At 70.5% G+C, this 114,022-nt stretch carries 102 protein-coding genes and 2 pseudogenes (1 of these 104 cut by a window edge); 50 read left to right on the top strand and 54 right to left on the bottom strand.

Translation table 11 applies throughout. From position 1 onward, the window contains the following. The 7 genes from N5079_RS22315 to N5079_RS22285 form a co-directional block, all read left to right on the top strand. On the top strand, window positions 1-254 hold the 3' end of the coding sequence (locus N5079_RS22315) for an FAD-binding oxidoreductase (protein WP_261585914.1). Its footprint begins 1,195 nt before the window's first position; the window shows 254 of its 1,449 coding nt (coding positions 1,196-1,449); the start codon falls outside the window, past its left edge; it ends in the stop codon at window positions 252-254. Continuing rightward, the gene (locus N5079_RS22310; RefSeq protein ID WP_261585913.1) at window positions 254-1,441 is read left to right on the top strand and encodes an FAD-binding oxidoreductase; all 1,188 of its coding nucleotides are present in this window, start codon (window positions 254-256) and stop codon (window positions 1,439-1,441) included. The genes N5079_RS22315 and N5079_RS22310 overlap by 1 nt, the downstream gene beginning before the upstream one ends. Next, window positions 1,441-2,670 (top strand): (Fe-S)-binding protein, encoded by a 1,230-nt coding sequence (locus N5079_RS22305; RefSeq protein ID WP_261585912.1) that lies wholly within the window; start codon window positions 1,441-1,443, stop codon window positions 2,668-2,670. The genes N5079_RS22310 and N5079_RS22305 overlap by 1 nt, the downstream gene beginning before the upstream one ends. Then, window positions 2,667-3,401, top strand: coding sequence for an IclR family transcriptional regulator (locus N5079_RS22300; RefSeq protein WP_261585911.1), 735 nt, complete (start codon window positions 2,667-2,669; stop codon window positions 3,399-3,401). The genes N5079_RS22305 and N5079_RS22300 overlap by 4 nt, the downstream gene beginning before the upstream one ends. Window positions 3,402-3,438: 37 nt before the next feature. Further along, the gene (locus N5079_RS22295) at window positions 3,439-3,654 is read left to right on the top strand and encodes a DUF2277 domain-containing protein (protein WP_261585910.1); all 216 of its coding nucleotides are present in this window, start codon (window positions 3,439-3,441) and stop codon (window positions 3,652-3,654) included. Window positions 3,655-3,759: 105 nt separating this feature from the next. Further along, window positions 3,760-4,458 carry an RNA polymerase sigma factor gene (locus N5079_RS22290; protein WP_315967877.1) on the top strand — a complete coding sequence of 233 codons (699 nt, stop codon included), beginning with the start codon at window positions 3,760-3,762 and terminating at the stop codon, window positions 4,456-4,458. Next, window positions 4,455-5,534: a CU044_5270 family protein gene (locus tag N5079_RS22285; protein ID WP_261585909.1), complete on the top strand. Its 1,080-nt coding sequence runs from the start codon at window positions 4,455-4,457 to the stop codon at window positions 5,532-5,534. The genes N5079_RS22290 and N5079_RS22285 overlap by 4 nt, the downstream gene beginning before the upstream one ends. Window positions 5,535-5,874: 340 nt before the next feature. Here the strand turns inward: N5079_RS22285 and N5079_RS22280 are convergent, their stop codons facing one another. From N5079_RS22280 to N5079_RS22250, 7 genes are all read right to left on the bottom strand, one after another. Further along, entirely contained in the window at window positions 5,875-6,654 is a 780-nt protein-coding gene (locus tag N5079_RS22280) for an HNH endonuclease family protein (RefSeq protein WP_261585908.1), read from the bottom strand. 84 nt (window positions 6,655-6,738) lie between these two features. Further along, window positions 6,739-7,680, bottom strand: coding sequence for an ABC transporter substrate-binding protein (locus N5079_RS22275; RefSeq protein ID WP_261585907.1), 942 nt, complete (start codon window positions 7,678-7,680; stop codon window positions 6,739-6,741). Window positions 7,681-7,805: 125 nt separating this feature from the next. Continuing rightward, window positions 7,806-8,567: an SDR family NAD(P)-dependent oxidoreductase gene (locus N5079_RS22270; protein ID WP_261585906.1), complete on the bottom strand. Its 762-nt coding sequence runs from the start codon at window positions 8,565-8,567 to the stop codon at window positions 7,806-7,808. A gap of 52 nt (window positions 8,568-8,619) precedes the next feature. Continuing rightward, window positions 8,620-10,926: a tetratricopeptide repeat protein gene (locus tag N5079_RS22265; RefSeq protein WP_261585905.1), complete on the bottom strand. Its 2,307-nt coding sequence runs from the start codon at window positions 10,924-10,926 to the stop codon at window positions 8,620-8,622. Window positions 10,927-10,962: 36 nt separating this feature from the next. After that, a complete protein-coding gene (gene dapF / locus N5079_RS22260; protein ID WP_261585904.1) occupies window positions 10,963-11,775 on the bottom strand; it encodes a diaminopimelate epimerase in 813 nt (270 codons plus the stop codon). A 36-nt stretch (window positions 11,776-11,811) separates the two neighbouring features. Further along, window positions 11,812-12,729 carry a tRNA (adenosine(37)-N6)-dimethylallyltransferase MiaA gene (gene miaA, locus N5079_RS22255; protein ID WP_261585903.1) on the bottom strand — a complete coding sequence of 306 codons (918 nt, stop codon included), beginning with the start codon at window positions 12,727-12,729 and terminating at the stop codon, window positions 11,812-11,814. A gap of 21 nt (window positions 12,730-12,750) precedes the next feature. After that, on the bottom strand, window positions 12,751-13,281 hold the full coding sequence (locus tag N5079_RS22250) for a methylated-DNA--[protein]-cysteine S-methyltransferase (RefSeq protein ID WP_261585902.1): 531 nt from the start codon (window positions 13,279-13,281) through the stop codon (window positions 12,751-12,753). Between the two features lie 340 nt (window positions 13,282-13,621). On the opposite strand from N5079_RS22250, the gene N5079_RS22245 reads away from it, so the two are divergent. From N5079_RS22245 to N5079_RS22235, 3 genes are all read left to right on the top strand, one after another. Further along, entirely contained in the window at window positions 13,622-13,867 is a 246-nt protein-coding gene (locus N5079_RS22245) for a hypothetical protein (protein WP_261585901.1), read from the top strand. Next, window positions 13,864-14,289, top strand: a complete 426-nt coding sequence (locus N5079_RS22240; protein WP_261585900.1) for a type II toxin-antitoxin system VapC family toxin — start codon at window positions 13,864-13,866, stop codon at window positions 14,287-14,289. The genes N5079_RS22245 and N5079_RS22240 overlap by 4 nt, the downstream gene beginning before the upstream one ends. A gap of 133 nt (window positions 14,290-14,422) precedes the next feature. Continuing rightward, window positions 14,423-15,274 (top strand): replication initiator, encoded by an 852-nt coding sequence (locus tag N5079_RS22235; protein WP_315967878.1) that lies wholly within the window; start codon window positions 14,423-14,425, stop codon window positions 15,272-15,274. A gap of 80 nt (window positions 15,275-15,354) precedes the next feature. Here N5079_RS22235 and N5079_RS22230 read toward each other — a convergent pair whose 3' ends face one another. From N5079_RS22230 to N5079_RS35595, 3 genes and pseudogenes are all read right to left on the bottom strand, one after another. After that, entirely contained in the window at window positions 15,355-15,741 is a 387-nt protein-coding gene (locus N5079_RS22230) for a hypothetical protein (protein WP_261585898.1), read from the bottom strand. A gap of 169 nt (window positions 15,742-15,910) precedes the next feature. After that, complete coding sequence (locus N5079_RS22225; RefSeq protein ID WP_261585897.1) at window positions 15,911-16,915, bottom strand: hypothetical protein; 1,005 nt, start codon at window positions 16,913-16,915, stop codon at window positions 15,911-15,913. A gap of 81 nt (window positions 16,916-16,996) precedes the next feature. After that, a pseudogene (locus N5079_RS35595) lies at window positions 16,997-17,152 on the bottom strand (helix-turn-helix domain-containing protein); the annotation flags it as partial. Window positions 17,153-17,280: 128 nt separating this feature from the next. Between N5079_RS35595 and N5079_RS22220 the strand changes: the two are divergent. Together N5079_RS22220 and N5079_RS22215 are read left to right on the top strand one after the other, a co-directional pair. Continuing rightward, the gene (locus tag N5079_RS22220) at window positions 17,281-18,069 is read left to right on the top strand and encodes an SAM-dependent methyltransferase (RefSeq protein ID WP_261585896.1); all 789 of its coding nucleotides are present in this window, start codon (window positions 17,281-17,283) and stop codon (window positions 18,067-18,069) included. A 427-nt stretch (window positions 18,070-18,496) separates the two neighbouring features. Continuing rightward, window positions 18,497-18,835, top strand: a complete 339-nt coding sequence (locus N5079_RS22215) for a hypothetical protein (RefSeq protein WP_261585895.1) — start codon at window positions 18,497-18,499, stop codon at window positions 18,833-18,835. A gap of 404 nt (window positions 18,836-19,239) precedes the next feature. On the opposite strand, the gene N5079_RS22210 is transcribed toward N5079_RS22215, so the two are convergent. Continuing rightward, window positions 19,240-19,707: a hypothetical protein gene (locus tag N5079_RS22210; protein WP_261585894.1), complete on the bottom strand. Its 468-nt coding sequence runs from the start codon at window positions 19,705-19,707 to the stop codon at window positions 19,240-19,242. Between the two features lie 403 nt (window positions 19,708-20,110). On the opposite strand from N5079_RS22210, the pseudogene N5079_RS22205 reads away from it, so the two are divergent. Then, window positions 20,111-20,670, top strand: a pseudogene (locus N5079_RS22205) (MBL fold metallo-hydrolase). 20 nt (window positions 20,671-20,690) lie between these two features. On the opposite strand, the gene N5079_RS22200 reads toward N5079_RS22205, so the two are convergent. Together N5079_RS22200 and N5079_RS22195 are read right to left on the bottom strand one after the other, a co-directional pair. Then, entirely contained in the window at window positions 20,691-21,500 is an 810-nt protein-coding gene (locus tag N5079_RS22200; RefSeq protein ID WP_261585893.1) for a methyltransferase domain-containing protein, read from the bottom strand. An 89-nt stretch (window positions 21,501-21,589) separates the two neighbouring features. Further along, the gene (locus N5079_RS22195) at window positions 21,590-22,318 is read right to left on the bottom strand and encodes a class III extradiol dioxygenase subunit B-like domain-containing protein (protein ID WP_261585892.1); all 729 of its coding nucleotides are present in this window, start codon (window positions 22,316-22,318) and stop codon (window positions 21,590-21,592) included. 605 nt (window positions 22,319-22,923) lie between these two features. On the opposite strand from N5079_RS22195, the gene N5079_RS22190 reads away from it, so the two are divergent. Next, window positions 22,924-23,073: a hypothetical protein gene (locus N5079_RS22190; RefSeq protein WP_261585891.1), complete on the top strand. Its 150-nt coding sequence runs from the start codon at window positions 22,924-22,926 to the stop codon at window positions 23,071-23,073. On the opposite strand, the gene miaB is transcribed toward N5079_RS22190, so the two are convergent. After that, a complete protein-coding gene (miaB, locus tag N5079_RS22185; RefSeq protein ID WP_261585890.1) occupies window positions 23,070-24,602 on the bottom strand; it encodes a tRNA (N6-isopentenyl adenosine(37)-C2)-methylthiotransferase MiaB in 1,533 nt (510 codons plus the stop codon). The genes N5079_RS22190 and miaB overlap by 4 nt on opposite strands. Before the next feature lie 343 nt (window positions 24,603-24,945). Between miaB and N5079_RS22180 the strand changes: the two genes are divergently transcribed. The 6 genes from N5079_RS22180 to N5079_RS22155 are packed head-to-tail and all read left to right on the top strand — an operon-like array spanning window position 24,946 to window position 30,864. Further along, a complete protein-coding gene (locus tag N5079_RS22180; RefSeq protein ID WP_261585889.1) occupies window positions 24,946-25,701 on the top strand; it encodes an amino acid ABC transporter ATP-binding protein in 756 nt (251 codons plus the stop codon). A gap of 20 nt (window positions 25,702-25,721) precedes the next feature. Continuing rightward, on the top strand, window positions 25,722-26,555 hold the full coding sequence (locus N5079_RS22175) for a glutamate ABC transporter substrate-binding protein (RefSeq protein ID WP_261585888.1): 834 nt from the start codon (window positions 25,722-25,724) through the stop codon (window positions 26,553-26,555). Window position 26,556: 1 nt separating this feature from the next. Beyond that, window positions 26,557-27,228 (top strand): amino acid ABC transporter permease, encoded by a 672-nt coding sequence (locus N5079_RS22170; protein WP_261585887.1) that lies wholly within the window; start codon window positions 26,557-26,559, stop codon window positions 27,226-27,228. After that, entirely contained in the window at window positions 27,225-28,091 is an 867-nt protein-coding gene (locus N5079_RS22165) for an amino acid ABC transporter permease (protein WP_261585886.1), read from the top strand. Before N5079_RS22170 ends, N5079_RS22165 begins: the two co-directional genes overlap by 4 nt. Window positions 28,092-28,146: 55 nt before the next feature. Beyond that, window positions 28,147-28,890, top strand: a complete 744-nt coding sequence (locus tag N5079_RS22160; RefSeq protein WP_261585885.1) for a transporter substrate-binding domain-containing protein — start codon at window positions 28,147-28,149, stop codon at window positions 28,888-28,890. Between the two features lie 39 nt (window positions 28,891-28,929). Then, window positions 28,930-30,864, top strand: coding sequence for a S9 family peptidase (locus N5079_RS22155; RefSeq protein ID WP_261585884.1), 1,935 nt, complete (start codon window positions 28,930-28,932; stop codon window positions 30,862-30,864). A 67-nt stretch (window positions 30,865-30,931) separates the two neighbouring features. On the opposite strand, the gene rny is transcribed toward N5079_RS22155, so the two are convergent. The 3 genes from rny to recA all read right to left on the bottom strand — a co-directional run bounded on the left by rny (window position 30,932) and on the right by recA (window position 34,834). Continuing rightward, a complete protein-coding gene (rny, locus tag N5079_RS22150) occupies window positions 30,932-32,539 on the bottom strand; it encodes a ribonuclease Y (RefSeq protein WP_261585883.1) in 1,608 nt (535 codons plus the stop codon). A 256-nt stretch (window positions 32,540-32,795) separates the two neighbouring features. After that, window positions 32,796-33,716: a recombination regulator RecX gene (gene recX, locus N5079_RS22145; RefSeq protein WP_261585882.1), complete on the bottom strand. Its 921-nt coding sequence runs from the start codon at window positions 33,714-33,716 to the stop codon at window positions 32,796-32,798. A gap of 8 nt (window positions 33,717-33,724) precedes the next feature. Next, complete coding sequence (recA, locus tag N5079_RS22140) at window positions 33,725-34,834, bottom strand: recombinase RecA (protein ID WP_261585881.1); 1,110 nt, start codon at window positions 34,832-34,834, stop codon at window positions 33,725-33,727. A 298-nt stretch (window positions 34,835-35,132) separates the two neighbouring features. Here recA and N5079_RS22135 point away from each other — a divergent pair, with 298 nt between their 5' ends. After that, on the top strand, window positions 35,133-35,408 hold the full coding sequence (locus N5079_RS22135) for a hypothetical protein (RefSeq protein ID WP_261585880.1): 276 nt from the start codon (window positions 35,133-35,135) through the stop codon (window positions 35,406-35,408). An 8-nt stretch (window positions 35,409-35,416) separates the two neighbouring features. After that, the gene (locus N5079_RS22130) at window positions 35,417-35,899 is read left to right on the top strand and encodes an NUDIX hydrolase (RefSeq protein ID WP_261585879.1); all 483 of its coding nucleotides are present in this window, start codon (window positions 35,417-35,419) and stop codon (window positions 35,897-35,899) included. On the opposite strand, the gene N5079_RS22125 is transcribed toward N5079_RS22130, so the two are convergent. The 7 genes from N5079_RS22125 to N5079_RS22095 form a co-directional block, all read right to left on the bottom strand. Further along, window positions 35,850-36,950: an ABC transporter permease gene (locus N5079_RS22125; protein ID WP_261585878.1), complete on the bottom strand. Its 1,101-nt coding sequence runs from the start codon at window positions 36,948-36,950 to the stop codon at window positions 35,850-35,852. The two genes, N5079_RS22130 and N5079_RS22125, sit on opposite strands and share 50 nt — an antisense overlap. Further along, complete coding sequence (locus tag N5079_RS22120; protein ID WP_261585877.1) at window positions 36,947-37,819, bottom strand: ABC transporter ATP-binding protein; 873 nt, start codon at window positions 37,817-37,819, stop codon at window positions 36,947-36,949. Before N5079_RS22120 ends, N5079_RS22125 begins: the two co-directional genes overlap by 4 nt. Then, window positions 37,812-38,120 carry a winged helix-turn-helix domain-containing protein gene (locus tag N5079_RS22115; protein ID WP_261585876.1) on the bottom strand — a complete coding sequence of 103 codons (309 nt, stop codon included), beginning with the start codon at window positions 38,118-38,120 and terminating at the stop codon, window positions 37,812-37,814. The genes N5079_RS22120 and N5079_RS22115 overlap by 8 nt, the downstream gene beginning before the upstream one ends. Further along, entirely contained in the window at window positions 38,117-38,548 is a 432-nt protein-coding gene (locus N5079_RS22110; RefSeq protein WP_261585875.1) for a hypothetical protein, read from the bottom strand. The genes N5079_RS22115 and N5079_RS22110 overlap by 4 nt, the downstream gene beginning before the upstream one ends. Before the next feature lie 101 nt (window positions 38,549-38,649). Next, window positions 38,650-38,844 (bottom strand): DUF3046 domain-containing protein, encoded by a 195-nt coding sequence (locus N5079_RS22105; RefSeq protein WP_261585874.1) that lies wholly within the window; start codon window positions 38,842-38,844, stop codon window positions 38,650-38,652. A gap of 21 nt (window positions 38,845-38,865) precedes the next feature. Continuing rightward, on the bottom strand, window positions 38,866-39,354 hold the full coding sequence (locus N5079_RS22100; protein ID WP_261585873.1) for a VOC family protein: 489 nt from the start codon (window positions 39,352-39,354) through the stop codon (window positions 38,866-38,868). Window positions 39,355-39,356: 2 nt separating this feature from the next. Continuing rightward, entirely contained in the window at window positions 39,357-40,685 is a 1,329-nt protein-coding gene (locus tag N5079_RS22095) for a pyridoxal phosphate-dependent decarboxylase family protein (protein ID WP_261585872.1), read from the bottom strand. Window positions 40,686-40,782: 97 nt separating this feature from the next. On the opposite strand from N5079_RS22095, the gene N5079_RS22090 reads away from it, so the two are divergent. Next, window positions 40,783-45,564: an ATP-dependent helicase gene (locus N5079_RS22090; RefSeq protein ID WP_261585871.1), complete on the top strand. Its 4,782-nt coding sequence runs from the start codon at window positions 40,783-40,785 to the stop codon at window positions 45,562-45,564. A 39-nt stretch (window positions 45,565-45,603) separates the two neighbouring features. Here the strand turns inward: N5079_RS22090 and N5079_RS22085 are convergent, their stop codons facing one another. Further along, window positions 45,604-46,203, bottom strand: coding sequence for a TetR/AcrR family transcriptional regulator (locus N5079_RS22085; RefSeq protein WP_261585870.1), 600 nt, complete (start codon window positions 46,201-46,203; stop codon window positions 45,604-45,606). Between the two features lie 165 nt (window positions 46,204-46,368). On the opposite strand from N5079_RS22085, the gene N5079_RS22080 reads away from it, so the two are divergent. Genes N5079_RS22080 through N5079_RS22070 form a run of 3 tightly spaced genes read left to right on the top strand, consistent with a single transcriptional unit; the run spans window position 46,369 to window position 49,310 of the window. Continuing rightward, a complete protein-coding gene (locus N5079_RS22080) occupies window positions 46,369-47,628 on the top strand; it encodes a YbfB/YjiJ family MFS transporter (RefSeq protein WP_261585869.1) in 1,260 nt (419 codons plus the stop codon). 11 nt (window positions 47,629-47,639) lie between these two features. Continuing rightward, window positions 47,640-48,344 (top strand): alpha/beta fold hydrolase, encoded by a 705-nt coding sequence (locus N5079_RS22075; RefSeq protein WP_261585868.1) that lies wholly within the window; start codon window positions 47,640-47,642, stop codon window positions 48,342-48,344. Between the two features lie 39 nt (window positions 48,345-48,383). Further along, window positions 48,384-49,310 carry an oxidoreductase gene (locus N5079_RS22070; RefSeq protein ID WP_261585867.1) on the top strand — a complete coding sequence of 309 codons (927 nt, stop codon included), beginning with the start codon at window positions 48,384-48,386 and terminating at the stop codon, window positions 49,308-49,310. Window positions 49,311-49,313: 3 nt separating this feature from the next. On the opposite strand, the gene N5079_RS22065 is transcribed toward N5079_RS22070, so the two are convergent. The 5 genes from N5079_RS22065 to N5079_RS22045 are packed head-to-tail and all read right to left on the bottom strand — an operon-like array spanning window position 49,314 to window position 55,359. Continuing rightward, entirely contained in the window at window positions 49,314-50,537 is a 1,224-nt protein-coding gene (locus N5079_RS22065; RefSeq protein WP_261585866.1) for a 2-oxo acid dehydrogenase subunit E2, read from the bottom strand. Beyond that, complete coding sequence (locus tag N5079_RS22060; RefSeq protein ID WP_261585865.1) at window positions 50,530-51,522, bottom strand: alpha-ketoacid dehydrogenase subunit beta; 993 nt, start codon at window positions 51,520-51,522, stop codon at window positions 50,530-50,532. Before N5079_RS22060 ends, N5079_RS22065 begins: the two co-directional genes overlap by 8 nt. Next, window positions 51,513-52,439: a thiamine pyrophosphate-dependent dehydrogenase E1 component subunit alpha gene (locus N5079_RS22055; protein WP_261585864.1), complete on the bottom strand. Its 927-nt coding sequence runs from the start codon at window positions 52,437-52,439 to the stop codon at window positions 51,513-51,515. Before N5079_RS22055 ends, N5079_RS22060 begins: the two co-directional genes overlap by 10 nt. Next, a complete protein-coding gene (locus N5079_RS22050; protein ID WP_261585863.1) occupies window positions 52,436-53,911 on the bottom strand; it encodes a condensation domain-containing protein in 1,476 nt (491 codons plus the stop codon). The genes N5079_RS22055 and N5079_RS22050 overlap by 4 nt, the downstream gene beginning before the upstream one ends. Further along, complete coding sequence (locus N5079_RS22045) at window positions 53,908-55,359, bottom strand: class I adenylate-forming enzyme family protein (protein WP_261585862.1); 1,452 nt, start codon at window positions 55,357-55,359, stop codon at window positions 53,908-53,910. Before N5079_RS22045 ends, N5079_RS22050 begins: the two co-directional genes overlap by 4 nt. A gap of 305 nt (window positions 55,360-55,664) precedes the next feature. Here N5079_RS22045 and N5079_RS22040 point away from each other — a divergent pair, with 305 nt between their 5' ends. The 4 genes from N5079_RS22040 to N5079_RS22025 are packed head-to-tail and all read left to right on the top strand — an operon-like array spanning window position 55,665 to window position 64,240. After that, window positions 55,665-60,785 (top strand): non-ribosomal peptide synthetase/MFS transporter, encoded by a 5,121-nt coding sequence (locus N5079_RS22040; protein WP_261585861.1) that lies wholly within the window; start codon window positions 55,665-55,667, stop codon window positions 60,783-60,785. Continuing rightward, on the top strand, window positions 60,742-60,978 hold the full coding sequence (locus tag N5079_RS22035) for an acyl carrier protein (RefSeq protein WP_261585860.1): 237 nt from the start codon (window positions 60,742-60,744) through the stop codon (window positions 60,976-60,978). The genes N5079_RS22040 and N5079_RS22035 overlap by 44 nt, the downstream gene beginning before the upstream one ends. Next, window positions 60,975-62,249, top strand: a complete 1,275-nt coding sequence (locus N5079_RS22030; protein WP_261585859.1) for a condensation domain-containing protein — start codon at window positions 60,975-60,977, stop codon at window positions 62,247-62,249. The genes N5079_RS22035 and N5079_RS22030 overlap by 4 nt, the downstream gene beginning before the upstream one ends. Window positions 62,250-62,257: 8 nt before the next feature. After that, window positions 62,258-64,240 (top strand): N,N-dimethylformamidase beta subunit family domain-containing protein, encoded by a 1,983-nt coding sequence (locus N5079_RS22025; RefSeq protein ID WP_261585858.1) that lies wholly within the window; start codon window positions 62,258-62,260, stop codon window positions 64,238-64,240. A 38-nt stretch (window positions 64,241-64,278) separates the two neighbouring features. Here the strand turns inward: N5079_RS22025 and N5079_RS22020 are convergent, their stop codons facing one another. Together N5079_RS22020 and N5079_RS22015 are read right to left on the bottom strand one after the other, a co-directional pair. After that, complete coding sequence (locus N5079_RS22020; protein ID WP_261585857.1) at window positions 64,279-64,917, bottom strand: M15 family metallopeptidase; 639 nt, start codon at window positions 64,915-64,917, stop codon at window positions 64,279-64,281. A 16-nt stretch (window positions 64,918-64,933) separates the two neighbouring features. Further along, complete coding sequence (locus tag N5079_RS22015; RefSeq protein WP_261585856.1) at window positions 64,934-66,097, bottom strand: ROK family transcriptional regulator; 1,164 nt, start codon at window positions 66,095-66,097, stop codon at window positions 64,934-64,936. Between the two features lie 164 nt (window positions 66,098-66,261). On the opposite strand from N5079_RS22015, the gene N5079_RS22010 reads away from it, so the two are divergent. The 4 genes from N5079_RS22010 (at window position 66,262) to N5079_RS21995 (ending at window position 71,011) form a co-directional block, all read left to right on the top strand. After that, entirely contained in the window at window positions 66,262-67,596 is a 1,335-nt protein-coding gene (locus N5079_RS22010) for a sugar ABC transporter substrate-binding protein (protein WP_261585855.1), read from the top strand. A 5-nt stretch (window positions 67,597-67,601) separates the two neighbouring features. Next, window positions 67,602-68,618 (top strand): carbohydrate ABC transporter permease, encoded by a 1,017-nt coding sequence (locus N5079_RS22005; protein WP_261585854.1) that lies wholly within the window; start codon window positions 67,602-67,604, stop codon window positions 68,616-68,618. Continuing rightward, window positions 68,615-69,466 (top strand): carbohydrate ABC transporter permease, encoded by an 852-nt coding sequence (locus N5079_RS22000; RefSeq protein ID WP_261585853.1) that lies wholly within the window; start codon window positions 68,615-68,617, stop codon window positions 69,464-69,466. Before N5079_RS22005 ends, N5079_RS22000 begins: the two co-directional genes overlap by 4 nt. 96 nt (window positions 69,467-69,562) lie before the next feature. After that, window positions 69,563-71,011, top strand: a complete 1,449-nt coding sequence (locus N5079_RS21995; protein ID WP_261585852.1) for a glycoside hydrolase family 3 protein — start codon at window positions 69,563-69,565, stop codon at window positions 71,009-71,011. Between the two features lie 24 nt (window positions 71,012-71,035). Here the strand turns inward: N5079_RS21995 and N5079_RS21990 are convergent, their stop codons facing one another. Continuing rightward, the gene (locus tag N5079_RS21990) at window positions 71,036-72,214 is read right to left on the bottom strand and encodes an ROK family transcriptional regulator (protein ID WP_261585851.1); all 1,179 of its coding nucleotides are present in this window, start codon (window positions 72,212-72,214) and stop codon (window positions 71,036-71,038) included. 273 nt (window positions 72,215-72,487) lie between these two features. On the opposite strand from N5079_RS21990, the gene N5079_RS21985 reads away from it, so the two are divergent. Continuing rightward, the gene (locus N5079_RS21985; RefSeq protein ID WP_261585850.1) at window positions 72,488-74,200 is read left to right on the top strand and encodes an endonuclease/exonuclease/phosphatase family protein; all 1,713 of its coding nucleotides are present in this window, start codon (window positions 72,488-72,490) and stop codon (window positions 74,198-74,200) included. 2 nt (window positions 74,201-74,202) lie between these two features. On the opposite strand, the gene N5079_RS21980 is transcribed toward N5079_RS21985, so the two are convergent. After that, window positions 74,203-75,684, bottom strand: coding sequence for a cryptochrome/photolyase family protein (locus N5079_RS21980; RefSeq protein ID WP_261585849.1), 1,482 nt, complete (start codon window positions 75,682-75,684; stop codon window positions 74,203-74,205). A gap of 95 nt (window positions 75,685-75,779) precedes the next feature. On the opposite strand from N5079_RS21980, the gene N5079_RS21975 reads away from it, so the two are divergent. Beyond that, on the top strand, window positions 75,780-76,244 hold the full coding sequence (locus N5079_RS21975; protein ID WP_261585848.1) for an RrF2 family transcriptional regulator: 465 nt from the start codon (window positions 75,780-75,782) through the stop codon (window positions 76,242-76,244). An 18-nt stretch (window positions 76,245-76,262) separates the two neighbouring features. Further along, window positions 76,263-77,048, top strand: coding sequence for an Fpg/Nei family DNA glycosylase (locus N5079_RS21970; protein ID WP_261585847.1), 786 nt, complete (start codon window positions 76,263-76,265; stop codon window positions 77,046-77,048). Here N5079_RS21970 and N5079_RS21965 read toward each other — a convergent pair whose 3' ends face one another. The 6 genes from N5079_RS21965 to N5079_RS21940 form a co-directional block, all read right to left on the bottom strand. After that, the gene (locus tag N5079_RS21965) at window positions 77,049-77,405 is read right to left on the bottom strand and encodes a helix-turn-helix domain-containing protein (protein ID WP_261585846.1); all 357 of its coding nucleotides are present in this window, start codon (window positions 77,403-77,405) and stop codon (window positions 77,049-77,051) included. It abuts the gene before it with no gap. A gap of 253 nt (window positions 77,406-77,658) precedes the next feature. Next, window positions 77,659-78,153 carry a CinA family protein gene (locus tag N5079_RS21960; RefSeq protein ID WP_261585845.1) on the bottom strand — a complete coding sequence of 165 codons (495 nt, stop codon included), beginning with the start codon at window positions 78,151-78,153 and terminating at the stop codon, window positions 77,659-77,661. Window positions 78,154-78,208: 55 nt separating this feature from the next. Further along, a complete protein-coding gene (pgsA, locus tag N5079_RS21955; RefSeq protein ID WP_410007819.1) occupies window positions 78,209-78,955 on the bottom strand; it encodes a CDP-diacylglycerol--glycerol-3-phosphate 3-phosphatidyltransferase in 747 nt (248 codons plus the stop codon). Next, on the bottom strand, window positions 78,952-80,355 hold the full coding sequence (gene rimO, locus N5079_RS21950; RefSeq protein WP_261585844.1) for a 30S ribosomal protein S12 methylthiotransferase RimO: 1,404 nt from the start codon (window positions 80,353-80,355) through the stop codon (window positions 78,952-78,954). Before rimO ends, pgsA begins: the two co-directional genes overlap by 4 nt. 29 nt (window positions 80,356-80,384) lie before the next feature. Beyond that, window positions 80,385-81,113, bottom strand: coding sequence for a helix-turn-helix domain-containing protein (locus N5079_RS21945; protein ID WP_261585843.1), 729 nt, complete (start codon window positions 81,111-81,113; stop codon window positions 80,385-80,387). 95 nt (window positions 81,114-81,208) lie between these two features. Then, on the bottom strand, window positions 81,209-83,722 hold the full coding sequence (locus N5079_RS21940) for a DNA translocase FtsK (protein WP_261585842.1): 2,514 nt from the start codon (window positions 83,720-83,722) through the stop codon (window positions 81,209-81,211). A 114-nt stretch (window positions 83,723-83,836) separates the two neighbouring features. Between N5079_RS21940 and N5079_RS21935 the strand changes: the two genes are divergently transcribed. Further along, window positions 83,837-84,784, top strand: coding sequence for a sugar kinase (locus N5079_RS21935; RefSeq protein WP_261585841.1), 948 nt, complete (start codon window positions 83,837-83,839; stop codon window positions 84,782-84,784). Window positions 84,785-84,790: 6 nt separating this feature from the next. On the opposite strand, the gene N5079_RS21930 is transcribed toward N5079_RS21935, so the two are convergent. The 10 genes from N5079_RS21930 to N5079_RS21885 all read right to left on the bottom strand — a co-directional run bounded on the left by N5079_RS21930 (window position 84,791) and on the right by N5079_RS21885 (window position 95,402). Then, window positions 84,791-86,461, bottom strand: a complete 1,671-nt coding sequence (locus N5079_RS21930; RefSeq protein WP_261585840.1) for a glycoside hydrolase family 55 protein — start codon at window positions 86,459-86,461, stop codon at window positions 84,791-84,793. Window positions 86,462-86,555: 94 nt separating this feature from the next. After that, window positions 86,556-87,953 (bottom strand): purine-cytosine permease family protein, encoded by a 1,398-nt coding sequence (locus N5079_RS21925; RefSeq protein ID WP_261585839.1) that lies wholly within the window; start codon window positions 87,951-87,953, stop codon window positions 86,556-86,558. Next, a complete protein-coding gene (locus N5079_RS21920; RefSeq protein WP_261585838.1) occupies window positions 87,950-88,945 on the bottom strand; it encodes an isopenicillin N synthase family dioxygenase in 996 nt (331 codons plus the stop codon). Before N5079_RS21920 ends, N5079_RS21925 begins: the two co-directional genes overlap by 4 nt. Before the next feature lie 21 nt (window positions 88,946-88,966). Further along, complete coding sequence (locus N5079_RS21915) at window positions 88,967-89,419, bottom strand: nucleoside deaminase (RefSeq protein WP_261585837.1); 453 nt, start codon at window positions 89,417-89,419, stop codon at window positions 88,967-88,969. Window positions 89,420-89,555: 136 nt separating this feature from the next. Continuing rightward, a complete protein-coding gene (locus tag N5079_RS21910) occupies window positions 89,556-90,320 on the bottom strand; it encodes an IclR family transcriptional regulator (RefSeq protein ID WP_261585836.1) in 765 nt (254 codons plus the stop codon). A 12-nt stretch (window positions 90,321-90,332) separates the two neighbouring features. Then, window positions 90,333-91,079, bottom strand: coding sequence for an SDR family oxidoreductase (locus N5079_RS21905; RefSeq protein ID WP_261585835.1), 747 nt, complete (start codon window positions 91,077-91,079; stop codon window positions 90,333-90,335). Further along, window positions 91,079-91,888 carry a 5-dehydro-4-deoxy-D-glucuronate isomerase gene (kduI, locus tag N5079_RS21900; protein WP_261585834.1) on the bottom strand — a complete coding sequence of 270 codons (810 nt, stop codon included), beginning with the start codon at window positions 91,886-91,888 and terminating at the stop codon, window positions 91,079-91,081. The genes N5079_RS21905 and kduI overlap by 1 nt, the downstream gene beginning before the upstream one ends. A 465-nt stretch (window positions 91,889-92,353) precedes the next feature. After that, window positions 92,354-93,805 (bottom strand): aldehyde dehydrogenase (NADP(+)), encoded by a 1,452-nt coding sequence (locus tag N5079_RS21895; RefSeq protein ID WP_261585833.1) that lies wholly within the window; start codon window positions 93,803-93,805, stop codon window positions 92,354-92,356. A 2-nt stretch (window positions 93,806-93,807) separates the two neighbouring features. Beyond that, complete coding sequence (locus N5079_RS21890; protein ID WP_261585832.1) at window positions 93,808-94,602, bottom strand: NAD-dependent epimerase/dehydratase family protein; 795 nt, start codon at window positions 94,600-94,602, stop codon at window positions 93,808-93,810. A gap of 35 nt (window positions 94,603-94,637) precedes the next feature. Then, the gene (locus tag N5079_RS21885; protein ID WP_261585831.1) at window positions 94,638-95,402 is read right to left on the bottom strand and encodes an IclR family transcriptional regulator; all 765 of its coding nucleotides are present in this window, start codon (window positions 95,400-95,402) and stop codon (window positions 94,638-94,640) included. Between the two features lie 184 nt (window positions 95,403-95,586). On the opposite strand from N5079_RS21885, the gene N5079_RS21880 reads away from it, so the two are divergent. From N5079_RS21880 to N5079_RS21840, 9 genes are all read left to right on the top strand, one after another. Further along, on the top strand, window positions 95,587-96,894 hold the full coding sequence (locus N5079_RS21880; RefSeq protein ID WP_261585830.1) for an ABC transporter substrate-binding protein: 1,308 nt from the start codon (window positions 95,587-95,589) through the stop codon (window positions 96,892-96,894). Beyond that, window positions 96,891-97,814: a carbohydrate ABC transporter permease gene (locus tag N5079_RS21875; RefSeq protein ID WP_261585829.1), complete on the top strand. Its 924-nt coding sequence runs from the start codon at window positions 96,891-96,893 to the stop codon at window positions 97,812-97,814. The genes N5079_RS21880 and N5079_RS21875 overlap by 4 nt, the downstream gene beginning before the upstream one ends. Beyond that, window positions 97,811-98,668, top strand: coding sequence for a carbohydrate ABC transporter permease (locus N5079_RS21870; RefSeq protein ID WP_261585828.1), 858 nt, complete (start codon window positions 97,811-97,813; stop codon window positions 98,666-98,668). Before N5079_RS21875 ends, N5079_RS21870 begins: the two co-directional genes overlap by 4 nt. A 71-nt stretch (window positions 98,669-98,739) precedes the next feature. Beyond that, window positions 98,740-99,501, top strand: a complete 762-nt coding sequence (locus tag N5079_RS21865; protein ID WP_261585827.1) for an IclR family transcriptional regulator — start codon at window positions 98,740-98,742, stop codon at window positions 99,499-99,501. Window positions 99,502-99,632: 131 nt separating this feature from the next. Then, entirely contained in the window at window positions 99,633-100,538 is a 906-nt protein-coding gene (locus N5079_RS21860) for a 5-dehydro-4-deoxyglucarate dehydratase (protein ID WP_261585826.1), read from the top strand. Then, window positions 100,532-101,791: a glucarate dehydratase family protein gene (locus N5079_RS21855; protein WP_261585825.1), complete on the top strand. Its 1,260-nt coding sequence runs from the start codon at window positions 100,532-100,534 to the stop codon at window positions 101,789-101,791. The genes N5079_RS21860 and N5079_RS21855 overlap by 7 nt, the downstream gene beginning before the upstream one ends. Further along, on the top strand, window positions 101,788-102,918 hold the full coding sequence (locus N5079_RS21850) for a hypothetical protein (RefSeq protein ID WP_261585824.1): 1,131 nt from the start codon (window positions 101,788-101,790) through the stop codon (window positions 102,916-102,918). The genes N5079_RS21855 and N5079_RS21850 overlap by 4 nt, the downstream gene beginning before the upstream one ends. A 15-nt stretch (window positions 102,919-102,933) precedes the next feature. Next, entirely contained in the window at window positions 102,934-106,305 is a 3,372-nt protein-coding gene (locus N5079_RS21845) for an AfsR/SARP family transcriptional regulator (protein ID WP_261585823.1), read from the top strand. Window positions 106,306-106,335: 30 nt separating this feature from the next. Beyond that, complete coding sequence (locus tag N5079_RS21840) at window positions 106,336-107,898, top strand: MFS transporter (protein ID WP_261585822.1); 1,563 nt, start codon at window positions 106,336-106,338, stop codon at window positions 107,896-107,898. On the opposite strand, the gene N5079_RS21835 is transcribed toward N5079_RS21840, so the two are convergent. The 4 genes from N5079_RS21835 to N5079_RS21820 form a co-directional block, all read right to left on the bottom strand. Continuing rightward, a complete protein-coding gene (locus N5079_RS21835) occupies window positions 107,891-108,388 on the bottom strand; it encodes a DUF402 domain-containing protein (RefSeq protein WP_261585821.1) in 498 nt (165 codons plus the stop codon). The two genes, N5079_RS21840 and N5079_RS21835, sit on opposite strands and share 8 nt — an antisense overlap. A gap of 96 nt (window positions 108,389-108,484) precedes the next feature. Beyond that, window positions 108,485-110,170 carry a ribonuclease J gene (locus tag N5079_RS21830; protein WP_261585820.1) on the bottom strand — a complete coding sequence of 562 codons (1,686 nt, stop codon included), beginning with the start codon at window positions 110,168-110,170 and terminating at the stop codon, window positions 108,485-108,487. Window positions 110,171-110,321: 151 nt separating this feature from the next. Then, window positions 110,322-111,239: a 4-hydroxy-tetrahydrodipicolinate synthase gene (gene dapA / locus N5079_RS21825; protein WP_261585819.1), complete on the bottom strand. Its 918-nt coding sequence runs from the start codon at window positions 111,237-111,239 to the stop codon at window positions 110,322-110,324. Between the two features lie 242 nt (window positions 111,240-111,481). Next, on the bottom strand, window positions 111,482-111,763 hold the full coding sequence (locus N5079_RS21820; protein WP_261585818.1) for a hypothetical protein: 282 nt from the start codon (window positions 111,761-111,763) through the stop codon (window positions 111,482-111,484). Window positions 111,764-111,970: 207 nt separating this feature from the next. On the opposite strand from N5079_RS21820, the gene N5079_RS21815 reads away from it, so the two are divergent. The 3 genes from N5079_RS21815 to N5079_RS21805 all read left to right on the top strand — a co-directional run bounded on the left by N5079_RS21815 (window position 111,971) and on the right by N5079_RS21805 (window position 114,014). Next, complete coding sequence (locus tag N5079_RS21815; protein ID WP_261585817.1) at window positions 111,971-112,708, top strand: GntR family transcriptional regulator; 738 nt, start codon at window positions 111,971-111,973, stop codon at window positions 112,706-112,708. A 52-nt stretch (window positions 112,709-112,760) separates the two neighbouring features. Further along, complete coding sequence (locus N5079_RS21810) at window positions 112,761-113,432, top strand: RadC family protein (RefSeq protein ID WP_261585816.1); 672 nt, start codon at window positions 112,761-112,763, stop codon at window positions 113,430-113,432. 102 nt (window positions 113,433-113,534) lie between these two features. Further along, window positions 113,535-114,014: a GntR family transcriptional regulator gene (locus tag N5079_RS21805; protein WP_261585815.1), complete on the top strand. Its 480-nt coding sequence runs from the start codon at window positions 113,535-113,537 to the stop codon at window positions 114,012-114,014. The last annotated feature ends 8 nt before the right edge of the window (window positions 114,015-114,022 follow it).

Below are 114,022 nucleotides of genomic sequence, written 5' to 3'. Positions count from 1 at the left end.
TCGACCTGTGCATCGACCACGGCGGCTCGATCACTGGTGAACATGGCGTAGGTGTGGATAAATCCCGCTATATGCCGCGAATGTTCAGCGAGGAGGACCTCGACACCATGCAACTCGTGCGGTGCGCCTTCGACCCGAAGGGCCTGTCCAACCCCGGCAAGGTCTTCCCCACGCCGCGGCTGTGCGGCGAGGTACCGGGGGTGCGCAAGGGCGTCCACCCGCTGGTGGAGTCCGGCCTGGCGGAGCAGTTCTGATGATCGTTCCCGGCGTGACGGTCCGCGCGGCAGACGGGGGCGACGCGGTGGCGGGCGTCCGGCCGCGCTGGGTGGCGCTGCCGGAGACGACGGAGGAGATCGCGGCGGTGCTCCGCGTGGCCGCCGACCACGACCTCGCCGTGGTCCCCGTCGGCGGGGGGACCACGCTGCACTGGGGGCCGCCGCCCGAGCGCTGCGACCTCCTGATCGACACCTGCTGCCTCAACGATGTGCTGGAACACGTCGCCGGTGATCTCGTTGTCAAGGTCCAGGCGGGGGTTACCCTCGACGCGCTGGCCGGGACGCTGGCCGCCGCCGGGCAGCGGCTCGCCCTCGACGCGCCGGGCGAAGGCGCCACGGTGGGCGGGACGCTCGCCACCGGCGTCGCCGGGCCGCTCAGGTTCCGGTACGGCACGGCCCGCGACCTGCTCATCGGCATCACGGTGGTGCTGGCCGACGGCACGATCGCCAGGGCGGGCGGCAAGGTGGTCAAGAACGTCGCGGGCTATGACCTGGGCAAGCTGTTCACCGGCTCGTACGGCACGCTCGGCGTCATCACGGAGGCGACGTTCCGCCTGCACCCGCTGCCCGCCGACAGCCGGTGGGTGACGACCTCGTCCGCCGACCCCGGCGTGGTGGGGGCGCTGGCCGCGTCTCCGCTCGAACCGGCCGCGATCGAGCTCGACCGGTCCGGCCCGCACGGTCCCGTGGTCCTGTCCATCCTGGTCGAGGGCGTGGCGGCGGCCGAGCGGGCGAAAGCCGTACAGGACCTGATGGGCGGGGACGCCCACATCGGCGAGGAGCCGCCCACGTGGTGGGGACGCCTTCCCGGCGACGACCTCCTGCTCGCCCTGCGGGTGCTGCCCGCCGCGCTCGAGGGCACGCTGCACGCGGTCGCCGCGCACGCCGCGCGCCTGAGCCTCGCGCCGCACGTCCGCGGCTCGGCCGGCACGGCCGACCTGCACGTGGCGCTTCCCGCGGAGTCGGATCCCGGGAAGGTGGCCGCCTTCGTCGCCGCCGTGCGGGACGAGATCCGGCCTGACGGCGGACGGCTGATCGTCCTGACCGCGCCCTCTGAGCTGGACTTCTGGGGCGGAACCGGCGCGCTGGGGCTGATGCGCAGCGTCAAGGCTCGCTTCGATCCCGATCGACGGATGTCCCCCGGCCGGTTCGTGGGAGGCATCTGATGGACCCCGAGCTGATCAAGGACTGCGTGCACTGCGGCTTCTGCCTGCCCACGTGCCCGACGTACGTCCTGTGGGGCGAGGAGATGGACTCCCCTCGCGGGCGGATCCACCTGATGGGCCAGCATGTCGAGGGCACGCCGGTCACCGGCGAGATGGCGGGCCACTTCGACGCGTGCCTCGGCTGCATGGCCTGCGTGACGGCCTGCCCCTCCGGGGTGCGGTACGACCGGCTGATCGAGCGGACGCGGGGCGTGGTCGAGAAGGAGCACGCGCGAACCCCCGACGACCGGGCGATCAGGGGGCTGGTCTTCGCGCTGTTCCCCTACCGGCGGAGGCTGCGCGCCATGCGCCTCCCGATGGCGCTGAGCAAGCGGCTCCAGCCGTTCCTGGAGCGGGTGAACCCCTCGCTGGGCGCGATGGCCGAGCTGGCTCCCCCGTCCGCACGCCCCGTACGGCTCCCGCCCGTCGTCAGGGCGAGGAGCCGGCGCAGGGCCACGGTGGGGCTGCTGACCGGCTGCGTGCAGGGCGAGTTCTTCCCCCAGGTCAACGCCGCGACGGCCCGCGTGCTGGCGCTGGAGGGCTGTGACGTGGTCATCCCCCGGCACCAGGGCTGCTGCGGCGCGCTGTCGCTGCACGCGGGCCGGGAGGCCGAGGCGAGGAAGTTCGCCAAGCGGACGATCGCGACTTTTGAGAAGGCCGGCGTCGACACGGTCGTGGTCAACGCCGCCGGGTGCGGGTCGAGCATGAAGGAGTACGCCGAGGTGCTGCGGGACGATCCCGGATGGGCCGAGCGGGCCGGGGCGTTACGGGTCCGCGACCTCGCGGAGTTCCTGGTCGAGCTGGGGCCGGTCGCCGAGCGCCACCCGCTGCCGATCTCCGTGGCCTACCACGACGCCTGCCATCTCGCCCACGCCCAGGGGGTGCGCTCCCAGCCCCGCGAGCTGCTCAGGGCGATTCCCGGGCTGGAGCTGCGGGAGATCGCGGAGTCGGCCATCTGCTGCGGGTCGGCAGGGACCTACAACCTGTTCCAGCCGGAGCCCGCCAGGGAGCTGGGCGACCGTAAGGCGGAGCGGGTCCTCGCCACCGGCGCCGACCTGCTCGTGTCCGCCAACCCGGGCTGCACCATGCAGATCGCGGCGTCCCTCCGGCGGACCGGCAAGGGCGAGATCCGGGTCGCGCACACCGCCGAGGTGCTCGACGCCTCCCTGCGCGGGAGGGGGAGGCTGTGAGCGTGCAGAGCGTCGACCGGGCGCTCGACGTGCTGGAGGCCCTCGCGGAGCAGGGCGGCCAGGCCGGAGTGTCGGAGCTCGCCGCCAGGACCGGCCTGCCGTACGGGACGATCCACCGGCTGCTCCAGACGCTGCTCGCGCGGGGGTACGTCCGGCAGGAGTCCGACCGGAGGTACGCCCTGGGCGGGGCGCTGGTCCGGCTCGGGGGCGCGGCCGAGCGCATGGTCGCCGTGTGGGCCGAGCCGTACCTCGCCAAGCTGGTCGAACTCTCCGGCGAGACGGCCAACCTGGCGGTGCTGGAGGGCGACTTCGTCGTCTACGTGGCCCAGGTGCCGTCGCCGCGCCGCCTGCGGATGTTCGCCGAGGTGGGCCGGCGGGTGCTCCCCCACAGCACGGCCGTCGGCAAGGTGCTGCTGGCCGAGCGCAGAGACGCGGCGGCGGTGTTCGAGCGGACCGGGCTGCCCCGCCGTACGGACCAGACGATCACCACGGTCGGCGCGATGCTGGAGGAGCTGGAGCGGGTCCGCACCCAGGGGTACGCGCTGGATCTGGGCGAGGAGGAGAACGGCGTGCACTGCATGGCCGTGCCGGTCCTGGACGGCGGGCGCGCCTTCGCCGCGATGTCGGTGTCCGGCCCCGCCGAGCGCATCGACGCGATCGACCGCGACGAGCTGGCGGGGGCGCTGCGGAAGGTGGCCGACGACTTCGGTGCTGCGATCTTCGGCTCCTGAGTTCCGCGGAGGGGGCCTCGCCGGGGAAGATGGCCGTATGTGTCGAAGCATCAAGACGTTGCGGCCCCCCTTCACCGACGAGGTCACGGAGGAGGACATCCACGCGGCGGCCCTGCAGTACGTCCGGAAGATCTCCGGTTTCCGCGCCCCGGCCTCGCACAACGCGGAGGCGTTCGAGCGCGCCGTGGAGGCGATAACCGAGGCCAGCACGACGCTGCTCGCCTCCTTGCAGGTCCGCGGCGCCCGCAGCTGACGGGCCCTTAGGGGGATTCGTCCTGCGGGTGGGAACCGCCTGAGCCTGTCCGGCGGAGTAGGGGTGAGACGAAGAGAGGATTCCCCCTATGAACGGACATGACGGGTGGTGAGGACGTCGGCCACCGAACAGGACACGCAGCCCTGGGATCGGCTCGTCGTTCCGCGAGCCCTGGCGGGTCAGGGCGGGGACGTGGAACCCGGCGATCCGGCCTCCGGCCATCCGGCGGCCAGAGCGGCCGAGCCCAGCGACGCGGGTTTGATCCGCGCGTCGCTGACCGACCCGGACCAGTTCGCCGGGGTCTTCGACCGGCATGCCGACGAGATCCACGCCTACGCGAGCCGCCGGCTCGGCCCCGGCTCCTCCTATGACCAGGGGCATGCGGACGACGTGACCGCCGAGACGTTCCTCGTCGCGTTCCGCAAGCGGCACCGGTACGACCTGAGCCGGCCCGACGCCCGGCCGTGGCTGTACGGCATCGCCGGCAACCTGATCTCCGGCCACCGCAGGTCGGAGGTCCGCAGGCTGAAGGCGCTGGCCCGGGCCCCGCACGACGGCGACCTCCACGAGGAGGAGCGCAACGCCGAGCGGGCCAGCGCGGCCGCCCTGCGTCCGGCGCTGGCGGCCGCGCTCGCGCGGCTGTCGGCGTCCGAGCGCGACCTGCTGCTGCTGGTCGCCTGGGCCGATCTCACCTATGAGCAGGCCGCCGAAGCCCTGAAGATCCCCGTCGGGACGGTGCGCTCCCGGCTGCACCGCATTCGCGCGAAACTCCGCCGCCATCTCCCCGAGGAGACCGCCCCGTGAACGACGAAATCGACATGATCAGCCAGGCCCGGCCGGAGGCCGCGCCCTACTCTGTCACGGCCAAGATGGCCGCCCGGCGCGGGCTGACCGGGGCCTCGGCCCCGGCGCGGCGGCGGAAGCCGTACGGCATCGCCTTCGCGGGCGTGGCCACGGCCGCGGCGGCGGGCGTCGTCGCGGTCGGTGTGCTCGCCCCGGCGCCGCACACCGGCACGCAGGGCATCGGCTCGCAGGCCACAGGCAGCCATGGCACGGGCGGCTCAGGCTCGGCCGTCGTGGCGCTACCGAAGATCTCGAAGATGTCCGCGGTCGAGGTGCTCGGCAAGGCCGCGCGGGCCGTGACCGACCTCAGCCCGCGCGACGACCAGTTCATCAAGGTGACCTCGCAGACGATGTACGGGGCGTTCGGGGGCGGCATGGCTGACGTCAAGACCGGCGAGACGGACAAGGAGACCCGCTACCTCTACCGATCGAAGCGCACGATCTGGCTCTCGGCCGACGGGACGAGGGACGGCGCGCTCAAGCGGGAGTTTCTGGACCCGAAGGCCTACCCGGGCTGGCCGATCCCGAAGGCGGCCTACGCGGAGCAGGGCGTCGAGTGGGACAAGCTGCCCGCCTGCCCCACTGTGCCGGACACGGCGTACATCGAGCTGAAGAAGCTCCCCACGGGTCCGGACGGCATGCGCGCCTACCTCTACTCCAAGAAAGGCAGCGCGTCCCCCGACGACGCCGCATGGACGGCCGTGGGCGACCTGCTGAGGGAGACCTACATGCCGGCCGCCCAGCGCGCCGCGCTCTTCAAGGCGGCCGGGACGATCCCGGGGGTCACGGTGAGCGAGGACGCCGAGGACGCCGCCGGTCGCAGGGGCATCGGCGTCGGGCGCGTGTCCAACGGCGTCCGGGAGGACATCATCTTCGACCCGAAGACCTACGAGCTGCTCGGGGAGCGCGGCGTCGTGGTCGACGAGAAGGAGGCGAAGTCGCCCGTCGGCAGCCTGGTCGCGTCGACGGCCCAGCTGGAGGTGTCCGTCGACGACACAGCTCCCAAGGTCGACGACCCCGCCGCCGGCTGCGCCTGACCGCGAGGCTAGGGCCGGTCAGGTAACCGTCGCCGTGATCATGCACGGTTTCCCGGGAAGCTCGGGGACATGGGATTCCCCGGATTGTGATCATGCATGGATTCCGCCGTACACGGTCTGATCAGGGCCGACAATGTCAGTGATCTGCGGTGTCCGGCCGTCGGGCGCACCCTCGTCATGCATGATCACGACGCACAAAGCGCCAGGTAGCGCGGCGCGTACGGGAATGCGTGCATGATCACGCCGCGCAAAGGGCCAGGCAGGACGGCGCGTGCGGGAACATGTGCATGATCAGCGGCAAGGGGTGGCGGCGTCGGACGGCCCGAGCTCCGCTACCGGCTCAGCACTGCTCCAGCATCGCCGCCTTGTCGGCCGTGGTCACCGGAAGGTCGTACTTGAGGGCGACCTGGGCGAACCGGACGGCGTACGAGCAGCGGATGCCCTTGACCGGCGGCAGCCACGACGCGGGGCCGGAGTCGCCCTTGGAGGAGTTGGTCGAGCCGTCCACCGGCAGCAGGTTCAGCGGGTCGTTGGCGATCTGCTTGCGCTTGCCGTCGCTCCAGCGGGACGCGCCCATCTGCCAGTCGTAGGACAGCGGCATCACGTGGTCGATCTGGACCTCGGCCGCGTCCTGTTTGCTCCACTCGATCGTCTTGCCGGTGTACGGGTCGTACAGCGTCATGGACGTCACGACGCAGTCGGATCCGCTCCGGAACTTGACCTCCACGCCGTCCCGTTTGAGCAGGTCGTTGCGGGTGTCGCAGCCGTTGTGGGCCCACGGGATGCCGTCTGCGTTGTCCGCCCAGGCGTAGCCGAACTCGTCGCGGTCGTAGCCGGTCTTCGGGCCGCGGCCCTTCGTCGGCACCTTGTCGATCAGCTTCCGGGCCGCGGCCCGGTCCTTGTCCGACTTGATCGGCGCCAGCCCCGGCTTGGTCCCCTCCGGATTGTCCAGCGGGTTGGCGCCCCGGCTGGTGCCGTCGCCGCCCTTGCCGTCGCCCTTGTCGCTTCCAATCCGTCCCGGCTTGTCGATGGAGAGGTCCCCCGCCGGACCACATCCGGCTAATACGGCCACCGCCACCGAGACGCCGACGAACAGCCGCGATCCACGCCCGCCGCCCAAATGCCACTCCTTAGGTATCGCTACTAGGTATAGCAATTCCCAAGGGATGGCAACAAATGCGCAATACGGGGGAAGCGGGATCTTCTAGGTCGGGATCCAGGCCTGCCAGACGATCTTGTTGGCCTCGGCCCACTTCCGCGCCGCCGCCTCAGCGGACAGCTTGTTCACGGCGATGTCGTACGCCACGGCGTTCTGGTCGTCGTTCGTCCATTTGAAGTTCTTCACCAGCTCGTACGCCTTGCCGCCGGTGCTCGCGAACCTCCGGCTGACGATCTTGTCCAGCAGGTAGGGCGGGTAGTCGCAGGCGATCTTCTTCGGGTCGGTGTCACACCCGATGGCGTACGGCGGGAGGTTGACCTTGACGAGCTTGAGCCGGCTGAACAGCCACTGGGGCTCGTAGAAGTACATGAGCAGCGGCGTGCGCTCCTCGCCGGCCTTCCGCGCCTCGGCGATCAGCGCGTCCTCGCTGCCCGCGTAGACCACCTTGTACGGCAGGCCGAGGTTCTTGATCAGCGCCTCGTCGTTGGTCACGAACGACGGGTCGCCCGCCAGGAACTGCCCCAGGTCACCGCTCTTGTCGGTCCTGAACAGGCCGCGGTACTTCGCCAGGTTCCGATAGTCCGTGATGTCGGGATACTTCTGCGCCATCCACTCGGGGACGTACCACCCGATGACACCCTTGTTGCCGGTCTCCCCTGCGGTGACGGCGACGTTCTTCTGCTCGATGTACTCCTTCTTGAGCTCGGGGTGCGCCCAGTTCTCGATCACCACGTCGACGGTCCCGGTCTCGAAGCCCTTCCAGGCGTCGGCCTCGTCGCTCTTCACCAGCTCGACGGTGTAGCCGAGCTCGTGCTTGAGGAGGTAGGCCACCACGGCGGCGCTTGCCTCGTACCCGACCCACCGGTTGAGGGCGAGCCGTACCGTCCCGGCGGGGACCGCGTCCGGCTCGGCCGCACCCCCTCCGCCACAGGCGGTCAAGGTCAGCGCGGCGGTGAGCACCCCGGCGAGGAGACGGAACCTCATCATGTGACCTCCCACCGGCCGAGTATTCCACGTATCGGCTACGGAGAGTGCCCATCTGCTCGCGATGCGTGCGGGCCACGACCAGGGCGCCAGATCACTTGGGGAGCCCGAGTGCCACGTCGTGATCTTTAGGTGACCAGAATGCCCCCGTCGACCGGAAGAACCACTCCGGTGACGTACGAGCCCGCGTCCGAGGCGAGGAAGACGGCGGCGGCGACCAGTTCGGCGGGATCTCCCGGCCGCCTCATCAGGACGCGCTGCTCGCCCATCCGGTCGAGGTAGCCGTCGGGGTACTGCTCCGTCATCTCGGAGTCGAAGAACCCGGGCTCCAGGCAGTTGACCCGGATGCCCCGGCGCGGGGTCCACTGCTGGGCGAGGTCGCGGGTGAGCCCGGTGACGGCGGCCTTGGACGCGCTGTACGCCGCCTGCGGCAGGCCGGCGGTCGTCTCCCCGAGCACGCTCCCGACGTTGACGATCGAGGACCCCGGCCGCATGACGCGCGCGCACGCCTGCGCCATCCAGTAGGTCCCGTGCAGGTTGATGTCGACCACCTGGCGGAACTGCTCGGGCGTCTCCCGCAGAGCCGGGACGGCGGTGCCGACCCCGGCGTTGTTGATCAGGATGTCGACCTGGCTGAACTCGGCGACGGTCGCGTCGACGAGAGCCTGGCACTCCTCGGGGACGGTGACGTCCGTCGCGACGGCGAGGCAACGGCGCCCGGTCTCCTCGACCAGCCGCCGGGTCTCCTCCAGCCTTTCCTTGCGACGGGCGCCGATCGCGATGTCGGCGCCCGCCTCGGCGAGCCCTCGGGCGAAGGCGACGCCGAGCCCCGACGACGCCCCCGTGACGATGGCCACCTTGCCATCCAACCTGAACCGCTCCAGCACCACGCCGACCTCCTAAGCCGAACGTGATTCTAGACCGCTCCGTCCGGGCGGTGGATCAGAGGCCGTACTCCTTGACGATCCGCTCGTGCCGCTCCGTCTCGACCCCGACCTCGCGGGCCAGGTCGAGCCAGGACAGCGGGTGGACCCACTGCTCCGTGGCGTCGTCGAGCACGGCGTCGAGCTCGGAGGGGGTCACGGTCGGCGGCACGGCGATCCAGCCGAACACGCCCGGCAGCCGCTCCCCGGTGGCCGGATGGGTGACGTGGTAACCCTCGTCGCTGTAGACCCACATCGGCCAGCCCCGCTCGGCGAGCAGCTCGTTGAACTCGGCCCACTCGTCCTCCGACGGGGCGGCCCCGTCGAAGAACCAGCTCGTGTAGCCGCCGGGCCACAGCATCGACACCCCGGCGAACGGGATGACGAAGCTCTCGCGCTCCTGCGGGTCCTCGGGGATCGGCTCCAGCGGCCGGGGGTCCACCACGATCACGTCGCCGGCGTTGTACTCCATGCCGCGCGGCTGCGGGATGGCGAGGCGGGCGGTCGCCGGACCGGTCCGTACGGCCAGCACCTCGCGCTGGCTGCCGTCCGGAGCCGGGAGGATGGCGCGGATGAGGTGCCACTCTTCCTCGATGGGCCCCTCCTCCGACTGGAGCGGCATGCCGAGCGTCGCGGCGGCGGCCCGGACGGTCGCCCAGTCCTCGGCGGCGGTCGCCAGGACGATCAACCGCCAGACGTCCTCCTCCTCGCGGTCCTCCAGCTCGAGCAGGGGACGCAGGATGTCGGCGGCCTTGGCGTTGTCGCCGAGCTGCTGGACCGCGCCGGACCACAGACGGCTGCCCTCCACCAGGGCGCCCGCCGCGACGGCCAGCTCCGCCTCGGCCGCGGTCTCCTCCCAGCGCTCGCGGGCCCGGTAGAGGCGGGCGAGGGCGAGGTGGGACTGGCTCTCCGGCAGGCGTTCCGCGAGCCGCTCCACCCGCTCGTCCTGCCCGGCCTCGATCAGCAGGCCCGTCAGGTAGGCGATGTCCTCCGGGTCCGCGGCGGCCGGGTCGCCGTCCACCATGGCCCAGTAGATGTCGGCCCCCGCGGCGGAGTAGCCGAGGAAGCCCAGCGTGGTGGTGTGGCGGCGGGTGGCCTCCAGGTCCGTGCCGGACAGCGGCCACAGCCAGCCGACCCAGCGCTCGGGGTCGGCGGTGCGGCCGTCGGCGGCCTCGAAGTAGGCGACCAGCTCATCCTGGGGGCCGGGCGGCGGCAGCTCGGGAGCCCGGTCCACGGCGGCGCGCAGCTCGGCGATCCGCTCGGGAAGACCGTCGGTGTTCTCGAGGTCGGCCAGAACGGCTTCCGCCTCGTCGGCGAGCAGCCGGGCCTGCCACAGGCCCTGCCGGGCGATGGCGAGGCGGCCCGCCGTCAGCGCCAGCTCGAACCGGGCGCGGTGGCCGCCCATCGTCTGGAAATAGGTGATCCACTGGCGCAGGATGCGACCGAGCTGCCAGGTGTTGGCGATGGAGCCGCTCCCGGCCAGAAGGGCGACGGCGCGGCCCCACTCCACCCAGTCGCGGGGGTGGTCGCCGACCACGTCGAGGTCGGGCAGCGCGTCCACGGCCTCCTCCGTGCGGCCGAGGGTGGCCAGGATGAGCGACTTGAGCAGCCCCTCGCGGCGGCCCTTCGCGACCGGGTCGTCCGGCTTGAAACCGGTCGCCGCCTCCAGCGCGGTCAGGGCGTCGTCCGCGCGGCCCACGGCGAGCAGCGCGCGGGCGGCGGTCGCCCCCAGCTCCCAGCTCGCCTCCCGGCCGGCCCCGCTCAGCCGTTCGACCGCGGCCTCGGCGTAACCTACGGCCTCGCCGGCCTGGCCGGCGTCGATGAGGGCGGCGACGTACTGCGTGACCAGCCCGGAGAACGCGAGCGACTCGGGCCCGACGCCGTCGAGGGCGGCGCCCAGGGCGGCCAGCCTGGCCTCCGCGTAGCCGGGGCCGTCGGTGTTCGCCTGGGTGATGGCCAGCGCCTCCACCGCGGCGGGCGCGGAGGGGCAGTCGCGGACGTCGTCACGGGCGGCGAACTCCACCAGCGCGGCGGCGTCCTCGAGCGCGACGGCGCCGTTGGCCCGGTCGCCGACGCGGCCGAGCACGTGCCAGTAGCGCGCGAACAGCTCCAGCCAGGGCTGGCCGAGCGTCTCCGCGTGCTGGGCCACGGCGGGTGCCACGACGTCAAGCTGCGCGTACCGGCCTTCCAGCGCCTGCGCGGGCACGTCGCCCAGCGCCATCGCCAGGCCGGCGTTGCCGGCTTCGTGCAGTTCCCGCTGGGTGCCGGCGACCCAGGCCCAGATGTCCACGTCCATGGGCAGCAAGTCTGCCAGTTCAGCGACCATGTCCCAAACAGCGCCGGGCCCTGGACGACGGCCTGCCTAAATCATGGGCGGATACTCTCCGGAGGCCACGAGTACGGCGGGGCCGGACAGGTAGCTGGTGTCCTGGTCGAGCGTGACGGTCACGGTGCCGCCCAGCACGCGGACGCTCCACGTCCCGGTGGACTCCCCGATCGCGTGCGCCGCGGCGACGGCGGTGGCGACGGCTCCCGTGCCGCACGACCGCGTCTCGCCGGAGCCGCGCTCGTGGACGCGCATGGAGACGGCGCGGTCGGCGACGGGGTTGATCAGCTCGATGTTCACGCCCCGGGGGTAGACCGCCCGGTCGAACTCCGGCTCCCGGCTCAGGTCCAGCCCGGCGACCGGGTCCGCGATGACACAGGCCAGGTGGGGGTTGCCCATGTTGACGTTGAGGCCGTGATATTCCCGTCCGTTGACGGTCGTACAGCTCTCGCCCAGGACGCGCGGCCTGCCCATGTCCACGGTGACGTCGCCGGTGGGGCCGAGCCGTACGCGCTTGACCCCGCCGCGGGTCGCGACGCCGAACTCGCCGGGCGCGGCCAGCCCGGAGTCGACGAGGTAGCGGGCGAACACCCGCACGCCGTTGCCGCACATCTCCGCGACGCTGCCGTCAGCGTTGCGGTAGTCCATGAACCACTCGGCCTCGGAGGTCTGATCGGCCACCTCGGGGCACAGCTTGGCCCGGACGACCCGCAGGACGCCGTCGCCGCCGATGCCCGCGCGCCGATCGCACAGCGCCGCGACGGTGGCGGGCGTCAGATCCAGCCGGGCGTCGGCGTCCGGCAGGATGACAAAGTCGTTCTCGGTGCCGTGCCCCTTAACGAACCGCATGTCACCGCATTCTAGGCGCTCACCGCTTTTCGCCGGTCACCGCGGCCTCTCGGCGGTCACCACGACCAGGGCCCGTTCGGGCAGGTCGGGGGCGTCGAACGGCAGCCACACCACGCGGGGATCTCGGCGGAACCACGACTCCTGGCGCCGGGCGAACCGGCGGGTCGCCCGCACGGTCTCCTCTCGCGCCTGCTCCTCGGTCCACTCGCCGTCGAGGAAGCGGAGGACCTGGGCGTACCCGAGCGCCCGGCTCGCCGTCCTGCCCTCGGCCAGCCCCTCCGCGGCCAGCGCGCGGACCTCGTCGACCAGCCCCGCCTCCCACATTCGGTGGACCCGCAGCTCGATCCGCTCGTCGAGGACCGGCCTCGGCACCTCGACGCCGATCTGCACGCTGTCGTACACCGCGTCGTACGACGGCATGGTCGCGGAGAACGGCCGCCCCGACAGCTCGATGACCTCCAAGGCGCGGACGATCCTGCGGCCGTTGCTCGGCAGGATCTTCTCGGCGGCCACCGGGTCACGGATCAGGAGCCGTTCGTAGAGCGGAGCCGGGCCGGTCTCGGCCAGCTCCTTCTCCAGCCGCTCCCGGATGCCGGGGTCCGTGCCGGGAAACTCCAGATCGTCGAGGGCCGCCCGCACGTAAAGGCCGGATCCGCCAGTGAGGATCGGCACCCGGTCACGAGCCTGGAGATTCTCGATCAGCGGCCGGGCCAGGCGCTGGTATTCGGCGACGCTGGCCGTCCGGGTGACCGGCCAGATGTCGAGCAGGTGATGCGGCACGCCGCGTCGCTCGTCGAGGGACAGCTTGGCAGTGCCGATGTCCATCCCCCGATAGAGCTGCATGGAATCGGTGTTGACGACCTCGCCGCCGAGCCGCAGCGCCAGATCGACGGCCAGGTCGGACTTTCCGGCCGCCGTGGCACCCACGACGGCGATCACTGGTAGCTGCCCCACACCGTCAAGTGTCCCGGAAGTTCAGATGTCCCAGTCCAGCGTGGGGGGAAGATGCCCTTCGAGCGTCAGCAGCCAGCGCTTGGACTCCACGCCGTCGCCGCCGCTGAATCCGCCTAGGCCGTTGCCCGCGACGACCCGGTGACACGGCACGATGATCGGGATCGGGTTGCTCCCCATGATCGACCCGATGCCCCGCGCCGGAACGCCGGTCCCGCTCCTGGCCGCCAGTTCCCCATAAGTCATGACTTGTCCGTACGGCACGGTCGTGAATAGCGTGCCGAGGACCTGCCGCTGAATGGGCGACATGAGCCGCCAGTCCACCGCGACGCCGAACTCCTTGAGGCCCCCGTCGAAGTACGCCTCCAGCTCCGCGCGGGCGGCGGCCGTACGGGCCGGATCGTCGGCGACGGCCAGCCCGAGACGGGAAGCGATGCGCGCCCGGACGGCCGGGTCGTCCTGAAAGGCCGTGGCCGCGACCCCCTCCTCCGTGACGGCCGCCAGCACGTCCCCCAGCTTCGTCGGCACGCTCCCGAAAGCGACGGTTTCCACCATTCCCCCATTGTCGCCCCCGTTGTCGCCCCCGTTGTCACCCCAGCGGCGACGGCGGCCACCGCCGGAAGGCGAGCGTGCCCTTTGTGTGAGGGCTACCGCCAGGGGGCCGGGCGACCGGCAAAGAGACCCCCCATGAGCGATCTCGTCCCCCTCGTCTCCTACGCGCGCATCTCCGCTGATATCAAGGGCGACGAACACGGCGTGCGAGGTCAGCACAAGGTCAAAACGGGGAAACCGCGCGGCGACACGGCTGGACGGTGGTGCAAGAGGACAACGACAAGTCGGCCGCCAGGGGGCGACTCACTGACGCCAGCAGAATCGCCTGCGTAGACTCATTGCCATGAGCGCCGGGCATGCGTATGAGGAGCTTCATCACCTGGTGGACCGGCTGTCACCGGACCAGGCGCGTCGCCTCCTGCGTTTGGTGAAGACAGACCCGGACTTGGCTGAGGCGGCTGAGGAAGAGCCGTCTGAGCCGGTTCGTCGTCGGAGGTTGTCGATCGCGGGGATCGGCGCCTCCGGTGAAGGGGATCTATCGGAGCGGGTCGAAGATCTGCTGGCGGAGCGGTTCGATCGGTCGACGTGACTGCCACGCTCCTGGACACAGGACCTTTGATCGCTGTTGTCGATCGGGATGACAAGCACCATGCCTCATGTGTGCGGCTCCTTGAGCAGTTGGAGGGACCGCTCCTTCTGCCTTCGAGCATCTTGATCGAGGCTGGTTGGACCATTAACAGGCACATGGGGCCTCGCGTGCATGCGCAGTTCCTTGATCTCGCGATCGAGGAGTTCGAACTTGTGGACCTACTGCCGGCCGATGTGCGGCGAATGGCAGAACTTGTCCGCCTGTACCGAGATGCTCGACTCGACCCCGCTGATGTGTCCGTGGTCGCAATCGCGGAACGACTGAACGTGGCCCAGATCGCGACGCTCGACCGACGTGACTTCACGTTGATCCGACCTCGGCATGTGCCGACGTTCGCACTTCTGCCGGAAGTGCTTGGCTGATCCGGGCACATGTGGGACGAGTGGCCGTAGCCGCCCTGGAGCAGGAGGTTTCCACAGGAAGCCGGAGGGGTGGCTTGACGTGAGCGACCGCACCCCGCGGGGCGGGCGGTAGGTTGGCGCGCGTTGCGCGGTCCTGTGGAACGCTCACGCGGGAGAGCTGTGGCGACGCTTCACTCAAGCCCTCCCCGCCGTCTTCGCCCGTCATCTCGGTATCTCACGCGCTGAGCTACGGCGGCGGCTACGCCTGTCCTACGCCAAGGTCGCCGAGTACCAAGCGCGGGGCCTGGTCCACTTCCATGCCGTGATTCGCCTCGACGGCCCTGACGGTCCTTCGGACGCTCCGCCCGACTGGGCGACCGTCCCCGTCCTCCGGGAAGCCATTCAAGAGGCGGCGGCGGGGGTGGCCGTGCCTGTTCCGAAGGATCGCCCGTCCTTCGTCGGCCGGTGGGGAACGCAACTGGACGTCGAACCCATCTATGTCGCCACCTCGCTGGAAGGGATCGCAGATCAGCGGGTCGCGTCGTGCATCGCCAAGTACGCGACCAAAGGTGCCGAGTCAGCCGGGACGGTGGACCGTCCCATACGGGAGGTCGCCGACGTCGTACGCCTCGACGTGACAGAACACGCCCGACGCATGATCTACACCTGTTTCGCCCTGGCCGACCGTCCCGAATACCGGCTTGTCCCACTGCGGCACTGGGCGCACATGCTCGGCTACCGGGGACACTTCTCGACCAAGAGCCGCCACTACTCCACCACGCTCGGCGCACTGCGCCAGGTTCGGGCGGATCACCAGGCCGAGCAGTCTCGGCAGCGGCGCGGCCTCCCTGATCCTGGCGAGCGGGAGACGCTTACGGTCGGGGAATGGCGGTACGCCGGAAGCGGGTACCGGAACGGCGAACACTTCTGGGCCGAGATGATCCGGCAACGCATCGCGACCGCGCGCCAGATCGCTCGCGAGCGGGAACGGCAGGAACCTGCCTGACTGCCGGAGCATACGTACGCGAGTGGCGCGCAAGGGCATGTAGAAGAGTCACTCATGGCGCAGGCCATCGGGGCAACGTCTCAGCCGTGCCGCTGAGACCACTCGGCCACTGTCTGCATTGGCGTCTGCAGCCTTTGGGCGATCCGTGTCTTCGTCGCACGGTCCAAGTTCTCCGGAAGCGCAGTGAAAGATGCCGGCAGGACATCCAGCAGTGAGAAAACTTGCTGACCGTCTCGCAGAGTCAGCAACAACATGCAGCGCCAATGCGGCGAGTACTCCGGCCGGTGGTCCAAGCGATGAACCAGCGCTGGCCACAAGTAGTGAGTCGCCTCTGGATCAGCGTGCTCGGCCAACCATCCGGCTCCGTGTTGACGGTTAAGCCCACGCACCATCGCCTCTTCATCGAGGCGAATGAGCTGGGTCGTGTTGACCGCCTTGACGGTACGCGGAATCTTCGAGGATGCCATGGCATAAGTATCCGCAGGCAGCTTCCGGGGGAATGCCTCCGGCGGGGGCGCTCCGGCTCCGGGGTGATCGCCAAGGCTGCTCGTCCCTGCCGGCGGAATGCGAAGCACCCGAAGGGCGAGCAAAGCGAGTTCGGCCGGCGGGGCCCCGGAGGCACGGCAGGCAACTCGTTCAGGCTGCCGATTCCGCCAACGAGCGGGCCAACTCGTCAGCCAGTTGGCCCATGCCGTGACTGCGGGCGCTCTCGATCATCATTGTGAGGTCGCTCGATACCCGACGAGACCGGACGCCGATAGCGTCCTTCACCGCGCGGCGTGCCTCGCGTTCGCTGTTCTCCAGGTCGCCTGCCCGCATGTTCAGGACGGCCAGGCGCGTACGACAACGCAGCCCCGTTCGGGTGCGGCCGGTGTCGAGTCTGGACAACGCTGACGACAGGCGTTCGTACGCGCGGGTGTCCTCATCGAGGGCAAAGAGTGCCAACCCGAGGGCGCTGTCGTGGTGGCCTGGTGAGACCGTGATGCGCTGTGCCCACTCGGGCGCTGCGGCTTGCTGAGGCTTGCTCAGCGCCTCCTCGGCCAGATCGACATGCCGTAGCCCTGCCTGCCGGTCATGGGCTGCGGCGCAGTGACGCGCGGCGACGGCGTGCAGGTTCGCGCGTTCGGCCGAACTGATCCGCTCGTCCCCGAGGGCCATACGAAGGATTTCGACTCCCTCGGCCGGACGACCGCTGTCGGTGGTGACGGTGGAGAGGTCCAGCATGACGTGCGCGCGGAGATCGCGGTCACCACCATGGGCCGAGTTGTCCAGCGCAAGAGTCAGAACTCGCGTCGCCGTGGATATGTCACCTGCGTCGTAGATCGCCCATCCGAATCGGTCGGCCAGCAAGCCGATCGCGGACGACAACCGCTCACGGATCGGCTGACTCATCGGCTTGTCCAGCAACTCGATAGCCCATTCGAGCGAACCGCGCGCCATCGCGGCTGCCATGCCTCCCCCATGGGCAAGGTCCATGCGCGTGTAGAGGTCGGCAGCGGCTTCCACGGCCTGGACCTCGGCGAGACCCACGCGAGACAGGCCTCTGCCTTCAAACCCGTCGAGAAGTCGGGCAAGCGGCTCCATCGCGGCAGACCCAACGGACGCCGCTGCGATGATCCCAAGAAGGTTCCTGCGCTTCATATCCTCCATATTGGAGGGTAAGCGCCCTTCCGTATTCGTTGCCGCAACAGGATGGGTTGCCGCAACGACAATTCCTAGGGCCTGCTGGTAACTGCGGACTATCGCCGGGGTTACTTCGCGGTGCCCGCGCTCCACGCGACTCAGATGACCCTTTGACATGCCGGTGCTCTTCGCCAGCCCGTCAAGGCTGACACCCTGACTTAGACGTGCCGCCCGTAGGTCCTGACCGGTTACCAACTTGGGATACGTCCTTCCTGTTGCGGCAACGCCCGTTGCGGCGACGACGCAACGGTGACTGTTCGCACACGGACGCTGACCATGGTGACGGGGCAAAAGCCGCCAGGTCAACGACAAAGGAGGCGGCGGTGATCGGCGCGATCACGAACGATTTCGACTCGACCCGTCCGAATGTCGCCCGGATGTACGACTATTACCTCGGCGGTAAGGACCATTACGCGGCGGATCGGGCGTGCGCGGAAGAGGTGATCCGCCATGCTCCGCAGGCCAGAGATATCGCGCTGGCGAATCGCGCGTTCCTGGGGCGTGCGGTGCGGTTCCTTGCCGGTGAGGCGGGGATCGGCCAGTTCCTCGATATCGGCGCGGGACTGCCGACTCGGGACAACGTTCATGAGGTGGCGCAGCGGGTCAATCCGGCGTCCCGCGTGGTCTACGTGGACAACGATCCCGTCGTGTTGATCCATGCTCGGGCGCTGCTGGCCACGGATGCCCAGACGCGTGCGATAGCCGGGGATGTGCGTAAGCCGAGCGACATCCTGACCCATCCGGACATGCACGCCCTGCTGGACTCGTCGAAGCCCGTGGCGGTGCTGCTGGTGGCGGTGCTCCACTTCATCCCCGACGATCAGGAGCCATATGCGGCGGTCCGGACGCTGGTGGACGCGATGGCCCCCGGCTCTTACCTGGTCGTCTCGCACGCGGAACAGACTCCGGAATTGCAGGGCGCGGCCAAGCGGTACGAGCGTGCGAATGCTCCTGCCGTGCTCCGATCGGTCGCGGAGATCAGAGGGTTCTTCGAGGGACTGGAATTGGTTGATCCGGGTCTGGTGAACGTGCGGCGCTGGCGGCCAGAGGTTGCGGACCCGTGGCAGGACCCGAATGTGCCCTTCTTCGGCGCGGTCGGGGTCAAGCCGTGAGCCGGGCGGCGGCGGTGCGCTCGCCTGCTGCGGTGATGGCCGAGCGGCTACGGGCCGAACTGGAACGCCGGGGAATCACGGCCGACGTCAATGAGGGCGATGGCTTGGCACTCGTATCGGTGTGGGTCCATCTCGTGGTGTGGTGCGAGTCGGGGCCGGACGGGTGGCGTTACCGGTGGTGGACGGGCCGAACCTCACAGCAGTCCAGGCGGTGGGTCTGGACATCGTGCCCGTCTACGGCGGTGGAGACGGCCGGACGCCGGGTCGCTGAGCGATACGCGGAGGTGCGGCGGTCTCATCCGCTGTCGGCGGTGGTGGCAGGGATGTCGGCCGGTGACGGGGTTCCGCGTCAGCGCGGTACAGAGCAGAAGTGATCTCTACGGAAGGACGGTGGGCACAGGTGATGGCGTCTCGGACGAGCAACCTCTTGGGTGTTGGGGTCGTCAATGGGCTGGAAGCCGAGTACCAGCCGCGTGGGCCGATGGTGTATGTCCGTGATCCCGCCGACGAGGGCAACGCATTCGTCCGGGTGAGCATGGCACGGTGGAGCCGCTTCTTGGCCTCGATCAAGGCGGGCGTGTTCACTCCGCAGCAAGAAGGCGACGAGGTCACGATCACGATCGGCGACCTGGCCAACGCCGGGATCGTGAAGTGCTCCCCCTACCTGGTGACCACTCGCCACACCTGGGACACCTTCGTCAAGGCGGTGAAGGGCGGCGAGTTCGACCCGGTGGACGCTGTAGCGGACACACGCAGCGACGAATGACGCCACGACGCGCGCCGTATCGGGCTGGTCGCTGATTGGCTGACCGGTTCGTCTGAGGCTGGCGCGGCGACGCGGTTGGATCCTTGCCCTTCCGGGTGGCGAGGATCTTCCCCCCGGTGACAGAGTCCCGCGTCGTCGCGCCTGTTAGAGGTCGGGGCCACGGTCCCGCACCACTCCTCCCCCGCCCCCGATAGCTGCCGACATCAGTGGCCCGACCGAGGTGTCAATGCCGTCTTCGCGTGTCCCTTCGCTACGACGTGCACCGTTCACCACACCCAACCGGAACAGACGGCGTTGACACCGACCGAGGGCCACGAACAATGAGGCAGCGGGGGCGGGGGAGGTACGGACAGCGCCGGTCCCCTGGTCGTCCCAACAAGACAAGGGCCGGGGACGTTTACATGTCACATGGTGGCACGGGGGACGATCTGGGAGATTCGCTGGTGGGACAGGCCCAGCGCGCTGCCGATGTCGCGAGTGGTCCAGCCCTGATCGATGAGAGTGCGGGCGGCCTTGCGGACGGCGTCGCGCTCGGCCTGTTCGGCGTAGAAGCGTGCGACGCGTGCGTCAATGACGCTATTCAGTGCGTCTGCCGCTTCCGGGTCGGCAGGAGCGAGGTGAATGCCGACGGTGCCGGGGGCGGGGTGGAGCAGATCTACCACGCAGTTCAGGACGTTGTCCTTGGTTTCTCTCCAGGTCGCGCCCTGGACCTGGATGACGTGGCCTTCTGGGAGGTTGCGAACGGTGGCCGTCCAGTGCTTGCCGGTGCGCGTAGCGGTGGCGTTGTAGCTGGTGGCGATTTCGACTTCGGCTTGGTCGAAGTCTTCGGGGATGTCGGGCTCGTCAAAGATGGCGTCGCGACGGTCATTCATGGAGGAACCGTAGGCCACCACGAGCCGTTCTGTCCATCAAGCTAGCCGCAATCCGGCTAGCTCATTTGCCAAGCCGGTGACGATGTATCCGATCACTGGAGTTCGCTTGTCGGGGACGCCGGTCGCGGGCGGCGGTGGGCGCGTACGGCCCCCCAGGGCCGCATGCGCAAGCCCGCCAGGCCGCCAAGCGGGCGGGCGGCCCGTGGCGCCCTTGACCCTGTAGTGAAGGTCCTCGCCACCGATCCCTGAGGCTGAAGCCGTCGATCTGATCACGTGTTCGGGCCGATGGCCGTGGCAGAGACATGCCCAGGTCAGACGCACAGGCCGCGTATTGCTGGCTCTGCTCCGCCATGGTTGGGAGCTCCAACATCTCGGCGCGGACATATTGCATTAAGACAAGTACTTGGGTTACCTGCTGCGCTGGGACAGTGAGGGCTTCCTGTTCGATCCGGGTGAGGGGACCCAGCGGCAGATGGTCCATGCCGGGGTGAGCGCGCACGACCTGACCTGGATCTGTGTCACCCACTTTCATGGCGATCACTGCCTGGGTGTGCCGGGAGTCGTACAGCGCGTCGCCCGCGACAAGGTCAGCCATCCCGTCCAAGCGGCGTATCCGGCGAGCGGCGAAACCTACTGGCAGCGGCTGCGACACGCCACCGCCTTCGCCGACACCGATGTGATCAGTCCGCGACCGATCTCCGGCGACCTCGCCCAGTGGGCCGCCGGAAGTTCCTGTCGGAGGAGTCCGCGCTGGCCGCCGACTACGGCCATCTCACGGCGGCCCAGGCCGGGCAGGTCGCCGCGGCCTGCGGCGTCCGCCGGCTCGTCCTGACCCACTTCTCCGAACGGTATTCCCACGCTGACGAGCCCCGCTTCGTCGAGGAGGCCGGGAAGGCGTACAGCGGCGAGATCGTCGTGGCCCGCGACCTCATGCGGATCCCCGTCCCGAAACGACTCCCCTGACCTCGTGGGGCGGAGCCGCCTCAGACTCGGCAGATGATCTCACCGTGCAGGATGGCGAACCAGCCGTCCTTAGCCGCCCCCCACTGCCGCCAGCCGCCGGCCATCCTCTCCAGGTCGGCCCGAGTGGCGTACCCGTGGTCGAGCGCCTGGCCGGCGATGGCCGAGTCGGTGACGCGGCTGGCCCACAGCCCGCTCCACCAGGCGCGATCGCCGGGGGTGGCGAAGCACCAGACCGAACCGCCGGCGGTGACCTCGCTGAATCCGGCCTCCCGGGCCCACGACAGCAGGCGGCGTCCCGCGTCGGGTTCGCCGCCGTTGGCGCGGGCCACCTGGCGGTACAGGGCCAGCCACTCGTCCAGGGCGGGCACCTGGGGATACCAGGTGAACGCCGCGTAGTCCGAGTCGCGCGCCGCGACGATCCCACCGGGCTTGCACACGCGGCGCATCGCGGTCAGCGCGCCCACCGGGTCGGCGACATGCTGGAGCACCTGGTGCGCGTGGACGACGTCGAACGACCGGTCGGGATACGCCAGGCGGTAGACATCACCGACCTCCCACGTGACGTTCGCCAGTTCCCGTACGGCTCCCGCCTCGGCGGCCTGCGCGATGACGCCCCCGTCGGGATCGATGCCGGTGACCGCTCCCGGGGCGACCAGTTCGGCGAGATCAGCGGTGATGGTCCCGGGGCCACAGCCGACGTCGAGCAGCGACATGCCCGGTCGCAGGTGAGGCAGCAGGTACGCGGCCGAGTTGGCGGCCGTGCGCCAGGCATGCGAGCGGAGCACCGACTCGTGGTGGCCGTGCGTGTAGATGGCAGACGATCCGGACATGTTGCCCCCTTCTACGGCTGGCTGACGAGGCGAGCCTAGTAGGGAGTACCACATATCGAGAAGTATTGTCTCATTAAATGAGACAACACTTAGGGCTTACTCTCCTCGACCAGCCATCGGGCGACGAAGTAGCCGACACCGTAAGGCGCGTCGTCGTAGAGCGACCCACCGAGGCGGCGTGTCGCCCGGCGGGCGCCCTCGACGGGTTCCGCGGCGCCGGCCAGGACCTGGAACGCGGCCCTGCCACCCACCCACAACTCCTCGGCCACAGCCGGATCGATCTCCAGGAGCCGGCCGGCCTCGGCGCTCGCCATCGCGTCGCCGAGCATCCGGTTGTACGGCGCCGCCAGCGGGTGCAGGTATCCGGGGGATTTCTCGGTGAGCCTGGCCGAGCCGTCCCCCATGGCGAGCAGCGCGACCCGGTCGGCCGATCGAGCGATCTCCCGGCCGAGCGCCACGCAATCGCCAGGAGACGCGTCGGCCGCGATCGCCTCGAACCGAAGGTCCGGCAGGACACCCGCAAGAGTTCGCTCGACGAGCCAGCGGCCAATGGTCAACGACAGCGGGAGGACGGGTTCACCCGCACCAACGCGGACATCCGCACCCCACGGTCGCATGGTGCCGGAGGCGTCCGCAGGATGGCGCGCGGACCTCTCCGCGCCTCCGACCACCACGAGGAGATCGGGCCGGGCCTCGGCGAGCGACCTGATGGCGGAGTCACATGCCGCACGGAGATCGTCGAGCTCGAAGGAGGCGGCACCGGCGAGTTCCGGCACGATTAGCGGGGGATGCGGACATACAGCGGCGGCGACCAGCACCCCACCACCTTATTTCGGGAAACGCGGTCGTCATGCGGCTGCGGGGATCCACACTGAGAGCGATAACGAAATAGACGCGGAACAATCACGGAAGAATTACGGCATTGTCGGACTTTTCCCCCTCACCGCGGCACCGGCGGGCCCGTACGGGTCTCGCCGTGGCGGGTGTCACCAGCGTCATCGCCATCGCCGGTCTCGGGATCACCATGGCCGCCGTGACACGTCACGACGCCACCCGTGAAGCCGAACGCTCCTGGGCACCCCAGCGAGGCGTGTTTCCGGCCGACACAGGGCCCGTTGAACTGACTCCCCGCCCCACGGGAGCCGTCGGAGCCATGGCCGGAGGCGCGCTCGGCGCGGAGCCGTCCCCCTCAAGTCCACCATCTCCCCCAACCGCGCCGTCCCTCTCAAGCCCGCCGCCCGCGACGCCCTCGCCCTCCGCGCACCGGCTGCCGGACAGTCCCAAGCCGCCCCCGGCAGGCCGTACGGAACCTCACGTGCCCGTCGCCGCGCCACCGAAGAGGTCCAAGACGTCCGAGACATCGAAGATCCCGAGACCCCGCCCGAATCCGGAGCCGCAGCCCAAGCCGGAACAGCCGAAACGGATGGCGCAACCCCCCGACGCGCCGAAGCAGGACCTGCCACGACCCGACGGACACCCACGGCCGGGACGGTTCCCGGATCCCTGCGCGACCTACGACGGCCTGCGCCGGGACTACTGTTACCAGGTGCTCGACGGCCTCACCGGAGGCTAGGTCGTGAGCGGCGCGGGAGCCGCGCAGGCGGCCGCGGGCTCGGGAGCGGGAGCCGGGCGGCCGATGGTCGGCATGCCGAGGCTGACCGTGTTCACCGACTCGTTCACCGGCTGCCCGGAGCGGGGCCGTCCCTGACGGGACTCCCAGGCGTCGCCGGCACGCGTACGGCGGACCGACAGCACCTTGTCGGCCACGAGGTGGTGCGGCGCCGCGTAGGTCACCTCGACGGTCACCATGTCCCCGGGGCGGGCGTCCACGGCGGCCAGGTGCACGAGGCGGTTGTCGGGAGCGCGGCCGGACAGGCGGTGAGTGGCGTCGTCCTTGCGGCCCTCGCCCTCGGCGATCAGGACCTCGAGGGTGCGGCCGGTCTGCTTCTTGTTCTCCTCCCAGGCGATCTCTTCCTGGAGGGCGACCAGCCGCTCGTACCGCTCCTGCACGACGACCTTGGGCACCTGGCCGTCCATCGTGGCGGCGGGGGTGCCGGGACGGATGGAGTACTGGAACGTGAAGGCGTTGGCGAAGCGTGACCGCCGCACGACGTCGAGGGTCTGCTGGAAGTCGTCCTCGGTCTCGCCGGGGAAGCCCACGATGATGTCGGTCGAGATGGCGGCGTCGGGCATGGCGGCGCGGACCCGCTCGATGATGCCGAGGTAGCGGTCGGAACGGTACGACCGCCGCATGGCCTTCAGCATCCGGTCGGAGCCCGACTGGAGCGGCATGTGGAGCTGGTGCATGACGTTCGGCGTCTCGGCCATGGCGGCGATGACGTCGTCGGTGAAGGCGGCGGGGTGCGGCGAGGTGAAGCGGACGCGCTCCAGCCCCTGGACGTCGCCGCAGGCCCGCAGCAGCTTGCCGAAGGCGAGCCGGTCGCCGAACTCGACGCCGTAGGTGTTGACGTTCTGCCCGAGCAGCGTGATCTCCAGGACGCCCTGGTCCACCAGGGTCCGGATCTCGTTGAGGATGTCCCCGGGGCGGCGGTCCTTCTCCTTGCCGCGCAGCGACGGCACGATGCAGAACGTGCAGGTGTTGTTGCACCCGACCGAGATCGCCACCCACGCGGCGTACGCCGACTCGCGCTTGGTCGGCAGCGTCGACGGGAAGGTCTCCAGGGATTCCTTGATCTCGACCTGGGCCTCTTCTGCGATGCGCGCCCGCTCCAGCAGCACCGGGAGCGACCCGATGTTGTGCGTGCCGAAGACGACGTCCACCCAGGGGGCCCTGCGGACGATCTCGCCCTGGTCCTTCTGCGCCAGGCAGCCGCCCACGGCGATCTGCATGCCCTCGCGGGCGAGCTTGATCGGCCTGAGGTGACCGAGGTTGCCGTAGAGCCGGTTGTCGGCGTTCTCCCGCACGGCGCACGTGTTGAACACGACGACGTCCGCCGTCTCCCCCTCCGGGGCGCGGACGTATCCGGCGTCCTCCAGCAGCCCGGACAGCCGCTCGGAGTCGTGCACGTTCATCTGGCAGCCGTAGGTGCGCACCTCGTACGTCCGGGTCGCGCCCTCGGTGCCCTGAGTGGTCACAGTCATCGCAATACAAGGTTAGGCGCTCCCCCACCCCTTCCCGTACCGCGCACAACCGATCACGATCCGTTCGATTCATACGACCCAGCGCTATATCGCCAGCTAGGCTGGCGTCCGCGAACGCGTGCGACAATGACAACGGACCGATGCCGAGAGTAATGAGCCGCGATCAAGCTCACGCTCGACCCCGCCGCGCTCGCCGAGCTCTGAACGCCTGGGACATAGTCCCGGGTGGCCGGCGGGGCAGGCCGGGAGAAATGTCCCGGTACGCAGGTATGAACGGGCTGTGATGCGATCGGTACCGTGTGGTTAGTGACTTGACGATATTGACAGCTTTACGTTGTTGACCATGACCGAGACCAGTGGTTCTGCCCCACTTGTCAACCTCGCGGCCGTCAACAAGCACTTCGGCGATCTCCATGTGCTGAAGGACATCGACCTGAGTGTCGCCCGCGGCGAGGTGGTCGTCGTCATCGGTCCCTCCGGTGGTGGCAAGTCCACGCTGTGCCGGGTGATCAACCGGCTGGAGACCATCGACTCGGGGACCATCACCTTCGACGGCCGGCAACTCCCGGCGGAGGGCAAGGCGCTCGCGAACCTCAGGTCCGAGGTCGGGATGGTGTTCCAGTCCTTCAACCTCTTCTCCCACAAGACGATCCTGGAGAACGTCACCCTCGGCCCGATCAGGGTGCGCGGAGTGCCCCGGCAGCAGGCGGAGCAGCGGGGCATGGAGCTGCTCGAACGGGTCGGCATCGCGTCCCAGGCCGCCAAGTATCCCGCCCAGCTCTCCGGCGGCCAGCAGCAGCGCACCGCCATCGCCCGCGCGCTGGCGATGGACCCCAAGATGATCCTCTTCGACGAGCCGACCTCGGCCCTCGACCCCGAGATGGTTCAGGAGGTGCTCGACGTCATGGTCGGCCTCGCCCGCGACGGCATGACGATGATGGTCGTCACCCACGAGATGGGCTTCGCCCGCCGGGCCGCCCACCGGGTCGTCTTCATGGCCGACGGCCAGATCGTCGAGCAGGGCGCGCCCGCCGACTTCTTCACCAGGCCCAGCACCGAACGAGCCCGGGACTTCCTCTCCAAGATCCTCACGCACTAATCCCCCGAAAGGTGACGCAGATGCGATTCGGAGCCTGCCTACTGGCGCTCGCGGCCCTGGCCACCAGCCTCACCGCGTGCGGCAAGTCGGGAGCGAGCTCGATCGTCGACAAGGCCAAGGACGACAAGAAGCTCGTCATCGGCATCAAGGTCGACCAGCCCGGCCTCGGGCTGAAGAAACCCGACGGCACCTACGCCGGGCTCGACGTGGACGTCGCCAGGTACGTCGCCAAGGAACTGGGCGTCCCCGAGAGCGGCATCACGTTCAAGGAGGCCCAGTCGGCCAACCGCGAGCCGTTCATCCAGCAGGGCCAGGTCGACATGGTCGTCGCCACCTACTCGATCACCGACGACCGCAAGAAGAAGATCTCCTTCGCCGGGCCGTACCTCATCACCGGGCAGGACATCCTGGTCCGCGCGGACGACGCCACCATCACGGATGTCGAGTCGCTCAAGGACAAGAAGGTCTGCGGCGCGCAGGGCTCGTCCTCACCGAAGCGGCTGGCCGAGAAGTTCGGCGCCGAGTGGGAGTCCAAGAACCTGACGCAGCAGCAGGGCTACGCGGCCTGCCTGCCGCTGCTGGAGAGCAAGCAGGTCGACGCCATCTCCACGGACGCGACGATCCTCGCCGGGTTCGCCACGCAGTTCCCCGGCAAGTTCAAGCTGATCGGCAAGCCGTTCTCGACCGAGAAGTACGGCATCGGCATCAAGAAGGACGACAAGTCCGGCCGGGACGCGATCAACAACGCGCTGGAGAAGATGTTCAAGGACGGAAGCTGGCGCAAGGCCATCGACGCCAACCTCGGCGAGTTCGGCAAGTTCTTCACCTCTCCACCGCCCGTCGAGCGTTACTGAGGTGGAGGCCGTCGTCGAAGAGCTTCCCGTCATCCTCCAGGCGTTCTGGCTGACGGTGAAGCTCACGGTGGTCAGCGGGGTCATCTCGCTGGTGTGGGGCACCGTGCTGGCGGCCATGCGGGTCAGCCCCCTGCCGGTGCTGCGGGGGGCGGGCACGGTGTACGTCAACATCCTCCGCAACACCCCGCTGACCCTCATCATCGTCTTCTGCGGCCTCGGCCTCGGCACGGTGATGAACGTCCAGTTCTCCGCGGACGACCTGTCCATCAACAGCTTCTGGCTGTCCACGATCGGGCTGTCGGCCTACACGGCGGCCTTCGTCTGCGAGGTCCTGCGGGCCGGCATCAACACGGTGCCGCTCGGCCAGGCGGAGGCGGCCCGGTCGATCGGCCTGACGTTCCCGCAGACGCTCCGGTTGATCATCCTTCCCCAGGCCTTCCGGGCGGTCATCGCGCCGTTCGGCAGCCTGCTCATCGCCCTGATCAAGAACACGACGGTGGCCGCCGCCATCGGCGTCGCGGAGGCGGCGCTGCGGATGAAGAACCTGTTCGACGCCCACGGAGACGCCGTCATCCCGATCTTCCTCGGGTTCGCGGCGGGCTTCGTGGTGCTGACCCTCCCCGTCGGCCTGCTGTTCGGCCGGCTGGCGAGGCGCATGGCGGTGACGCGATGAGCCGGGCGCCCGGGACACAGGCAACCGTGCTCTACGACGCCCCGGGCCCCCGGTCGCGGCTGCGCAACAGCGTCCTCACGCTGGTCTTCTGCGTGGTCCTGCTCCTGCTGGCCTATCTCGTCTGGACCAAATTCGAGGAGAAGGGCCAGTGGGACGGCAAGCTCTGGAGGCCGTTCCTCCAGGCGGACACCTGGACCGAGCTGATCCTCCCCGGCCTCTGGAACACCCTCGCCGCCGCCGCGGTGGCCGCCGTCCTCGCCCTCGTATTCGGGGCCGTCTTCGGCATCGCCCGGCTGTCGGACCACCGGTGGGTCAGGGCGCCGGCGGGCGTCGTCGTCGAGCTCTTCCGCGCGATCCCGCTCCTCATGCTGATCTTCTTCGCGCAGTACGGCGGGAGCCTCGCCGGCCTGGTCGTCACCGAGTTCACGGCCGTGGTCTTCGGCCTGACGCTCTACAACGGGTCGGTGCTGGCCGAGATCGTGCGGGCCGGCATCCGGGCGGTCCCGCGCGGCCAGTCGGAGGCGGGATACGCGACGGGCCTCCGGAAAAACCAGGTCATGCGGCTGATCCTGCTGCCCCAGGCGGTGACCTCGATGATGCCGGCGATCGTCGGCCAGCTCGTCGTGCTGCTCAAGGACACCGCGCTCGGGTTCGTCGTCGCCTACGCCGACCTGCTCAACGCGGGAGCCCGGGTCGTCCCGGCCAACTTCGGCAACCTCATCCCGTCGGTGATCGTCATCGCGGCGATCTACATCCTGATCAACCTCGCCCTGGGCTATCTGGCCAACCGGCTCGAACGGCGGAGCCGGCGCAGCCGCAAGGCCCCCGCCGCGCCGGTCGTGCGAGAGGTCGCCATGAGGTGAACTTTTGCCGTGTCGCTGCTTGGAGCCCGCCGTACGGCGCCTCGATATTGAGCGGGTGTGGCGTGGCGTTGCCGTGTTGACCGGCCTGGTGACCAGCATCGGGGCCGCGTTCCTCGCGGGCTGCGGGAACGCCGGCACCCTGGTCGTCGGCGTGCGTGCCGGATATCCCGGGCTGGTCACCCGCCTTCCGGACGGGGGATTCACCGGCTTCGACATAGCGATAGCGCACGACGTCGCCCGCCGGCTCGGCTACCGCGACGACCAGATCGTCTACACCGACGACACTGCCGGGGCGGACCTCGTCGTCGGCTCCGGCGGCCCTCGCTACGTCGCGGGGCCCTACCTCGTCACCAGCACCGACATCCTCGTCCGCGCCGGAGATTTGTCGATCCGCGGAACGAGGGACCTCGCGCGCAAGCGGGTCTGCGCCACCGATGCCTCCGCCAGGCGGCTCGTCGGCAGGTTCGGCGTGAAGTGGAAGAGCGCCTTCCTCGCGGAGGCCAACGTGCCGGCCGCCTGCGCGCCGCTGCTCGCCGACGGCAGGACCGACGCCATCGTGGCCGACGCCCCCGTCCTCGCCGGGTTGGAGGGGCAGTACCCCGGCCGCTTCCGGTTCAGCGGCAAGCCACTGTCCGCCGAGAAGTACGGCATAGCCGCCGGGTCGGCCTCGCTCCGCGACCAGGTCGACGAGGCGCTGCGCCATATGTTCGACGACGGCACCTGGAACCAGGCGGTCATCGATTACCTTGGAGTCCTCGCCACGCGTTACACCTCTCCCCCGGCCCTGGAAAAGGGATAATCGCGCCCGCGCGGCCCCCGTTTCCGGCAGGATGCCGTCATGCCCCCATGGGAGTCGCCGATCTCGACCGCCGATGTCGCCCGCTCCGGGTTGCGCCTGGGCTTCCCCACGGTGCTCGGTGACGAGGTGTGGTGGGAGGAGGACCGGCCGGCCGAAGCGGGCCGCCGGACCGTGGTCCACCGCGCCGCCGACGGGACCCGCCGCGAGCTGCTTCCCGCGCCCTGGGACGCCCGGACCCGCGTCCACGAGTACGGCGGGCGGTCGTACGCCGTCGTCCCCGGGCGGGGCCCCGGAGAAGGCTCCGGACAAGGCTCCGGACAAGGCCCTGGAAGAGGCCCTGGAAGAGGCCCTGGAAGAGGCCCCGAAAAAGGCATCGTCTTCGCCCACCACGCCGACCAGCGGCTCTACCTCCTCGACGGATCCGGCGAGCCCCGGCCGCTCACCCCCGAGCCCGACCAGCCCTGCGGCCTGCGCTACGCCGACCTGCTGGTCCACGAGGGGCCGGACGGGCCCGAGGTGTGGTGCGTCCAGGAGCGCCACCACCAGGACGCCAAGGTCACCCGGTCGATCGTCTCCATCCCGCTGTCGTCGGGCGACATCGTCGAGCGGGCCTCCGGCAGCGACTTCTACGCCTCCCCGGCGATCTCCCCCGACGGGGAGCACCTCGCCTACATCTGCTGGAACCACCCCCGGATGCCGTGGACCGGCACGGAACTGCGGATCACCAGCGTCACCGACGGCAGGTCGTGGACCATCAAGGGCGGCATCTCCGAGTCGGTGCTGGCCCCGTCATGGCGGGACGACCGGCACCTCTACCTCATCTCCGACTGGTCCGGCTGGTGGAACCTCTACCAGATCGGGATCTTCGGCACGTCGTCCCAGGCGCTCTATCCGGCTGAGGAAGAATTCGGCGGGCCGCTGTGGCAGCTCGGCGGCCGGCCGTACGTCGTGCTCGGCGACGGGAGGCTCGCGGTCCTGCACGGACAGGGAGACCTGCGCCTCGGCATCCTCGACCCCGGCACCGGGGTCCTCACCGACCTCGACGTGCCGTACGAGGGATGGGTGCAGGAGCTCGCCACCGACGGCACGACCCTCGCCGGGATCGCGTACGGCCCCCACGTGCCACGTTCAGTCGTCCGGGTCGACACCGTGACGGGCCGGGTCGAGGGGCTCCGGCGCGACGTCGCCGAGTTGCCCGACGTCGCCTACCTGCCCACGCCCCGGTCCGTCGACATCGAGGGCGGGCTGGGCCGCCGGGTGCACGCATACCTCTACCCGCCGGCCAATCCCGAGCACGCCGACGAGGGTGCCTCGCCGTACGTCGTCTTCGTGCACGGCGGGCCGACCTCCCACGCCATCACCGAGCTCAGCCTGGAGAAGGCGTTCTTCACCAGCCGCGGGATCGGCGTGCTCGACGTCAACTACGGAGGCTCCAGCGGGTACGGCCGGGCCTACCGGGAGCGCCTTCGCGGCCAGTGGGGCGTCACCGATGTCGAGGACGCCGTCGCGGCGGCCCAGTGGCTCGCGGCCGAGGGACTGGCCGACCCCGCGCGCATCGCCATCCGCGGGAGAAGCGCGGGCGGCTGGACGGTCATGGCCGCGTGCTGCGCGTCCGGAGTCTTCGCGGGAGGCGTCTCCGTCGCGGGGGTCAGCGCGCTCGCGCCGCTCGTGGCCGGGACGCACGACTTCGAGTCGCGCTACGTGGAGTGGCTGGTCGGCCCTGAGTCGGCGTACGGCTCCCGCGAGCCGCTGGCCCGCGCCGACCAGGTGACCTGCCCGATGCTGCTGATGCAGGGGCTCGCGGATCCCGTCGTGCCCCCGTCGCAGTCGGAGACCTTCGCCGACCGGCTGACGGCCCGGGGCGTGCCCTGCACCTACCTCACGTTCGAGGGCGAGGCCCACGGGTTCCGGCGACTGGAGAGCAAGACCGCCGCCCTGGCCGCCGAGCTGTCGTTCTACCTGCAGATCTTCTAACGGATCTTCCAACAGGTCTTCAACGGGTCTCTCAACGGGTCTTCTAACGGGTCTTCTAACGGGTCTTCTAACGGGCGAACTCGGTGGCGCGGGACTCCCGGACCACGGTGATCCGGATCTGGCCGGGGTAGGTCAGCTCCTCCTCGACCTGCTTGGCGACGTCTCGCGCGATCACCTGGGCCTGGATGTCGTCCACATTGTCGGGCCGCACCATCACGCGGATCTCGCGGCCCGCCTGCATGGCGAACACCTTGTCCACGCCCTCATACGACTGGGCGATCTCCTCCAGCCGCTCCAGGCGCTTCACGTAGGCCTCCAGCGACTCGCGCCGGGCACCGGGACGGCTGCCGCTGATCGCGTCGGCGGCCTGGGTCAGCACCGCCTCGACCGTCCGGACCTCCACCTCGTTGTGGTGGGCCTCGATCGCGTGGACGACGTCCTCGTGCTCGCCGTACCGGCGGGCGATCTCGGCTCCGATCAGCGCGTGGCTGCCCTCGACCTCGTGGGTGAGCGCCTTGCCGATGTCGTGCAGCAGGGCGCACCGCTTCACCAGATCGCGGTCGAGCCGCAGCTCGGACGCCATGATACCGGCGATGTGCGCCGACTCGATCAGGTGCTTCAGGACATTCTGCCCGTAGGAGGTGCGGTAGCGGAGCTGGCCGAGCAGCGTGATCAGCTCCGGGTGCATCTCGGTGATGCCCAGCTCGACCAGGGCGTCCTCACCGGCCCGGACGCACAGGTCCTGGACCTCGGCCTTGCTGCGGTCGTAGGCCTCCTCGATGCGCTGTGGGTGAATTCGGCCGTCGAGGACGAGCCGTTCCAGCGTGAGCCGGGCGGTCTCCCGCCGCACGGGGTCGAAGCAGGACAGCAGCACCGCTTCCGGTGTATCGTCGATGATCAGATTGACGCCCGTCGTGGACTCGAAGGCCCGGATGTTGCGGCCCTCCCGGCCGATGATGCGGCCTTTCATCTCATCGCCCGGCAGGTGCAGCACGCTGACCACTGATTCGGCGGTCTGCTCGGTCGCCACCCGCTGGACGGCCAGCGTCACGATCTTGCAGGCCCGCTTCTCCCCCTCCTTACGCGCCTCGCCCTCGATCTCCCGGACGATCAGCGCGGCCTCGCGCTTGGCCTGGTTCTCGATCTCCTTGACCAGCTCGCCCTTGGCCTGGTCGGCGGTGAGCCCGGCGACCCGCTCCAGGATCTCCCTGCGCCGCTCCGCGACCTGGTCGAGCTCCTCGCGGCGGTCGGCCAGCTCGGTCTCGGTCTCGGCCAGCTTCCTGGCCCGCTCGGACTGCCTCCTGGCCTCCTCGTCGAGCCGCTGCTCACGCTCGGCCAGCCGGTTCTCGCGGCGCTCGAGGTCGGAACGGAGCTCCTTGAGCTCGCTCTTGAGGATGCGCGACTCCTCCTCGACCTCCTTGCGCATCGCGGCCGCGCTCTCCACCAGAGACTCGGACTTCTTGACCGCGTCCAGCTCGGCCTTGGCGCGGATCTCCTCCGCCTCCTGCCTCGCCTGCTCCATGATCTCGGCCTTGACCTCGGCCAACTGCTCCGGAGACGGCCCGGCCGGCGTGACGACGCCCGAGGTGCGGCGCATGACGATGACGAGCGCGGCAATCGCCACGAGAGCCAGCATCACCACCGCAACCGCCAGAACGATCACGATCGTATTCATGCGCGCCCACGCCTCTCGCCTCGCGACTTTCCCGCAAGCGAAGGGTCACACGCGCAGCACGGCAGAGCCCGGTGGCGTCACCAGGACAAATATCGTCGCGATAACCGGGCACCCGGCATCTCGTCCGTCGTCGTTCACCGTTATGGCAATCCGCGCTGCGCGGAGTAACTCCTCACTGCGGTCGAGATTAAGCGTCAGAGAGGTAACGAGCAAGCAAAGACCGTCTGTCAAGCGACATTCGGCCTGGCATGCTTGCTCATCCGAACTCCTCGGGTAGGTCCTCCGCCTCCACGCCCTCGGCTTCGAGCGCCTCACGGACCACGCGGAACGCCAGGCCGGGCGAATACCCCTTGCGGGCGAGCATCCCGACCAACCGGCGGGTCCGCGCCTTCGGCTCCACGCCGCGCGTGGCGGCCAGTTTCCGGGTCACCAGCGTGCGGGCGGTCTCGACCTCCTGATCCGGATCGAGCTGCTCCACCGCGTCCTTGACGGTCTCCTCGTCGACCCCGCGATGCCGCAACTCCTGGGCGAGGGCCCGGCGCGCGAGCCCCCGTCCGTGATGCCTGGAGCTCACCCACGCCGCGGCGAACGCCTCGTCGTCGATGAGCCCGACCTCGGAGAACCGTTCCAGTACGGCTTCCGCCGCCTCCTCGGGCACCTCCCGCTTGCGCAGCGCCTCGGCCAACTGAGCTCGCGTCCGTGGGGCCATCGTCAGCAACCGGAGGCAGATCGCCCTCGCCACCGCCTGAGGATCGGCATCCGGCCCCTCGCTCGCGAGGGAGCCCTCCTCCGGCCCGTCGGGCGACCAGCCTGACCGCTTTCCCCGCCCCCGGCTTCGGCTCCCACCAGAGCTTCCGCTCCGTTGCCGGCCCCTGGCGCGCGATGCCCTCTCACCGGATCGTTCTCCGGCCCGCTGGCCGGATCTCTCGCCGGATCCCACACTGGCCCGCTCGCCGCCGACTCCTCCTGTGCCACCGACGCCACTCGCGCCGCCGGGAAGGTCGCCGTGAGGGCCTGTGCCCTCGCGACGCCGGATCTGCTCGCGGAGGTCGTCGAGCGCGGCGGAGGATTCCCGTGCGCGTGCTTCTCGGGAAGCACCAGGGAGATCCCAGGGGCCGGAGGTCCAGTCCCCCGGCCCGATCTCGTCGGACGGGCCGGGGTTCTCGTCGCGCCTCATGGCTGTGATCAGACGTCACCCGGCTTGGGCGCGGCGGCCTTCGCGCCCCGCCCGGACGCCGGAGCCGCCGGGGCGGCGGGAGCGGCGGGAGCGGCGGCGGCCGCCTCTGCCGGGGTATCCAGGCGCGGCCCGACCCCGAGCTTCTCCTTGATCTTCTTCTCGATCTCGTTGGCGATGTCGGGGTTGTTCTTCAGGAAGTTGCGGGCGTTCTCCTTGCCCTGCCCGAGCTGGTCGCCCTCGTAGGTGTACCAGGCACCGGCCTTGCGCACGAACCCGTGCTCGACCCCCATGTCGATGAGGCCGCCCTCGCGCGAGATGCCGATGCCGTACAGGATGTCGAAGTCGGCCTGCCGGAAGGGCGGGGCCATCTTGTTCTTGACGACCTTCACCCGCGTCCGGTTGCCGACGGGCTCCGTGCCGTCCTTGAGCGTCTCGATCCTCCGGACATCCAGCCGCACCGACGCGTAGAACTTCAGCGCCTTACCACCCGTGGTGGTTTCGGGCGATCCGAACATCACGCCGATCTTCTCGCGGAGCTGGTTGATGAAGATGGCGGTGGTCCGGGTCTGGTTGAGGGCGCCGGCGACCTTGCGGAGGGCCTGGGACATGAGGCGGGCCTGGAGGCCGACGTGGCTGTCGCCCATCTCGCCCTCGATCTCGGCCTTCGGCACCAGCGCCGCCACCGAGTCGATGACGATGATGTCCACCGCGCCGGAGCGGATCAGCATGTCGGCGATTTCGAGGGCCTGCTCACCGGTGTCCGGCTGGGAGACGAGCAGCGCGTCCACGTCGACGCCGAGCTTCTTCGCGTATTCCGGGTCGAGGGCGTGCTCGGCGTCGATGAACGCGGCGATCCCGCCGCCCTTCTGCGCGTTGGCCACGGCGTGCAGCGCCACGGTCGTCTTACCCGAGGACTCCGGACCGTAGACCTCCACGATCCGGCCGCGGGGGAAGCCGCCGATGCCGAGGGCGACGTCGAGAGCGATCGCGCCGGTCGGGATGACCTCGATCGGGGCACGCGCGTCGTCGCCGAGACGCATGACGGAGCCCTTGCCGAACTGCCGCTCGATTTGCGCGAGGGCGGTCTCAAGGGCCTTCTCGCGGTCGTTGATTGCCATTGGGTGCCCCCTGGAAGGGTCGTCGTCTGCTCGGTCACCGGAAAGCTACGGGGTGCCACCGACATTTTTCCTGAGCTTCCCGCATTCGCGCCTCAGAAGCTCGCCGCAGTCTGCCGCACCCCGGCGGCGACCCCTTCAATATAGCCGAACGACTGTTCGATCACCTACCGAACACGCCATCGCCCGGCACCCCAACTCCGCCGTTACATTCCCGGGCATTACCTCCCAGTGGTTGTTTGCCTACTGACCTGCGGCGATCCTTAGATGAAAGCCGGATCCCCCTCCCCAAGGCGGCCATGTGACGAGCACCAGCGCGTACGGTCCGCAGCGCCGTACCCTCCTGGAGGCGCTCGCGGGGCGACTTCCCGACCACGGCCTCGTCGGCCAGCTGCTCGGCGGGGACGATCCCATGCTGTGGGTCTGGCACCCCCGGACCGGCAAGCAGACGATCGTCTTCGCCTCGCCCGCGAAGGACGGCTGGCTCTTCCTGTGGTCGCCGGACGGCCAGGAGGACGCCGAGGATCCCGGCCTCGCGGCCGAAACCATCAGCAAGCTCCTCTCCAGCACCGGCTGACGCGCCCGATGAGCGAGCCTCTCGCCGTTGACGGGGCGGGCAACGCGCTGGTGGCCTTCCATCGCGTCGCGGAGGATGTCCGTTTCGACCACGCCTTCAATGACGCCCCACTGCCGGCGTCCTTGGTCGCTCTCTGGTGCGGCGACCGGCTCCTGCTCGTGTTCGACCGGTTTCGCGGGCAGTGGGAGCTGCCCGGCGGCATGATCGATCCAGGGGAGACGCCACGCGAGGCGGCTGTGCGCGAGTTGCGGGAGGAGACCGGTCACGAGGTGGCCGACCTGGACTTCGCCGGGTATGCCGAGTTCCTTCTCAGAGGCCGCGCGGAATACGCAGCCATCTACACCGCTCAGGCCACGCCGCAGTCCGGCTTCACTGCGAACGACGAGATCGCCGACCTCACGTGGTGGGACGGCCGCGAATCGCTGCCCGGCAAGGTCCAGATCATCGACGTAACCCTTGGCCGCCTTGCCGCAAGGCTTCTGTCAGCTTGACGCGGGCGCCGGTGCGGAGGACGGCCCTCTCGTAGATCCGGGCCCCGGCCAGCAGCATGACGACCACGGCCACCACCATGAGGGCCGCCGACAGGGCGACCTCTCCGACCGGCACCTCGGCCGCCGCCGTGCGCACCGGCATGACCATTGAGGAGAACGGCGGCACCAGCGACAGGATGTGGGCGACCGTGCCCGTGGGCTGGACGGCGGCGAGATACGCCACCAGGTAGGTGAGAGTCATCAGCATCGTCATCGGCGTCAGCACGGTGTTGAGCTCCTCCTGGCGGGAGACCAGCGAGCCGAACGCGGCGGCGAGCGCGGAGAAGAAGGCGTAGCCGAGCACGAACCACAAGACCGCGCCGATCACGATGCCGGCCATGTCCGGCGGGAGATCGGCGGCGAGCCCGGTGGCGGCGGACGCGCCCAGGCCGGCGCCGATGACGACCCCAAGGTTGATCAAGCCCAGCGCGCCCAGGCCGACGATCTTCCCGCCGAGCAGCTCCCACGGCCGTACCGAGGTGAGAAGGATCTCCACGATCCGGTTGCCCTTCTCCTCGACGACGCCCATCGCGACGTACATGGCCGAATAGATGAGCAGGAAGAACAGCACCAGCACCAGCAGTGTCGCGATGCCGGTGCGCACCCCCTTGCCGGTCCCCATGGACTCCACGCGCAGCGGCGTGATCTCGAGGCCGGCCGCCTTGATCCGAGCCTCGCGATGCGCGCTCTCCAGGATCAGCCCGAGTCCCCGGTCGAGCTCGCCGTCGGCCAGGACCTTCTGGTCGTCGATCAGGGCGGCGTCGGCGTCCCCCTCGGTCACCCCCTTGCGTGCGGCCGCCTCATCCGGATATTTCGTGAACTTGACCTGGCCGACGGCGGCGGGGACGGCGCCCACCACACCGACCGTGTAAGTGTCGGGACCGGAGAACAACTTCGGCACGAACGCCGCCGCGACCACCAGCGACGCGCTGATCGCGAGGCTGATGAGGAAACCCTTCGTCCTGATGCGCGTGCGGATCTCCCGCCGCGCGACCAGCAACAGCCCGTTCATGCGACAGCCTCCCTGAAGATCTCCGCGAGCGTGGGCCGCTGCCATCCGAAATGCTCGACCGTTCCTGCCTGTACGGCGGTGCGGAGGATCTCCTGATCGTCCCCGCCCTCGCTGATGAGCACCTGGCGATCGCCTTCGGCCGTGACTCTGCCCGGCAGCCCGTCGGCCCAGCCGGGGGACGCACCCCGGACGATGACCTTTATGCGGCCCTCCCTTTCGCGGAGAGCGGCGACAGCCCCCGAGGCCACCATCCACCCGTGCGAGATGATGCCGACCGAGTCGCAGAGCCGTTCGACCAGGTCGAGCTGGTGGCTGGAGAAGATCACCGGCACTCCGGACGCGGCCCTGTCCTTGAGCACGCCGGCCAGCGCGTCCACCGCGAGCGGGTCCAGGCCCGAGAACGGCTCGTCGAGCACCAGGACCGCGGGGGCGTGCACGAGCGCGACCGCGAGCTGGACGCGCTGCTGGTTGCCCAGGGACAGCGCCTCCACCGCGTCGTCGCGCCGCCCGGCCAGCCCGAGCCGCTCGAGCAGTTCGCCGGTGGCCTGGCGGGCGGCGGCCTGGCCGAGCCCGCGTAGCCTGCCGAAGTATTCGACCTGGTCGGCCACCTTCATCTTCTGGTAGAGCCCGCGCTCCTCGGGCATGTAGCCGAACCGGCGGCGGTCCTCGTATGTCAGAGCACGACCGGAATGGCGCACCTCGCCCGAGTCCGCCTGGAGCACCCCCATGATGATCCGCATGGTGGTCGTCTTGCCTGCGCCGTTCGCACCGACGAAGCCGAACATCTCGCCCGGCCGTACGGCGAAGCTCACCCCGTCGAGCGCGGTCGTGTCTCCGTAGCGTTTGCGCAGTTCCTGGATTTCAAGCACGGGGGATCCCTTCAGTGATCCGGCGGAGCACGTCGGTGTAGGCGGTGAACGCGTCCCGTCCGCGGTCGGTCAGCGAGAGCCACGTGCGCGCCCGCTTTCCGACGAAGGTCTTCTCCACGCGGATGTATCCGGCCTCTTCGAGCGTGAGGATGTGCTTGGAGAGCAGGGAGTCGCTGACCTCGATCGTGTCGCGCAGGAACCGGAAGTCGGCCTTCTCCGCCGCCGCCAGGGCCGCCATGATCGACAGCCGGACCGGCGCGTGGATGACCTCGTCCAGCTCGTGTCGCGGGTGCGTGGTCATCCCTTCCCCAGAATCCGCCACCCGGCATACATCGGGGGCAGCGCCGCGATCACGGATATCGCGACGAGAGCGGCGATCCAGCCGGGCGAGGGCCGTTCCGGCATGAGGAACGTGCCGAAGACGAACACCAGCAGCGTGGTCACGGTGTATGCCGCCGTCACCGAGCGGCTGGTCCGGTTGAAAAGCCGGTCGTGCACCCGCCTTCGCACGCAGTAGACACACAACGCGATCGTCAGCGCGACCCAGCCCACGCCCCCGGCAAGCGGCACCAGGCCGCGGCCGAGGAACATGGCGGGCCAGTAGGCCACCGTGGCGACCCCCATGATCAGGAACATCCAGCCGCCGCCGCGCGCGGAATGCCGGATCCGCTGATCCACCCGGCCGATCTCCTGCAGTGCCTGGTCAGGGGAGAGTTCTTCGGCGTTCATTCGCTTCCTCCTGGCTCATGTATTCAACACGATAACAAGCACTCAACTACCATTCAAGTAGATGAGCGCGAGGAAGCTTGACCGCAAGCGGGGGAAGGGAGTCAGCGAAGCCTGGCGTCCACCTCGACGACCTGGCAGACGGCGTGCCAGACCTGCTTGGCCGCCACACCGTCGGCGAGGGCCTGCTCGACCGTCCGCCCACCCAGACCCGCGATGACGTAGTCCCTGGCCCACGACTCCGCGTATGCCTCGCCGAAATGGCGGTGCATCCGGTTCCAGAAGTCAGTGAGGCGCATGGTTCCAGTATGGCCGCCCGTTCAGAGCACTCGCGTGCCGTACATCTCGCCGAGCGGGTCGGCGAGCAGTTCGAGGCGCGCGCCGTCCGGGTCGCGGAAGTAGATCGAGGTGCCGCCCTCCTCCTGGTACGGCACGCCGGCGGCGTCGAGCCTGCCCCTCAGCCGCTCCCAGGTGGACGGCTCCACCGAGATCGCGATGTGGTGCAGCCCGCCCAGGACCTCCTTGTACGGCTCCAGGTCGAGCCCCGGGAGGTCGAAGAACGCCAGCAGGTTGCCGTTGCCGATGTCGAAGAAGAAGTGGTTGGAGCCCCGGTAGTCCCGGTTCTCGAAGATCTCCGTGAGAGGGAACTCCAGGAGCTCGTCATAGAAGCGGATCGTGCGGCCGACGTCGGATGAGATCAGCGCGAAGTGGTGCAGACCCCTCGCGCTGCTCGGGCCACGGCGCTCGCTCAGGTAGCGCCCGCGGATGCGCTCGCGCTCCGCCTCGATGGCCGCGTAGTCAATGTCCATGCCTACATGGTCGCAAGGATCTCCTCCACGATGCCGATCGTGGTGTTGGGGTGGAGGAAGGCGAACCTGGCCACGGTCTCGCCCTCCCAGCCGGTGGGCGTGACGAAGCCGATCTGCCCCGCGAGCAGGCGCTCCGACCAGCTCCGGTAGTCGTCGTGCGTCCAGCCCCTCCGCCGGAACAGCACGGCCGACAGCGTCGGCTCCCGGATCAGTTCGAGCTTCTCGTTCTCCCTGATCAGGTCCGCGCTGCGCCGGGCGAGGGACAGGGCCTTCTCGATCGCCTCCGTGTACGCGCCGACGCCGTGGACGGCGAGGGAGAACCACAGCGGCAGGCCGCGGGCGCGCCTGGTCAGGTGGTAGGCGTAGTCGGTGGGGTTCCAGTCCTCCTCCTCACCGGTGTGCAGGACGTCGAGGTAGGACGCGTCCTGCGTGTGCACCGCCTTGGCGAGGCGCGGGTTCCGGTACAGCAGGGCCGCGCAGTCGAAGGGCGCGAACAGCCACTTGTGCGGGTCGACGACGAAGGAGTCCGCGTGCTCGATGCCGTCGTACAACCCCCGCACCGAAGGGGCGAACAGCCCGGCTCCGCCGTACGCGCCGTCCACGTGGAACCACAGGTCATGCTCCCGGGCGACCTCGGCGACGCCGGCCAGGTCGTCGATGATGCCCGCGTTGGTGGTGCCGCAGGTCGCCACGACGGCGATCACGTCACCGGCCTCGTCGCCCTCCAGCGCCGCGCGGAGGGCCTCGCCGGTGAGGCGGTGGTCGCTCGTCTTCACGACCAGCGGGTCCACGCCGATGATGTTGAGCGTGTTCGTGATCGAGGAGTGCGCCTGGTCGCTCACCGCGACGCGCGGCCTCCCCGCCGTACGGCGGGCCGCGTCACGCGCGACGACCAGAGCGGACAGATTGGCGGCGCTCCCACCGGAGACGAAGCAGCCGCCCGCCGTGCCGGGCATGCCCGCCTTGTCGGCGATCAGGCGCAGCACCTGGTTCTCCGCGGCGATCGCGCCGGAGGCCTCCAGCCAGGAGATGCCCTGCAACGAGGCGCAGGAGACGACCATGTCGAAGAGCAGCGCGGCCTTGGTGGGGGCGGCGGGGATGAACGACAGGAACCGCGGGCTGTCGGCCGAGATGACCGAGGGAGCGAGCTGGTCGGCGTAGATGTCCAGCACCTTGGCCGGATCGTTCCCTTCGGCGTTGATCAGCCCCGCGAGTGCTATGTCCAGCTTGTCCTTGACGCCGGGGTGGTCCAGCGGGACGGGATCCATGGCCAGCCGGTCTCTCATGTAGGAGAAGACCAGATCGGTGAGCCGCTCGTCGTAGTCATGCACCGGGCAAGTATGGGGAGAAACAGGGTAAAACCGGTAAATAGCCCCACCGGGGCACGTGGCAGGCCGTATGGACACGGCGCTTTCTATCGGTGGCCCGATGCATGATGGGCGGGTGAGCGCGCTCGACAGCTTCAGTCCAGTGACCAGGGAATGGTTCACCGGCGCCTTCGCCGCGCCCACGGCCGCGCAGGAGGGCGCGTGGTCGTCCATCGCCCGCGGCGATAACACGCTGGTGGTCGCTCCCACCGGTTCCGGCAAGACCCTGGCCGCCTTCCTGTGGGCGATCGACCGCCTGGCCGTCGAGCATGCCGCGTCTCCTGTCGTGACCGACGAGAACGCCGCGGCTCCTGTCGCGGCCGGCGGCCCCGCGCGGCGGGGTGGGCGGAAGACCGGGGAGCGCGAGCGGCTGTGCCGGGTGCTGTACGTCTCCCCCCTCAAGGCGCTAGCGGTCGACGTCGAGCGCAACCTGCGCGCGCCGCTCACCGGCATCAAGCAGACCGCGCGGCGGATGGGCCTGCCCGCGCCGGAGATCTCGGTGGCCATCCGGTCCGGCGACACCACGGCCGAGGACCGCCGCCGTTTCGCCACCAGGCCGTCCGACATCCTGATCACAACGCCCGAGTCGCTGTTCCTGATCCTCACGTCCCAGGCGCGGGAGGCGCTCCGCGGCGTCGAGACGGTGATCATCGACGAGGTCCACGCGGTCGCCGCCACCAAGCGCGGCGCGCACCTGGCGCTGAGCCTGGAGCGGCTCGACGCCCTGCTGCCGGAGCCGGCCCAGCGCATCGGCCTGTCCGCCACGGTCCGGCCGGTCAGCGAGGTGGCCACCTTCCTCGGCGGCTCCCGCCCGGCCACCGTGGTGCAGCCTCCGTCGGAGAAGGTCATCGAGGTCGACGTCGTCGTCCCGGTCGAGGACATGACCGAGCTGGCCCCGCCCGCCCCCGGTTCGGACGGTGAGCCCTCCGAGCACCGGCGGAGCATCTGGCCGCACGTGGAGGAGCACCTGCTCGACCTCATCGAGGCGCACCGGTCCACCATCGTCTTCGCCAACTCCCGCCGTCTGTCGGAGCGGCTGTGCACACGCCTCAACGAGCTCGCCTGGGAGCGCCGCTCGGCACCTGACGCGGGCCCCGGCGCGGACCCCATCGCCCCCGAGGCCGACCCTGCGCACTGGTCGGCGACCCTCGACCACCTGCGCGACCAGTGGTCCGGCGGCCGGAGCGACGGGGAGGGGCCGCCCCGGATGCCGGCCGAGACGATGGCGCAGGCAGGGGCCTCGGGCGGAGCGATACCGGAGATCGTGCGGGCCCACCATGGGTCGGTCTCCAAGGAGGAGCGGTCCCACATCGAGGAGGCGCTGAAGTCCGGCCGCCTGCCGGCCGTGGTCGCCACGTCAAGCCTGGAGCTGGGCATCGACATGGGCCTGGTCGACCTGGTGGCCTGCGTCGAGGCGCCGCCGAGCGTGGCGAGCGGGCTCCAGCGCATCGGCCGGGCGGGGCACCAGGTCGGCGCCGTCTCCCGCGGCGTGATCTTCCCCAAGTATCGCGGCGACCTCGTCCAGACCGCCGTCGTGGCCGAACGCATGAAGACCGGCCAGATCGAGGAGCTCCGCTACCCGCGCAACCCCCTCGACGTGCTCGCGCAGCAGATCGTGGCGATGACCGCGCTCGACGAGTGGACCGTCGACTCCCTGGAGGCCGTCGTCCGGAAGGCCGCGCCGTACGCCACGCTGCCGCGCACCGCCCTGGAGGCGACGCTGGACATGCTCGCCGGGCGATACCCGAGCGAGGAATTCGCCGAGCTGCGGCCGCGAATCGTGTGGGACCGGGTGACGGGGACGCTCCAGGGCCGCCCCGGCGCGCAGCGGCTGGCGGTGACCAATGGCGGCACGATCCCCGACCGCGGCCTGTTCGGCGTCTTCCTCGTGGGAGACGGTGCTTCCAGGCCCGCCTCCGGCAGGACGCCCTCCCGGGTCGGCGAGCTGGACGAGGAGATGGTCTACGAGTCGCGGGTGGGCGACGTGTTCGTCCTGGGCGCGTCGTCCTGGCGGATCGAGGACATCACCGCCGACCGCGTGCTCGTCTCCCCCGCCCCCGGGCAGCCGGGCAAGCTGCCGTTCTGGCACGGCGACGCTCCCGGCCGGCCCGCCGAGCTGGGCCGCGCCATCGGGGCGTTCCTCCGCGAGCTGTCCACCTCGGGCACGACGGACGCCCTCCGCGCGGCGGGGCTCGACGAGTTCGCCACCGGCAACCTCGTCTCCTACCTGGCCGAGCAGCGGGAGGCGACGGGATACGTGCCGGACGACCGCACGCTCGTCGTGGAGCGCTTCCACGACGAGCTGGGCGACTGGCGCGTGGTGATCCACTCGCCGTACGGCGCGCGGGTGCACGCCCCGTGGGCGCTGGCGATCGGCCGGCGGCTGCGCGAGCGGTACGGCGTGGACGTGCAGGCCGTCCACTCCGACGACGGCATCGTGCTGCGCATCCCCGACACGCTCGACGAGGCGCCGACCGACGTGGCGGCCTTCGACGCGGAGGAGATCGAGCAGATCGTCACGGAGGAGCTCGGAGGGTCGGCGATGTTCGCGGCGCGCTTCCGCGAGTGCGCCGGGCGCTCCCTCCTGCTCCCGCGCCGCACCCCCGGGAAGCGGACCCCGCTGTGGCAGCAGCGCCAGCGTGCCGCCCACCTGCTCGGCGTGGCCAGCAAGTACGCCACGTTCCCCGTCGTCCTGGAGACCATGCGGGAGTGCCTGCAGGACGTCTTCGACGTGCCGGGCCTGGTCCAGCTCATGCGGGACATCTCGGCCCGCCGGGTGCGGGTCGTCGAGGTGGAGACCTCCCAGGCGTCCCCCTTCGCGGCCTCGCTGCTGTTCAACTACATCGGCGCCTTCATGTACGAGGGCGACGCGCCACTCGCGGAGCGCCGGGCGCAGGCCCTGACCCTCGACACGGCGCTCCTCGCCGAGCTGCTCGGCCAGGCCGACCTGCGCGAGCTGCTCGACCCCGACGTGATCGCGGAGGCCGAGCGGGAGCTCGCCCGGCTGGACCGGCCGCTCCGCGACGCCGAGGACCTCGCCGACCTGCTCCGTTCTCACGGCCCCTTACTGGCCGAGGACGTCTCGATCCGCGAGGGCGACCCGGCCTGGCTGGCCGATCTGGAGAGAGCCCGCCGGGCCATCCGGGTGCGCGTCGCCGGCCACGAGCAGTGGGCGGCGGTCGAGGACGCCTGGCGGCTCCGCGACGCCCTGGGCGCACCGCTCCCGGTGGGCGTTCCCCAGGAGTTCCTGGAGGCCCCGTCCACCGGCGGCACGGGCGGGTCCGGGTCAGTGCGGCAGGGGCCCGCGCCCGATCCGCTGGGCGACCTCGTGGCCCGCCACGCGCGCACGCGCGGGCCGTTCTCATCCGGTACGGCCGCGGCCCGCTTCGGCATGGGCGTCGCCGTGATCGACGACGCGCTCCGCCGCCTGGCCGCCTCCGGGAGGGTCGTCTCCGGCGAGTTCCGGCCCGGCGGGCGCGGCGAGGAGTGGTGCGACGCGGGCGTGCTCCGCCTGCTCCGCCGCAGGTCGCTGGCCCGGCTCCGCAAGGAGGTCGAGCCGGTCCCGCCCGAGGTGCTGGCCGCTTTCCTCCCGGTGTGGCACGGCATCGCGCCGGGCCGCACGTCCGCCGGCGGGTCCGCGCGATCGATGGACGCCCTGATCAGCGCGATCGAGCGGCTCCAGGGGGCGGCGGTCCCAGCCTCGGCGCTCGAAACCCTGGTGCTGCCGAGCCGGGTGCCCGGCTACTCCCCCGCCCTCCTCGACGAGCTCACCGCGTCGGGCGAGGTCATCTGGGCGGGCCAGGGATCGCTGCCGGGCGGGGACGGCTGGGTCTCGCTCTACTTCGCCGACACCGCTCCCCTGCTGATGCATCCACCGGCCGAGATCACCATGACCCCGCTGCACGAGCAGGTGCTGGAGATCCTGAGCGGAGGCGGGGCGCTGTTCTTCCGCGAGCTGTCCAACCGGACCGCCATGCTGGACGACACGGTGCTGGCGGCGGCTCTGTGGGATCTGGTCTGGTCGGGCCGGATCACCGGCGACACGCTCGCTCCGCTCCGATCCACCCTGGGCAGCGGGCGTCCCGCCCATCGGCCCCCGGCGAGCCGGCGTCGCCGCGCCGTGCTGCCGACGAGGAGCGGCCCGCCGACGGTGAGCGGGCGATGGTGGCTGCTGCCCTCTCCAGCCGAGGACGGCACGCAGAGGGCCCACGCTCAGGCGGAGGTGCTGCTCGAACGGCACGGCGTGCTGACCAGGGGCGGCGTCACCGCCGAGCGGCTTCCCGGTGGCTTCTCCTCCGTCTACCAGGTGCTGCGGGCCTACGAGGAGAGCGGCCGCTGCCGCCGTGGCTACTTCGTGGAGGGCCTCGGAGGAGCCCAGTTCGCCCTGCCGGGGGCGGTCGACCGGATGCGCGCCATGTCGTCGACCACCCCTGCCCCTGAGGAAGACCTGTGGGCGACCCCCGCGGCCCCCTCCCCCCGGCGAACCATCGTCCTGGCCGCCGCCGACCCCGCCAACCCGTACGGCGCGGCCCTGCCGTGGCCGGACCGGGCCGGCGACGTCACCCACAAGCCGGGCCGCAAGGCCGGAGCGCTGGTGGTGCTGGTGGAGGGCCGCCTCGTGCTCTACGTCGAGCGTGGCGGCAAGACCCTGCTGTCGTTCGGGGCCGAGGAGGACCTCCGGCCCGCTGTGGACGCCCTGGCGCTCGCCGTACGGGAGGGCGCGCTGGGCAAGCTCACCGTCGAACGCGCCGATGGAGCCTCCATCGCCGACTCCCCGCTGGCCGCGGCCCTCGAAGCCGCCGGCTTCCACCCCACCCCGCGCGGCCTCCGCATCCGCGCCTAGCAGGGCCTAAGCAGAGCGCTGAGCAGCTGACCCGGCGCGTCAGTCTTGAAGGCCGGTTCGGGGGGCGGCGGACAGCAGGGTGAGCGCGGCCTGGCGGGCGTGCTCACCCGCGGCGGCCGGGTCGTGATGTGCGGCGACGACGGTCGCCCCCTCGACCAGCATGAGCAGCTGCCGACCCAGAACGTGCGGATCGGCGGCGCCGGCGCGGCGGGCGATGCCGGTCAGCAGTTCGAGGTAGCGGTCCAGGTGCCGCGCGGTGATCGCGCGCACGGGGTCGACATGGTGCTGGGCGGCCGCGTTCAACATCGCGCAGCCGCGGAAGACCGGGTCGTCGTACCACTGCTGGAGGGCGTCGAACAGCGCTGCGAGCTGGTCGCGGGGGTCGTCACCGGCGGCCGCGGCGGCCTCTGCCAGCCAGCTCGTCACCCGCTCGCTGCGCGCTTCCAGCATGGCCTCCACGAGGCCGTCCTTGCTGCCGAAGTGCCGGTAGAGCGTCTCCTTGGACACCCCGATGGAGGCGCACAGCTCGGCGACGCCGATGCCGTCGAGCCCGCGCTCGTACAGCACCGGGGTGACCGCCTCCATCATGGCGGCGCGAGTGCGCTCCGGGTCGATCGTCGAGCCCTTGGGAACTGGCATGCCACAGATCGTACCGTTCGGTTCGTTCTGCTGCTAGCATCCGAGTTCGTACCGATCGGTTCGACCTTTGGGGGCTGCCATGCCAGACTTCGTCGCCTCGCCGCGCGACCGGGGTGTCCCGGTCCGGAATGCGGCTGGCCGCGGCGGCTCCCAGTGCCGGGACCGATGACGAGGACGGCGCCCCGGACGGCGCCCCGGACGGCATGGCAGGCGGGATGGCAGGCGGCCCCGCTGGCGCTCGGCACCGCTTCGGCGCTCGGGCTCGCGCGCTTCGCCTACGGGCTGCTCCTGCCGGCCATGCGCGACGACCTGCACTGGACCCTGACCGAGGCCGGGGCGATGAGCGCCGCCAACGGGATGGGCTACCTCCTCGGCGCACTGGTGACAGCCGTGCTCGTCCGCCGCTGGGGCACGGCCTCCGTCTTCCGCGGGGGGATGGCGCTCACGGCCGTGTCGCTGGCCGCGACCGCCGTGAGCGACGCTTATCCGGCGCTGCTGGCCGCGCGGGCCGCTGCCGGGTCGGCGGGGGCGGCGGTGTTCGTCGCCGGCGGTGTGATCGCCTCGCGTGTCGCCGCCCGCGCCGCCTCAGGCGCGCCCATCACGGTGTACTTCGCGGGCACCGGGCTGGGGATCGTCTTCAGCGGCGCGACCATCCCGGCACTGGGAGAGCACTGGCGTCTGGCCTGGGTCGGCCTGGCCGTCGCCGCCGCGCTGGCAACGGTGGCGAGCTGGACCGCCGCGCATACGGACAGGGACGCTCAGGCCGCGACGGCCGGCCGGGTCCGCGTGCGCCCGCTCTGGGGAACCGCCGTGGCCTACCTACTGTTCGCCGCCGGATACATCACCTACATCACGTTCTTGTCCGCCTACCTCGACGACCGGCACGCGCCGCCCGCGCAGGTGGTGCTCACCTGGACGGCGCTGGGACTGGCCGTCGTGGCGGCGCCCGCGCTGTGGAACCGCCCGACCGCCGAGTGGCCCGGCACCCGCACCCTGTCCACCCTGCTCGCCGTCCTCGGCGGCGGCGCGGCCCTGGCACTGACGGCGCCGGCACCACCGGTCATCCTCGCCTCAGCGCTCGTCTACGGGGCGACGTTCATGGGCGTTCCCGCCGCCGTCACCGCCCTCATCAAGGGCAACACCCCGCCGGCGGACTGGACCGCCACACTGGCGGCCTTCACCATGCTGTTCGCGGCCGGCCAGACCGTCGGCCCGTGGATCGCCGGCATCGTCGCCGATCAGACCTCGACCGAGGCCACGCTGGTGTGGACCGCGGCCCTGTGCGCCGTGGCGGCTGTGGTCGCCGCGACGGCCGGCCGTACTCGCCCCTCTGCCTCGGACCAGGGCACAGACCAGGACGCGGACCAGGACGCGGACCAGGACGCGGACCAGGACGCGGACCAGATACAAGCCCAGCAACGATAGGGAGCACGATTGTGGCGACTTTTGTCCTCATCCCCGGCATGTGTCATGGCGGCTGGTGTTTCGAGGAGCTCACCCAGCGGCTACGCGACCAGGGGCACCGCGCCTACCCGCTGACGTTGACCGGGCTCAGCGAGCGCAGCCATCTGCTGCACGGCGGAGTGAACCTCGACACGCACATCCAGGACGTGACCGGCGTTCTCGCGGCCGAGAACATCCAGAACGCGGTGCTGGTCGGCCACAGCTATGGGGGCATGGTGATCACCGGAGTCGCCGACCGCGCGCCCGGACGGGTGGACTCCCTGGTGTACCTGGACGCCGTGGTGCCGGAGCACGGCGACTCCTGCTGGACCCTGGTCTCGGATCAGGAGCGGCGATGGTACGTGGACGTGGTGGAGACCGGCTACGCGGTGCGGACGCTGCCGTTCTTCGACGCGCGGGCCACGCCCCACCCGCTGGCCTCGCTGCTCCAGCCGCTCCGGCTCACCGGCGACCTCGCGCACATCCGCCGCAGGGACTACGTGTACGCGGCGGGGTGGGACGGCCCGTCCCCGTTCACCCCGGTCTACGAACGGCTGCGCGAGGACCCCTCCTGGACGACGCACGCGCTGGCCGGCGGGCACAACCTCATGCGGGACGCGCCGGAGGGCCTGGTGGAGATCCTGGGTGAGGTCGTTGAATCACTAAAGCGGACCAATGAGGCACCGCCACGGCCTTGAGACGATCTATGGTGGAGTCCGAGCGCACAGGAGGCAGGCATGGGCTGGACGGCCGCCAACATTCCTGATCAGTCGGGCAAGACCGCGATCGTGACCGGAGCCAACAGCGGCATCGGCATGATCACGGCTGGAGAGCTGGCCAGGCGGGGCGCCCGCGTGGTCGTCGCCTGCCGCGACACGGCCAAGGGGAAGGACGCGGCGGCGCGGATGCGTAAGGCCGCGCCCTCGGCCGACATCCGGGTGGTCCGGCTCGACCTCGCCGATCTCTCCTCCGTGCGGCAGTTCGCCGCGACGTTCTCCGAGGACTCCGAGAACGCCGTCGACATACTCGTCAACAACGCGGGCGTGATGGCTCTGCCGTACCGGGTGACGGCGGACGGGTTCGAGATGCAGTTCGGCACGAACCATCTGGGCCACTTCGCGTTGACCGGGCTGCTCCTGCCCGCCCTGCTGCGGAGCTCCGCACCGCGCGTGGTGACGGTGGGCAGCAACATGCACAAAGTGGGGCGGATCGACTTCGATGACCTGCAGGGTCAGCGCCATTACCGGAAGTGGCGGGCCTATGCCCAGTCGAAGCTGGCCAACCTCCTGTTCATGTACGAGCTGGACCGTCACGCCTCTGGGACGTCGCTGGTCAGCGTGGCCGCGCATCCCGGCTACGCGGCCACCAACCTCGCCAGCGCCGGCCCCGCGATGACCGGGAACAAGCTGGAGGGGCTGGCCAACCGGCTGGGGAACGTCCTGCTGGCCCAGAGGGCCGAGATGGGCGCCCTGCCCCTCCTCTACGCCGCGACGGTGCCCGAAATCCGTCGCGCGAGCTATGTCGGCCCGGACGGCTTCCTGGAGCAGCGGGGCTATCCCACGATCGTCGACACGGCGGCCGCCGCCCGTGACGAGGACGTCGCCCGCCGTCTCTGGGACGTCTCCGAGAGACTCACTGGAGTCCGGTACGCCTTCCCGGCATGACGACTACGCGCTGAAGACCTCGGCTGGGGACTCCAGCCTGGTCTTGAGTGCCCGGAGAAACAGGCCCGCGTCCCGCCCGTTGATGAGGCGGTGGTCGTAGCTAAGGCCGATGTTGGCCACGCTCCGGCTGACCACTTGGCCTCCTTCGAGCTGGAGCACCGCCTGCGGCGAGGTCACCGCGAGGGCGCACACGTGGCCCGGGAAGATCAGCGGGATGGCGAGCGTCACGTCGCCGTCGTGGTGCAGGGTGACGGCGATGTTGGCCCCGGCCAGGTCGTCCTCGCGGAAGTCCCCGGTGAGGGCGGCCAGCCGATACTCCATCAGGCGGCTCGCGATCTCCTTGATCGACCTCCGCCCGGCGTCATGGATGACCGGGACGTAAAGGCCTGCTCCGGTGTCGATCGTCACGCCGACGTGGGGAGCCTCCGCCAGCCTGGCCGACTCCTGGTCCACCAGCGTGGCGTAGAACAGCGGGAACTCCTCGTGCATCCGCGCCACCGCGTGCGTCACGAGCTCCGGCAGGCCGACCGGCCGCCTGACCTCACGGGTCAGCCTCCCCGCCAGTTCCAGCGCCGCGCCGACGTCCGTCTTCACCACCGTGTACGCCGTCGGGATGATCTCGTGCGAGGTGCGCACGGCCCTCGCCACCGCACGCTGCACTCGGGACAGCTCGTACAGCAGGCCGGCGGCGGGCGTGGTCCCCTCGGCCGAGGGGGTGCCCTCCGGGCGCGTGCTCGCCTCGGAACGGGTCGCGGCGAGCCGTTCGATATCCGCGCGGCGGACGACGGACACGCCGAGGGCGCGCACGTCCGCCAGGTCGATGCCCAGCTGGTCGATCAACGCCTGCGCGGGCGCGGTGATCAGCGGTTCGGCGCCGGACGCGCCATTCCCCGCCGCGCCGTCGCCCGCCGCGCCATCCCGAGCTCCGCCGTCCCACGACCTGGCGTGCCCCGCCCCGCCGTCCCGTGCCCCGGCTTCGGAGCCGGGCCGGACCTCCTCGCTCGTCAGCCGGGCGATGAGCGCGCCGGGCGGGCAGTCGGCGTTGAGTGGGAGGGCCTGCCAGAGGAAGCCGTCCTCCTCACTGACCAGCTCCTCCGTCGCCTTGGAGGTCTCCAGGACCGCGACGGGGTCGCCGGCCTTGATCTGCTGGCCGTCCTCGACGAGCCATTCGATCAGGATGTAGGAGGTGTCGTTGTTGTTGAGCTTCGGCACCCGGATATCAGTCACGCAGGGCCTCCAGCACCGCGTCGTGAATCGTGGACTCCTGCACGAGCACCCGCCGCTCCAGATGAGCGGCGGTGGGGATCACGCTGTCGGCGGAGTGGACGAGCGTCACCGGCCGCCGGAGATCCTTCCACATGAGCCGGTGGATCCGCTGGGCCACCTCGCTCCCCCAGGTCCCGCCCGCGGTGCCCTCCTCCGCCACCAGTACGGCTCTCGCCCCCCGGAGAGCGGGAAGCAGCGGCTCGGCGTCGAATGGGTAGAGCCGCGAGGGGACGAGCAGGCAGCACGTCACCTCGTGCTCCAGAAGGAGCGTCCGCATGGCCCGGACCGCCCGGTCGACCATCCCGCCGGGGGCGATGATCACGCAGTCGGCCGCCGACGGGTCGTCGAGGAAGACCCGGGCGACGTCGGTCCCCGGCACGAAGTCGTGCCGGAACAGGTCGCCGACGTCGTGCATGCGCAGGGTGTAGAGGACCTTGTCCTCGAAGAACACGGACGGCCCGCCCGACGCCAGCATGGCGGCGAGCACTGCCCGGTTGTCGTGGAGCGGCGACATCTCGTAGACCGACAGCCCCGGCACGCCGATGAAGTGCTTCTGCATGCTCTGGCTGTGGGTCGGGCCGTAGCCGCGGCCGCCCCCGGTGGGGCACCGGACGACCATCCGCATCGGGACGTGCGAGCCGTACATCGAGACCGACTTGGCGGCGAAGTTGACGATCTGGTCGAAGGCCAGCGCCACGAAGTCGCCGAACATGATCTCGACGATGGCCGCGTCACCGCACAGGGCGAGCCCGGCGGCGAGGCCGGTGATGCCGGACTCGCTGATGGGCGTGCCGAGCACCCGATCGGGAAACCGGCTGGACAGCCCCTTGGTGATCTTGAAGGCGCCGCCGTACGGGTCGAGGATGTCCTCGCCGATCACGTACGCCGAAGGGTCGGCCTCCAGCAGGCCGTGCAGGGCGGCGTTGAGGTTCTCCGCTACGCGCACGGATCCCACCCCGAGAGCGGACGGGCGGAGACGTCCTGGACGATCGCCGCGACTCGGGCGCGCTGGGCCTCGTCCGCGCGGGCGAACTGCTCGGGATGGGCCTCGGCGTAGAGGCCGTACCAGTCGCGGGCCCGCGCGTGCTCGACGACCTCGGGGGGACGGGTGTCGTCGCCCTTGCTGTGCGGGCCGAGCCGATGCGTGACGAACTCGACGACCAGTGGCCGGCCTTCGAACCGCACCTCCGCCACGAGCGGCGCGAGTTCGTGCCTGATCGCGTTGAGATCGGAGGTCTCGATGCCGTGGTGGCGCACGCCGAACGCCTGGGCGCGGGAGCGCACGGTCCCGGCCATCTGGCGAGCCGTGGGCGTTGACTGCGCGATCCCGTTGTGCTCGACGACGATCAGCAGCGGCAGCCGCCAGAGCGAGGCCAGGTTCAGCGCCTCGTAGACGGCGCCCTCCCCCCAGGTGCCGTCGCCGATGTAGACGCAGGCCAGGGCTCCGGGCGCGGTGCGCTTCAGGTGCAGCGCGGCTCCGGTGGCCACGGGGAGGCTCTCACCCTGGACGCCGGTGGACACATAGCGGTCCCGGAGGATGTGCTGGCTGCCGCCCACCCCGTTGCAGACGGCCCCCTCCCGTCCCATGATCTCGGCGAGCAGCCCCTCCGGGTCGTCGAACCTCGCGAGGTAGTGGCCGTGCCCCCGGTGGTTGCTGAACACGTAGTCCGTCTCCCCGAGCAGCCGCCGGAGCGCGACGGGGACGTACTCCTGGCCGACGCAGGTGTGGGTCGTGCCGTTGAGCTCGCCCCGGCCGAAGAGGTCGAGCAGGGCGAGCTCGAAGTGCCTGATCAGAAGCAGCAGGTCGAGGTCTTCGTCGGCCGCCCGAGGGAGCCGGACGAGTGTTGCGGCCGGCTCCGTCACCGGCGGCTGCCCGCCACGTCGGACCGTCCGGCCTCCACCGAGTCGCCGATCGACTCGAGGACCCCGGCGATCGTGGGGGTGTCGAAGAACACGTCGAGCGGCACCTCGATGCCGAGGCGCTTGCGCATGCGGGCGATGATCTGCGTGATGGTCAGAGAGTGACCGCCCAGGTCGAAGAGGTCCTCCTCGTCACCGATCTCGTCGATGCCGAGCACCTCCTGCCAGATGGCCCTGATCTCGTCCGCGAGGCTCGCCGGTTCCGTACGGCCTGCCACGATCTCCCCCAGGACAGTGTCCGGATTTTTCATGATTGCGGTGAGGTCCTTCGCTATTTGGGTCACAAGGACGCTTGAGCTGTACTGCATGATCACGGTGAGGCCGTCGGGGCCGTCGACCGCCTGGAGGTGCAGAGCACTGCGGACCGCGTGGTTGAAGACCGTCCAGTCCACGGCGGCATCCAGCTCGGCGAACCGTGGATCCGCCCGCCGCTTGCGGTAACTCACCGAGACGGGGGCCAGTGCCGTACGGGGCCGGAGCCCCCGGACGGCGCGGGCGACCGGCACCGGGCGGAACCGGTACATCTCCCGCAGGTCCCCATGGAGCCGGACGGCGAGGGCGGCGACCGTCATACCGGGACAGGGCGTGGACGACACGGGAAGCTCGTTGACGAACAGCCCGATGTGGTCGCGGACCTCGGGCGTCCGGGTGGACACATCGATCGCGCAGACCGGCTCGGCGTTGCCGTACGCGAACAGGAGCGCGTGGACGCACGCCAGGAACACCTCGAAACGGGAGGCGCCGGGCACGTCGGGCAGCTCCGCCCGGAAGGTGTGCACGAACCCTTCGGCGGCTCCGCGTGAGGGCGCGCCGGACAGTCCCGGCAGGGCGACCTCGCCCGGCTCCCGCCAGTGCTCGCGCCAGTAGTCACGGGCCGCGTCGAGGTCGGCGGCCACCCGGTCGCGCTCCGCCTCGGCGTGCGCGGCGTACGACACGGGCAGGCGGACGAGCGGAACGCCGTTGTAGAAGGCGGCCAGGTCCCGGACCAGCACGTCCTTCGACTCGCCGTCGAAGACGAGGTGATGGGCCACGAAGATCAGGACGTGGCGGGTGGGCGAGACGCGGGCCAGCGTGATCCGCGCCAGCGGTCCCCGCTCGACGTCGAACGGCCGCAGGGTCTCCTCGCGCACCAGCTCGTCGAGGTCGCCGGCGACCGTCACCCTGATCGGCGGGCGGGCGCCGGGGACCTCGACCAGGATGCCGTCGCGCTCCTCGATCGCGCTCGACAGGATGGGATGCCGCCGGATCAGCGCCTCGCACGCCTGGATCAGCGCGCAGGGGTCGAGCGGGCCGTCGAGGGTGATGAGCAGGGGCATGTGGTACGCGGAGCCCGCGCGGCCCATCCGCTCGGTGATCCACATCCCCACCTGGGCGAACGACACCTGCGCCGGCGCGGCGTCCGTCCCGGCGCTCATGACCCCGCTCCCGACACTGCTTGTGACCCTGCTTGCGACGCTGCCCGCAGCGCTCGCTTGTCCACTTTGCCGCTGTGGTTCCTCGGAAGGACGTCCATCCTGACGATCTCGGCGGGGATCTCGTGCTGGGCCAGCAGGTCGCCCAGGAAGGCCCTCAGCTCCACGTTCGGCACCTCGGCCCGCAGCACGACGGCCGCCGCGACAGCCGTGCCGAGCACGGCATGCGGAACGCCGTAGGCCGCCGCCTCGATCACGGCGGGATGCCGGTGCAGGGCGTCCTCGACCTTCAGCGTGGAGACCTTGAACGCGCCCGACTTCACGACGTCGCTCTCCCGGTCGACCAGGTAGAGGTAGCCGTCCTCGTCGAGGTAGCCGAGGTCGCCCATCCGGATCCAGCCCTCGCGGAAGACGTCGGATCCGGAGTCGTTGTAGTAGGAGCGGGGTGCGGCCGGTGAGCGCATCCAGACCTCGCCGATCTCACCGGGAGGGACGGCCTCGCGCTCGGACGACCAGATCCGGACGCCGCCGCCCGCCGCGGCCCTGCCCACGGATCCGGGACGGTCCGGGTCGAAAATCATGATCGTCTGCGCCGGGGCCGCCTCGGTCGAGGTGTAGTAATTCGTGATCGTCGCGTTGGGGAACATCTCGGTGAGCCCCGTCGCGACCGCCGACGGCAGCGGCGCGGCGGCCGAGCCGAGCAGCAGCACGCTGGACAGGTCGTAGCTCACCCGGTTGCCGAGCAGCTCAATGGCCATCGCCGGCACGACGAAGACCGTTCCAGCCTGATATTTCTCGATGAGTCCGGCGAAACGGCCGGGCGTGAAGCGAGGCAACGTCACCACGGCCGGATGCGCGTTCAGCGCGTTGAACAGCATCATCTGCCCGGCGTTGGTGCCGATCGGGAAGGCGTGGACCAGGTGCCGGGAGTGGGCGAACGCCCTGCGCCGCGGCTGCCGCTGCGCGCCGAATGCCAGGTTGGCGTGCGTGGCGGCGACGCCCTTGGCCCTGCCGGTGGTCCCGGAGGTGTAGAGGATCTGCGCCACGTCGCCCGGCCCGAGCGCCACCCCGGGCGCCTCCGACGAACCCTTCGGAAGCTCGTGCAGGTCGGTGATGATGAGAGACGTCGAGCAGTGCGAGGCGATCTGGCCGATCTCCGCGGGCGGCATCCGGTCGGAGAGCGGCACGGCCACCGCGCCCGCCTTCAGCACGCCGAGGAACGCGACGGCGTAGTCCATCCAGGCCGCGCCGGGGAAGACCAGCCCCACCCGGTCGCCGTGGCCGACGCCGCGGGCGAGCAGCGCGTTGGCGACGGCGTTCGACCGCTCGTCCCACTCGCCGAAGGTGAGCTCCCCGGACCCGTGCACGATCATGGCGACGCCACCCGTCTCGGCGGCGGCACGGGCCGCCAGGAGGTCGGGAAGCGTCGGCACCTCGAGCGCGGTTCTCATTATGTCCCCGATAGATCGGATGAATTGCACCCGGCCAGCGGGCCGGGACCCGGCTTACTGAAAAGATTCTTTCCAGTTAGGTCGAGGCCAGTCTGGCATGCCGGGCGGACCCCGGACAAGGGGTTGGGGTCAGTCAGCGGCGGGGACTCTCGTTGATCGATAGGGCTTGTGAGTCGACCCGAGGCGTGCCAGACTTGCGACGACCTCTAATTGCAAAGATTCTTTCCAGTTAGTCTTGCCGGGGCGCCTACCTCGGCTATTTGGGCTGCATTCATCCGACCACTTGGGGGCTCACGCCGGTGGAGATGCTTGCCATTTCGGAGATCCCGCTTTCCCTCGGACAGGAACGGCTCTGGTTCCTGCACGAGCTCAACCCCAGCGACGCGTCATACAACATCTGCGTAACCGAGAGGCTCCACGGGCCTCTCGACGCGAACGCGCTGGAGCGCGCCCTCGACGCGATCGTCCAGCGGCATGACGTGCTGCGCACCCGCTACCCGGCGGTGGACGGCCGTCCCGTGCAGGTGGTCGAGGCCACCGGGCTCACGCTGGAGCGGGTGGCCGCGGAGGACGAGGCTCGGGCGGCCGCGCTGGTCGCCGAGGTCACCAACCGCCCGTTCGATCTGGCCCGCGGCCCGGTGATCAGGGCCCGCCTCATCGGCTTGGCCCCCAGGGAGCACGTCCTCGTCATCGTCCTGCACCACATCGCCGGCGACGGGTGGTCGCTGGGGATCCTGCTGCGCGAGCTGGCAGCCCACTACGAGGCCTTCCGCGACGGCACGCCCCCCTCGGTCCCCGAGTTACCGATGCGATACGCCGACCACGCGATCCGCCAGCGTGCCGAGACCCATGACGGGTCGCTCGCCCACTGGAGGGAGCTGCTGGCCGGGGCGCCGGTCCTGGAGCTTCCCGCCGACCGGCCTCGTCCCCGCGTCAGGACCTCGCGCGGCGGCTGCGTCACCTGGCGGCTGCCGTCCTCTCTGACCGGCCAGCTCGTGCGGCTGGCCAGGTCCGAGCGGGTGACGCTCTACATGCTGCTGATGGCGGCCTTCCAGACCCAGCTCTGCCGCTACTCGGGCCAGACGGACTTCTGCGTGGGCTCCCCCGTGGCCGCCCGCGAGGACGAGGACACCGAAGGGCTCATCGGGCTCTTCCTCAACACGCTGGCCATCAGGGCCGACCTCTCCGGCGATCCCTCCTTCCGGGAGCTGCTCCGCCGCACTCGCGCGACCGTGGTGGACGCGTTCGTCCACCAGGACACGCCGTTCGACCGGCTCGTCACCGAGCTGAGGGCCGAGCGCGACCTCAGCCGGACGCCGGTCTTCCAGACGCAGTTCAGCCTGCGCAGCGAGACCAACGAGGGCCTGACCCTGGCCGGGATCACCGCCGAGCGGTACGACCCCGGCTTCCAGCAGTCGAAGTTCGACCTGTCGCTGGAGGTCCTCCCGTCCGGCGGCGGGCTCGACGCGTTCTTCGTCCACAGCGCCGACCTGTTCGAGCGGGAGACCGTCGAACGGTTCGCCGCGAACTTCGAGACCCTCCTGTGGTCCATCGTGGCCGACCCCGGCGCGCCGGTCTCCGAGCTGGACCTGCTCGCCCCCGCGGAGCGGGCCGTCCTGACGGGATGGAGCGCCGGCTCTCCCACACCAGAGCCGCCCGCGCCCACGCTGGCCGCGCTGGTCGAGACCACCGCGCGCCGCTTTCCGGCGACGGTGGCCGTCCGGTACGGCGAGGCCGCGCTGACCTACGCCGAGTTGGACGCGAGGGCGGGCGGGCTGGCCGCGCGGCTGCGTGAGCTGGGCGTGGGGGCCGACGTCCCGGTCGGCATCTGCCTGGAGCAGTCGCTCGACCAGGCGGTCGCCATCGTCGCGGTGCTGAAGGCGGGCGGCGCGTATGTGCCCCTTGATCCCGAGCAGCCCGCCGAGCGGCTCAGTCACATGCTGGACGGCGTCGCTGTGGTCATCGGAACCGCGAACCTCCCTGTCTTCGCCGGTCCGGTCATCGGCCCCGACGATATCGGGACGATGGACGCCTGGCCGCCGCCCGCGCCGGACGACCTGGCCTACGTGATCTACACCTCCGGATCGACGGGGCGCCCCAAGGGCGTCGCCGTACAGCACCGGCAGGTCATGAACTACCTGGCCGACGTGCGCGACAGGTTCGGCGTCACCGAGGGCGCGAGCTTCGCGCTGCCGCAGTCGCTCACGTTCGACTTCGGCATGACGGTGTTCTACCTGTCGCTGATGACCGGGGGCACCGTACACATGGTGCCGTCGCGGATCTCCGCCCCCGAGCTGGCCGCGCGCATGCCGGAGGTCGACTACCTCAAGATGACGCCGTCCCATCTCGCCGCGCTCGCGGCCGACGTGGACGTGCGCGAGCTGATGCCGAGGCGGCTGCTGATCCTGGGCGGCGAGGGGTCGAGCTGGGAGTGGACCCGCGAGCTCGCCGCTCTCGGAGAGGTGGTCAACCACTACGGCCCCACCGAGGCGACTATCGGCGTCACGACCTACCGGGTCGGGGCCGACGTCGATCCGACCGGTCCGACCACCCCCATCGGCCGTCCCCTCGGCCACGCCAGGGTCCTCGTGCTAGACGCGCACCTGCGGCCCGTGCCGATCGGCGTGGCCGGCGAGCTGTACATCGGCGGCGACCGGCTGGCCCGCGGCTACCTGGGCAGGCCCGATCTCACCGAGGCGGCCTTCGTCGAGTCCGGGCACGGCCGGATCTACCGGACCGGCGACCTCGCGCGCTGGCTCCCGGGCGGCGACCTGGAGTTCCTCGGCCGCCGCGACCACCAGGTCAAGATCCGCGGCTATCGGGTCGAGCTCGGCGAGGTGGACGAGGCCCTGCGGCTCTGCCCGGGCGTCGCCCACGCGGTGACCGAGGCCCGCCGAGGGGAACTCGTCGCCTACCTGGTGGGCGAGCGGGCGAGCGTCGCGGAGCTGCGACGGGAGCTCGGCACGCGGCTGCCCGAATACATGATCCCCACCCGCTACGTCTGGCTGGACGAGCTGCCGTTGAAGGGGCACGGCAAGGTCGACCGCGCCGCCCTGCCCGAGCCTGAGGACGAGCGGCCCGACCAGGACGTGCCGTTCGAGCCTCCGGCCGGCGAGATCGAGGAGATCATCGCCGCGGCCTGGTGCGACGTGCTCGGCCTGCGCCACGCGGGTGTGCTCGACGACTTCTTCGACCTCGGCGGCCATTCGCTGCTGGCCGCCCGCGTGGTCGCCCGCCTGCGGCGCGAGCTTCCCGCCCACCCGATCAGCCTGATGGACCTCTTCCAGCGGCCCACTATCAGGCAACTGGCGGAGCTCGCCACAACCGGCGGCGCCCCGCGCGGCCTGCTGTACGAGCTGACGCCACCAGGTCGCGAGGCCACGCTCAGCCTGGTCTGCGTGCCGTACGGCGGGGGCAGCGCGGTGGTCTACCAGCCGCTGGCAGACGCGCTGCCGGAGACCTGCGCGCTGTTCTCTGTCGCCGTGCCGGGCCACGACCTCGGGCTGGCGGAGGAGCCCCGGCCGCTGGAGGAGGTCGCGGCGCGATGCGTCCAGGAGATCCTGGAGAAGGTGACGGGCCCGGTCGCGCTGTACGGCCACTGCGGCGTCGGCGGCGCGCTGATCGTGGAGATCGCCCGTCGGCTGGAGGCGAGGGGCCGAGCGGTCGAGGCCGTCTACATGGGCGGGATCTTCCCGTTCGCCCGGCCGACGAAGGGCCTGATGGGCCGCTGGGCCGCCGTCACCCGGCTGGATCGCCTGCGCAGCGACCGCGCGCAGATCAACTGGCTGACCGCGCTCGGCGCCGACCTGTCGGGCCTGACCGAGGACCAGAAGGCGTTCATCATCCGCAACATGCGGCACGACGCCCGCGAGGCCGAGGACTACTTCACCCGGCTGATCGACGCCGGGGTGGAGAAGCTGTCGGCGCCGATCATCTCGGTCGTGGGCGAATACGACCCCGCGACGGACTACTACGAGGAGCGCTATCGAGAGTGGGGCTTCCTCACCGGCACGACGGCCCTCGTCGTTCTCGACGAAGGTGGCCACTATTTCCTGAAATATCGGGCTGAAGAGCTGGCGGCCATCGTCACCACCACCCACGACGGGCTGGCCGAGGAGAAGCCTCGGGGGCCGGAGCCGACGCTGCGCCGGTTCCTGACGGTGGCGACGGGCCAGATGGCGTGCCTGGTCGGCTCGACGCTGACGGAGTTCGCGATCCCGGTATGGATGTACCTGCGGACCGGGTCGATGGCCCAGCTCGCCGTGCTCCAGGTGCTGGCGGTGATCCCCGGGATCCTGGCGGCCCCGCTCGCCGGGGCGGTCGTGGACCGGTCGAGCCGGCGCGCGGTGATGATCGCGGGCAACTCGGCGGCGCTGGGGATCCAGGCGGCCGCCGCGCTCCTGCTGTGGACGGGGAAGCTCGCCGCCTGGCCGTTGTACGTCCTGCTGGCGGCGCTGTCGGTCGCCCTGACGTTCCAGCGGCTGGCCTTCACGTCGGCCGTACCGCAACTCGTGCCCAAGCGCTACCTCGGGCATGCGAACGGCGTCGCGCAGATGACGCTCGGCGTCGCCCAGTTCGTCGCGCCGCTGGTCGCCGTGGGCCTGCTCTCGGTCGCCGGGCTGAAGGGCATCCTCGTGCTCGACGTCGCCGGGCACGTCGTGACCCTCACCGTCCTGGCGCTGGTGGCCTTCCCTGCGACCATGGCGCACCGGCGACGGGAGACGGTCGGACGCGAGATCGCCGAAGGCTTCCGGCTCTCGGTGGGCAACCGGAGCTTCCGCGCCATGGTGATCTTCTTCGCGCTGCTGTCGCTGGGGCTGTCGCCGGTGTTCATGATGTACTCGCCCCTGGTCCTGTCGTTCGGCACGCTCGCCGACGCGGGCGCGATCGCGCTGGTCGCCGGGGTCGGCGCGGTCGCCGGCGGCCTCACGATGGCCGTGTGGGGCGGCCCCCGCCACAGCCGGATGCGCGGCCTGCTCCTGGCCACGCTCCTCATCGCCGTCTCCTGCCTGGTCGTCGGCCTGGACACGTCGCTGCTCCTCATCGGGATCGGCGCCTTCGGAGTGTCGTACGGCCTGGCCCTCGTCAACGGCGTCTACGCGACGATCATCCAGGTGAAGGTGCCCCAGCGGTTCCACGGCCGGGTGTTCGCGCTCAACCAGATGGTGGCCTGGTCAACGATCCCGCTCGGAGTCGGCGTGATCGCCCCGCTCGGCGTCCGCCTCCTCAGCGGCATCGGCGCGATGTACGTCGTGTTCGCCGCCTTCATCGCCGTCGTCGCGCTCGGCGCGATGGCGGCCCCCGTCCTGGCCCGGTTCGACGACGAGGTCCCGGACGCGACCCCCGACGACCTCGTGGGTCTCCAGCACAGAAAGGTAAACGATGCTCAAGGAAAGACTGGCCGAGCTGGTGTCGGAGTCGTGTGACGGGCAGATCACGGCGGCCGAGGTCCTGGAGGCGTCGGTCCCGCTGTCCTACCTCGGCGTCACCTCCCTGGCCCAGATGCGGCTGATCGACGCGGTCGAGCGGGAGTACGACGTGGAGATCGACCTGGGCGGGGACGTCTCCTTCCTCGACAGCGTCGAAGGGCTGGCCGCCTGGGTGTCGGCGGCCCGGTGATCGCCTTCTCGGGCGCGCGGTCCGGCACGGCCCCGCTCACCTGGGGACAGCGAGCGATCTGGGACACCATCGAGCGGACCGCGCCCGACGACCACTACTTCAATTTCGGCCGGGTGCTGGAGGTCCCGCGCGGCGCGCGGCCCGCCTCGGTCGCCCACGTGTCGCGCGGGATCGGCCTGCTGCTGGAGCGGCACGAGTCCCTGCGCACGCTCGTCGGGCCGGGACCGTGCCAGGACCTGCGCGACCGCGGCGAGCTGGCGGTCCGGATCGTCGCGGACGCGGACCCCGCCGAGATCCTGGCCGAGCTGACCGCGAACGCCTTCGCCTACGCGTCCGAGTGGCCGCTCCGGGTCGCGCTCGTGACGCGCGGCGACGAGGTCACCCACGTGGTGCTCGCCTTCTGCCACATGGCCTCCGACGGCCTGGGCGCGGAGGAGGTCGTCCGGGACCTCAGGCTGCTGCTCCTGCGTGGCAGGCTCCAGGGCGGCGCTCCCCCGCAGCCGTTCGACCTGGCCCTGTGGCAGGAGTCGCCGGCCGGACGGCGGCAGGCGTGGAGCGCCGCGTCCTACTGGGAGCGCGAGCACCGCAGGATGCCGCCCACGATGTTCCACGTGCCGTCGGGCGGGGCCGAGCTGCCGCCGATCTGGCGGGGCACGCTGAACTCGCCTGCGATCGACCTGGCCGCCCAGCGCCTCGCCGTACGGCACGGCACGAGCACCTCGACGGTGCTGCTCACGGCGGTGAGCGCGCTGGTCGCGGAGGTTACCGGCCACGAGACCGTGGCCGTGCTGCCCATCGTGAGCAACCGCTTCCGCGCCGACACCCGCACCGCCGTAACCACGCTGTCGCAGGAGGGGCTGTTCGTCCTCGACGTGGAGAAGTCCCGGTTCGCCGACCTGCTGGCCACCGCCCACCCGGCGGTGCTGCGCGCCTACCGGAGCGCCTACCACGATCCGGCCGACCGGGAGCGGATCGTCGCCGAGACCAGCCGGGACCGGGGCACGCCGATCCATCCCTACTGCTGCTTCAACGACATGCGCTTCACCGAGCAGGCCGTCGACCGCGACGAGGCGCTGATCCGGCAGGCGCTGTCGGAGTCGTCGCTGACCTGGCCGCTCAGCCAGGAGCAGCTCAACTGCCGGTTCTGCGTGCACCTGTCGGGCGCGATGCAGGTCTCGCTCACCGCCGACACCCGCTGGCTGTCCAGGCAGGACATCGAGCGGTTCCTGTTCGGGCTGGAGAGGCTGATCGTCGAGGCGGCCCTGAGATGAGCCTTGACATGAGCCCCGCGATGCCCGCTGAGGTGGCCCCTGAGGTGGCCCCTGAGGTGGCCCGTGAGATGACCCGTGAGATGACCGAGGTGCGCGCCTACGCCACCGCGACCTCGTGCGCGCAGGGCGAGGCGCTGGAGTTCCGCCTGGAAGGGGACGGCTCGCTGGGCGTCGTCGTACACGACGCCACGAACGACGCACTGATGCTGACGGCGTCCGTGCGCGGGCCGTCGTGGGTCCTCGATGTGCCGCCGGACTGGCCGAGCTCGCTCTACCGGGCGCGATTCGTCAGCGGACCGCCCGAGCCCGGCGTGCTCGTCTCCCGCGCGTCGGGCGACCTTCCCGGTTCCGGCGCGTCTCCCGACAACGAGGTCTATTTCGTCGTACGGCAGGCCACGCCCGGCGCGACCTCCCCCATCCTGGTGTCCATCCCGTTCGCCACGTGGCAGGCGTACAACCGGGCGGGCATCCCCGGCGAGAGCGTCTACTGGAACGAGCAGCCCGACCGCGCGGCGCGGGTGACATTCGACCGGCCCGGTGGCGGCCCGCCGCCCGAGCGGTGGGAGGACGGCATGCTCCGCTGGCTGGGCCCGGCCGGCTACGTGGCCGAATACTGCTCCGGGCTCGACCTCGACCTCGGCCTCCTGTCTGCCTACCGGCTGTTGATCGTCAACGGGCACGACGAGTACTGGTCGGCCGAGATGCGGGACGCGTGCGAGGAGTTCGTCCGGCGCGGCGGGAACATCGCGTTCTTCGCCGGCAACACCTGCTGGTGGCAGATCCGGATCGAGGGCCGGACCATGGTCTGCCACCGCGATCCCGTGACCGACCCGGTGGAGGACCCGAGTCTGACGACCGTCGAGTGGTCGAGCGCGCCCGTCTCCCGCCCGGAGAACTCGCTGACCGGCGTGAGCTTCCGCAACGGCGCGGGCACGTGGGGGCCGGACATGGCGCTGATGCGTGAGGAGGCCTACACCGCGAGGTTCGCCGGGCACTGGGTGTTCGAGGGCACGGGGCTCACCGACGGCGACAAGTTCGGTCAGGGCGCGCTCGGCTACGAGACCGACGCCGCGGAGTTCACCGAGGTCCTGGGCGTGCCGCGGGTCACCTGCCGGGACGGCACGCCGCCGTCTTTCGTCGTGCTGGCGACGGCCGACCTGCGGCACTGGAGCTCCGGCGGCCAGGGCGGCTGGGCGACGATGGGCGTCTTCTCCTCCGGCCGCGGCACGGTCTTCAACGCCGCCACGATCAACTGGGGCAACACCCTCCACGACCCGGTAGTGGAGCGGATCACGAGAAACGTGGTCGATCGGCTGTCCCGGCCCGCCGTACCGGCCTGGGAGGTGATCGGGCCGGTCACCGACATCCGCGCGCTGGCCGCTTCCGGCTCGGCGCTCTACGCCGTGGGCGCCGGCGACACGCTGCTCACCCGTGAGTTGTGCGGGCAGAACCTGAGGTGGCTGCCGATCGGCTCGGCGGGCGGCGTGCACTGCCTCGACGCCCCCCGCGAGGCCGCCGCCGGGCTCGGCACCGGCCTGTACGGTGTGACCACCGACGGCGTGCTCCGCTACCGCGAGGCGCGCCCGGAGCCGGCGGACTGGATCGATGTGGGGCGCGTCCCGCCGGGAACGACGGCCCTGGGGGTGAGCGACTCCACCTTCTTCGCCGCCACCTCTACCGGCCGCCTGTGGGCCGCCACCTTCACCGAGACGGCGGCGAGCACCACGGTCGCGGCGGAGACCACGATGACGCCGCCTCCGTGGCGCGACATCGGCGACGCCGGCGGCGCCATCTGTCTTAGCGGCAGCAACGGACGTTTGTACGCTCTCGGGGACGACCACCGCGTCCGCACCCGTCTGCCGGTCAACGGACCGGCAGAGTGGTCCGACCTCGGCGAGGCGCCGGACGCCGCCGTCCTGGCCGCCCACGCGGGCCGCCTGGTGACGGCGGGCGGCGGCCAGCCCCTGCGGTGGCGGACCGTCAAAGGCTGACGGGCCGGCGGCATGACGCGCTCAGACCATGACCGGCGTCAGAGCGTGACGGGGCCGTAGATGGCGGCGCGGGCCCGTCGGGTCATGGCCCAGTAGCGGTCGCCGTAGGACCAGTGCCACCACTCGGTGGGGTAGTTGACGAGGCCCGCGGCCTCCAGTGCGACGCCGAGGACCTTGCGGTTCTGCCGGGCGTCCGCGCTGATGTTGGGCGCGGCGGTGTAGCAGGCGCCGTCGCTCTGCTCGGGGTTGTCGTTGACGGCCGTGCCCATGTCGAGCTCCGTTCCGTCGTCGTCGCAGAGGGTGAGGTCCACGGCCGCGCCCGCCGTGTGGGGGGCCACCTCGACCGGAGAGACGTACCGGCTGGCCGCGCTGTGCAGCTCCCCGGCCGACATTTCCGGATACAGCGCGCCCAACTCGGCCTTGTACTCCTCGAAGTACCGGCTCTGCAGCGAGATCGGCCGGTAGCCCTCGACCACGACGATGTGGCACCCGCCGGGAAGGCGGCTCTGCGCGTCCTCCAGCCGGGCCAGCACGCCTTCCCGCAGGTGGGCGTAGGCCCCTTCGGGGTCGGCGAGCCGTCTGTCGAGCCGGAGCCGCCCCCGGACGTCGCACAGCGGCTCCCCGCACTCCTCGACGGGGATCGAGGTCACGCGGGGATCGGAGATCAGAATGGGCATGGTAAGCAACCTACCGTCACACGGTGTCCGAGAAGACTTCCTCACGGGCCCGCTCCAGCGCCGCGACGATCGCACCCCGGAGCACCGGGTTGCCCTCGACCCGGGTGCACGCGACGGCCGGCCTGCTGGGGCACACCCGCGCGACGCACTCCTCGACCCGGGCGGCGAGCTCGTGCCCCCCGGCCCGGCCGACGTCGCCGCTGAGGACGACGAGGGTCGGGTCGAGCACGACGGACACCGCGGCGACGCCGACCGCGAGCCGTCCGGCCAGCTCGTCGATGAAGGCCCAGTTGCCGGTGGCGAGAGCCGTACGGACCAGGGCGGCCACACCGTCGTCCCGGCTCACGCCGTGGGCCGCGGCGAGGCCGGCGAGCGCCTCTCCGCCGATGAGGCGCTGGAAGGAGCCGGACTGCGGCGCGGTCACGTCGGTCGGGAGCGGCTCCCCGGGGACGGGCAGCCAGCCGATCTCCCCCGCGCCGCCGGTGATGCCACGGTGCAGGCGGCCGCCGAGCATGACGCCGAGGCCCTGGCCGACGCCAGCCCAGAGGATGGCGAAGTCGTCCACGTCCTCGGCCGCGCCGTACGCCTGCTCGGCGAGGGCGGCCAGGTTGACGTCGTTCTCTATGATCACCGGCTTGCCGAGGAGGGCCCGCAGGCCGCCGAGGATCCCCACGTGCCAGGCGGGCAGGTCGAAGGAGTAGCGGACCTCACCGGTCGCGGGGTCCACGACGCCGCGGGTGCCGATGACGAGGCAGCGGAGCTGGGAGAGCTCGACGCCGGCCGACTCGCACGCCCGGAGGACGGCTCCGTGCACCATCTTCACCGGGTCGCCCGCGTCGGTGGGGTCGACCGTGATCTCGGCGACGATCGTCCCGGTGATGTCGGCCACGCCCGCGGTGACGCTGTCCGGCAGGACCTCCAGGCCCGCGACGTAGGCGCTTGCCGGATTCACTCCGTAAAGGGCGGCGTTGGGGCCGCGCCCTCCCGGCCGCTCCCCGGCCGCCGTCACAAGGCCGCGGGTCTCCAGCCTCGACAGGAGCTGGCCGGAGGTGACCTTCGAAAGCCCGGTGAGCTCTCCCAGCTCGGCCCTGGTCAGGGGCCCCTTCGAGAGGAGCAGTTCCAGTGCCGCCCGGTCGTTGATCTGGCGTAACAGCCGAGGTGTACCCGGTCGTAGAGGCACTGGCTGGCTCCCCTCTCGTCACGATCCGCTAACGCAGGTTTTTTTTAAGAAAGTTTCTTGTTAGTTTAGCGGCAGCCACTCCGGAGGCAAAGCGATCAAGAGGTGAGCGGCCCGCCGACTCCCCCATATGTGCGCATCCCTGGATCGAAAAGGGAGAAACGAACGTGAAAATCACGAAAATCGCGGCGGCGACCACTGCCACCGCTGCCCTGGCCCTGGGTCTCGCCGCTTGTGGAAGCGGGGACTCCACCGACACCAAGCCGACCGCTGCCGCGTCGGCGGCGGCCAGCGGTCCGAAGTTCGCCGGCCAGACTCTGACCGTCTGGCGTCTCGGCGCCCCCACCGACGTCTTCCAGAAGTACATGGACGACCTGGGCGCCAAGTTCAAGGAGCAGACGGGCGCCGACGCCAAAGTCCAGTGGATCCCCTGGCCCGACGCGCAGAAGAAGTGGACCGCCGCGCTCGCCGGCGGTGAGGGCCCGGACGTCACCGAGTTCGGCAACGACCAGGTCGCGGCCTGGGTGCAGCAGGACGCGCTGGCCGACATCACGGACGTGACGAAGAACGACGCCGATCTCCAGCAGATCCCGCAGAACCTGTGGAGCTACGAGACGATCGACGGCAAGGTCTACGCGGCTCCCTGGGGCGGCGGCACCCGCGCCGTCCTCTACCGCAAGGACTGGTTCGACAAGCTGGGCATCACGGTCCCCAAGACCTGGGACGAGCTCATCGCCGCAGGCAAGAAGATCGTGGAGAAGGAGGGCAAGGACGTCGACGGCTTCGCCTTCAACGGCGGCTCCGACGCGAACATGTCCCTGTCGCCGTTCGTCTGGTCCGCCGGTGGCGACTTCGCCGCCTTCGAGGGCGGCAAGTGGGTCGGCAAGCTCACCGACCCGGCCTTCAAGGAGGGCTTCCAGTTCTACACGGACCTGGTCGCCAAGGACGGCGTGTCCGGCAAGGGCCGCCTGACGCAGAACTCCGTGGACATCGCCCAGCGCTTCGCCGCCGGCAAGGTCGGCATGTACGTCACGGGCGGCTGGGACATCGCGTCCATCAAGGAGCAGAGCAAGGGCAAGATCGACGAGTCGAAGATGGGCTTCTTCTCGCTCCCGGCCAAGGACGGCAGTGGCCCGGCCCCGGCCTTCCAGGGCGGCAACGACATCGCCATCTGGAAGGACACCAAGAACCTCGAGCTCGCCACCGAGTACCTCAAGCTCGCCGCGGGCAAGGAGTTCGGCGTCCGGTACGCCAAGGAGGGCGGCCTGCTTCCGCTCTACCCGGACGCGCTCCAGGAGATGGGCAACGACCCGGCGCAGAAGCCGTTCACGGACACCTTCAAGGTGGCCAAGGGCTTCCCGGCCAGCCCGAACTGGGCCGAGGCCAACGACACCAAGGCGGTGCTGCAGAACGCGGCCCGCGCGGTGATCGACGGCAAGAAGACCGTCGACCAGGCTCTGGCGGACGCCAACACCGAGCTTGAGACGATCCTCAACCAGTAGGGATCATGACCCAGACGTCAACCATCGCACGGGGCGGGGGCCACCCCTCCGCCCCGTCGCGGCGGCACACGACACGGCCGCCGCGCGGGTCCGGCCTCCCCAACGGGGCGGTGCCCTACGTCCTCCTCCTGCCCGGCCTGCTGATCATCGGCGCCCTTCTGCTCTACCCGCTGTACCAGATGGTCGACATGTCCTTCCACAAGGTGGGACTGCGGCAGATCAAGGCCACCAACCCCGCGCCCGCCGAGTTCGTGGGGCTGGACAACTACGACACGGTCCTCGGCTCCGACCTGTTCTGGTCGTCGCTGCGCAACACGGTCGTCTTCGCGGTCGTCACCGTGGCGCTGACACTCGTCCTCGGGACCCTTGTCGGCCTTCTGCTCAACAAGCTCGGCAAGAAGATGTCGACGTTCGTCATCATCGGCATCATGGCCGCGTGGGCCACCCCGCCCACCGCGCGGGCCATCATCTGGAAGTGGCTGTTCGACCCCTCCTCGGGCGTCGCGAACTGGGCGCTGAACCTCCTCCCCGACGGGCTGTCCAGGCTGCTCTTCGGCCGGGCGGACTGGAGCGAGTACCCCTGGTTCAACGACACCTTCACGCTCTACCTCGTGCTCACCATCGCGGTGGTCTGGGCGTCGTTCCCCTTCATCGCGGTGTCCGTCCTCGCCGGGCTCAAGAGCATCTCCGCCGAGCTGTACGAGGCGGCGACGATGGACGGCTCGACCGGATTCACCACGTTCAGGAAGATCACCTTCCCGCTGCTGAAGCCGGTGTTCTCGGTCCTGACGGTGCTGTCCATCATCTGGGACTTCAAGGTCTTCACCGAGCTGTACCTGCTGAACGGCGGCACGGTGAACCGCGACGCGTTCAACCTGTCGCTGTGGGGCTACGCCGAGGCGTTCAGCAATCCCCCGAAGATGGGCCTGGGCGCCGCCATCGCGGTCGTGCTGACGGCCATCCTGATGGTGATCACCTTCGTGTACGTCCGGCAGATCGTGAAGACGGAGGACGTCCGATGAACCCTCTCGTCCGCAAGAGGATCAATCGGGCCGCGCTCAACGCGGCCGGCGTCGCGGTGTTCCTGTTCGCGGTCTTCCCCGTCTACTGGATGGTGGCCACGGCCTTCAAGCCGGATGACCAGATCTTCACCACGAGCTTCATCCCGTTCCCGAGCCCGCCGTCGATGGACCACGTGTCCCGCGTCCTCACGAAGGGCGTCGCCGGCCACTCCATCTGGCGCTACCTGGGGAACAGCGCCATCGTGGCGCTCAGCGCGGTCGCGATCGGTGCCGTCTTCGCCCTGTTCGCGGCGACCGCGGTCGCCCGGTTTCGGTTCCGGTTCCGGACGACGTTCCTGATCCTGCTGCTGATCGTGCAGATGGTGCCTGCCGAGGCCCTGCTGATCCCGCTGTTCACCATGGTCAAGCGGCTCGGCCTGTACGACCAGTTACCCGGCCTGATCGTGATCAACGTCGGCCTGAGCCTGCCCTTCTCCGTCTGGATGCTGCGGACCTTCGTGGCCGCCGTGCCGAAGGAGCTGGAGGAGGCGTCCTGGATCGACGGCGCCAGCCGGTTCACGACCTTCTGGAAGGTCCTGTTCCCGCTGGTCGCTCCCGGACTGGTGGCCACGAGCATCTTCTCGTTCATCACCGCGTGGAACGAGTTCATCTTCGCCCTCACGCTGATCGGCGACCAGGGCAAGTACACCATGCCGATCGCGTTGCAGTTCTTCGTCGGCCAGCGGTCGACCGACTGGGGCGGGATCATGGCCGCCTCGACCCTGATGACCATCCCGGTCCTCATCTTCTTCCTGCTGGTCCAGCGGCGCATGGTCTCCGGCCTGGTCGCGGGCGCAGTCAAGGGATAATCCCTCTCCGGGCACCGGTACGGCTACCGCCCCACGAGGGCGTCGCCGTACCGGACGTGCCCGCGACCCATACCAACACCTCTAGGTAAGGACAGCATGTCTGCCTCTTCCCGCGTGCCCAGTGAGCTGCATCGTCTCGCGGCCGGCACGCTGCTCGTGGCCTTCCAGGGCACGACCGCCCCCGACTGGGTTCTGCGAGGGCTGGAGGGTGGCCTCGGTGGCGTCACCCTCTTCGGCTTCAACGTGCGCGGCGCGGATCAGCTCGCGGCCCTCACCGGAGAGCTGAACGGCGCGGGCCGCCCCGTCATCTCCCTCGACGAGGAGGGCGGCGACGTCACCCGGCTGGCCTACCACACCGGGAGCCCCTATCCGGGGAACGCGGCGCTGGGAGCCGTCGACGACGTGGACCTCACCGAGCGGGTCTATCACTCCATCGGCTCCGACCTGGCCCGCTGCGGCGTGAACCTCGACATGGGCCCGGTCGCCGACGTCAACACCGCCGACGACAACCCGGTCATCGGCACCCGGTCGTTCGGCTCCACCGCGGAGCTGGTGGCCAGGCACACGGTCGCCGCCATCCGCGGCCTGCAGTCCCTCAGGGTCGCCGCCTGCGTCAAGCACTTCCCCGGCCACGGCGCCACCCGGCAGGACTCCCACCTGGAGATCCCGCTCGTGGACGCGTCGAGGGAGCTGCTGTGGGAGCGGGAGCTGGTCCCGTTCCGCGCGGCCATAGAAGCGGGCACCAAGTCGATCATGACGGCCCACGTGGCCGTCCCGCACCTGACCGGAACGTCTCCCGCCACGCTCAGCAGCGAGGCGCTGACGACCCTGCTGCGCCAGGAGATGGGCTACGACGGCGTCGTGGTCACCGACGCCCTGGACATGCACGCGATCACCAAGAGCGTCGGCCTCGGCGGCGGCGGCGTACGCTCCCTCGCCGCGGGATCCGACCTCCTCTGCCTCGGGCCGCTTCCCACACCGGACGAGATCGAGCGGATGCTGGCCGAGATCGTCGAGGCCGTCACCTCCGGCTGGCTGCCGTTGTCCCGGCTGGAGGAGGCCAACGAGCGGGTGGCGAGCCTTCGGGAGTGGTTCGCCTCACCCCGCCCCGACGCGGCCGAGAACAACGTCATCGGCCTCGACGCGGCCCGCCGCGCCGTCTCGCTCTCGGGCTCGGCGTCACCCCTGGTCGACCCCTTCGTGATCGAGGTCGACACGCCGCCGACCATCGCCGTCGGCGACGTGCCCTGGGGTGTCGCGCCGTGGCTGCCCGAGGCCGAGATCGTCCGGGTCAAGCCTGACGAGGCCGACCCCGCAGCGCTGCTGGAGCGCGCGACCGGCCGCTCGCTGATCATCGTCGTCAAGGACGCCCATCGGTACCCGCAGAGCCAGGGGTTCGTCTCCGCACTGCTCGCGGCCCGCTCCGACGCGATCCTGGTCGAGATGGGCCTGCCGATCTGGCGCCCCGAGGCCGCCGCCTACATCGCGACGTACGGCGCGGCCCGCGCCAACACCCAGGCGGCCGTCGAGCTGCTGACGGCCTAAGCGTTGACGGCCCAGCGTTTACGGCTACGACGCGAAGATCTCCTCACGGGCCTGTTCGAGCGCGGCGAGGACGGCGCCCCGGAGCACGGGGCTGCCGTCCACCTCGCTCGTGACCACCTGGGGGCGGATGGGGCAGATCCGGGCGACCGCCTCCTCCACTCGGGTGGTCAGGCTCGCGCCTCCCGCGAGGCCGATCTCGCCGGCCAGCACCACGAGGCCCGGGTCGAGCACCACGCACACCGACGCGACGCCGAGGGCGAGCCGGGAGGCGATCTCGTCCAGCATCCGGTCGCCGTCCGTCCCCGCGGACACGGCCGCGGTCACCCGGTCGGCCGCGCCGCCCTCGGCGAAGCCGTACTCCCCGGCGAGCTCGGTCACGGCCTCGGCGCTGATGAGGGACTGGAGGCCGCCGGCGAGCGACGGCATCCGCCCAGGCGTCGCCTTGACGTCCTCAGCCAATGGGACGCCGGGAACCGGCAGATAGCCGATCTCACCCGCGCTGCCGGAGCGGCCCCGGTGCAGCCGCCCGCCGAGCACGACCGCCAGGCCGATGCCCCGGCCGACCCACAGGAGGACGAAGTCGTCGACCTCCTGGGCGGCGCCCTTGGCCCGCTCGGCGATCGCGACCAGGTTCACGTCGTTCTCGATCGTCACGTCGCGGCGCAGATCCCTGGCGAGCGCCTCGTGGATGCCCTCGTGCCAGTGCGGCAGGTCGAAGGAGAACCGCACGTCTCCGGTGCGGGGGTCCACGACGCCGGGCGTGCCGATCACGACACCGCGCAGCCGCGACAGCGCGACCTTGGCCGACCGGCAGGCCTTCACGACCGCGTTGTGGACGATGGACACCGGGTCGTCGTGGCCGTTCGGCGAGGCCGTGACCTCGGCGACCACGTCGCCGTTGATGTCGGCGATCGCCGCGGTGACCGAGTCGGGGCCCACGTCCAGCCCGGCGACGTACGCGCATGACGGGATGACGCCGTAGAGAGCGGCGTTGGGCCCGCGGTTCCCGGCCTGTTCACCGACGACCTCGACCAGGCCGCGCTCTTCGAGGCGGGCCAGCGTCTGGGAGGCGGTGACCTTGGACAGCCCTGTCAGCTCGCCGATCTGGCCCCGCGTCAGCGGTCCCGAGGCCAGCAGCAGCTCCAGGGCGGCCCGGTCGTTGATCTCCCGGAGCAGCCTGGGCACCCCAGGTCGTCGCTCCATGCTCCTGCTTTCTATGGTGGGCCCCCGTCGCGCTCCAACAATCTGCGCTGGCAAATCGTCAACAAAGTTTCCTGCAAGCTTAGCGAGCGAACAAGCATGTGGAACGCTGTGGACCGGCTCTCATACCTCTCTGACCAGACACGAGGAAGACTCATGTGGAAGAAGCACTGGGCCCTGGTTTTAGGCGTGCCGCTGCTCTTCGATCTGTTAAGAGTTTTCCTACCCTCTCTCATCACTTTGTACGGCAGAGCGGGCGATACGCCACCGGAGCGGATGGGCCTGTTCGCGGCGGCCTGGTTCGCGATCCCGTTCGCCGCGATCCCCCTGTCCCGCCTGGTGACGCCACGCTGGATCCAGATAGGCGGCGCGGCCCTGCTCGTGGCGGCCCGCCTGGGCCTGCAGGCGACCGGCGGCGGCCCGCCCCAGCTCTACCTGGCATCCGCGGGCGTGTCCGCGGGTCTCGTCTTCCTGTACGGCTCCGCCCGCACGACGGAACGCGACGTCGTCCCCACCGCGCTGATGGCCGGGCTCGCCGCCTCGATGATCCTGCATATGACGCTCGACCAGGTCGATTTGGTCTGGCGCGACGGCCCGCTCCCCTGGCTCGCCGTAGTCATGATCTGCGCGCTCTTCCTCTGGTCGGTACGGCTTTCGCCCCCGTCCGGCGATCTCGCGCCCGCCGCCGTCTGGTTCGTGTTCGGCCCGGCGCTCCTGCTCACCGGCATGTGCTTCGGCGGCACGGGCTTCCTGGTCGACCAGACGGAGTCGCACTCGGCGCCGTTCACCGCCCTGTCCGTCGCGCTGCGGGTCGTGGCACTCTGCGCGGCCGTCGTCTACGCGTGGACGACCCGGTGGGGCTGGTGGGCCGGGCTCTTCCTGGTCCTCGGGGTGGCGCTCGCCGAAGGCGGCGTGACCGGCGTGCCCACCCTGGTGGCGGCGGCCGCCCTCGGCGCCTGCGTGGGCCTCGCCGGGCTCGGCACGACGCCGGGGCGGAGGAACGGCGCGGCGCTCCTGGGCGGGATGGCGGTGTTCCTCGTGGCCGCCTTTCTCTATTACGCCGCCTATGACGCCGATCTGGGCTTTCCCAACTGGCCGGTGCCCGTGGCGGTGGCCGTACTGGTCACCGTGATCGCCGCGCGGACGGCCCGGCGGCATGGGGCCGAACCGGTGCGGCGGGCGCCGAAAAAGTGGATCCACGTATCGGTGTCGCTGGGCCTGCTCGCCGGGCTGACGACCTGGCAGACCCTTCCGGCCGGGCGGGAGACCGGAAAGGCGGAGCTCACGCTCGTCGCCTACAACATCCGGATGGGCTTCGGCCTCAGGGGGACCCTGGACCTCGACCGGATCGCGGCCTGGGCCCGGACCAGGCACCCCGACGTCGTGCTGCTCAGCGAGGTCGACCGGGGCTGGCTGCTCAACGGCGGACACGACGACCTCGCGCGGATCGCCAGGGGCCTCGGCATGCGCTACCGCTTCGCCCCCGCCGCCGGTCATCTGTGGGGGGACGCGGTGCTCACCAACCTGCCGGTCCGGGAGGTGACGTCGGTCCCGCTCGGGCGGCACGGCCACCCGACGGGCGCGCAGGCGCAGTCCATTGTGCTGAGCGTCGGCGGGCGCCAGGTCGGGATCGTCAACACGCACCTCCAGGCTCCTCCGGGACAGGCTCCCGAGGTCGCCGCCATCGTCAGGCGGCTGGCGGCGGGCGCCCTGCCCCGTGGGATGGGGTTCGCCGAGCCCCGCCCCGTGATCCTGGCGGGCGACCTCAACACCACCCCGTCGGACCCCGAGATGCGCGTACTGGAGGCCGCGGGGCTGTCCGACCCCCTGATCGCGCTCGGCGATCCCCTCACCTCGCCCGCCGACCGCCCGGTGAAGCGGATCGACCACGTGCTGATCGGCCGGGGTCTGGAGGCGATCGAGGCCGACGCGCCGCGGGTGCCGTTCTCCGATCATCTCCCCGTCGTCGTGAGGCTGCGCCTCACCTGAGGTCAGGGCGGCGCGTCCCCCCGGGCGGCCTCGTGCTCGCGCACCTCGTCGATGTCGGCCAGCTTGCGCATGCCGTACACACTGCGGGCCATGCGCGGGTTGGCCGCCATCCGGTCCGCGTTGCGCGCGATGAACGACCAGTAGCCCGTGGTGTACGGGCAGGCGTCGTCTCCGGTCCGCCGGTTGGGGCGGTAGCGGCACTCCCCGCAGAAGTCGCTCATCCGGTTGATGTAGGCGCCGCTCGCGGCGTACGGCTTGGTGGCGAGCACGCCGCCGTCGGCGTGCTGGGACATGCCGACGACGTTGGGCGTCATCACCCAGTCGTAGCCGTCAACGAAACAGCGGTGGAACCAGTCGCTGAGCTGACGCGGGTCGAACCCACGCTGGAGCGCGTAGTTGCCCAGCACCATCAGGCGGACGATGTGGTGGGTGAACCCGTGGTCGCGGACCTGCGCGAGCGCCCACGACAGGCAGCGTGCCTCCACCGCGTCGGCGTCGAGCTCCGCGAACCACCGGGGCAGCGGGGTGTGGGCGGCCAGCAGGTTCTCGTCACGGTAGTCCGGCCCGAGGTGCCAGTAGAGGTGCCAGATGTAGTCACGCCAGCCGATGAGCTGCCGCACATAGCCCTCGACTCCGGCCAGCGGCGCCCTGCCCCGCCTGTAGGCCGTCTCCGCCGCCCGGACGCACTCCATCGGGTCGAGCAGGCCCAGATTGAGCGCGGGCGACAGCATGCTGTGCGCCATCACCCGGTCGCCGGAGAGCATGGCGTCCTGGTGGGGCCCGAAGGCCGGCAGCCGGTGGGCGACGAAGTGCGCCAGCGCCTCGGCCGCCTCGCCCCGGGTGGCGGGGAAGGCGCGCGGCGCGTCCCTGCCGACGAAGGACACCTCACCGTCGCGTTCCCAGCGGTCGAGGTCGCGGCGCACCTCCGCGTCGATCTCGTCCTCCTCCGGGCACCACGGCGCGGGGATGCCGAGACCGCGCGGCGGCGGAGGCTCCCGGTTGTCGGCGTCGAAGTTCCACCGGCCTCCCACGGGTTCGTCGCCCTCCATCAGCACGTCGAGCCGCCGCCGGGCCTCGCGGTAGAAGTCCTCCATGAGCAGCCTGTGGCGGCCGCGCCCGGCCGCCCAGGCGGCGAAGTCCTCCTGGGATGTGGTGAAGCCCCGCGCGGGCAGTACGGCCACCCCCTCCAGGCCGGAGACGAAGGCGAGCGCCGCGTGGCTGGTCGGCTGGCAGACGCTCAGCTCGCCCTTGACCCGGTCGAGCGCCTCACCGTACGTGCGGGTTCTGGCGAAGACCGCCTGGTCGCCGAGCTCGGCGGCGCGGTGGCGGAGGGCGGAGAGCACCAGATGGGCCTTCTGCCGGTGGAAGCGCCTTCTCCGCAGCACCGACCGGGCCTCGACCAGCAGCACCGGCTGGTCGGGAGAGTCCAGGAAGTGGTCCCCGAGCTGGTCGGCGAACAGCCATCGTCTGGTCGCTTTCCCCATGCTTCAGGCTACGACCGTGCCGGTTGACGACATTGATGGGGCCACTTGTCAGGTTGCCGTCTAACCAGTGCCAACCAGGCGGGATAATCGACTACATGCGACTTTCTGCCCGTGTCGACTACGCACTCCGTGCCGCCGCCGAGCTCGCCGCCGCGGGCGAGGGACCCACCACGGTGGGCGAGCTGGCCAAGGGGCAGGAGATGCCCCCCAAATACCTGGAGAACATCCTGCTCCAGATGCGCCGCGCCGGCCTTGTCCGTGGCCAGCGGGGTCCAGAGGGGGGCTACGTCCTGGCCCGTCCGGCCGGCCAGATCTCCCTGGCCGACGTGATCCGCGCGGTGGACGGCCCACTGGCCAACGTCCGCGGAGAGCGTCCCGAGCACGTCGGTTATCTGGGCGCCGCCCAGGCCCTCCAGCAGGTGTGGATCGCGCTGCGGGCCAGTGAGCGGGCCATCCTCGAAGCGGTCACGCTGGAGCAGATCGCCAAGGGCGAGCTGCCGCCGCGGGTGACCGAGCTGTCGTCCGACCCCTCCGCGTGGGACTCGCACACGCCGGTCTGACATGCCCGAAGGTGACGCATGCCCGAAGGTGACGCCGTCTACCGGACGGCGAAACGGCTGAGGGAGGCGCTCGACGGCCGGACGCTGACCCGGTCCGACTTCCGGGTGCCCCGGCACGCCACCGCCGACCTGCGCGGCCGAGCCGTCCTCACGACCGTCCCGCGCGGAAAGCACATCCTCACACGCGTGGAGGGCGGCCTGACGGTCCACACGCATCTGCGGATGGACGGAAGCTGGCGGGTCTCCCCGGCCGGACGCCCGGCGCCCAGGGGCGATGTCGTCCGGCTGATCCTGGCCAACGCCCAATGGCAGGCCATGGGGATCAAGCTCGGAATGGTGGACCTGGTCCCCACGGACCGGGAGGACCGGGTCGTCGGCCATCTCGGGCCCGATCTGCTCGGGCCGGACTGGGACGCCGCGGCAGCCGTACGGAACCTGCTGGAAGACCCCGGCCGCACGATCGGGGAGGCGCTCCTGGACCAGAGCGTCCTGGCGGGGATCGGCACGATCTGGCGGGCCGAGACGCTGTTCGGGGCCCGTCTGTCGCCGTGGCGCACGGTGGGGTCGATCCCACCCGGTGATCTGGAGTCGCTGGTGACGCTCGCGCACGAACTCATGGACACGAGCAAGGACGCTCCGCTGCCCGTCACGACGGGCGACCTTCGACCGGGGCGCTCACTGTTCGTGTACGGCAGGGCGCGCCGCCCTTGCCGTCGTTGCGGTAATCCGGTCAGTCGCGGAGAGATGGGCGCACAGCCGTACGAACGGCTGATCTACTGGTGCCCGGCGTGCCAGCCAGGCTGATCAAGCGGCGACCATGTCCTTGACCTCGGGGAAACCACCGAAGTCCGGACCGGCCGGGACGGTCTCCGGAATGGGCAGCCGCTCGTGCTCCGGCACATCGGCCAGAACCGGGGCAGCCTGAAGCTCGGCGAGCGCGAACTGGTCGGAAACCTCACGCAGCACCTGGGAAAGCGGCACGCCGAGCGCGCCACAGATCGAGGCGAGCAGCTCCGAGGACGCCTCCTTCTGACCGCGCTCCACCTCGGACAGGTAGCCGAGTGAGACACGGGCCAGAGTCGACACCTCGCGAAGGGTGCGATTCTGCCGCACCCTCAGCCGCCGCAGCACGTCACCGAGCAGCTGACGCAGCAGGATCATCTGTCGCTCCCTCCCCAGCGGGGGCGCCTTCACGACGCCTCGCGCGGTGGGCTCATTTCGCCCGTTCTTCGAACGCCCTTCGTACATACTCCTCGCCGTCATCATTGGTTCGCTCGGCCCCTTCGCCGGGCGTGCGCCTGACTTGCTCCTCGCCGATGGCTCACGGACCTCACTCACAGCTCCACCGTACCTGTAGAGAGCAACACCGCGGCAGACCGTGGTGAGCATGTTCGCTGGGGACGTAACGCGGTAATCACCCGGAATGTTCCCCCAAATTTGCCTCCAGCACACCTCTAAGCAGGTCCAAAGCCTCCATACATGTCGTCTTTCTGATCGCGTCGCGGTCCCCGTTGAGGCGTACGTCCCGGTGCCAGACACGGCCGTCCGGGCCCCACAGGGCGATGTGGACCGTGCCCACCGGCTTGCCGTCCTGCGTGTCGGGACCGGCGACCCCGGTCACCGCGAGGCCGTAGTCGGACTTTGTGAGATTGCGCACTCCCCCGGCCATCGCCTCGGCCACGTCGGGATGCACCGCGCCCTCCTTGTCCAGCAGGTCACAGGGCACATCGAGCAGGGACGACTTCAGCTCGGTCGCGTACGCGACGACGCCGCCGCGGAAGGCCGCCGAGGCCCCCATGGGCCCGGTCAGCGTCGCGCCGATCAGCCCGCCGGTCAGCGACTCGGCCACGGACACCGTGGCTCCCTGCCGGACCAGCAGGGAGAGGATCTGCGCCGCGGTGCCCATCATCGGCCGCTCACCATTGGGCCGCTCACCACTCGGCTGCCCACCACTCGGCTGCTCGTCATTCGGCTCTCGCGCTCCTCGCCACCTGCCTGAGCCGGATCGCCCGGACCACGTAGTCGGCGCCAGTGCCCACGGTCACGGCCAGCGCCAGGCCCATGGCGGCCCACCGCACCAGCCCCGGGATCCCCGGCACGATGTAGAGCGCGATGGCCAGGATCTGCAGCACGGTCTTGACCTTGCCGCCGTAGCTCGCCGGGATGACGCCGTGCCGGATCACCATGAAGCGCAGCAGGGTCACCCCCGCCTCCCTGGCGATGATCACGATGGTGACCCACCACGGGATCTCACCGAGGATCGACAGGCTGACCAGCGCCGCGCCGATCAGCGCCTTGTCCGCGATCGGGTCGGCGATCTTCCCGAAGTCGGTGATCAGGGCGTACTTGCGGGCGAGCCAGCCGTCGAGCTGGTCGGTGAGGGACGCGAGGAGGAAGACCCCCAAGGCGGCGATCCGCCAGCCCGGCCCCTCGAAGAAGAGGAACACCGTGAAGACCGGCACGATGGCCAGCCGCGCGATGGTCAGCGCGTTCGCGATGTTCCAGGTGCTCACCCGCCGCACCTGCCCGGCGAGCGCGACATCGGCGGGCGCGTCGCACCCGGCCTCGTCCAGGGCGTCGGCCAACGCGGCGACCCGGACGTCCGCCGGCGCATCGGCTCGCGCATCGGCGACCGGGGACGCGGACGGTCCCGGCACCATCTCCGGGGTGCTCGGCGGCGCGCCGACCGGTGGCTCGATGCGCTCCGTCATGCGCCTGCCTTGATGCGGGCGATCAGGTCAACCCCCTCGGAGTCGACGGCGACCGCCTGGACGATCTGGCCGGAGACCAGGCCGATGCCCTGCACGGTGACCGCGCCGTCCACCTCGGGGCCCTGGTGCGCCGCACGCCCCTCGTAGCCGCCGTCGCCCAGATCCTCCTCGATGAGCACCTCCAGGTCGGCGCCGATGCGCTCCTCGGCCCGCTGGGTCGTGAGCTCCTCGGCGAGCTCGGTGAGGACGGCGACCCGCTCGTCGATGGTCTCCTGGTCGAGCTTGCCGTCGAAGGAGAACGCCTCGGTGCCGTCCTCATCGGAGTAACCGAAGACTCCGATGACGTCGAGCCTGGCCTCCTCCAGGAAGCCCACCAGCTCGTCGAAGTGGTCCTGGGTCTCGCCGGGGAAGCCGACGATGAAGTTGGACCGCACGCCCGCCTCCGGGGCCTTCTCGCGGATCTGCTCCAGCAGGTCCAGGAAGCGCCGCGGGTCGCCGAAGCGCCGCATGCGGCGCAGCACCGGACCGCTCGCGTGCTGGAAGGACAGGTCGAAGTACGGCGCGACGCCCTCGGTGGAGGCGATGACGTCGAGCAGGCCGGGGCGGAGCTCGGCCGGCTGGAGGTAGCTGACCCGGACCCGCTCGATGCCGTCGGTCCCGGCGAGCTGGGGCAGCAGCTTCTCCAGGGCCCTCAGGTCGCCCAGGTCCTTGCCGTAGGAGGTCGAGTTCTCGCTGACGAGCACGAGCTCCTTGACGCCCTCCCCCGCGAGCCAGCGGGCCTCGGCGAGCAGGTCCTCGGGGCTCCTGGACACGTACGACCCGCGGAACGCCGGGATCGCGCAGAAGGTGCAGCGGCGGTCGCAGCCGGACGCGAGCTTCAGCGAGGCCACCGGCCCCCCGGAGAGCCGCTTCCTGAGCGTCCTCGGGCCGCTGGCGGGCGCGACGCCGTCCGGCAGAGCGCCGTGGCCGGGGATGTGCGCCTGCGCGGCCGAACGGTTCACCGGGGTGATGGGCAGCAGCGTCCGGCGGTCACGCGGCGAGTGTGGCGTCAGCGTCTTGCCGGCCAGCACGTCGTCGAGCCGCGCCCCGATGTCCGTGTAGTCGTCGAAGGAGATCACGGCGGCCTCGGGCAGCGCGTCGGCGAGCTGTTCGCCGTACCGCTCGGCCATGCAGCCCGCCGCGACGACCTTGGCGCCGGAGTCGGCCGCAGCGAGCAGCGTGTCGATGGAGTCCTTCTTCGCCGAGTCGATGAAGCCGCACGTGTTGACGACGACGACGTCCGGGTCGTCGTCGCCCATGCGCCAGCCGGCGGCCTCCAGCCGGGCGGCCAGCTCCTCGGAGTCGACCTCGTTGCGGGCGCAGCCCAATGTGACCAGCGATACGGTTCGGCGAGATGACATGATGAAACTACGGTATCGGGAGTCGGCCACTATCGGGCACTCGGGATGCCCGCCCCGAACGAGCGCTTCACCGTTTGGCCGTCTTTGCCCAGAGTTCCGACGTCCTTCCCGTTGACCTCCAGCCGCACCGCTCCCGCGTCGCCGATGGTGACCCGCAGCCGGTCCTCGGCCGACCATGTGGAGCTCTTCCCCTGCTGCAGAGCGCCCTGGAAGAGCCGGTGGCCCTTGGCGTCCTTGACGTTGATCCAGGTCGGCTTGACCGCGAAGACCTTGAGCACGACGCGCTCCCGGGCGGCCGGGGCCGGCGCCCTGGCGTGCTGCGCCGCCGCCTCCGGCGCGGAGATCCGCAGCTCGGCAGCCTGGCCCTTCCCGCCTGACCCGCTGAGGAGCCGGACGAGCACGAAGACCACGATGACGGCCAGCGCGACCGCCACGGCCACCGTCCAGCCCGGAACGCGGCGCATGTGGTTGCCCCGGTGGGCGTCGTCCACCTTGAACACGGTGGCCGCCCTCACCGGCGGTGGAGCACCGCCGTGGACCTCGTCGTACTCCCGGATGATGTCCTCGGGCTCCAGCCCGAGGTAGGACGCGATGGCACGGATGTGGCCGCGCGCGTAGAAGTCGCCGCCGCAGGCGGAGAAGTCGTCGCGCTCGATCCCGTCGATGATCGCTTCACGGATGTGCGTGCGGCTGCTCAGCTGACTGACCGTCAGCCTCGCCTGCTGCCGCGCTTCCGACAAAGCAGCGCCAACGCTCATATGGTCACGCCCCCCTGCCCGAGCCTGCGCTCGTCCCACGTTGCGTAGTTAGTCACATTCAATCAGTAGTTGACTACGCACCGTGCCTTGGGGGTCTACTGACCGCGCAAATCCGCCAATAGCCCTGGGAGATCGTCGGGCTTGACCAGCACCTCGCGCGCCTTGGAGCCCTCGCTCGGCCCCACGACGTTCCGGCTCTCCAGCAGGTCCATCAGCCGCCCTGCCTTGGCGAAGCCGACCCGGAGCTTGCGCTGGAGCATCGAGGTCGAGCCGAACTGCGTCGACACGATCAGCTCGGCCGCCTGCACCAGCAGGTCGAGGTCGTCCCCGATCTCCTCGTCGATCTCCCTCTTCGCGGCGGCCGGGGCGGCCACGTCGTCGCGGTACTCCACCTGCATCTGCGCCTTGCAGTGGGCGACGACGTCGGCGATCTCCTTCTCCGAGACGAACGCGTTCTGCAGGCGCATCGGCTTGCTCGCGCCCATCGGCAGGAACAGCGCGTCACCCTGGCCGACCAGTTTCTCCGCCCCCGGCTGGTCGAGGATGACCCGGGAGTCGGCCAGGGACGAGGTGGCGAAGGCCAGCCGGGACGGCACGTTGGCCTTGATCAGGCCGGTGACGACGTCGACGGACGGCCGCTGCGTCGCGATCACCAGGTGGATGCCGGCGGCGCGGGCGAGCTGGGTGATGCGGACGATCGAGTCCTCGACGTCGCGGGGGGCGACCATCATGAGGTCGGCCAGCTCGTCGACGATCACGAGCAGATAGGGGTAGGGCTGGTAGACCCGCTCGCTGCCCGGCGGTGGCACGAGCTTGCCCGCCCGGACGGCCTTGTTGAAGTCGTCCACGTGGCGGAAGCCGCTGGCCGCCAGGTCGTCGTACCGCCGGTCCATCTCGCCCACGACCCATTCGAGGGCCTCGGCGGCCTTCTTAGGATTGGTGATGATCGGCGTGATGAGGTGGGGGATGCCCTCGTAGGTGTTGAGCTCGACCCGCTTGGGGTCGACGAGCACCATCCGGACCTCGTCGGGCGTGGCCCGCATGAGAATCGACGAGATCAGCCCGTTGATGCAGGTCGACTTGCCCGCGCCGGTCGCGCCCGCGATGAGGATGTGCGGCATCTTGGCGAGGTTGGCCACGATGGTGCGGCCCTCGACGTCCTTGCCCAGGCCCACGATCATCGGGTGGTGGTCGGCCTGCGCCACCTGGGAGCGCAGCACGTCGCCCAGCGAGACGAGGTCCTTGTCCGTGTTCGGGATCTCCACCCCGATCGCCGACTTACCGGGAATTGGCGACAAGATCCGGACGTCAGCGGATTTAACGGCATAAGCGATGTTCTTGGTGAGAGCCGTGACCTTCTCCACCTTGACCGCCGGGCCCAGTTCGATCTCGTAACGGGTGACCGTGGGGCCACGGGTGAAGCCGATCACCTGGGCGTCGATGCCGAACTGCTCCAGCACGCTGGTCAGCGCGTTCACGACGACCGTGTTGGCCTTGGTCTGCGGCTTGGGCGCCGTGCCGGCCCGCAGCAGCTTCGCGTCCGGCAGCGTGTACGGCCCGGCCTGCGGGGACAGCACGAGCTGCTCGACCTTGCGCGGCGCGGGGGTCGGCAGCGGCGGCTGGGGCGGGGCCTTCGCCTCCTCCGGCTCCGGCAGGTCCGGCGAGTCCGGCAGGGGGTCGTCGTCGGACAGGCCGGGGACGATCTCGGGCGAGTGCTCCTTGAGCACCGGAGTGTCGTAGGGCTTGACGTGGTCGCCGACCTCGCGCTTGCCGTCTCCCGCCGGCTTCTTCGACCGCTTCTTCGGCGTGCCCGCCGGCTTCGGCTCGCCGCCCTCCTGGTGGAACAGCATGTGCTGGATCTCGGCCAGCCGCTCCGGGATCCGATGGACCGGGGTCGCCGTGATCACCAGCACGCCGAACCCGGAGAGCAGGAGCAGCAAGGGGATCGTGATGAAGGCGGGCAGGATGCTCGACGGCGGAGCCGACACGATGAAGCCGAGCATGCCGCCGGCCGCCGACACCTTGTCCATGCCGTCGTTCGCCCCGCCCGACGGGTAAGGCGTGCCGTGCGCCACGTGGACGATGCCGAGGATGCCGACGAGCAGCGCCGTCCAGCCGATCCCCATCCGGCCGGTCTCGGCGTTCTGGTCCGGGTGGCGCAGGAGCCTCCAGGCGAGCAGCGCGAGCAGGACGGGAACGCACCAGGTCAGCGACCCGACCGTGCCGCGCACGACCGCGTCGACCACCTGCGCGACGCCGGTCTTGGTGTCCCGCCAGGTCATCGTCGCCAGCACGATCGCGCCCGCCAGCACGGCGAGGCCCGCTCCGTCACGACGGTGCACCGGGTCGAGGTCGCGGGCCCCCTGCCCGAGGGCCCGGGCCGCCGCTCCCATACCGTGGGCGAGCAGCAACCACAGGCCGATGACGAGCTTGCCGATCATCAGGAAGACCCAGCTGATCGGGTCCTGGCCGGTCGCCACCGGCCGCTTCGGCGCCGGCCGGGTGGCGCCCCTGCCTCGGGCCGCGGGGCGCTTGGTGGTGCGCGGCGCCGGGCGCTTCCCTGGAGTCGGGCGCTTCCCTGAACCGGGTCCGGACGTACGGGTGGCCATGATGCCGAAGGTACCTGGGAGGCCGGGAGATATCGGGAAGACTCGCCGAAGCCGGTGCCTCTACACTCGTTGTTGCATACAGCGTGACGATATTTCATTACATGGAACGCCTACATGAAGAGCAAGGAGCGGGTCGTGGACGTCGTGGTGATGGGTGAGCCTCTGGTGGAGTTCTCAGCGGCGGCGGCCCTCGACGTGGCGGACGTCTTCGACCTCTCGTTCTCCGGCGACGCGCTCAACGCGTCCGTCGCCGCCGCCGCGGCGGGCGCCCGCGTCGCCCTGGTGACCCGCGTGGGGGCCGACGAGTTCGGGGAGCGCCTGATCCGGTTCGCCGCCGCCCGCGGCGTGCGGACCGGCTGGATGACCAGAGGCGAGGGGTCCACCGGGGCCTACGCCGTGGGCGCCGATCCCTCGGGCCAGCGGGCGTTCGCCTACATGCGCGCGGGAAGCGCCGCCTCCCGCATGGGCCCGGCCGACGTCGACCGCTCCCCCATCTCCGAGGCCGGCGTCGTCCTGCTGTCCGGCATCACGGCCGCCCTCTCCGAGTCGTGCGCGGAAGCCGTACGGCACGCGGCGAAGGCGGCCACCGGGAAGGTCGTCTACGACCCGAACTTCCGCTCCCGGCTGACCACTCCCGAGGCCGCGCGCGCCGTCCTGGAGGCGGTGGCGCCGCACGCGGCCCTGATCGTTCCCTCGTGCCCCGGGGACAGCGGACCCCTGTTCGGCACCGACGATCCCGAGCAGGTCATCCGCGCCTGCCTGGATCTGGGGGCGCGGGCGGTCGCGGTGACGCGGGGACCGGAGGGCGTGCTGCTCGCAACGGGGGACAGCACGCCCCAACCGGTCCCCGCGATCCCGGCCAAGGACATCGTCGACCAGACCGGAGCAGGGGACGCCTTCGCCGGCACGCTCGCCGGATGGCTGGCCCGCGACGGGGACCTGCTCCAGGCCGTCCGGGCCGGCACGGCCGCCGCCTCGATCTCCCTTCAGGGCCGGGGCGGGACGGGCCGCGTCGCCACCCCGGCGGAGATCTGCGCCCACCTCGGTCTCAGCGCCATATAGTCGCGATCAGCGCCAGCCCTTCCGGCGGGCCTTGCGCTGGGCGTCGTAGAGGTTGGGCGGCACCACGGAGGTGTCGCCGTAGCTCTCCAGCCGGCTGTTGAGCGGTCCGGCGAAGTCCGGCTTGTCGATCTGGCCGAAGTCGCGGACCTCGGAGATGCCGACGGTCGCCGAGCACGGCGCGACCCCGTCGATCTTCACGCATCCGGCCCGCTGGTTGACCACGGTGACGTTCCAGTGCGCGAACCGGGCGCCGTACAACGGTCCCGCGTCGGCGCTGCCGCCGTGGGCCCCGTCGTTGTCGATGACGACCTGCGTACGCACGTTGCCGAACGGCAGGCCGCGGTGGGAGTCGAACGTCCCGTTGTCCATGCGGCCGTTCGACCAGACGTTTCCGCTGGACAGGCCCTCGACGTTGATGCCGTGGTGATTGGCGCCCGGGGCGAGGGGCACGGTGGCCTCGTCGAGGGCGAAGTCCTCGAAGAGGTTGTCATGAGACTGCTCCCGGCAGGCGTGGGAATGATGGCGCATCCGCCCGCCGACCCGTGTGCCGCGCACGGTCGTGTTCTTGGCGCACGTGAGGATGATCCCGTTGTCGCTGTTCTCCACGACCACGTCGTCGGCCCAGCAGTTCCACGCGCACTGGAACAGCAGGCCGTTGAACCCCTTGTCCTTGAGGTGTTTCTGCTGGGGGACGAGCGGCAGCCGGATGGTGATCCCCGCGACGCCGGCCTCGTAGATCACCGGTCCGGTCGTGGTGAGCCGGGTCCGCCAGCCGGCCCGGATGTCCAGCGGCAGTGGCTGTTCGAGCTCGATCCTGTTGCCGTCGATGCCGGTGATGAGCACGGGCCAGACGTAGGGCCGGTAGGAGACCAGTTTGGTCTTGTCGGTCCAGACGTAGCTCGCCGTTCCGGGGATGTCACCGCACATGTGCTTGAGCAGGCCGTACTGGTCGTCGTCGTCGATCTTCAGCAGGACCCGCATTCCGGGTTCGAGATGGCCCGGGTCGTCCACCGTCACGGTGAAGTCGCCGCGTGAGGCGGTGGTGGTGACCGTCGCGAGGGTCTCGTCCCCGGTCCAGATCTCGGGAGCGCGCATCGTCGCCCGGATCTCGTCCACGAGCGCGTGGTAGCGGTCCCGGTGACTGACCCAGACCAGGCCGCCGGTCCAGCTCCAGGCGGAGTCGTCACGGGTGATCGGGCCGAACCGGCTGCGGTGGACGCCGATCACGTCCTCGAGGTGCCAGGTCGGCTGAATGATCGTCTCCGCGCTTCCGTCACCGCGCAGGACGACGCCGTCGTACCCGACGAGGATCACGTCGTCGGTGCGGTAGACGCCGGCCGGCAGGAGGACGGTGCCCCCGCCACGGCGGCCGACGTCCTCGATGGCCCGGTTGATGGCCGGGGCGGCGTCCGCCGAGCCGTCGTTGGCCGCTCCGTAGTGGAGAACGTTCGCCCGGACCGGCGGGTGCGGATGCTTCTCTCCCCCGCGGTAGCCCGCCCAGGCGACGTTGGGGATCTGCGGATGAGTGAAGGGCGTCCGGAGGAACTCCGCCCAGAGCGGGGACGTGTCCGTGCTCGCGTAGGCCCTGCCGGGGAAGCCTCCGACGAACGGGACGGAGGCGGCGCCGATGGCGGCGGCCCGGAGGAAACTGCGGCGATCGAAGGAGTCTGCGGCCATGAGCGGCTTCTCCATTTCATAAGGCCGAATGTTGTTCCATGTAGAGAAACACCGCAGACGCTATTTCGGGCCCGTGATCTCGTCAAGGCCCTCTTCACAACGAGATCGGCGAGATGTGCGCCCTCCTCGGCCTCAGCACCATGTAGACGACGGCGGAGACGAGGAACCCGACCTCGAACGCGATGTCGCCGACCTCGGGAACCCGGTCGGGCACCAGGCCGACGTACCGCTCCTGGTTGGAGAACAGCCACACCGACAGCACCACTCCGGCGATCATCGCGATGGGGCCGGCCCAGTTGGTGTGCCGCCGGTCGAACAGGAGCGGCTGGACGTCCTCGTTCCGGCGCAGGTACCAGTCCGTGAGCACGACCCCCAGCCACGGGCCGATCCAGTACGCGATGACCAGCAGGAACGCCTCATACTTGTGCCCGGCGTCCTCCAGACCCGACAGCGCCACGAGGAATCCGGCCACGCCGCAGGCGAGCGCGACGAGCGCCCGGCGCATCCGGAGCGGCAGCCGTACGCCGAGGGCGAGCAGGGACATCGCCCCCGAGTAGACGTTGAGCGCGTTGGCCGAGATGGCGCCGAGGGCGATGGCGAGCAGGGTCAGGTTCGCCACCAGGCCGGGCAGGTGCCCGGTGAAGGCCGTGGTGGGCTGCCCGAGGGCGTCACCGCCGATGGTCGCGGACGCTGCCCCCACGACCTCCAGGACCGTGCAGGAGACGAACACCCCCAGCCCCGCCGACAGGCCGACCGCCCGCTTGCTGGAGTCCGCCGGAAGGTAGCGGGTGTAGTCGGCGGCGTAGGGGTTCCAGCCGGCCGCGTACCCGAACGAGGCCCCGACGGCCAGCAGGAAGCCGCCGAGCGCTCCCCCATTGCCGGGGTGGCCCGGGTGGCCCGGGTGCGCCTTCGACAGGATGACGACCGAGGCCACCGCGAAGATCACGGCGAGGACCGGGAACGCGTATCGCTCGAACGCCTGGACCAGGTTGTGCCCGAAGAACCCGAGCGCCACCATGGCGGCGACCACGATGACAAGGCACAGCCAGGTCGGCATCCCGGTCAGCGTGTTGAGGGCCAGCGCGCCACTCACGCTGTTCACCGCGAACCAGCCGATGCCCGCCGCCACCGAGTTGAACGCGGACGGCAGCACGTTGCCCCAGTAGCCGAAGGGCGCCCGCCCGAGCACCATCTGCGGGACGCCGGCGGACGGCCCCCGGGCGGAGAGCAGGCCGTGGGCGACCGCGCCCAGGCCCGTCCCGGCCACGACGGCCAGGACGGCCTGCCAGAAGCTCAGCCCGAATGCCGCCACCGCGAGCACGCCCAGGAAGACCGTGGCGAACTCCAGGTTGGGCGACATCCAGGTCCACAGCAGTTGGAGCGGCCTGCCGTGCCGCTCCGAGAGGGGGATGAACTCCACGCCGCCGGGCTCGACCGCGGCCACCCTGTCGCCGTACTCGCCCTCCCGTACGGCTCGATCCGTGATGGTCATACGGTGATCGCCCTCAGCTTCTCGAGCAGATAGTCGGACGCCCGCACGGGCGGGTAGGTCGCGGTGCCGACCGGAAGCGACTCCACGCTCGCGTCCGGGTCGCACTCGTAGAAGAAGATGAGCGACACGAGCTCCTCGTCCGGGGCGCCGGCGTCAGGCGGCAGAACGCGGTGCCGGTTGGAGCACCAGCGGTCGCCGGTCCATCGGGCCAGCAGGTCGCCGATGTTGATGGTGAACGAGTCCTCCGCGTAGGGCGCGTTCACCCATTCGCCGTCCACGTAGACCTGCAGGCCGCCGACGCCGGGCTGGCGGTCGAGGATCGTCACCGTGCCGAAGTCGGTGTGCGGGCCGATCCGGAACTGCCCCGGCTCCGGCTCGCCGACGTGCGACAGCGGCGGATACCAGTTGATGTTCATGGTGTACGACGGGTGCCCCGCCCGAGAGGTGAAGAAGTCGTCGGCCAGGCCGAGCGCGGCGGCGCAGATCACCAGCAGCTCGTCCGCGAGCGTCCGCATCCGCTCCAGGTAGCCGACCAGCAGCGGTTCGAGCTCGGGCACCTCGGCCGGGTAGACGTTGCTCAGGAACCAGACGTCGTCCAGGGACGGGACCCCGAGCGGCTGGTCGGCCCCGACGGCGAAGGTCTCCTTGAGGTCGGGCGGCGTGGGCGTCCCCTCGGCGTAGCCGTTGGCCTCCACCCCCGGCGGCAGCCATCCCCGCTCGCCCACCGTGGCGGCGTACCGCTCCTTCGTCTGGTACGGCAGGGCGAAGAACCGCTTCGCGGCGGCCCGGACGTCGGCGCGCAAGTCGGCCGGGACGCCATGGCCGGTCACGAGCAGGAACCCGACGGCGCTGAGCGCGGCGTCCACCTGCTGCGCGACCCTTCGCCTGTCCGTGTCGTCGCCATGGAACCAGGGCGTCAGATCGATGGTGGGAACACTGCCGGATGGCGGGCTCGACGGGGTGGCTGGGCTCGATGGGCTGGGTGGGCTCATTACTCGCTCCCTGGGTGGTGCCTATGACCCGATGTCCTCGTTCCACAGCTCGGGACGGGCCGCGATGAACTCGGTCATCAGCTCGGCGCACTCGCCGGAGTCGAGGACGTGGACCTCGACGCCGGCGTCGGCCAGCCACTCGTGCCGGCCCATGAACGTGCGGCACTCGCCGACGACCAGGCGGGAGATGCTGAACTGGCGGATCAGGCCGCTGCAGTACCAGCACGGCGACAGCGTCGTGACCATGGTCGTGCCGCGGTAGCTCCGCTGGCGGCCCGCGTTCCTGAAGGCCGCCGTCTCGCCGTGGACGGAGGGGTCGCCGTCCTGGACCCGCCGGTTGTGACCCCGCCCGAGCAACCGCCCGTCGGCGCCGAACAGCGCCGCCCCGATCGGTATGCCGCCCTCGGCGTATCCCTTCCTCGCCTCCTCAAGGGCGATTTCGAGCATGGCGCGATCGTCGAGCCGTTCAGTCATCGGCGGGCCTCCCGGCTTCCACTATCCGCTGCTACGGCCGCCCGGAAAAGGCCTCAGGCACGCCCAAAATGGGCAGTTTCTCCCAGGTGCGAAGCCCGTAACACGGGCGACACGCGTGGCCGCGCCGGCGGCCCGATCACCCCCGAACGAGGGGACTCGACGCGCCGAGGGCCACCGAGACCTCCCGGGCCGCGGCGACGACCTCGGCGGCGAAGCCCTCCAGGTCGTCGCGGTCCATGTCCATCACCAGGGCCGAGATCGAGATCCCGCCGAGCACCCGGCCCGTGTGGTCGAACACGGGCGCGGCGACGCATCGCAGGCCCGGCACGTTCTCCTCGTCGTCGATGGCGTAGCCCACCGCCCGGACCTCGGCCAGGTGCGCCACCAGCGCCTCCACGTCGGTGAGCGTGTTCGGCGTGAGCCGTACCAGCCCGGTGTGCCCGGCGATCTCGCGGACCTCCGCGTCCGGCAGCTCGGCCAGGATCGCCTTGCCGATCGCGGTGCTGTGGAGGCGCAGGCTCATCCCGACCCGCGAGGGCATCTGGTACGGCCTGCGGCCCTCCAGCTTCTCGACGTAGACGGCCTCGTCGCCGTTGCGGATGGCGAAGTGCGTGGTGTAGCCCGTGCGCTCGTGGAGGGAGCGCAGCGCCTCCCCCGCCTGTCTGGCGGGGTCGAACCTGGTCATCACCCGCCCCGCGAGGGTGAGGATGCGCGGGCCGGGCTCGTAACCACCGCTGCCGTCGGCCCGCACGAAGCCCCACTCCACCAGGGACTGCAGGATCCGGTGAACGGTGGACTTGGACACCCCGGTCGCCGCCGCGATGTCCGTGACGCGGTGGTGGTCGGCGATCGCCTCCAGCACCGCGAGTGCCTTGTCAATGGAACTTCCTTCGCGGACCACGTATGGAGCCTACTAGCGGGCCAGCCAGCCGCCGTCGACCGCGAGCAGGTGGCCGTTGACGTAGTCCGAGGCGGGAGAGGCCAGGAACACGGCCGCGCCCACGATGTCCTCGGGCGTCCCCCACCGTCCCGCCGGTATGCGGGTACGGATCGCCGGCTCTCTCTCGGGGTCGTCGCGCAGCGCTGACGTGTTGTTGGTCTCGATGTAGCCGGGGGCGATCGCGTTGACCTGCACCCCGCTCGGGGCCCATTCGACCGCGAGCGAGCGGGTGAGTCCCGCGACCGCGTGCTTGGCCGCCGTGTACCCGGCCACGTTGAGCCCGCCCTGGAACGACAGCAGCGAGGCGATCATGATGACCTTGCCGGAGCCGCGCTCCACCATGGGGGCGCCGACGACACGGGTGAGCTGGAACACCGAGTCCAGGTTCACGTCCATCACCGCCCGCCAGTCGTCGTAGGACTGGTCGAGCGCGGGACCACGCCGGATGATCCCGGCGTTGTTGACGAGCACGTCGATCTGGTGGGCGTCGAGCAGCTCCGCCGCGGCGCCGGGGACGTGGGACGGGTCGGACAGGTCGAGCACCCAGCGGTGCGCCTTGCCGCCCGCCGCCTTGACCTCGGCCTCGGTGTCCTCCAGGTCGTCGCGGTGGCCGTGGAGGATGAGGTCGGCGCCCGCGCGGGCGAGGCCGACCGCGAGCGCCCGGCCGATCCCCGTGCGGGATCCGGTGACGAGCGCCGTCTTGCCTTCCAGGGAGAACATCACCGCATGGCCTCGATCGCCACGTGCTCCATGTCGTCGAAGGCCTGGTTCTCCCCGCCCATGGCCCAGATGAAGGAGTAGCTCCGGGTGCCGAACCCGCAGTGCACCGACCAGCAGGGCGAGATGACGGCCTGCTCGTTGGCGAGCACCAGGTTGCGGGTCTCGTCCGGCCGCCCCATCAGGTGGAACACCCGGTGGTCCTCGGGAAGGTCGAAGTAGAGGTAGACCTCGGTCCGGCGCTCGTGGGTGTGGCACGGCATGGTGTTCCACATGCTGCCCGGCTGGAGGACCGTGACCCCGAGCACGAGCTGGCAGCTCTGGATGCCTTTCGCGTGGATGTACTTGTAGATGGTCCGCTCGTTCGACCCCTCCTGGGAGCCCAGGTGGGTCGGCTCGGCGTCGTCGAGACCTGCCTTCACAGTCGGGTGTTCGGCGTGGGCCGGGGTGGAGACCAGGTAGTAGGTCCCCCCCTCGAAGACCACGTCGCGAGAGCCCCGCCCCACGTAGAGGCACTCCTTGTTCCCCAGCTCGTACGACCGTCCGTCGACGGTCACGGTGCCCGGGGGGCCGATGTTGACGACGCCGAGCTCACGGCGCTCCAGGAAGTACTCCGACCGGAGCGGGTCGGGGGAGGGCAGCGCGACCGGGCCACTCGCCCGCACCCCGCCGAGGACGATTCGGTCCTCCATGGAGTAGACGAGCCGCACCTCGCCGGAGCCGAACAGCCCTGGCACGGCGAACCGCTCGCGAAGCCGTTCGGTCGTCATCCCGGGGACCTGGTCCGGCGCCGTCGCGTGCCGTACCTCCATCGCGCCCTCCATTTGGTTTCGCTACATGAAACAATCTGCTGCTACATCGAACACTCAATGGCCGCCGGAGGTCAAGGACGGCACTAGCGAGGAAGCGAAACCCCAAGAGGAGCGGAAGGACGAAGCGAAAGAGGAATCCCCGGCGTGATCACGCACAGACTCCCGGATAAGCCTTTGGGCGGCGCCGACGCCGAGCGTGATCATGCATAGGCTCCCAGACAAGCCCGCGACCAGCGCCACCCTCAGGCGTGATCATGCAAGGAGAGCGCAGCGCATGATCGCTATACGCAAACAGTCAGCTCAGGGCCATCCCGGGGAATGTGTGCATGATCACGCCCGAGGGTGGTGCCAAGCCTCACGCCCGAGGGTGGTGCCAAGGCTCACGCCCGAGGGTGGTGCCAAGGCTCACGCCCGGCGTTTACCCCGAGGCTCACGCCGACGTTTGCCCCGGGGTTGGCGGCAAGGTTAGGGGCGCAGGCGGCCGTCCACCCGCTGGGGCACTCCGAGCGGGTTGTCGTCCCGCACCTCCGCCGGAAGCAGCCCCGCGGGCCAGTCCTGGTAGGCCACCGGGGTGAGCCACCGCTTGATCGAGGCGGCGCCGACCGAGGTGTGAGCGGCGTTGGTCGTCGCCGGCCACGGCCCACCGTGGTGCATGGCCCAGCAGACCGCGACACCGGTCGGCCAGCCGTTCCAGATGAGGCGTCCGGCGATCCGCTCCAGCACCGGCGTGAGGTCGTGGGCCTCCCGCGGGTCGGTCGAGTGAAGGGTCGCCGTCAGCGATCCCGGGAGCCGTCGCAGCACCGCCGGGAGATCGGATGAATCTCGATATTTCACGATGATTGCGGCGGGACCGAAACACTCCTCTCCCAGCTCCGGAAGTCCGTCGGCGAAGACCTCCAGGTCGGCCGTGAAGACCTGGGGCGTCACCGCACCCGCCCCGATCTCCGGACCGCCCGTCGCCGCGCTCCCCGTGGCCAGGACGGACAGCCCGCCGCCGGACTCGGCCCGCTCGGCCAGCCGTCCGACCGATCGCAGGTAGCCGTCGCGGATCTTGGCGGTGAGCATCAGGCCGCCGCTGGTCGCCGCGACCGCTTCCCGGATGGGCTCCTCGAATCCGTCCGGCACGAAGACCAGGCCGGGATTGGTGCAGAACTGGCCGACGCCCAGCGTCAGCGACGCCGCGAAGCCGGACGCGACCGCCGACGGGTCGGCGGAGGGGAGCACGACGACCGGGTTGACGCTGCCCAGCTCCCCGTAGAACGGGATGGGGTCGGGCCGCTCGTCGATCAGGCCCTGGATGGCCTTGCCGCCCGCCAGCGACCCGGTGAAGCCCACCGCCGTCACCAGCGGGTGCTGGACCAGCGGCGCGCCCGCCTCGAAGCCGTGCACGAGACCGAGCAGGTCCGGGTCCGGCAGGGCCTGCCGTACGACCGAGGCGGTCAGGTCAGAGGTCTCGGGGTGGCCCTCGTGGGCCTTGACCACGACCGGGCAGCCCGCGGCGAGGGCCGAGACCGTGTCGCCTCCCGCCACGGAGAACGCGAACGGGAAGTTGCTGGCGGAGAAGACCGCGACGACCCCGATCGGGTGGTACATCCGGCGCACGTCCGGCCGCGGCGGGGTCGCCCCGGGATCGGGATGGTCGATCACCGCCTCCACGTGGCCGCCGTCACGGATCACGTCGGCGAACAGCCGGAACTGCGACGCCGTGCGGGCGATCTCGCCGCGCAGCCGCACCTCCCCGAGGTGCGTCTCCGCGTGGGCCACCGGCCACAGCTCGTCGGCGTGCTTCAGCAGCACGTCGGCCACGGCCTCCAGCACCTGGGCGCGCTCCTCGGCCGGAGTGGCGCGCCACCTCGCGCCCGCCGCCGCGGCCCGTTCCACCGCGTCTGTCACGGCGGGATTCACACTCGAAGTCATGATCACCGTCCCAGCTTGTCGACGTGGAGCTCGGGACGGCAGAAGGCGCCGCCCAGCAGGGAGTACGCGATGTCGCCGGGGTCGAGCTCGCCGTGCCGGGCGATGACCTCCTCCGCGTAGACCTCGGAGTCGTCCTTGGGCTCGTAGCCGATGGCCCGCGCCTCGTCGAGGGACCACCAGCGGCGGGTGTTGGCGGAGATCCCCCAGACGATGTGGAACCCGTCCGCCACCAGCGCCGCCTCGACGAGCCGGGCGCAGTCGTCTGGGGACAGCCAGGTCGACAGCATCCGGGTGTCCTTCGGCCGCTCGAAGCAGGAGCCGATGCGCAGGCACGTCACGGCCAGGCCGTACCGGTCGTGGTAGAGCGAGCCGAGCGCCTCCAGCGTGACCTTGCTGACGCCATAAAAGGTGTCCGGCCGCGGGAACAGGTAGTCGGGCGCCTCCGCCATCCGGGGGTGGAAGCCCACGGCGTGGTTGCTGCTCGCCATCACGACGTGTCGCACTCCGGCCTTCCTGGCCGCCTCCAGCAGCACGTAGGTGCCGTTGATGTTGATCTGGAGGATGTCCGCCCAGGGCTGTTCCAGGCTGTGGCCGCCGAGGTGGAGGACCGCGTCGACACCGTCCATCGCCTTGGTCATCGCGTCCGGGTCCGTGACGTCGGCCGTCATCGCCTCCTCCCCGGGGCCCGGTTCGACAGGGACGATGTCGAGCAGGCGCAGCACCCGCCCCTCCTGGGCCAGGCGGGGCCGGAGGTGGGTGCCGACGCCGCCCGCGGCGCCCGTCATGAGAATTCGCATGTGCCTCCTTTGGATTGGCGCGGCCTGTGCGCCGGTCAAATCGCGCCCGTACGCAGTAGGTCGGTGATGCGCCGGGCGGCGTCGAAGAGGGTGTCGACGATGTGCTTCTGATGGGTCTCGTCCAGACGGGCCAGAGGGATCGAGACGCTGAGCGCGTCCGTCACCGGCATGCCGTACGGCAGGGCGACGGCGAAGCAGCCGAGACCGGGGACGTTCTGCTCGCGCTCGCTGGCGTAGCCGTTGAGCCTCGCGCGGTCGAGCTCGTCACGCAGGGCGTCCCTGTCGATGATCGTGTACGGCGTGAGCGCCACGAGCGCCTCGGGGAGCAGCGACTCCACCTCGTGGGGAGGGCGGGTGGCCAGGATCGCCCGGCCGAGCGCGGTGGCGTACGCCGGCTGGCGGCGGCCGACCCGCGACGTGAAGCGCAGGTGGTGCTCCGACTCGCGGCTGGCGAGGTAGACCATGTCCGTCCCGTCAAGCCTGGCGAGGTGGACGGTCTCGTTGGTCTCCGCCCGGACGTGTTCGAGGACCACCGCCGCGGCGCGGACCACCGGGTCGCGGTCGAGGTAGGACGTGCCGACCAGCAGGGCGCGCACGCCGATGCCATATGCGAGGCCACTGGGGTCGGCCTCCACCCAGCCGCGGCCGAGCAGGGTCTGCAGCAGCATGTACAGGCTCGACTTGGGGTAGCCGAGCTCGGTCTGAAGCTCCGCGAGTGTGAGCCTGCGCTGGGCGCGGGCCAGCGCCTCCAGCAGCTCCACGGTCCGGTCAGCCGATTTGACCGGAGCCCGCATTTCCATCCGAAGTCCTTTCGTTGGACGCCGCAAGTGTCGCAGCGCCCCTCCGGCGTTCACAATACCGATCAAAGTTCACATGTATGACTCGGCGCTAAACCGTTGACTGTGCTACAGGGCCCCGTTACGTTCACGTGGACAAGCGCCACATTTGCGAATCAATCCAAGTATGTGAACAGGAGGCGGTCTGATGCCACGTCGTCTGCTCGGGGTCGCAGTTGCACTGGTCCTGGCCGTACCGCTCTCAGCCTGCGGCTCCGGAGGATCCAGCTCCGACGACGCGCTGGAGATCTGGATACGTCAGGTGCCCAACTCGCCCTCGCACAAAACCGCCCAGAAGTTCGTGGCGGCGTTCGAGAAGGCCACCGGTGTCAAGACGAAGCTCGTCGCGCTGTTCGACGACTTCGAGACCAAGCTGCAGCAGCAGGCCGCGGCCAAGGACCTGCCGGACATCGTCATCAACGACACGGCCCGGCTCGGCAACATGGAGCACCAGGGATGGCTGCGCGAGATCGACAAGGCCAAGCTCAAGGGTGCCGACCAGCTCTCCGAGATCGCCTGGAAGGCGGCCCAGGCCGGTGACGGCAAGTACTACGGAGCGCCGTTCTCGGCCCAGTCGTTCGCGCTGATCATCCGTAAGGACTGGCGCGAGAAGGTCGGCCTGCAGCCCCCGCAGACCTGGGACGACCTGGCCAAGCTGGCCAAGGCGTTCACCGACAAGGACCCCGACGGCAACGGAGCCAACGACACAGCCGGGTTCGTCGCCCCGGCGGGCACCAAGCGCGGCTACGCGTCGTGGTACGCCTCCTCGCTGATCTTCGCGAACGGCGGCGACTTCCTCAAGGCCACCTCACCGGGCCACTTCGCCCCCGCGGTCAACGACCCCAAGACCGTCGAGGCCGTTAAGTGGCTGCAGGACCAGTTCTGCACCGCGAAGACGGTCAACCCGGGCGCGGTGAGCAACGACACCACCGTCACGCACACCGTGTTCGAGAAGGGCCAGGGCGGCATCTACCTGGTCGGCCCCTACGTGCTCGCCCGGTTCGTGAAGAGCATCGGCACCGACAAGATCGAGGTCGTGCCGGTGCCCAAGGGCCCGTCCGGCGGTCCCGGCACGCTCGGCGAGGGCGAGAACGTGTACGAGATGGCGGGCTCCAAGCACGAGGCCGAGCAGCAGAAGTTCGCCGAGTACGCCATCTCCGCCGAAGGCCAGAAGGTCGGCATGAACGGCGACAATGAAGGCCCGATCGTCCGCCTCCCGGTCAACAAGACGGTGGATCTCTCCGCCGAGCGCCAGGACCCGCGCTGGAAGGTGTTCCAGGACTCCTACCAGTACGCCGTCTACGCCCCGCCGGTGCCTGACTGGACGCCGTTCCGGCAGAAGTCGGCCGACGCGATCAACGCGGCGTGGGCCGACTGCTCGACCGACGTCAAGGCGTCGATGGACACTCTGGCCAACACCTTCACCCAGGAACTGACGACCCAGAAAGCATCATGACCGTCACTCTGTCACCCCCCAGGGACCAGGTGACCCCGCGCCGCCGCCCCAAGTCGAGGTGGCGGCGCGGGCCGCTGGTCGCGTGGTTGTATCTGACCCCCGCGCTGCTGCTGTTCCTCTACTTCAAGTTCATCCCCATGTTCGAGGGCCTGCGGATGAGCTTCTACGAGGTCCGCCCCTACCTGGGTGACCGGTGGGTCGGCCTCGACAACTACCGCACGATCCTGACCGACAGCGCCTTCACCTCGGCCATGTGGCACACCGTGCTGCTGGCGGCGGGCACCACGGCGGGGTCCATCCTGCTGGGCCTGCTACTCGCCCTTCTCGTGGAGGGACCGGCCAGATACCTCTGGTTCGTCAGGACCGCGGCGTTCCTCCCGGTGGTGACCACGATCGCGGCGGTCGCCGAGGTCTGGCGCATCATGTACCACCCCGCTGCCGACGGCCTGCTCAACTCCATCATCGGCTGGGTCGGGCTCGGGCCGGAGCCCTTCCTGGCGAGCGAGCACTCCTCCCTTCTGTCGATCATGGGCATGGGGATCTGGCGGGCCGCGCCGTACGACATGATGATCTTCGTGGCCGGCCTGGTCGGCGTGGACCGCACGCTCTACGAGGCGGCGGCCGTGGACGGCGCCACCCTGTGGCAGCGGTTCATCAAGGTCACGCTGCCCGCGCTGCGGCCGGTGTTCTGGATCCTGTTCACGCTGGCGGCGATCCGCGGGCTGCGAATCTTCGTCGAGGTCTACGTGATGACGAACGGCGGGCCCAACGGGTCCTCCGAGGTGCTGATGACCCTCATCTACAAGGAGGGCCTGCAGAACAACGACCTGGGCCTGGCGTCCGCGGGGTCGCTCGTGCTGTTCCTGGCCACGTTGTTCCTGACCGTCGTGGTGCAACTGGTGCGAAGGAGGTCGTCATGAGATTCGACACCACGCTGGGGCTCGAATCCCACAAGGGCCCGGTCGCCACCGTGCTCAAGTTCGTGCTCTACGCGGGCATCGTGATCATCTTCACCGGACCGCTGGTGGGGCTGCTGGTCAGCGCGTTCAATCACGTGGTCGATCCGACCCACTTCTCGCTGCCGGAACAGCTCACGCTGGAGAACTTCACCAAGGCGGGCGAGCGGAAAGTCTACCTCTACCTGGTCAACTCCTTCGTCGTGGTCGGGTTCGGGCTGCTGCTGCAGATGGTGGTCAGCGTGTTCGCCGCCTACGCGCTCGCCCGGAAGAAATTCCGCGGCATGGCGGTCGTGCTGCTGCTCATGCTGACCACGATGATGATCCCCGAGGAGATCATCGCGATCCCGCTCTCGGTCGTGCTCGGCGATCTGCCTGTGCTCCACACCAACCTGCTCGGGTCGTACGCGGGCATGATCCTGCCGGTCGGCGCCTGGGGCTTCTCGATCCTGGTCATGACCGAGTTCATGAAGGAGGTCCCGGTCGAGATCGAGGAGGCCGCGCGGATCGACGGCGCGGGCGAGCTCCGCACGTTCTTCACCATCATCCTGCCGCTCTGCCGCCCCGCGCTCGGTGTCATCGGCGTGTTCGGCTTCACCATGATCTGGGACCAGTACCTGCTCCCGCTCATCGTGGCCACGGACTCGGACCAGTGGACCCTGCCGATCGCGCTCCGGACGCTGAGGTCGGACGAGGAGGTCGGCATCGGCGTGCTGCTCGCGGCCTCGCTGCTGGCCCTCCTGCCGTCGGTCATCGCGTTCCTGGCCTTCCAGCGCCAGTTCATGCGGGGCCTGACCAGCGGCGCCGTAAAGGGATAGCCGTGTCACATATATGAACGGCGGACGATACTCTGACAACCATTGCACCACTCTCGGCAGATGGGACAGCCGTGGAGCCCTCTCTGGTCAAGTCCGCGGAGCGGACCGTCCGCATTCTGGAGGCATTGGCGGCCTCGCCGCAGAAGCTCAGCCTGTCCGAACTCCAGCAGCGCGTGGGATACCCGCGCAGCAGCCTGCACGCCCTGCTCCGCACTCTCGCCGAGCTGAAGTGGATCGAGTCCGACGAGACGCGCCTGGCGTACGGCATCGGCCCGCACGCCCTGCTCACGGGCACCGCCTACCTGGACAAGGACCCGGCGCTGCCGCTGGCCTACGAGACCCTGGAAGACCTGCGCGCCGAGGTCGGGCACACCGTGCACTACGCCCGCCGCGATGACGCGCACGTGCTCTACCTGGCTAGCCGGGAGTCCCGCGAGGAGCTCCGGGTCATCTCCCGGGTCGGGCGGCGGCTGCCCGCGCATGTGACCGCGCTCGGCCAGGCCTTGCTGGCCGAGCTGACCGACTATGAGGTAACGGCCACGCTGCCGGAACGACTCGAGGGCATCACCCCGCACAGCTACACCGACCGGGCCGCGCTCATCTCCGAGCTGGACCGGGTGCGCATGCGGGGCTGGGCGTACGAGCGTGAGCAGGGCACCACCGGAGTCGCCTGCGTGGCATGCGCGGTCGACTACCGCATTCCGGCCACGGACGCCATCAGCTGCTCGATGCCCGCCGGGCTCCCGGACGACCAGGTCGAGAAGATCACCGATGCCCTCGTCCGGCACACCCGCAAGCTCGCCGCGACCCTGCGGCGCGAGGGAATCCGCTGACCTCGGCGTCCCCTTCCCTCTAGGTCATCCCGGGGCGTGTTGACTTCTACGAGAATGCCCAGTTAGCTTCTGGATACCGCCCAGGATGAAGGACGCCGTCCACATATGTGGACGAGGTGAAGGGTTGATACATGCATCTCGACGGCATTCTGTTCTTTCCGGTCACCCCGTTCACCGCGGACGGCCGGCTCGACGAGGAGGCTCTCCGGCGACACATCGATGAGGGCGTGAGGGCGGGTGCCGGCGGAGTGTTCGCCGCGTGCGGAACCGGCGAGTACAACGCCCTGGGTCTCGACGAGTACGAGCGGGTGGTGCGGATCTCCGTGGAGACGGTGGCCGGGCGGGTTCCCGTGCTCTCCGGCGCGGGCGGCGCCCTGCCGTTCGCCCGGTCCTGCGCGGAGACCGCCGCGCGGGCCGGAGCCGACGGCCTGCTGCTCCTGCCGCCCTACCTGGTCACCGCTCCGGTGAGCGGGCTCGTGCGGTACATCCGCCACGTGAGCTCCGCGACGGACCTGCCGTCGATCGTCTACCAGCGCGGCAACGCCCGGTTCACGCCGGACGCCGTCGTCGAGCTCGCCGGGCTGCCGAACATCATGGGGTTCAAGGACGGGCTCGGCGATCTCGACCAGCTCCAGCGCATCGTCCTGGCCGTGCGGGACGCCACCGACCGCGAGTTCGCCTTCTTCAACGGGCTGCCCACCGCCGAGATGACCGTCATGGCCTACCGGGGCATCGGTGTGAACCTGTACTCGTCGGCCGTCTTCTGCTTCGCGCCCGAGGTGGCCCTCGGCTTCTACAAGGCGGTCACCGCAGGCGACGACGACCTGGCCAGGCGGCTGCTCGCCGAGTTCTACCGCCCGCTGGTCGAGCTCCGCGACCTCGTTCCGGGCTACGCCGTCTCCCTGGTCAAGGCGGGTGTGACGCTGCGGGGGCTGAATGCCGGCGTGGTCCGCCCGCCGCTGATCGACGCCGCGCCGGAGCACGTCGCACAGCTCGAAAGGCTCATCGCGCGGGGATTGGAGATCGTCGGGTGCTGATCCGGGATGTCCACGTCACCCCGGTCGCCTTCCGGGACCCGCCGCTGCTCAACGCGGCCGGCGTACACGAGCCATGGGCGCTGCGCACGATCGTCGAGGTGGTGACCGACGAGGGGCTCACCGGGCTCGGCGAGACCTACGGCGACCTCGACCACCTCGGCAAGGTCCGCGACGCGGCGCGCTCGCTGATCGGGCTCGACGTCTACCACCACAACGCGATCTACGCGGCGGTGATCGCCTCCGTGGGGGCCGACGTCGTCGTGGACAGGCACGGGCTGACCGGCGCGGCCACGCACGAGAAGACCGTCGACCGGGTGTTCTCGCCGTTCGAGGTGGCATGCCTTGACATCAAGGGCAAGGCGGCCGGGCGGCCCGTCGTCGACCTCCTTGGCGGCAAGGTCAGGGACGCCGTGCCGTACAGCGCCTATCTGTTCTACAAGTGGGCCGGGCATCCGGGCGAGCCTGAGGACTCCTTCGGTGCCGCGCTCGACCCCGCCGGGCTCGTCGAGCAGGCTCGCATGTTCATCGGCAAGTACGGCTTCCGCTCGATCAAGCTCAAGGGTGGGGTGTACCCGCCGGTCGAGGAGATCGAGGCGATCCTCGCGCTGCGGGAGGCGTTCCCCGAGCACCCGCTGCGGCTCGACCCCAACGCCGCGTGGAGCGTGGACACCTCGATCGAGGTCGGCCGCGCGCTCGACGGCGTCCTGGAATACCTGGAGGACCCGGCGCCGGGCATCGAGAACATGGCGAGCGTCGCACCGCTGGTCCCGATGCCGCTGGCGACCAACATGTGCGTGGTCACGCCCGAGCACCTCCCCACGGCCATCCAACAGGGCGCGATCGGCGTGCTGCTCCTCGACCACCACTACTGGGGCGGGCTGCTGAAGTCCTCCCACATCGCGACGCTGTGCTCGACCTTCGGCATCGAGCTGTCCATGCACAGCAACTCCCACCTCGGGATCAGCCTCGCCGCGATGACGCACCTGGCGGCCGCCACGCCCGCCATCACCCACGACTGCGACACCCACACGCCGTGGCAGGACGGGCAGGACGTGGTCGCGCCGGGCGCGCTGCGGTTCGTGGACGGCGCGGTGCCGGTGCCCGACGGCCCCGGTCTCGGCGTGGAGCTCGACCGCGACGCCCTCGCCGTCATGAACGAGCAGTATGAGAAATGTGGCGTCCGCTCCCGCGACGACACGACGTACATGCAGAGCTTCGACCCGTCCTTCTCGGCCCGGAGGCCACGCTGGTGAACGTCATCTACGCCTACCCCTGGGACGTCGTCGGGGACCCGGCCGCCGCGGGACGCCTGAAGGCTCTCGGCGGAGACGCCGTCGCGCTGGCCGCGTCCTACCACACGACCCGCGCCGCCACCCCGCTCCATCCGGAGCACCGGCTCGTCGACGCCCGGCACGCCGCGTGTTACGTCCCGCTCCGGGAGGAGGCGTGGAAGGGAAGCCGCCTGGTCCCCGGCGCGCCGGCGTGGGTCGCGTCCGGCGACCCGTTCGGCGAGGCCCGCGACGCCCTCCGAGCCGAGGGCCTGCCGGTCCACGCCTGGACCGTCCTCACCCACAACACGCTGCTCGGCTCCGCCAACCCCGACCTGGTCGTCAGGAACGCCTTCGGCGAGCCGTACTCGTACGCGCTGTGCCCCGCCTCCGCCGACGTGCGGGAATACTGCCGGACTCTGGTCCACGAGGTCGTCGAGCTGGGCGACCCCGACGCGCTGATCCTGGAGGCGTGCGGCGCGCTCGGGTTCCGCCACGGCGGCCACCACGAGAAGACCGACGGCACGGACTGGAACGCCGCGGTGATCGCGCTGCTGTCCCTCTGTTTCTGCACGGCATGCGTCTCCCGCTACGAGTCGGCCGGGATCGACGTGGCCGAGCTGCGGTCCCGGGTGCGCGCCGCCGTCGACCAGCCGGCCGAGGCGGTCGAGTCCGTCGAGTCGGCGCTGGGCGACCTGGCGGAAGCCGTACGCGACCTGAGGACGGGGCTCGCGGGCGAGCTCCGCGCGCTGCTGCTCGCGGAGGCCCGCTCGGTGCGGCCCGGAATCCCGATCGGCCTGCACGCGAACGCCGACCCCTGGGCGACCGGCCCCTTCGCCACCGTGCCCGCCGGTGTGGACGTGGACGTCCTGATCGGCAACTGCTGGAACGCCCCCGAGGTCGACGAGGCCGGGCTGCGCGCGCTCGGGCGGCTCGGCCCGCGCGTCGGGGCCTACCTCCTCGCCCTACCGCCGCGTCCCGCGGACGGAGAGGCCCTGGCCTGGCTGGCTGAAACCTACACCGCCGCCGGCGCCCAGGAGATCCACTGGTACCACGGCGGCCTCGCCTCCGCCGCCCGCCTGGAAGCGATGGCTCGCGCGATCAGACGGTGAGCCACAATCTCATGCATGCGGTTCGGCATTCTCGGCCCCACGGAGGCCCGGCTCGGCGATGAGCGCCCGAATGCGGACCCAGGTTCGGGGCCAGGTGCGGGCCCGGATGAGGGCGCGGTCGCCGTCGGCGGGCCGGGGCTCCGGGCGCTGCTCGCGCTGCTGCTGCTCGGCGCGGGCCGGGTGGTCAGCGGCGAGCGCCTCATCGGCGGCCTCTACGGCGCCGACCCTCCCGCGAACGCCGTCAACGCCCTTCAGGCCCAGGTCTCGCGGCTGCGCCGGCATCTCGGTGACCTGGTGGAGGGCCACCCCGCCGGATATCGCCTCGCCGTCGATCCTGACGACGTGGACGCGTTCCGGTTCGAGCGGCTCGCGGCCGAGGGGCGGCGGGCCCTCTCATCGGGAAACCACCGCGCGGCGGCCGCGTCGCTGCGGCAGGCCCTCGATCTCTGGCGCGGGCCCGCGCTCGCCGACGTCCTCGACGCGCCGTTCGCGGCCGCGCAGGCGACCCGGCTGGAGGAGCTGCGCCTCACCGCGGCCGAGGACCTCGCGGAGGCCAGGCTGGCGCTCGGCGAGCACGGCCACCACGTTGGGCATGGTTACCACGTTGGGCACGGTCACCACGGTGGGCACGGTTACCACGTTGGGCACGGTCACCACGGTGGGCACGGGGACCTCGTCGCCGAGCTGCGGGACCGGGCGGCGGCCCACCCGCTGCGCGAGCGGACCCTCGGCCAGCTCATGCGCGCGCTCTACGCGGCCGGCCGCCAGGCCGAGGCTCTGACGGCGTTCGAGGACGCCCGGCGGAGGCTCGCCGACGAGCTGGGCGCCGACCCCTCCGCCGAGCTGGCCGCGATCCACCTGGCCGTGCTCCGCTCCGACCCGTCCCTCTCCCCCGGCCCCGCCGTACGGCATTCGCTGCCCGCCCACCTCACCACCCTGGTGGGCCGGGCGGAGGACCTGGAGCGGATCGGCGCGCTGCTCGGCGAGGCCCGGCTGGTGACGCTCACCGGTCCCGGAGGCACCGGCAAGACGCGGCTCGCGACGGAGGCCGCCGGCCGAGAGCCCGGCACCGTCTGCTTCGTCGAGCTCGCGCCGCTCGGCGACGGGACCGACGTGCCGCAGGCGGTGCTCGCCGCGCTCGGGCTCCGCGAGACCGGGCTGCTGGCCACCCCGGCGCCGGCTCGCTCGGGCCCGGCGCCGGATCCCGTCGCGAGGCTGGTCGCGGCCCTCGGCGACCGGCCTGCGCTGCTCGTGCTGGACAACTGCGAACACGTCGTGGAGGCCGCCGCCCGGCTCGCCGACCGCCTGCTCAGCGCGTGCCCGGCGCTGCGCGTCCTGGCCACCAGCAGGGAGGCGCTCGGCATCACCGGCGAGCGGCTCTATCCCGTTCCTCCCCTCGACCTGCCGCCGCCCGGCACGCCATCGGCGGAGGCACTCGCCTATCCGGCGGTGCGGCTGTTCGCCGAGCGCGCCTCCGCCGTACGGCCCGACGTCGAGCCCGGCGCGGAGGACATCGCGCGGATCTGCCGGGCGCTCGACGGGCTGCCGCTGGCCATCGAGCTGGCAGCCGCCCGGATGCGGTCGCTGACGGCCGCCGAGCTCGCCGCCCGCCTCACCGACCGCTTCTCGCTGCTGTCGCGCGGCAGCCGTACGGCACAGCCGAGGCACCGCACGCTCCGCGCGGTGGTCGAGTGGAGCTGGGACCTGCTCGACGAGACCGAGCGCGCGCTGGCGAGACGGCTCACGGTCTTCGCGGGCGGCGCGACGCTGGAGGCGGCCGAGCGGGTGTGCGGGGTGCCGGACACGGACGGCGTGCTGGCCTCCCTGGTGGAGAAGTCACTGGTCGAGGCGGTGGTCGATGCCGTGGGCGACCGCTACCGGATGCTGGAGACCATCCGCGCCTTCTGCGCGGAACGGCTGGCCGAGGCGGGCGAGGAGGAACGGCTCCACCGGGCCCACCTGGCGTACTACCTGGATCTCGCCGAGACCGCCGACCCCCACCTGCGGGGGCCGGAGCAGCTGGAGTGGCTGCGGCGTCTGGACGCCGAGCGCGACAACCTGCACGCCGCGCTCCACAGGGCCGCCGATGATTCCGACGACGATGCCGCCCAGGATGTTGTGAGGGCCGCCGGCGCGGAGGACGGGCTGCGGCTGCTGTCGGCCTCGGCGGGCTACTGGCTGCTGCGCGGTCTGCGCAGTGAGGCCGCCGGTCTGGCCCGGGAACTGCTCGCCAGGACCGGAACCGAGCCGCCAGCGGGGCTCGCCGAGGAGCACGCGCTGTGCGTGTTCACAGCCGTGTCGGGCGGCGCCGCCTCCGGCCTCGGCCCCGGCCTGGAGTCCAGCCTGAGCACGGCGATCCGCGTGGCCGACGGTCTGCGCGAACCACCGCGACAGCCGTACCTCCTCGTGCTCCGGGCCGTGGTCGGCGGCCCGCCGGACAGGGGTGCCTTCCAGGAGCTGGAGAGCAGGGCCGGGGTTCTGGACGGGGACCCGTGGCTGAACGGGCTCACCGACTTCGGCAGGGGATATCTCCTGCTCTTCGACGGACGGCTCGCGGAGGCCGATCGGCAGATCACCGCGTCGGTGGAGGCGCTGCGGGCGGTCGGGGACCGCTGGGCGCTGACGATGGCGCTGTCCGCGATGGCCGATCTCGCCGACCTCCAGGGTGATTACGCCAGAGTGGAGGCGCACACCAACGAGGCGCTCCAGCTCGCCGAACGGCTGGGCGCCACGGTCGACGTCGCCGAGACGCTGTGCCGCCGGGCGCGGGGCAGGGCCCGTACTGGTGACGAGGGGGGAGCCCGCGCCGACTACGAGCGCACGGCCGAGCTGGCCCGCCAGGCGGGCGCTCCCGAGCTGCTCGGCGCCGCCCACCTGGGCCTCGGCGAGATGGCGCGGCTGCGCGGCGACCTCCGGGAGGCGCGGTCGCTCTACGAGGCGGCGCTCGCGGAGTGCACGGCCGACTGGTTCGCCGCCGAGGAGACGCGGGCGCAGGTGTACCTCGCGCTGGGGTGGACGGCGGAGGCCGAGGGAAACGCCGCCGAGGCCCTGGCCTGGCATCGCCGCGCGCTGACGACGGGGCTCGGCGACCGGGACGTGTCCGTGACGGCGAGGGTCGCGGAGGGGCTCGCGGGAGTGGCGCTGCTGGAAGGCGACGCCGAGCGCGCGGCCCTGCTCCTGGGCGTCGGCGCGGCCCTCCGCGGCACGTCCCCGATGGGAGACGCCGACCTCGCCCGGGTCGGCGCGCGATGCCGCGCCCGCATCGGTGACGCGGCCTATGACAGGGCGTACGCCCGGGGCCAGGCTCTCACGAGGCGGGGTCCGGACCACGTCGCGCTGCCCGCGCTGACCGTCATGGAAGGGCACCTGTCAGCGTTCGGTGAGTGACTCGTCAGCGCGACCGCCGACCCTGCGTGCATGACGAACTCCCGCAAGTGGGGCACGCTCGTGATCGCGTGCCTGGCTGTGCTGCTGCTGTCCATCGACCTGACCGTCCTGCACCTCGCCAGCCCCAAGCTGGTCGCCGACCTGAACCCGTCGGCCACCCAGTTCCTCTGGATCGCCGACATCTACGGCTTCGCGCTGGCCGGGCTGCTCGTGACGATGGGCAACGTGGGCGACCGGATCGGCCGCAAGCGGCTGCTGCTCATCGGCACCGCCGCGTTCGGCGCGGCCTCGGCGATAACGGCCTACGCCCCCAATCCCGAGCTCCTCATCGCCGCTCGCGCGCTGCTCGGCGTCGCCGGCGCGGTCATCATGCCCTCGACGCTTTCGCTGGTCCGCAATGTCTTCACCGATCCGAAGGAGCGGACCAGCGCGGTCGGCGTCTGGAGCAGCGTCTCGGCAGTGGGCTTCGCCCTCGGCCCCCTCGTCGGGGGCGCCCTGCTCGACCACTTCTGGTGGGGCTCGGTCTTCCTGATCAACCTGCCGGTGGTCGCGGGCATCCTGGTCGCAGGCTTCGTCGTGCTCCCCGAGTCACGCAATCCCCGTCCCGGCCGGATCGACCTGCCGAGCGTCCCGCTCTCGGTCGTCGGCGTGCTCGGGCTGATTTACGCCCTCAAGGAGGCCGCTCGCGGCGGAGCCGCCCAGGGATCCGTCATCGCCACCGCCCTCATCGGAGTGGCCGCGCTGGTCGTGTTCGTCTGGCGGCAGACCCGGCTGGCCGAGCCGCTCATCGACGTCCGGCTGTTCCGCCGCCGGGCCTTCGCCGCGTCGGTGGGCGCCGAGCTGGTCGCGATGTTCGCCATGCTGGCCATGTCGCTGGTCTTCGCCCAGTACTTCCAGCTCGTCCTGGGCTGGTCGCCGTTGATCGCGGGCCTCGCCGGGATGCCGGGGGGCTTCGCGGCCGGCGGGGGCGGGGCGCTCGCCGGCACGCTGGTCCACAAGTGGGGCCGGGGACCGGTCGTCGCGCTGGGCCTCGCCATGACCGCGACCGGGTTCGCGCTGTTCAGCCGGATCGGGACCGACCTCAGCTACCCCTATCTGCTCGTCGCCATGATCATCCAAGGCGTCGGCATGGGGTTCACCTTCGCCGTGACGAATGACACGCTGCTCGCCACCGCGCCGAAGGAGCGAGCGGGGGCGGCCGGGGCCATCTCCGAGACCGCTCACGAGATGGGCGGCGCGCTCGGCATCGCCGTCCTCGGCAGTGTGCTGAACAGCACCTACCGCAACGGTCTCGCCCTCCCAGCGGGGCTGCCCGCCGGGGCCGAGGCCCAGATCCGCGACACGCTCGGGGGCGCTCTGCGCGCCGCCGCCACGCTGCCCCGTGACGTGGCGGGGGCCGTCACGGAGGCGGCGAAGCAGGCGTTCGTCGAGGGGCTCCACGCCACCGTTCTGACCGGCGCGGCGATCCTCCTCTGCCTCGCCGTCGCCGCCCTGTTCGCGCTGCGCGGCGTCCCCAAGGTGATCCCGGAAGACGAGAGCACTGGGCAGGATCTCTCCGAGGACCCCGTCGAGGGCGTCGCAGCGGTCAGCTGACCAGCGACAGCCAGTGGCCGTGCGCGCCGCCGAACGGGCCGGACGCCCGGCCCACGGCGTCCATCAGCCAGGCGGCCGACCGCTCCGCCTGGCTGATCACCTCGTCGGGGTACGCGTAGCGCACCTGGTGCTCGGCGAACTCGTCCTCGTCGTCCAGGTGCAGGCGACCGTCCTTGAACCTCAGCACGTCGAGATCCAGATCGACCATGGTCACCTCGCCACCGTGCCACACCGGCACGGTGGTGACGTCGCAGTAGATCGCCGTCTCGTGCCCGTCCACGTTGAACGTGGCCGTCCACCACTGGTCGCGCGGGAAAAGCATGACGAACGGCATCTCCCAGACGACCGGGGGCTCATGTCCCCTCCGGCCGACGGTGCCGGCGCCGCAGCCCACCCACGCGCCGTGCTCGTCCTCACCCAGGAGCCTCCCGGGATGGTTCCAGTGCAACGATCCGCCGTATTTGCGGTAAACGACCCTCACCTCGGACACGGGCCGGACGCTATGCCAGGCCCATCCCCGAACGCAACGGCATATTCACCGGAGGCCGGCGACGACGGCCGGCCTCGGTGCGTGTTCGTACGGACCTCAGACCTCGACGACCACCGGGATGATCATCGGGCGTCGGCGGTAGGTGTCGCTGACCCAGCGTCCGACCGTACGGCGGAGGGTGCGGCGGATCTGCAGGACGTCGGCGACCCCCGCGGCGGCGACCTCCTGGAGCGCGATCTCGATCTGCGGGATGACCGCGTCGAACGCCTCCGGGTCGATGCCGGAGCCACGCGCGGTGATCTCCGGGCCGCCGGTCAGCTTGCCGGTGGTGGAGTCGACCACCACGACGATCGAGATGAAGCCCTCGTCGCCCAGGATTCGCCGGTCCTTGAGCGCCACGTCCGTGACGTCGCCGACCGAAGTGCCATCCACGAAGACGTAGCCGCACGGCACCGCGCCGACGATCCCGGCATGGCCGTCGACCAGGTCCACGACGACGCCGTCCTCGGCGATCACGATGTTCTCCTCCGGCACGCCCGTGAGGGCGGCGAGACGAGCATGCGCCCGCAGATGCCGCCACTCGCCGTGGACCGGCATGAAGTTGGACGGCTTGGTCAGGTTCAGGACGTACAGCAGCTCCCCGGCGGCCGCGTGACCCGAGACGTGCACCCGGGCGTTGCCCTTGTGGACGACCCGCGCGCCCCAGCGGGTGAGGCCGTTGATGACCTTGTTGACCGCCGTCTCGTTGCCCGGCACCAGCGAGGACGCCAGCAGGACCGTGTCGCCCGCCGCGATCCGGATCGGGTGGTCGCGGTTGGCCATGCGGGACAGCGCCGCCATCGGCTCGCCCTGGGATCCGGTGCAGATCAGCACCACGTCCTCCGGCGGCCACTCCTCGATCTCACGGGAGTCGACGAGCAGGCCCGCCGGCACCTTCAGGTAACCGAGATCACGGGCGACGCCCATGTTGCGGACCATGGACCGGCCGATCAGCGCGACCTTGCGGCCGTGCTTGTCCGCGGCGTCCATGATCTGCTGCACCCGGTGGATGTGCGAGGCGAAGCTGGCGACGATGATCCGCTTGTCGGCCGCGCGGAACACGTCGTCGATGACCGGCGCGATGTCCCGCTCGCTCGTGACGAAGCCGGGCACCTCGGAGTTCGTGGAGTCCGACATCAGCAGGTCGACGCCCTCCGCCCCCAGCCGGGCGAAACCGCCGAGGTCGGTCAGCCGCCCGTCGAGCGGGAGCTGATCCATCTTGAAGTCGCCGGTGTGCAGCACGATGCCGGCCGGCGTCCTGATGGCCACGGCCAGCGCGTCCGGGATGGAGTGGTTGACCGCGAGGAACTCGCACTCGAACGGCCCGAACCTGCGCCGCTCCCCCTCGATGACCTCGACCTTCACCGGCTGGATCCGGTGCTCGGACAGCTTGCTCTCGATCAGCCCGAGCGTGAGCCGCGAACCGACCAGCGGGATGGCCGTCCGCTCGCGCAGCAGGTACGGCACGGCGCCGATGTGGTCCTCGTGCGCGTGCGTGAGGACGACCGCCTCGATGTCGTCCAGGCGGCCGCGAATGTAGTCGAAGTCCGGCAGGATCAGGTCCACGCCGGGCTGGTCCGGCTCGGGGAACAGCACGCCGCAGTCGACGACGAGAAGGCGGCCGTCGTACTCGAAGACCGCCATATTGCGGCCGATCTCCCCCAGGCCGCCGAGGGCGACGATGCGCAGGCCGTTGTCCGCCAGCGGCGGGGGCGGCCCCAGCTCGGGATGCGGGTGGCTCATGCCGACTCCTCGCCTTCGGCTCGGAGTGGCATTCGCCAGGCGCCGCGTTGATTGACTGGCTCGCTACGCTCGCTCCTGCGAGCTCCTCCGCACCCGGTGTGACGGCTACGGCTTCCGGTATTTCGCTCGCTCATTCGGCTCCATTTGGTTGTTAGCTATCGACAAGTTTGAGACCGCCCGCGATGAGGTCCTCGCGCAGCGACGCGACCTGCTCCTCCGTGGCGTCGACGAGCGGAAGCCGTACGGAACCGCCGTCCTGCCCGACCAGCTTCAGCGCCGCCTTCGACATGATCGCGCCCTGCGTGCGGGTCATGATGCCCGTGACCACCGGCAACAACTGGCGGTGCAGCGCGACGGCGCCCGCCACGTCGCCGGAGCGATAGCGATCGATCATGGAGGCGAGCTCCGCGCCCGCCACGTGGCCGACGACGCTCACGAGCCCGGCCGCGCCGACCGACAGCCACGGCAGGTTGAGCGTGTCGTCGCCGGAGTAGAAGACCAGGTCGGTGGCCGCCATGACCTGGGAACCCGCGAAAAGGTCGGCCTTCGCGTCCTTGACCGCGACGATGCGCGGGTGCCGTCCGAGCCGTATCAGCGTCTCGGTCAGGATCGGCACGCCGGAGCGGCCGGGGATGTCATAGAGCATCACCGGAAGGTCGGCCGCGTCCGCGACAGCGGTGAAGTGGCGGTAGAGACCTTCCTGCGGCGGTTTGTTGTAGTACGGCGTGACGACCAACAGGGCGTGCGCCCCCGCGCGCTCGGCGGCGCGGGCCAGCTCGACACTGTGGTGGGTGTCGTTGCTCCCGGCCCCGGCGATGACGGTGGCCCGGTCGCCCACGGCCTCGAGGACGGCCCGCAGGATGCGGTCCTTCTCCTCGTCGGTCGTGGTGGGGGACTCCCCTGTCGTGCCGCTGACGACCAGGCCGTCGTTGCGCTGCTCGTCCACAAGATAGGTGGCGATGCGCTGGACACCCTCGTAGTCGACCGCGCCGTCGGAGGTGAACGGCGTGACCATCGCGGTCAGCATGCGGCCGAAGGGGGCGTCGGAGGTTCCAGTTGGCGATGCCATAGAGCGAACGCTACCTGGATCCGGGGAGGCCCGTGGACCCCGCCACCCCGTTATGCCCAAGTCACCAGCGGCGTCGCGGCTTCCGGGATGGCAGCGCGGGGCCTGGGGCAGCGAAAGAGGCCGCCGATATGTGCTCGGGGGTACACACATCAGCGGCCTCTACCGGAGAATCGCCGCGTCTTACGGTCGCGTTACACGCTCCTGGTGAAATTTTTTCGGATCTGCCGTATGCACCCCTACGGTCACCGTGCCTGCCCCAGGATCAGCCTGGTCCAGAGGTCTTCCATCCGCACGGTGATGAGTCGCTCCGTCTCATGCACGCGGTTGCCCTCGTCCCTGCGGATTGTCCGGCGGATGAACAGCACACCGCCGGCGTGGCACAACTCATAGATCGTCGCCTTGCAGTCGCACGTGTGCCTGCGGACCCGGATGCGGTCGCTCCGGTGCGTCGGCACCATCCAGTTGATCCGCTCGTGGTCCGCCTGAAGCGGTGCGACATGGATCCCGTGGTACGACGGGAGCACGTTCGCCGGGGACGACGCGGCGCGAGGAGTCCGCCGTCGATCAGGGGAAACTCCAGGACTTGCCGGACCTGACGCCGGAGTACCAGATGCGCCCATTAGTAGCCTTTCGGCTGGCAAAGTTGGAATCACAGGCAGGGGCCATTACTCTGGGTTGCTTGTCGAATACGCCACCATTGGGAATCCGCCCAGCCCCCGAGGGATGGATTGATGGCCAACTCTGATCCGGTTTACCTACGCGTAGTCGAGGACCTCCGCCGTCAGATCGTCGATGGCACGCTCCCACCGGGGGCGCCGATCCCCTCCCGGCACCAGATCACCAGGAAGTACAGCGTCGGCGAGACCGCCGCCCGCCACGCGCTCCGCGTCCTCGCCCAGGAGGGCCTGATCGTCGGCCGCGTCGGATCCGGACACCGGGTGCGCGAGAAACCGACGCTGCTCCCCCTCTACCGGAGCCGCGTCCCCGAGCCCCACACGCCGTTCGCGATGGACATGCAGGCTGGCAACCGGCATCCCACGTGGACCTGGCGGAGCGAGCTCTCCGAGGCGCCCCCGGAGATCGCCCAGCGTCTGCAGCTCAGCGAGTGGAGCCCGGTGATCAGGATCCGCTCCGTCTTCCGCGGCGACGGCAAGCCGATGCAGCTCGCCACGTCGTACGAGCTGGTCGAGTTCGGCCAGAGCCAGGCCCCGGAGGAGGGGACGAACGAGCGCCGGAGCGCGGTGTCCCGGATGGCGGCCAACGGCACCCCCGTCACCGAGATCGGCGAGACGGTCCACGTGCGGGTGCCCCAGCCGACCGAGAGCGACCTGCTGGAGCTCCCCGCCGGCGTTCAGGTCCTGCATGTCGAGCGCACCTACTGGGCCGGAGAGCGCCCGGTGGAGACCAGTGACATCGTGATCCCGGGTGACAGGTTCCGGCTCGTCTACGGGATTCCCGTCCACCTCTGACTGTCGGTGTCCACTGGTACAACCATCCCGGATTCCCCATCCGGAGGTGCCGATGCGCGTCAAGGACCTGCCCCCGACCGACCAGCCCCGTGAGCGGCTCCTGACATCGGGGGCGTCGGCGCTGGCCGACCGGGAGCTGCTCGCCCTGCTGCTCGGCTCGGGCAGCAGGGGCGTCAGCGCCGTCGAGCTCGCGTCCCAGGTCATCGCCCACTGCGGTGATCTGGGCGAGCTCTCCCGGTCCGAGGCGCACCGCCTGCTCGCCGTGCCGGGTGTCGGGCCCGCCAAGGCGGCCCGCGTCGCCGCGGCCTTCCATCTCGTACGGCGAGCGCAGGCCGAGCCGGAGCGCAGCCGCATCACCTGCTCGGCCGACATCGCGTCGGCGGCGGCGCCCCTCCTCCACGGATACCCGCGGGAGCGGCTGGTGGTGGTGATCTGCGACCCCCGCGGGGCCGTGATCCGCCGCACGGTCGTCAGCGAAGGCGGAAGCGACCACACTCCCGCGCCCGTCCGCGACATCGTCACCACCGTCCTCGTCTCCGGCGGGGCCGCCTTCGGCCTCGCCCACAACCACCCCAGCGGATCCCTCGACCCCAGCACCGCCGACCTCGAAGTCACCGCCCGCCTCCACGAGGCCGCAGACACCGTGGGCCTCCGCTTCCTCGACCACGTGATCGTCACCGACACCGCCTGGCGCCGGATTCCATATGAACAACGGCAGAGTTGACTGTAGGTGCTCTCGATACTACTGGTCTATCAACCCGTATGACTAGGTGTTAATGAGTGTCTGCTTTGTGCAAACATGTACGCTTTGGTCTATCGTTCGACTGTGCTTGACCGAGACGGGCCAATACCGGTCTACAAGCAGATCGCCGACATCATCCGCGATCGCATCGACAACGGCGAGCTGCCGCCGGGCAACCCCATGCCCAGCGAGGCCGAACTGGAGGCGGAGTACGGCATCGCCAGGACGACCGCTCGCCGCGTCGCACGTGAGCTGCGCGAGCAGGGCCTCGTCTACACAGTTCAGGGAGAGGGCACATTCGTCGGCGACGATTCCGCGCCACGCGCCCGCCGCAAGATCGCCCTGTACCAGCAGATCGCCGAGGAGATAGCGGAACGCATCCGGCGCAGGGAGTTCAAGCCCAATCGCCCCATCCCCAGCGAGAAGGCCCTGATGCAGCAGTACGGCGTGGCCAAGGTCACCGCTCGCCAGGCCGTCGCGTTTCTTCGCGCGCAGGGATGGGTATTCACCGTTCCCTATCGCGGCACCTACGTCTCACCGCCGGACAACTGGCCAACTGATTAGCTCGCGCG

It is taken from the genome of Planotetraspora sp. A-T 1434 (assembly GCF_025420585.1).
GTDB lineage: Bacteria > Actinomycetota > Actinomycetes > Streptosporangiales > Streptosporangiaceae > JAOEGB01.
The sequence above is the reverse complement of the archived record's forward strand: the minus strand, read 5'-3'. Positions and strand labels throughout refer to the sequence as shown.

Excerpts from the sequence above, each read along its gene's own strand:
- N5079_RS22310 (WP_261585913.1), top strand. The coding sequence starts at position 254 with ATGATCGTTCCCGGCGTGACGGTCCGCGCGGCAGACGGGGGCGACGCG.
- N5079_RS22305 (WP_261585912.1), top strand. The coding sequence starts at position 1,441 with ATGGACCCCGAGCTGATCAAGGACTGCGTGCACTGCGGCTTCTGCCTG.
- N5079_RS22295 (WP_261585910.1), top strand. The coding sequence starts at position 3,439 with ATGTGTCGAAGCATCAAGACGTTGCGGCCCCCCTTCACCGACGAGGTC.
- N5079_RS22275 (WP_261585907.1), bottom strand. The coding sequence starts at position 7,680 with ATGATGAGGTTCCGTCTCCTCGCCGGGGTGCTCACCGCCGCGCTGACC.
- N5079_RS22265 (WP_261585905.1), bottom strand. The coding sequence starts at position 10,926 with ATGGTCGCTGAACTGGCAGACTTGCTGCCCATGGACGTGGACATCTGG.
- dapF (WP_261585904.1), bottom strand. The coding sequence starts at position 11,775 with ATGCGGTTCGTTAAGGGGCACGGCACCGAGAACGACTTTGTCATCCTG.
- N5079_RS22250 (WP_261585902.1), bottom strand. The coding sequence starts at position 13,281 with ATGGTGGAAACCGTCGCTTTCGGGAGCGTGCCGACGAAGCTGGGGGAC.
- N5079_RS22245 (WP_261585901.1), top strand. The coding sequence starts at position 13,622 with ATGAGCGCCGGGCATGCGTATGAGGAGCTTCATCACCTGGTGGACCGG.
- N5079_RS22230 (WP_261585898.1), bottom strand. The coding sequence starts at position 15,741 with ATGGCATCCTCGAAGATTCCGCGTACCGTCAAGGCGGTCAACACGACC.
- N5079_RS22225 (WP_261585897.1), bottom strand. The coding sequence starts at position 16,915 with ATGAAGCGCAGGAACCTTCTTGGGATCATCGCAGCGGCGTCCGTTGGG.
- N5079_RS22210 (WP_261585894.1), bottom strand. The coding sequence starts at position 19,707 with ATGAATGACCGTCGCGACGCCATCTTTGACGAGCCCGACATCCCCGAA.
- N5079_RS22200 (WP_261585893.1), bottom strand. The coding sequence starts at position 21,500 with ATGTCCGGATCGTCTGCCATCTACACGCACGGCCACCACGAGTCGGTG.
- N5079_RS22190 (WP_261585891.1), top strand. The coding sequence starts at position 22,924 with ATGGCGCAACCCCCCGACGCGCCGAAGCAGGACCTGCCACGACCCGAC.
- miaB (WP_261585890.1), bottom strand. The coding sequence starts at position 24,602 with ATGACTGTGACCACTCAGGGCACCGAGGGCGCGACCCGGACGTACGAG.
- N5079_RS22180 (WP_261585889.1), top strand. The coding sequence starts at position 24,946 with ATGACCGAGACCAGTGGTTCTGCCCCACTTGTCAACCTCGCGGCCGTC.
- N5079_RS22175 (WP_261585888.1), top strand. The coding sequence starts at position 25,722 with ATGCGATTCGGAGCCTGCCTACTGGCGCTCGCGGCCCTGGCCACCAGC.
- N5079_RS22165 (WP_261585886.1), top strand. The coding sequence starts at position 27,225 with ATGAGCCGGGCGCCCGGGACACAGGCAACCGTGCTCTACGACGCCCCG.
- N5079_RS22155 (WP_261585884.1), top strand. The coding sequence starts at position 28,930 with ATGCCCCCATGGGAGTCGCCGATCTCGACCGCCGATGTCGCCCGCTCC.
- rny (WP_261585883.1), bottom strand. The coding sequence starts at position 32,539 with ATGAATACGATCGTGATCGTTCTGGCGGTTGCGGTGGTGATGCTGGCT.
- recX (WP_261585882.1), bottom strand. The coding sequence starts at position 33,716 with ATGAGGCGCGACGAGAACCCCGGCCCGTCCGACGAGATCGGGCCGGGG.
- recA (WP_261585881.1), bottom strand. The coding sequence starts at position 34,834 with ATGGCAATCAACGACCGCGAGAAGGCCCTTGAGACCGCCCTCGCGCAA.
- N5079_RS22130 (WP_261585879.1), top strand. The coding sequence starts at position 35,417 with ATGAGCGAGCCTCTCGCCGTTGACGGGGCGGGCAACGCGCTGGTGGCC.
- N5079_RS22125 (WP_261585878.1), bottom strand. The coding sequence starts at position 36,950 with ATGAACGGGCTGTTGCTGGTCGCGCGGCGGGAGATCCGCACGCGCATC.
- N5079_RS22115 (WP_261585876.1), bottom strand. The coding sequence starts at position 38,120 with ATGACCACGCACCCGCGACACGAGCTGGACGAGGTCATCCACGCGCCG.
- N5079_RS22110 (WP_261585875.1), bottom strand. The coding sequence starts at position 38,548 with ATGAACGCCGAAGAACTCTCCCCTGACCAGGCACTGCAGGAGATCGGC.
- N5079_RS22105 (WP_261585874.1), bottom strand. The coding sequence starts at position 38,844 with ATGCGCCTCACTGACTTCTGGAACCGGATGCACCGCCATTTCGGCGAG.
- N5079_RS22100 (WP_261585873.1), bottom strand. The coding sequence starts at position 39,354 with ATGGACATTGACTACGCGGCCATCGAGGCGGAGCGCGAGCGCATCCGC.
- N5079_RS22090 (WP_261585871.1), top strand. The coding sequence starts at position 40,783 with ATGCATGATGGGCGGGTGAGCGCGCTCGACAGCTTCAGTCCAGTGACC.
- N5079_RS22085 (WP_261585870.1), bottom strand. The coding sequence starts at position 46,203 with ATGCCAGTTCCCAAGGGCTCGACGATCGACCCGGAGCGCACTCGCGCC.
- N5079_RS22080 (WP_261585869.1), top strand. The coding sequence starts at position 46,369 with ATGACGAGGACGGCGCCCCGGACGGCGCCCCGGACGGCATGGCAGGCG.
- N5079_RS22070 (WP_261585867.1), top strand. The coding sequence starts at position 48,384 with ATGGGCTGGACGGCCGCCAACATTCCTGATCAGTCGGGCAAGACCGCG.
- N5079_RS22050 (WP_261585863.1), bottom strand. The coding sequence starts at position 53,911 with ATGAGCGCCGGGACGGACGCCGCGCCGGCGCAGGTGTCGTTCGCCCAG.
- N5079_RS22045 (WP_261585862.1), bottom strand. The coding sequence starts at position 55,359 with ATGAGAACCGCGCTCGAGGTGCCGACGCTTCCCGACCTCCTGGCGGCC.
- N5079_RS22040 (WP_261585861.1), top strand. The coding sequence starts at position 55,665 with ATGCTTGCCATTTCGGAGATCCCGCTTTCCCTCGGACAGGAACGGCTC.
- N5079_RS22035 (WP_261585860.1), top strand. The coding sequence starts at position 60,742 with ATGCTCAAGGAAAGACTGGCCGAGCTGGTGTCGGAGTCGTGTGACGGG.
- N5079_RS22025 (WP_261585858.1), top strand. The coding sequence starts at position 62,258 with ATGAGCCCCGCGATGCCCGCTGAGGTGGCCCCTGAGGTGGCCCCTGAG.
- N5079_RS22020 (WP_261585857.1), bottom strand. The coding sequence starts at position 64,917 with ATGCCCATTCTGATCTCCGATCCCCGCGTGACCTCGATCCCCGTCGAG.
- N5079_RS22005 (WP_261585854.1), top strand. The coding sequence starts at position 67,602 with ATGACCCAGACGTCAACCATCGCACGGGGCGGGGGCCACCCCTCCGCC.
- N5079_RS22000 (WP_261585853.1), top strand. The coding sequence starts at position 68,615 with ATGAACCCTCTCGTCCGCAAGAGGATCAATCGGGCCGCGCTCAACGCG.
- N5079_RS21995 (WP_261585852.1), top strand. The coding sequence starts at position 69,563 with ATGTCTGCCTCTTCCCGCGTGCCCAGTGAGCTGCATCGTCTCGCGGCC.
- N5079_RS21990 (WP_261585851.1), bottom strand. The coding sequence starts at position 72,214 with ATGGAGCGACGACCTGGGGTGCCCAGGCTGCTCCGGGAGATCAACGAC.
- N5079_RS21985 (WP_261585850.1), top strand. The coding sequence starts at position 72,488 with ATGGGCCTGTTCGCGGCGGCCTGGTTCGCGATCCCGTTCGCCGCGATC.
- N5079_RS21980 (WP_261585849.1), bottom strand. The coding sequence starts at position 75,684 with ATGGGGAAAGCGACCAGACGATGGCTGTTCGCCGACCAGCTCGGGGAC.
- N5079_RS21975 (WP_261585848.1), top strand. The coding sequence starts at position 75,780 with ATGCGACTTTCTGCCCGTGTCGACTACGCACTCCGTGCCGCCGCCGAG.
- N5079_RS21970 (WP_261585847.1), top strand. The coding sequence starts at position 76,263 with ATGCCCGAAGGTGACGCCGTCTACCGGACGGCGAAACGGCTGAGGGAG.
- N5079_RS21965 (WP_261585846.1), bottom strand. The coding sequence starts at position 77,405 with ATGATCCTGCTGCGTCAGCTGCTCGGTGACGTGCTGCGGCGGCTGAGG.
- N5079_RS21960 (WP_261585845.1), bottom strand. The coding sequence starts at position 78,153 with ATGATGGGCACCGCGGCGCAGATCCTCTCCCTGCTGGTCCGGCAGGGA.
- pgsA (WP_410007819.1), bottom strand. The coding sequence starts at position 78,955 with ATGACGGAGCGCATCGAGCCACCGGTCGGCGCGCCGCCGAGCACCCCG.
- rimO (WP_261585844.1), bottom strand. The coding sequence starts at position 80,355 with ATGTCATCTCGCCGAACCGTATCGCTGGTCACATTGGGCTGCGCCCGC.
- N5079_RS21945 (WP_261585843.1), bottom strand. The coding sequence starts at position 81,113 with ATGAGCGTTGGCGCTGCTTTGTCGGAAGCGCGGCAGCAGGCGAGGCTG.
- N5079_RS21940 (WP_261585842.1), bottom strand. The coding sequence starts at position 83,722 with ATGGCCACCCGTACGTCCGGACCCGGTTCAGGGAAGCGCCCGACTCCA.
- N5079_RS21935 (WP_261585841.1), top strand. The coding sequence starts at position 83,837 with ATGAAGAGCAAGGAGCGGGTCGTGGACGTCGTGGTGATGGGTGAGCCT.
- N5079_RS21930 (WP_261585840.1), bottom strand. The coding sequence starts at position 86,461 with ATGGCCGCAGACTCCTTCGATCGCCGCAGTTTCCTCCGGGCCGCCGCC.
- N5079_RS21925 (WP_261585839.1), bottom strand. The coding sequence starts at position 87,953 with ATGACCATCACGGATCGAGCCGTACGGGAGGGCGAGTACGGCGACAGG.
- N5079_RS21920 (WP_261585838.1), bottom strand. The coding sequence starts at position 88,945 with ATGAGCCCACCCAGCCCATCGAGCCCAGCCACCCCGTCGAGCCCGCCA.
- N5079_RS21915 (WP_261585837.1), bottom strand. The coding sequence starts at position 89,419 with ATGACTGAACGGCTCGACGATCGCGCCATGCTCGAAATCGCCCTTGAG.
- N5079_RS21905 (WP_261585835.1), bottom strand. The coding sequence starts at position 91,079 with ATGTTCTCCCTGGAAGGCAAGACGGCGCTCGTCACCGGATCCCGCACG.
- kduI (WP_261585834.1), bottom strand. The coding sequence starts at position 91,888 with ATGGAGGTACGGCACGCGACGGCGCCGGACCAGGTCCCCGGGATGACG.
- N5079_RS21895 (WP_261585833.1), bottom strand. The coding sequence starts at position 93,805 with ATGACTTCGAGTGTGAATCCCGCCGTGACAGACGCGGTGGAACGGGCC.
- N5079_RS21890 (WP_261585832.1), bottom strand. The coding sequence starts at position 94,602 with ATGCGAATTCTCATGACGGGCGCCGCGGGCGGCGTCGGCACCCACCTC.
- N5079_RS21885 (WP_261585831.1), bottom strand. The coding sequence starts at position 95,402 with ATGGAAATGCGGGCTCCGGTCAAATCGGCTGACCGGACCGTGGAGCTG.
- N5079_RS21880 (WP_261585830.1), top strand. The coding sequence starts at position 95,587 with ATGCCACGTCGTCTGCTCGGGGTCGCAGTTGCACTGGTCCTGGCCGTA.
- N5079_RS21875 (WP_261585829.1), top strand. The coding sequence starts at position 96,891 with ATGACCGTCACTCTGTCACCCCCCAGGGACCAGGTGACCCCGCGCCGC.
- N5079_RS21870 (WP_261585828.1), top strand. The coding sequence starts at position 97,811 with ATGAGATTCGACACCACGCTGGGGCTCGAATCCCACAAGGGCCCGGTC.
- N5079_RS21860 (WP_261585826.1), top strand. The coding sequence starts at position 99,633 with ATGCATCTCGACGGCATTCTGTTCTTTCCGGTCACCCCGTTCACCGCG.
- N5079_RS21845 (WP_261585823.1), top strand. The coding sequence starts at position 102,934 with ATGCGGTTCGGCATTCTCGGCCCCACGGAGGCCCGGCTCGGCGATGAG.
- N5079_RS21840 (WP_261585822.1), top strand. The coding sequence starts at position 106,336 with ATGACGAACTCCCGCAAGTGGGGCACGCTCGTGATCGCGTGCCTGGCT.
- N5079_RS21830 (WP_261585820.1), bottom strand. The coding sequence starts at position 110,170 with ATGAGCCACCCGCATCCCGAGCTGGGGCCGCCCCCGCCGCTGGCGGAC.
- dapA (WP_261585819.1), bottom strand. The coding sequence starts at position 111,239 with ATGGCATCGCCAACTGGAACCTCCGACGCCCCCTTCGGCCGCATGCTG.
- N5079_RS21815 (WP_261585817.1), top strand. The coding sequence starts at position 111,971 with ATGGCCAACTCTGATCCGGTTTACCTACGCGTAGTCGAGGACCTCCGC.
- N5079_RS21810 (WP_261585816.1), top strand. The coding sequence starts at position 112,761 with ATGCGCGTCAAGGACCTGCCCCCGACCGACCAGCCCCGTGAGCGGCTC.